The sequence below is a fragment of the Variovorax paradoxus genome (genome assembly GCF_029919115.1).
GTDB lineage: Bacteria > Pseudomonadota > Gammaproteobacteria > Burkholderiales > Burkholderiaceae_C > Variovorax > Variovorax paradoxus_O.
This window is the reverse complement of sequence record NZ_CP123990.1, coordinates 559,616-671,644: the sequence shown is the minus strand read 5'-3', so window position 1 is coordinate 671,644 and position 112,029 is coordinate 559,616. Positions and strand designations below refer to the sequence as shown.

Sequence of the window (112,029 nt, the reverse complement as noted above, 5' to 3'; positions counted from 1 at the left end):
AGCGGCGCGCCGGGCAAGGAACACGAGCTCAAGGGCTCGGGCCGGTCGATTCCGGGCTTTCACCTGCGTGATGCGCTCGACCTTGTGGCCAAGCGGCATCCGGGCGTGCTGCTGCGCTTTGGGGGGCATGCCATGGCAGCGGGCTGCACCGTGGCGCGCGAGAAGTTCGAGGTGTTCGAACGCGCGCTGGCCGAGGTTGCGCACGAATGGCTCGATGCAGCCACGCTGACCCGGCGCCTCGACACCGACGGCCCGCTGGAACGCGAGTACATGCGCATCGACCTCGTCGACACGCTGCATCGCGAGGTATGGGGCCAAGGCTTTGCGCCGCCCACCTTCAGCGAGGAGGTAGAGGTGGTGTCGCAACGCCTCGTCGGCGAAAAGCACCTGGCGCTCAAGCTGCGGCACCAGGGCCATCCGGTCGACGGCATCTGGTTCGGCCATACCGATCCGCTGCCTGCGCGCGTGAAGCTCGCCTTCAGGCTCGATGCCGATGAGTGGCAGGGTGTGCGCCGCGTGCGCTTCCTCGTCGAGGGCGCGGAAATCTAGCTCGCCGTCGCGGGGCAGGTTCGCGCGACACGGCGGGCATGCGGTCGGGACGGATTCCTACGCCGGCCAGGCGGCGGAGTTTTACGGTGGTCGTTTACATGAGGAGCCCAGGCACCATGAAATCGACCACGTCATCACCCCCAAAATCCGCCAAGTCCGCAGGGGCAGCCCATACGGCTGACAAGCAGCGCGAGGTTCAACGCGCACAGGATGCAAAAGACAGTGCCCAAGAAAGCGGGAAACCCGCTGCCAAAAAGTCCAGCCAGCCCGCACAGGCCGGCTCGCGCCCCGAGCCGACCAACCCGATGCCGGCACAGCACCTGAGCAAACCCGGGCAGGAAGCAGACATGGAGTTGCGCCCCCGGTTCGAAGCGCCGGATTACCAGGGCAGCGGCAAGCTCGAAGGCATGACGGCGCTGATCACCGGAGGCGACTCCGGCATCGGCCGCGCCGTGGCGCTGCTCTATGCGCGCGAAGGCGCCGACGTGGCCATCGTGCACCTCGATGAAGACGAGGACGCAGAGGAAACCCGCAAGCATGTCGAGGACGAAGGCGCGCGCTGCCTCGTGATCAAGGGCGATGTCTGCGATCCGGCGTTCTGCCGCGAGGCGGTCGACAAGACGATCGAAGCCTTCGGCAAGCTCGACATCCTGGTGAACAACGCAGCCTTCCAGTTGCATGCCTCATCGATCGAGGACATTACCGATGAGCGCTTTGACCTGACGCTCCGGACCAATGTGTTCGGCTATTTTCAGATGGCGCGCGCCGCGGTGCCGCACCTCGGCCAGGGCTCGTCGATCATCAACACCGGTTCGGTCACGGGCCTGGAAGGAAGCGCGCACCTGCTCGACTACTCGACCACCAAGGGCGCGATTCACGCCTTCACCAAGTCGCTGGCCAGCAACCTGTTGCCGAAGGGCATTCGCGTGAATGCGGTCGCGCCAGGGCCGGTGTGGACGCCCTTGAACCCGGCGGACAGCCCGCCGGAAAAAGTAAAGGACTTCGGCAAGAACACCGACATGCAAAGACCGGCGCAACCCGAGGAGCTTTCTCCCGCCTATGTGTTCCTGGCCGCGCCCAGTTGCGCCAGCTACATCACCGGCATCGTGCTGCCGATCACGGGAAGTGTGGGCGCTGTTTGAATGCCGCCAATAGCTTTTGCAGGGTTCTGGACCGCGGCACGTCTTGCACCAGAGGCGGCACCGAGACGGCCAGCAGCAATGCCGCGAGCGGCACGACGCATACGAAGCCGATATAGCTGAAACCGAGCGCGCCGACAATTCCGCCCGCTACGAACATGCCGATCAGCCCGCCCGCCGCCTGCATCTTGCGGCGGTTGTGGCGCACCATCGCCTGCTTGGGCGTTGCATGGCGGTTCCAGTAGAGCAGCTTGCCCAGTTCCATGCCCACGTCGGTGATGTTGCCGGTCATGTGGGTCGTGCGAATGCTGCCTCCGGAGGTCTTCGAACCGACGGCGTTCTGCAAGCCCATGATGAAAGATAGCAACAGCACCGTGAGCGGTACCGCAAACGGCGTGGGCCATGTCAGCGTGATGGCCCCCATCAGGCCGAACGGAAACATGAGCGCCGCCTCGAGAAGCAGCGGTACCGCATAGACGCTGCGCAGGCGATGCTGGCGACCCCAGTTCACGAGAATGGCGCAGACGGCGGCGCCCGAGACAAAAGCCAGAATGGCGCCCAGCGCATTCAGCAGGAGCCTGGTGTTGCCAAGCACGAGGCCGTCGGCAAACTGCGACGCGAAGCCCGTCATGTGCGAGGTATACATGTGCAGCACAAGAAAGCCGCCCGCATTGACCGCGCCGGCATTGAAGGCCAGCAGAAGGCCGAGCACCCGATTCGTCGAAGGGGCGCGATGCCGGTGGGTAAGAAAGCGGAGTCTGCGCATCAGCGTGCAACTTGCACTTCAACTCTAGCACCCGGCAGGAGCGGCGGCGCCCGGCTAGCACGCTTTCGATACGACGCGACCTGAGGAATGCGCTGATTACACTTTGCGCCGGTCTGCGTTGTGCATACGTGTTCACATATCCAAAAAAGGTTCCGATGAAAGTCTCAGCTCTTCTGGTGGCCGCCGCGTTCGTCGCGTCCGCCCTGCCCGCCGCGGCACAGGTTTCGGTCAACATCAACCTGCCTCTGGTCCAGGTTGCGCCGCCCGCGCCCCGGTATGAGCCCATGCCGGGGCCCAGGGCCGGCCAGGTGTGGGTGCCGGGGCACTGGCAGTGGAACCAGCGCGCCTACGTCTGGCGCGCCGGCTTCTGGCAGGCCGCACGGCCAGACTACGCGTACGCGCCGGGCCGCTGGGTTCAGGCGGACGGCGGATGGCGATGGATGGAAGGCGACTGGCGCCGGGCGGAGCGACCGCGCCACGCGGACCACGGCGGCGACCATGGCGGCGGCGGGCACCCGCACTGCCCGCCGGGACAAGCCAAGAAGGGCCGTTGCTGATCTCTGTCAGCCGCTGGAAGGAAACAAAAAAGGGGCGAGAAATCGCCCCTTTTTGTTTGCCGGCCAAGGCGGATGCCTTTCCGGGATCTTCGATATATGGTGCCGCTTGTCGGAATCGAACTGACGACCTTCCGCTTACAAGGCGGGTGCTCTACCAACTGAGCTAAAGCGGCACGAATCCTGGGATTTTAGCGGTGCGAAACGCGCCTACTTCACGCGCTTGAGCGAGGGGCGGCTGCCGCCACCGGCCGGAGGACGCGGCGGCTCGTCGTGGGGGCCGGCCGATGAGCCGGAATCGTCACCGACATCGACCATTTCATCCGAGTCTTCACCCGTGACCAGGTGCACGATCTTGCCGGCATCGCCTTCGGTACCACGCGAGGCATCCCGCAGCGGCATGCGCCCGGACCCCTGGGGCGAAGGCGCCCCGGCGCCCGTGGAAGCACCGCCCTCGGCGCCGCTGCCTGCGGGCACCGGAGCCGGGAAAGCCATGCCCTGCCCGTTCTCGCGTGCATAGATCGCGATCACCCGGCCCACGGGCACGATGATTTCGCGCGCGCTGCCGGCAAAACGGGCCTTGAACTCGATGAAATCATTGCCGAGCTTGAGCGAGCTGGTCGCGTCGAAGCTGATGTTCAGCACGATCTCGCCGTTCTTCACGTACTCGCGCGGCACCTGGACGGTGTCGTCGACCTGCACCGCGACATAGGGCGTGAACCCGTTGTCGGTGCACCATTCGTACAGCGCCCGGATAAGGTACGGGCGGGTGGAGGACGACTCGAGCGCGTTGATCATGAAAGACGGCGAAAAGCGATGGAAGCAGGCACGCAGCTTACTTACTTTCGCATGACCTTTTCGGACGGGGTCAGTGCTTCGATGTAGGCCGGGCGCGAGAAGATGCGCTCAGCGTACTTCAGAAGCGGCGCCGCGTTCTTGCTCAGGTCGATGCCGTAATAGTCGAGGCGCCAGAGCAGCGGCGCGATGGCCACGTCGAGCATCGAGAAGTTGTCGCCCAGCATGTACTTGTTCTTGAGGAACACGGGCGCGAGCTGCGTAAGGCGGTCGCGAATGTGCGAGCGGGCCTTTTCGAGCGCCTTTTCGTTGCCCTTGGCGGTGCGGTTCTCAAGCGTTGCCACGTGCACGAAGAGTTCCTTCTCGAAGTTGAGCAGGAACAGGCGCACGCGCGCGCGGTCGACCGGGTCGCCGGGCATCAGCTGGGGATGCGGAAAGCGCTCGTCGATGTACTCGTTGATGATGTTCGACTCGTACAGGATCAGGTCGCGCTCGACCAGGATCGGCACCTGGCCGTACGGATTCATCACGCTGATGTCTTCGGGCTTGTTGTAGAGGTCGACGTCGCGGATTTCGAAGTCCATGCCCTTTTCGAACAACACGAAGCGGCAGCGGTGGGAAAAGGGGCAGGTCGTTCCTGAATACAAGACCATCATGGCGAGAGACTCCTAAAAATCAAAAAGAGTGGGTCGCGTTGGCAACCCACTCTGTGGGACCGGACGCACGAGGCGCCCGGTCGGCGTGGACGGAACTACTTGACGTCTTTCCAGTACGAGGCGTTCAGTCGCCACACAAAAACCAACGACAGCGCCAGGAACAGCAACACCCACACGCCGATGCGGATGCGCGTGTTCTGTGCCGGCTCGGCCATCCATTGCAGGTAGTTCACCAAGTCGCCCACGGCGTTGTCGAACTGCAGCGGCGTCATGGTGCCGGGAGTGACTTGCTCCCAGCCCTTGAACACTTCGCTGGTGTGGCCGTGCTGCTCGACCTTGGCGTACACCGGGCGGCGTTCGCCTTGCAGCTCCCACAGCGGGTTGGGCATGGCAACGCTCGGGAACACGAGGTTGTTCCAGCCCGTGGCCTTGGTCTCGTCGCGGTAGTAGGTGCGCAGGTAGGTGTACAGGTAGTCGGCACCGGTGCCGCCGTGGCCGGCGCGCGAGCGTGCGACGAGCGTGAGGTCGGGCGGCGTGGTGCCGAACCAGTCCTTGGCCTGGCGGGCGTCGATGTTGGCCTTCATGGTCTCGCCGACCTTGTCGGTCGAGAACAGCAGGTTGTCCTTGATCTGCTGCTCGGTAATGCCGATGTCCTTCAGGCGGTTGTAGCGCATGAAGGCGGCCGAGTGGCAGTTGAGACAGTAGTTGACGAACAGCTTGGCGCCGTTCTGCAGGGAGGCCACGTCGGTGGTCTTGTTGGGCGCCTTGTCCCATGCAATACCGCCGGATTCGGCCGATGCACCTGCGGAAAAGGTCAGGCCCAGTGCCAGGCCCACAACCGCGAGCCAGCCAGAAATGCTTTTCTTCATCGTGTTTCTCTCGAGCTCTCTTGGGCTTCTCAATGGGCGGCGAAGGTCACGCGGTCGGGCACGGGCTTGAACTCGCCCTTGCTGCTCCACCACGGCATGAGCAGGAAGAAACCGAAGTAGAAAAGCGTGCCGATCTGCGAAATGGTCTGCGCGATGTCGAGCGCGAACGAACCGATGACCAGGTTGCCCCAGACGCCGGGTGCCTGGATACCCAGGTAGCCCAGGATCAGGAAGAAGAACACGAAGACGCCATACACGTACTTGTGCCAGCTGGGACGATAGCGGATCGACTTGACTTCGCTCTTGTCCAGCCAGGGCAGGAAGAACAGGATGATGACCGAGCCGCCCATCACGACCACGCCCCAGAACTTGGCGTCGAAGGCCTTGAGCAGGAAGATGACCACGGCCGCGGCGACGACAGCCGCGATTTTCAGCCCGGTGCCCGACTTGCCCTTGATGAAGTTCAGGACGGCGGCAAGGCCGATGATCAGCGCGAACACGTTGACCATGTCGTCGGTGGTTGCACGCAGCATCGAGTAGAACGGCGTGAAGTACCAGACCGGCGCAATGTGGTTGGGCGTCTTGAGCGAATCGGCCGGAATGAAGTTGTTGTACTCGAGGAAGTACCCACCTGCTTCGGGCGCGAAGAAGATCACCGCCGAGAAGATCGTGAGGAACACCACCACGCCGAAGATGTCGTGCACCGTGTAGTACGGGTGCGACGGGATGCCGTCGAGCGGATGGCCATCGGGGCCACGGTTGGCCTTGATCTCGATGCCGTCGGGGTTGTTGGAACCCACTTCGTGCAGAGCGATCAGGTGGGCCACCACGAGGCCGAGCAGCACCAGCGGCACGGCAATGACGTGGAAGCTGAAGAAGCGATTGAGCGTTGCATCGCTCACCACGTAGTCGCCGCGAATCAGCAACGCAAGGTCGGGGCCGATGAACGGGATGGCGGCGAACAGGTTCACGATCACCTGGGCGCCCCAGTACGACATCTGGCCCCACGGCAGAAGATAGCCCATGAAGGCTTCGGCCATCAGGCACAGGAAGATCGCGCAGCCGAAAACCCAGATCAGCTCGCGCGGCTTGCGGTAGCTGCCATACATGAGGCCGCGGAACATGTGCAGGTACACCACGATGAAGAACGCCGAGGCGCCCGTCGAGTGGATGTAGCGGATGAGCCAGCCCCAGGGCACGTCGCGCATGATGTACTCGACCGACGCGAACGCCTGGTTAGCGTCGGGCTTGTAGTGCATCACCAGGAAGATGCCGGTCACGATCTGGATCACGAGGACCAGCATCGCGAGCGAGCCGAAGATGTACCAGAAGTTGAAGTTCTTCGGCGCGTAGTACTTGCCCCACTGGTCGTTCCAGAGCTTGGTCAGGGGGAAGCGGTTGTCAACCCAGTTGAGCAGCTTCTCGCCGGCAGGCGCATTGGGGGAAATTTCGTGGAATTCAGCCATGTTCTTCTTCTGCCTCAGGCCTTCTTGTCTTCGCCGATGAGCAACTTGGTTTCCGACAGGTACATGTGCGGGGGCACAGGCAGGTTGTCAGGCGCAGGCTTGTTCTTGAAGACGCGGCCGGCCAGGTCGAAGGTGGAGCCGTGGCAAGGGCACAGGAAGCCGCCTTCCCAGTCGTTCGGGAGCGAAGGCTGCGGTCCGGCCTGGAGGCGGTCGACGGGCGAGCAGCCGAGGTGGGTGCAGATACCCACGACCACCAGCACGTCCGGCTTGATGGAGCGGTGCTGGTTTTGCGCGTATTCGGGGGTGAACTCGTCGGGATGCCGCTTGGAGAGCGGATCGGCCAGCTGCCCGTCGAGCTTGGCCAGCTCGGCGACCTGCTCGTTCGAACGCTTGAGGATCCAAACCGGCTTGCCTCGCCATTCGACGGTGATCTTCTCGCCGACCTTGAGGCCTGCGATATCCACCTCGACCGCAGCGCCTGCGGCCTTGGCCTTTTCGGAGGGCTGGAAAGTACTTACGAAGGGAATCGCGGTGGCCACGCCTCCCGCTACGCCGGCACAGCTGGATGCGATTAACCACGTCCGCTTGCTTGTGTCGATCCGGGGGGAACCGGAGGTCATGTCACTCATGGGGATCCTCTAAGTCTTCTTCGCTGGAGCAGGGTCAACCGGCGATTGTAGCGGGCTGTTGTGGGCATATTCAACGCCGCCAGCCCGGAGCACGTGCGAATGCGCTGCCGCCAGACACTCTGGAAGATCAACTAAGAACAATTAATTAGTATTTATTTGCAACTTATTTGGCCGACATTTCGTCACAACGATTTGCACCGGCAAATGGTTGCAAAAGGCTAAATTAGTTGCGGCACACTTCGCTAGCTGCTAATCTTCTCTCAACTGTTAATCGTCAATTTGAGAGGATGTTTGCCATGAGAATTAAGCCATTGGTGTTCGCAACCGCCATTGCAGCCTTGAGCATTTCTTCGGCTCTGGCACAGGCCCCGACCCCGACGCCTCCCGTTCAAACACCCGTCGCCCAGCCGGCAAGCGCTACTGGCGCAACCAATTCCGCGTTCGGCCGTATTACCGCCGGACAGGCCGGTGGCGTTGCTGCCAGCGTGGGCCTGGCAGCTGCCGTAGCCAGTGGCAACGGTGGCAACAGCGGCGGTGGCAGCGGCACGGGCGGCACCGGCGGCACCGGCACAGGTACGACCGGCACGAATTAACCGTGGGCGCCCTCCGGACGGGAGGGCATTCGCTGAATAGTCCGCGCGTTGGCCACGCCACGCGACTTGTTGAATGCTGTCTTTTGGCGGCATTTCTTTTGGGCGTTGGCGGCTGTTCTTCCGGATCTTCTGCCATGCTGGCAACGGCTCGGCATCTATATAGCGGCGCGCCTTCGGCGCCCCTGCCCGCCTTTAATCCCAATTACCGCTATTTGCGGGTAGCCACCGGCGACCAGACGGTGTTCATGGTGCTCGGCTATATAGACAAGCGCCCTGAAGGCGCGGTCGAAGTCTGGTACAGCGGCAGCGGCGAGGTCGTCAGGCTGTATAGACAAGCGCCCTGAAGGCGCGGTCGAAGTCTGGTACAGCGGCAGCGGCGAGGTCGTCAGGCTGCTCGATGGACGCCTGGTGGGAACCACCGGTCTTTCCACCGATTGGCGCGAGGTGCGGTTTTCAGTACTGCCAGCCTGGAGCGCCGATGCCGGCACCGCGCCGTCTGCAAAAACCTATCGCCGCCAACGCGACATGATGCCGGGCTACCGGTTCGGCGTTCGTGACGAGATCGTGCTGTCGCCGATTGCCGCACCGCAGCAAACCGCCTTGGCTGGCACGGCTGCTGCTTCCCTGCGCTGGTACGAGGAGCGCAGCGTTTCGCGGCCGGCAAGCGCCTCGTTGCCACCCGCGCGCTTCGGCGTCTCACAAGCGGGCGGCACCCCTCGGGTCGTTTATTCCGAGCAATGTATTTCCAATGATCTGTGTATGAGCTTCGAGCAGTGGACGCCTTCTTCTCCAGCACCCGTCGCAGCGGCGAGCGCTGGTACATGAGCGGCGCGCTTCTGCGTGGCTTCGGCAAACACCCCTGGCCCCTTCGCGCAGCGGTGGCCTGCGCGCTCGCGGCGAGTTGCGCAGCCACAGCCCAGCCCCTGGGCAATGGCCCCGTCGACAACAAGTCCCCCGCCGACGACAGCGACATTCGCCCGGGCGAGCGCCTGAGCACCTGGCTGCTGCGGCAGCCGGCGGAAACGGCCGCCCCGGGCTTGTCGTGGCGCATTCCGCAAGAGCGGCTGGCGCAGCAATTCCTGAAGAACCAGGTGCTGCTGCGGCTCGAGGCCGCAAGGCGGCGCGCACCGCGGGAAGAGCAGGCGCAACGCCAGCGGCTGATTGGATGGCTGCAGAACCTCCCCGTTACGGGCCGCGTTGCGCTCGGCATCGTGGACCCGCGCTGGCTCGAGGCGCATCCTGAAGAAGACCCGGTGCTCACGGCCGGCCAGCAACTCGTTGCGCCACCGCCGCTCTTGAACACAGTCTCGGTGGTGCAGCCCGACGGGCGGCTCTGCCAGGTGGCCCACGAGCCTGGCCGCACGGCATGGGACTACGTGGCCGCTTGCGCGCCCGAAGGCAAGCATGACTGGGCATGGGTGGCACAGCCCGACGGCCGCACTGCGCGTGTCGGCATGGCAACGTGGAATGCGCATCCCTCGGACGAACCGGCACCCGGCGCCTGGGTGTGGGCGGCGCCTCGCGGCATGGACGACCTCGAGGCAGCCTCCGAGGGGCTGATCAAGTTCCTGGCCACGCAGGGACCGTCGCCGCAAGGCGCTACTGCCGCGGCTATCGCGGTACCCGCACCTGCACCTGAACCTGAACCTGCGGCCGCCCCATCCGCCGAGCCCGTGCCGCAAGCCGCGTCCTACCAGCCCACCACTGTTTCAGTGCGCCCCGAAGCCGCACCGCAGTACCGCCCGCTGCAGCCCAGCGGCAACGACTGGGGTGAAACCGGCCTGCTGCAGACGCCTTCTGCGCGCATGGGCCAGGCCGGCGACATGCGCACATCCATCACGCACGTCTCGCCCTACACGCGGCTGAACGTGATGTTCCAGCCGCTGGACTGGCTCGAAGCCGGCTTCCGCTACACGTCCATCGGCAACCGCATCTACGGCATCGGCTTGAGCAACCAGGACTACAAGGACAAGAGCATCGACTTCAAGGCGCGGCTGTGGAAAGAGTCGGCCTACCTGCCCGAGGTGGCCCTGGGCTTTCGCGATATCGGCGGTACCGGTCTCTTTTCGTCCGAATACCTCGTGGCGAGCAAGCGGCACGGCGACCTGGATTTCAGCCTCGGCATCGGCTGGGGCTACATGGGCAGCAGCGGAACCATCAGCAACCCGTTCGGTGTGCTGAGCAGCCGCTTCAAGACCCGCGTCAGCGAGACGACATGGGGTGGCGCCAACTTCGGCCGGCTCTTTCGCGGACCCACCGCGCTCTTTGGCGGCGTGCAATGGCGCACGCCCTGGGACCCGCTCACGCTCAAGCTCGAGTTCGAGGGCAACAACTACAAGAACGAGCCGCTCAACAACGACCAGCCGCGGCGCTCGCCGATCAACTTCGGGCTGGAGTACCGCTACGCCCCCGGCGTAACCTTTTCCGCCGGGCTGGAGCGCGGCAACAAGGTGATGGTGGGTCTTACGCTGCAGACCAACCTGGCGAGCATGCAAATGCCCAAGACGGCGGATCCGCCGGCACCGCGCTTTTCGCCGACGCCGCCCGCCACTTCTCCGGGCTGGGCAGCCACTGCAGCGGACATCGAAAGCCGCACCGAGTGGACCATCCAGCGCATCGCCCCGCAGGGCCAGATGCTGCACGTGTGGATCACCGAAAGCGCCACCGTCTACCGCAACGCGCGCGTCGAGCAGATCATTGCCGTGCTGCATCGCGATGCGCCGGGTTCGATCAAGAACTTCGTGCTGCATTACTCGGAGCGCGGCTTGCCGATGCATGCGCAAGTGGTCGACCGCAACGAATGGGTGACGGCGCACTACCAAGCGCAGACGCCGAGTGAAGCCCGCGCGGCCAGCCAGCGCGACTACGCGCCCCCGCCCATCGGCGCCGACTTTCAGCCCGCCAATCTTCCGCACACCAATGCGGCCATCGCGTCCAGGGATGCGCCGGACATTGCAGGCGACAACAAGGCACTGGCGCCGTGGGAGCGCCGCACCTCCAAGTTCAGCATTGGCCTGACGCCCAGCCTGGGCCAGATCCTCGGGGGCCCCAACTCTTTCGTGCTGTACCAGATCGGCGTGCAGGCGGTTGCCGAATACCGCTTCACGCCGAGCACCTGGGTCAATGGTGCGCTGAACCTGCGCCTGCTCGACAACTTCGACAAGTTCACCTACACGGCGCCCAGCAACCTGCCGCGGGTGCGAACGCTCCAGCGCGAGTACGTCACCACAAAGCGCCTGACCATGCCGGTGCTGCAGCTGACCCACGTTGGCCGGCTGACGGACAACCAGTACTACAGCGTGTACGGCGGTGCGCTCGAAAGCATGTATGCGGGCGTCGGCGCAGAATGGCTCTACCGGCCGTGGCGCAGCCGGCTGGCCGTAGGCGTCGACTTCAACCATGTGCGGCAGCGCGACTTCGAGCAGGACTTCGGCCTGCGCGACTACAAGGTGAACACAGGCCATGCCACGCTCTACTGGGACACCGGCTGGAACGGCATCCTGGCCAAGATCAGCGCGGGGCAATACCTGGCGGGCGACCGCGGGGTCACCATCGACATCAGCCGGCGCTTCGACAACGGCGTGGTGCTCGGTGCCTACGCCACCAAGACCAACATATCGGCACGGCAGTTCGGCGAAGGCAGCTTCGACAAGGGCATCTACATCTCGGTGCCCTTCGATGCACTGCTGCCGCGCTCGAACAAGTTCACCGCCAACTTCGCATGGGCGCCGCTGGTGCGCGACGGCGGTGCGCGCCTTGGCCGCATCCACCCGCTGTACGAAATGACATCCGCCCGCGACCCGAGCGCCTTCAAGTTCGCGCCGCCCGACAGCGGCGCTCCGGGCACTGGCGACAACATCCTGAAGTTCGAACGGCGCTAGGGCTCGCGCCTTTTCGCTCGTTGCGTCGCCAGGTTCAGCGAGCCTGCGGCGCGGCGGGCCCGCGCATGATGAAGAACAGCCAGGCCATCATTGCCGCAGCCATGCAGGCAAAGCCCAGCGTCATGGCGTTGATGGTGTGGATGTAGGAGATTGGCGGCTTGGCCATGAGCATGCAGGCCCCGAACACCAGCGCGCCGAAGATCGAGCACCACAAGAGAGCCCCCGGCCGGCCCGCGGCCCTGAACCCGGTCCGCAGGCACATCGTGAGGCCGAAGATTGCAGGCGCATAGAAAAAGGGCGAGAAATCCATCCCACCGTAGTTCTTGCCGAAGGCCAGCACCACCAGGTGAGGCCCCAGCAGGCCCAGCAAGACCCCACCGATTTCCGCCACCACGAATCCGAAGACGACGAACTTGATGAACAGGCGAAACGCGTCTTTCCGGCGCTCGGATTTCCAGCTGGCCGCCAGCTTGGGCAGGATGTAGTAGCCCAGCGCGAGCAGCACGTACTGCATGGGCAGCAGGAAGGTGATGTAGATCTTCAGCAACCCGCCCTGCGCGGAATCGGCCGAAGAGCCCAGGAGCAAGATGGCGCCCCCGGTCATGATCCAGCTCATGAACTGGGACAGGCTCGCCTTCCACCCATAGGCAGACGCCTCCTTGAGGGTCAGCGTCTGCGCATCGGCCGGCGGCGGCAGTGGCGCAATCACATTCTTCAGGCCCGCAGCGATCAGGATCGAGAACGGCAGCTGGATGATGGAAACCCAGAGCAGCGCCTGCGTCCAAGAAGCGGGCTTCAGGCCGATCAGGACCGCCACATAGCCGATGCTGATCAGGACGCCCGATATGCAGAGCACCGCGAAGCGGCGCCCGACCAGCAGGATGCTGCGAGAGATCCAGAATATTTCGTAGCCGATGATCAGAGCCACGCCGGCCCAGCTCAGGGGCCCCGGAAAGCCCGCGAACTGCCACACCAGGAAGCCCGCAACCGACACTGCGGCAACCAGCGCCCAACTCCACCAGGCTGCCGGGCGGTCCGCGTAGTAGCGCTTGATCAGCAGCGGTTCATGCACCACCGCCGTATGCAGGATGTATTGGAAGCTGACGATTGCGAGAAAGGCCGACGCAATGCCAAAGTCCGAAGGCGACAACGCCCGCGCCAGCGCAAAGCTCAGCAGCAGCTGGCTCGCGCTATAGATGCACTGGTCAGCAACTGCATAGATCGGACCTCCAAGGCGTTTTCGAATCCCCGCGAACGACGCCATTCACTAGTCCGACAGCGAAAACAGGACCGGATAGGCGCTAGCCTTCGCGGCAAAGCCCCCGTCGACCGGACTGCCGCAGCTTCCGTGGCGCACCTGCGGAAAGAAGTCGACGCGCGTGCACTTCTTGCCCTTTTCGGCGGACACCAGAACGTTCTGCTCCGAGCTTTGCGTCCACACCACGTGCAGCAATGAATTTCCGCGGCTCAGCACCAGCCTGTTGAGGCCGGAGGTGCTGTCGTAGGAAACCTTCCTGGAATTTCTGGCGATCTTGAGGAACTCGGAAAGGCTGGAGAAGGCTTCTTTCTTCTCGCCCCCCTTGGACTTCAGTCCGAAGTTGTCTTCTCTTGAGACAACCGACGTACCCCGGTCCTTCCAGGCGTAGAGATTCAAAAGCTTGATGCCGGCGGCCACATTGGTCAGGTATTCGCGCAAGATCAACGACGCCTGTGCGTTGCGGTCCCGCACCGGCAGGTAAGACGCATAGCCCCATTCCGAAGCAACGATGCCGACCTTGCCGAGTTGCAGCTGGTCCAGTTTTGCGCGCAGCTTTCCGTAGTCGGCAATGGCGGTCTCGGGAACCGAGCGGTACGGATGGATCGATATGTCCGTCAGGCAGTTGGCCTTGGCCCCCGAAACGAAAGCGCTTTCGAGTTGCGGCGGAACCTGCCCCTGGTTGAAAGGGAGCTTCGCAAAACCGAATCCCATGACGATCTTCGGCGGATTCTTGAGTTGCGCGATGCTGCGGCAGAACTCGGTGGTGGCGGTTTCAAAGTTCGAAAAGAGCGCCGGATTCAAAAAGGTCTTGTAGTCGGGCTCGTTCCACAACTCCCACACCGCCACATCGGTCGAATGTGCGTCCATGAATTGGGCCGCAAAATTTGCGAACAGCTTTTCCCTTTGGCCGCCGGCCTGAAGGTCCGACGGGTCATGCCCCCAGATCTCCTTGCCGCCAAACAGCGTCACGATGGCTTCGAGCCTTGCATTGCGCACGCGCCGGATCAGTTTCGAGTAATCGATCATTGCGGGGTTGACGCTCTTCAACGGAGGCCGAACACCGAACCGGACAAACTCGAATCCCGCAGCCCTGATTTCGTTCAGGTCTTCGTCCGAGATGTCGTTCGGGTCGATCTGCACGCTCAGCGCCGTCGGATATTCGGTGCCCAATTCGCTGACGCCCCGCGCCTGGGCTGAAAGCGAAATTGCAGCAAGCACCGCCAGCGTGCAGAAGAGCTTGGCGATTTCGCGCAGCGATGAAATCGTCATCACAGCACCGACTCCTTGTAGAGATCGACGATGGCCGAGTTCATGCGGTCGGCGGTGTATTTCTTCTCGAAGATCTCGCGCCCGGCCTGCCCCATACGCACCAGGTCTTCGTTCGGGATCTGGTCGATCTCGCGCAGCGCTTCATCCAGGCGATCGAGCGGGAACAGCCGGCCGTTTTTCGTGTCTTCGATGATGTCGACCAGACCGCCCACGGCGGAAGCGAAAACCGGTTTGCTCCGCGCCATTGCCTCCACGGCCACAAAGCCGAAGCCTTCCCATCTGGACGGAACGATCACTGCGTCGCAAGACCTGTATGCAGCATCGAGATCGTCTTTCTCGAGCCACCCCTTGAACTCGATTTCGCTCGAATGAGCCAGGGAAAGATCGTTTCGTACTGCGCCGCCGACGATGGTCAGCTTGAATCTCGGCCGCACGCGGGCATAGGCATCGAGCAGCAAGTCGATGCCTTTTTGCCGGTCGAGCCGGCCTACGAACAGAATCTGCCTTTGCCGCGCCGACATTTCCTTTGCGCCGGCCGGTTGCTCCTGGCCGATCGCTGCGGGGGTGATGCCGTTCGGAATGCACCTGCATCGCTTGATGCCGAATTTTTCGGCGATGCGCAGCTCATGGTCGCTGATGCAGATGATCGCGTCGGTCCAGTACGACAGCAGCCATTCGGCCCAGCGATAGATCGACTTCTTGTACGAAGGACCGATCTGGTCGAATGCCCAGCCATGGGAGCAATAGACGATTTTTGTCTCTTGCGGCACCTGGCCGAGCAGCGCCATGGCGCGAACAACCCCGCCGGCAATCGAACTGTGGAGATGCAGAACCGACGGCCGCTCCGTCCGAATGATCTTCCTGACCTCCGCGGCATAGCTTGCGAGCGCCAAAGGGCTGCGCGCCGTGGGCACCACATGGGTGTCTTGCGAACTGAGCCACTCCACCGGTCCGGGCAAGATGAATTTCGCTTGGCTGATGACGGGCGAGTTTTGCTGAAAGCCCGAAACCATTCGAAGATAGGTTTCTAGCCCGCCCTTGAGGGTCTCGGCAATGTGCAATATTTTCATGGCCTGCGCAGTCAGATCAAGGCATGAATTCCGGTAACCACTTCGCCTCTGAGCAGGTCGAGTGCTTGCCGGTCCGGCGTTTTTTCATTCAGCAGGCCCAGCACCGAGGCTTCGAGCTTTTCCACGCGGGGCGACAGGTCGAAGAGATAGCGCTTTCGCTTCGTCAATTCGAAGAACGACTCGACCTTCTTGTCCCAATTCATGCCTATGGAAGGAATGTTCAGGCTGTAGGCCACGATGTTGGCATGCAGCCGGTGAGCCACGATGCATGAACAGGCGCTGATCAGCGAGACCAGTTCATCGGGATGACGGGGAACCAGGAAATTGGATTTCGGCGCACTGGATTCCGCAGAGATCTCGTTCAGGACCTTGTTGTCTTCAGAAGCCCCGTTGGTGAAATACAGCACCCGCTTTCCCTCGGCCCTCAACGATTCGGCGAGCGTCGAAAAGAACCTGGCCGATTCCGTCGAGTTGGCGTTCGCGTATTCGGAGTTCATGACCAGCGCATCGAGGCTGCTCACGCAGATGCCGATGTCCCAGTTCTTCTCTGGCGAGAGTTCATTCGAAAACGCATCGGCACAAACCAGCGCCGGGTCGGGAACGACCCTGATGCTGCCCCTCGGAATTCCGAAATGCGCATGCAGGTTGTTTGCCGATTCCTTGTCGCGCGTGGCGTAGAAAACCGGCCTTGCATTGCTGATGAACCGCTTGACCAGGAACCGGCCCCAAAACGACCATCGTGCGGTAACCCCCACCGACACCACCACCACGCGCTTTCCGCGCAGCAAGCGGCTCAGCAGAAAAAGCTTGGCCGGAAAATTGAGCGCCACGTCGCAAAAGAGCTGGCCGCCGCCAATGACGATGAGATCCGCATCGCCGACCGCGGCTTTCCAGTTCTTTCGCCAGACGAGAAAGTAGCCCTTGAGGCAGTAGAGAAAAACGATCAGCGACCGAAGCAGCGATGGCAGCTTTGCAAAAACACGGAAAGCGCCCCCACCCCGCAGGTTTTCTTCTTCAAAGCCCACTCGGCCGGCAATGTCCAGAAACTCGACATTGGCCCGCGGGTACTTCATGGCTGCAATATGAGCCAGCGACGCCGCGATCACCCCATCTCCGAGGTTGTCGCTGAAAGGCACCGCGCAAATCAGGATCTTTTTCATCTTCAAAACGGATTCATCTCGACCCGTGGCCTACTGCAACCACCCAGATGGTGCGGATGAAGATGGAGATATCCCTTCCCACGGAAAGCGTCTCGACATAGCTCACATCCAGCGCCACGCGTTTTTTGTAGCTCAGCTGATTGCGTCCGCTGACTTGCCATAGCCCCGTAATGCCGGGCCGCACCGCGCAATAGAACGACCAGTCGGCGCCGTACAGCCCCTTTTGATCGAGCATGCAGGGCCGGGGGCCGACCAGGCTCATGTCTCCCACGAGCACGTTCCAGAACTGCGGCAATTCGTCCAGGCTGGTCTTGCGGATGAACTTGCCGAAACGGGTGATGCGCGGATCGTTTTCGAGCTTCTGGTAGTCGTCCCATTGCTGGCGCGCCACGGGATCGTTCTTCAGGTGCTCTTCCAGGATCTGGGCGGAGTTGGGGAGCATGGAGCGGAACTTGTAGAACTTGAACACGCGCCCACCCCGGCCGTACCGCGGCTGCGAATACAGGACCGGCGCTCCGGAAGTGAGAAAAACGCCGATGGCAAGCAAGACATAAAGCCAGCCGAAGGCGGTAAAAAAGAAAAGCGAAGCCGCGATATCGACCGCCCTTTTACCTGCCCGCAACATGGCCGAATGACGAATTCCTTCCCATGCCGAATCTGAAAATTCGGTATGCATTTCCTCGCTCATGGGAGCGGTCAATTCCTCTGGCCGAAAGTTTGTCATAGGAATTCCCCGCTTTCGCAATTGACGCGGAGGCAATTTTTCAGCTTAAGAACTCTCATTGCTGGAGCACCTTTCGTCTTACAAGCAAACGCTTGCCCCTCTCGGGTCGGTGATAAGTTGCGGCGCGGGCGCCAAGCCCGATACGGCTCGGCCCGGGAGCCTTGAAGGATGCTGCGCACAAAAACCATCGCGCAGTCCAGGCGACTCAACCACGTAATACAAAAGAACGAAGTAATTGACCCTAGGCCTTTGTAATTAGCTTTTGAGCAAAGGCACCAAATTAGTGCGGCGAGTGAGAAATTCCACACTCTGGCCTAATTTTCACAGATATCTTTCCGCTGCCTAGGTGGTATCCCTGTTGTTTTTGTATTTATAGTGTATGTAACGGTAACCGCCATATTTATAGCTGCTGCTACCGGCGTGGCGCCGCGATAAGTCCATAGCATTCAAAATGACACCATTGGCGGCGCAGCCCGCATGCGCCAGTCTTCTGACGCTCTCGTTCAATTCGCCCAGCTGGGTTTTTTCCGCACGGGCAACAAGCAGCAGCGAGCCCGCAAGCGGCGCCACCGAGGAGGTATCGGCAGCCACCAGCACGGGCGCCGTATCGATGATTACCAAGTCATAGCTCGGCGAAAGCTTTTCCAAAAGTTGCGAAAAAGAGTCGCTCAGGAGCAATTCGGCCGGGTTCGGCGGGAGCACCCCGGTGGTTATGACGTCGAGATTCGGCAGGACCGACGGGCGAATGGCTTTTTCAAGGCTCAATGTGCCGGCAATCAATTCGGATAAACCGGAAGATCGCGGCATTGAGAAGAATTGATTAACCCGGCCCTTGCGCAAATCGGCATCGACCAGCAGCACCTTCTTGCCGGACGCAGCGGTAATTGCCGCGAAATTGACGGAAACAAAAGTCTTCCCCACCCCGGGCGTGGCACCCGAGATGAGCAGGCGGTTGTTGGGCGCCTCCAGCATGGCGAACTGCAGCGCGGTTCGCAGGCTGCGCAGGCTCTCCACCGCGGGATCTTCCGAATGCTGCAGGGCCAGGATATGTAGGCCGGGTGCCTTGTTCTCGATGCTCTTGTCGATCATCCGCTGGGCGCCGCTCAGCGGGATGCTGCTGTAGACATTGAGCCCGGTGTGCATTTCGATTTCGCTCGGGTTGCGAATGCCGCCGAAGAACGAGTTCCTGGCAATCGCGGCGGCCACGCCGGCCATCAGGCCCACGAGCAACGCCAGCGCGAGGATCAGCGGCCGCTTGGGCCAGACTGGCTCTTCAGGAACGATGGCGTCGTCCAGCAGGCGCACGTTGCCGACTTTGCCTTCCTTGGCCAGCCGCATCTGCAGCGAGCTGTTGAGGAGCGATACGTAGAGGTCGGTGTTGACCTTGATGTCGCGCTGCATCTGCACGGTGTTCTGCTGCAGCAGCGGCATCTTGCGGATGCGCGAATCGACCGAGGCGATTTCGCCCTTCCACGCCGAGATTTGCGTGTCCAGTGTCTGGATGCTCGGATGCTTGTCCGTGAAGCGCGCGGAGAGCTCGCGCCGCTTCTGCTGCGCTTCGAGCAGTTTCGATTGAAGGTCGACCGTCTGCGTCAGGGCGTTTTTCGCCTCGTCGTCGAGGCTGACGGTGCCGTTCTCGTTCCGGTAGCGGTTGTAGAGATCTTCCGATTGCTCGAGCTGCTTCTTGAACTGCGGCAGCGCGGTGTCGAGAAAGCCCAAGGTCTTTTCAGCCTCGGCAGCCTTGCGCTCGATATTCTGGCGAACATAGAGGCGGCCGATTTCATTGAGGAGCTGGGTCAGCTTTTCAGGACTCGGGTGCTTCCAGCTGACGTCGATCACGCCCGACTGCTTGCCCTTCTCGACAACCTTGAGCCCGTCCTGCAACGACAGCAGCGTCAGTTGCTTCGAAAACCTGACCAGCTGGAACTGCGCGCCGGGTTTGGCGTTGATGGAGCTGACCAGGAGCCGCAAGCTGCCGCCCGGAAGACTGGCGGCCAGCGGGGTTCCCACCGTGCCCTTGAGCGGGGTTTCGATGCCGGGATGAGCCAGTTCATAGCGGTTGTCGGCTTGCACAGTCAGAGAAAACTGTTGCTCTTCGAGATCGGCCGGCACATCGAACTGGGGGACGACGATCTTCTCGGTTCCGGTCACGTAGCCCGAGAGCCCCATGAAGCCCGGGTTCGAAAGCTCGGTTGCGCGCCGCGAAAGCCAACTGCCCACCACGGGGGCATAGCGGGGCTGCGCGCTGATGTAGAGCTTGGTGTTTTCAACCGCCTGCGCCAGGATGGCGCGCGACTTGATGATTTCGATCTCGCCCGCGGCGGGGGTCTTCACGCTCAGCAGCGAAGAGGCGGCATCGCCCAGGAAGCTGCCCGCCGAATTGCCGGAGTCTTCCACCTGCACCGCCACGTTGGCCTCGTACATGGGCTTGCCGAAGAAGGCATAGGCAAAGCCCAGGAACAAGGCGGCCGCGGCAACGATGGCAATGAGCCAGCGGTTGTCGGCGAGGATGTCCAGGTATTCGACCAGATTGATTCCTTCGCCCTCTTCTTCCAGCGCTGGCATCGGCAGGGCGGCTTGCTGGGGTGCGTTCATGTCGGTTGCTGCTCGGGTTTTGTAATTTTCAGAATGCGATCGATCCAGGTCCTGGCGCCCACGTCGATGAGGGCCAGTGCATGCTCGAAAGCCGCCTCGTCTTTCCGGTAGGGATCGGGCACGTCCTGCTTGGCGGCTTCGGCAATGCGAAAGACCTTGCCACGCACAAAGGGGTAGGCCGATTCGAGATAGCGGCGCTGCTCCATGTCCATTACCAGGATCAGGTCGGCCTGCCGGCACAGCAGTTGGCTCACCTGTTGCGCCACATGGGCCGAAATGTCGATGCCGCGCTGGTGCATGAGCATTTGCGCCGTGGCGTCGGCCGGCTTGCCGACGAGCGCGCCCGTACCCGCCGACACCACGCGAAGATGCGGCAAGCCGGCGGAGAGGATGCCCTCCGCCATCGGGCTGCGGCAGATGTTGCCGATGCAGACTGTCAGGATGGATTTCATCTGTGGCGGCTCCAGACCTCGTCGCCGGCATTGATGACTTGCGCCGCCGGCAGGATCAGGCTGGCCAGGCGGTTCCAGGTCACGAGCGGCACGGAATCGATGTAGACCACGTCGCGCGGCTGCAGCGGAAAGCGCTCGGCCAGCGCCAGGGCGGCCGGGTTCTTCGCGTTCAGGTGGAAGATTGCCGGCAAGCCCCTGGCGTTGTTGCGAATGACGTAGACCTGCCCGGTGTTGGCCGACGCCAGGTTGGGCCCGCCCGCCTCGCCAAGCGCTTCGTTCAGGCTGAGGCGTCCGTTGTGCATGAGCAAGGCCGAGGGGCGCGAGATTTCGCCCATGACGAACACCTTGCTCTCGTCGCGGTTCCGCACCTGGATTACGTCGCCGTTGCGCAGCGGAATCTGGCTCGCGTCAGCGCCCACATCCTGGAGGTTGGTCAGGTTGATGAGCGTCGATTTGCCGCCGCGCTGCAGCGTGACGAACGAACGGTCGCCGTTCGCAGTGATACCGCCGGCGCGGCTGATGGCTTCGGCCAGCGTCATCGGCACGTCGGTAAATATCTGCAGCCCGGGGGTTCGCACCTCGCCTTCGACAAAGGCGCGGCGGCTTCTGAAGGACTGGATGCGCACGGTCACCTGCGGATCCTTGATGTAGACCGCGATGCGCTTCGCAATGAGATCGGACGCCTCGATTTCAGTCAGCCCCTGAAGCTTGACGCGGCCGATGTAGGGAAAGGTGATCTGCCCGTCGGCACCGACGATGAAGCCGGGTGCCACGCTGATGCCCGTGGGGTCGGCCTGCTGCGTGATCACCGCGCCCGCATTGGGCAGCAGCTCCGGGTGGTCATAGACGATCACGCCCACCACGTCGCCAGGTCCAATCGTGTAGACGGGAGCTTCGCCGAAAAGCGCCTTCACCTCGGATGGCACGGTCGTGGGCTGCGCTTCGGCCATCGCTCGGATGAGAGCAGGCGAAATCGAGGTAATTACCCCGTCTGGTGCGCCGTCGGCCGGCAGGTACTGGAATTCCGGCGGCAGGCTCTGGTCGGCCTCGTAGGCAGACACGGAACTGAAGCCGGGTGCGCAGCCCTGCAGCAATAACGCGCCGATTAGGGCAAAACCCCACACTGACGGGTGCACGTAGCGTGTCAAATTGATCCCCATTGCACAAATTGGTTTTCTCGACATTCCGTGATTCATATGCAAGGCCCGAGCCCAATACGCATTTGGGCCCGGCCTTTTTGTCACGGTTCGTGAAAGCGGGCCTTCGCGTTGTCGTCAGGCGCGCCGACCGAATTGTCGCTGCCCGCGCATCACCTGTTTTCCGTTGAATAGACGAAAAAAATGTGTCCATCTGTGGAATAGCCCGAGGCTGTGCAGGGGAATGTTCAACCGCAATGCCGAAGGGCTGTTCTTCATTGGGAAATGAAAACCTTCGGGGGACACGCAAAGCCGCTGCGCGCGGTTTGCAAATGTGAACTATCAATTAACCCATTGACGGGACCAATTGTGGCATTCAAGCGACAATTGGCGCCTATTGGCCGGCCAACTAAAAGGTTTGCTCTTTTGTAAGCACCTGTGAATTCCAGCCGGGCGCACGGGCTGGCGCGCGGTTGTGCAGAAGATCGCTGCGCCTGTACGGGCGCTCGATGCCCGCCATCCAGGCGGCAAGGGATTCCAGCGCGTACTGAGTGGGTGCGGGCCGCCCCACGATGACGAAAAACAACAACGGCACCACGACACCCGCAGCGAGCCAGAGAGGCGTTCGCAGAGAGACGATAGCCAGCCTGTCGCGCTGCAGCCAGAGAAAGCTTGCGCTCACCACGGTACCGAGCGCAACGCCTGTCACCACTTCTGCCGTTGAATGCACTTCAAGCGCCAGCCGCGACACGCCGACAGCAACGCCCCATGCCCATCCCGCAATGGCCGCCGCAATGCGCAGGAATGGTGCAAATCGCAGTGCCGCAAGCCAGAAGACAACGGTCCAAACGCTCGTTGCCAATGCGGTGTGTCCGCTGAAACCGGTGAAATCGAAACGGGCGCAGCCTATTCCCCAGCCGAGAAAAGCCAGTTTGGACAGCATCACCGCAAAGCCGCATCCCCCGAAGAGGAGCGCCCAATGCACTGCTGCCGGACGCGTGCTGCGGTCGACCGCCAACCAAATTGCGATCCACAATGCAGCGGGCAATAGAAAGCCGCTGTCACCCAGCCCGGTGACCATTAACCAGAAACTATTCATCGATTTGAAATGGAATTGCGCCTTCTCGGTGCGGCGGCTCGGCGATTTGATTCGTTATCATTAAAGCCAGCCATCCGCCGGGGAGCTCTTTCGGACTACAGGCATGTGTCGATCGAGTTCCAGGCGGGCCGATTGTTCCACAGGCATACTCGCGACATCTTCAACACCGGTGCGCCCCAGCACATCGAAATCATGAGCATCCTCAGTGAATTCAAGGAATTTGCCGTCAAGGGCAATGTCGTCGATCTCGCGGTGGGCGTGATCATCGGCGCGGCGTTCGGGAAGATCGTCGACTCGCTTGTGGGCGACATCATCATGCCGGTCGTCGGGCTGGTGTTCGGCAAGCTCGATTTCTCCAATCTGTACCTGGTGCTGGGTTCAGTCCCTTCGGGCGTGGCGAACAATCTGGCCGACCTGAAGAAGGCTGGCGTGCCGGTGCTGGCCTATGGCAACTTCATCACCATTGCGGTCAACTTCATCATCCTTGCCTTCATCATCTTCATGATGGTCAAGCAGATCAACAAGCTGCGCAAGGTTCATGCCGAGGCACCCGCTGCCCCGGTGGCGCCACCCGAAGACATTGCATTGCTGCGCGAGATCCGGGACAGCCTGAAGAACCGTCCTTAAGCGCCCGTCAGCGTCCTGGCCATGCGCAGCGCCTCGATGAGGCTGGACGCATCGGCCCGGCCCGTGCCCGCTATGTCGAACGCGGTGCCGTGATCGGGGCTGGTGCGCACCAGCGGCAGGCCCAGCGTGACGTTCACGCCCTTCTCCACGCCCAGGTACTTGACCGGGATCAGCCCCTGGTCGTGGTACATGGCCACCACCACATCGAATTCGCCGCTCCCAGGCACGCCTGCCTTGGCGCGGGCACGCATGAAGACAGTGTCGGGCGCATGCGGGCCGCTGGCGTCGATGCCCTCGGCGCGTGCGGCCGCAATGGCCGGGGCGATGATGTCGCGCTCTTCGGAACCGAAGAGGCCGCCCTCGCCTGCATGCGGATTGAGGCCCGCCACGCCGATGCGCGGCGCCCGCCCGAGCATGCGGTGCAAGGCACGGTGCGTGATGCGCAGGGTTTCAAGCACGTTGCCGAAACTCACCGCAGTGATGGCGTCGCGCAGCGACATGTGAATGCTGACGAGCACGGTGCGCAGGTCGTCGTTGGCCAGCATCATGCGCACCGGCATGCCGTCCACGGCCACGCCTGCGTGCGCGGCAGCCTCGGCCTGCAGCAGCTCGGTATGTCCGGGATAAGGAAACCCCGCCGCGGCCAGTGCTTCCTTGTGCAGCGGTGCCGTCACGATGGCGGCAATGTCGCCCCGCAATGCGGCGCGCGCAGCCCACACCACGCAGTCGCCCGCGACGCGCCCAGCTTCGGCGCTGATCCGGCCGGACACAATGTTGTCGGCCGGTGCGGCCACCTGCAGCACGGGAATGCACCCCGGAGGCGCCGTAGCTGCCTCGGCCGCATGCTCGATTTCCGCCACGGGCCATGCCGGCTGCCCAGGCAGCGCAAGAGCCTGCGACGCGCGGCGCATGGTGGCCACGTCGCCGGCCACGAAGGCGCCGCGCGTGGCGCCGGGCGCCTGGCGGAAAGCCTTGACGATGATTTCCGGGCCGATGCCCGCAGGATCGCCGAGCGTGATCGCCACCGGCGCGCCGGCAGCGGTGATGGGATCCTTGCCGGTCATGCGGGATTGTCGATATCGATGAATTCGTGCTTCAGGCCGAGCTGGGCTGCCACGTGGGCCGCGACCGCCGGTGCGCCGTAGCGTTCGGTGGCATGGTGCCCGCAGGCCAGGAAGGCGACGCCCATCTCGCGTGCATAGTGGGCCTCGGGTTCGGAGATTTCACCGGTGATGAACGCATCGGCCCCGGCGGCAATGGCGGCCTCGAAGTAGCCTTGGGCACCGCCGGTGCACCACGCGATGTTCTTGATGGCTTTGTGGGCGGTATCGACCAGCGTCACGGGCCGCTTGAGGACCTTTTCCGCGTGGGCGGCAAGCTCCTTGGCATTGGCAAAGCTCTCGCCGTTTTCGCGCGCGCCGAGAAAGCCGAGTTCCTGTTCGCCAAAGCGCCCGGCGGAGCCGGCATGCGCAAGCAGGCCGAGCTGCAAGCCGAGCTGGGCGTTGTTGCCAAGCTCGGGGTGGGCATCGAGCGGCAGGTGGTACGCGAACAGATTGACGTCATCGCCAAGCAGCAGGCTCAGGCGCTGCTTCATCCAGCCGGTCACGCAGGCGTCCTGGCCGCGCCAGAACAGGCCGTGGTGAACGAAGATGGCGTCGGCCTCGGCATGAATGGCGGCTTCTATCAGTGCGCGGCTGGCCGTGACGCCCGAGACGATTTTCCGCACCACGGTGCGGCCCTCGACCTGCAGGCCGTTCGGTCCGTAGTCCTTGAAGCGGGAAGGCGCAAGAAGAAGATCGAAGGCATGCAGCAGTTCGTGGCGGGTGGTGCTCATCGCGACATTGTCGCGCTCCCGCTCCCGTTTCGCATGGCATGGCCGCGTGCCGCCAGGGGCCACAGGGCCAGCACAAAGCCCAGGGCTGCCAGCACGGCAACGTAGTGTGCAGGCGCCATGGTGTCGTGCTGGAGCCAGACGGTCAGGATCACAGGCGTGAGTCCGCCGAACACGGCATACGACATGTTGTAGGCAAACGAAAGGCCGGTAAAGCGCACCGGCGCCGGGAACGCGCGCACACCGGCAATCGGCACCGTGGCAATGGTGCCCACGAACAAGCCGACCAAGCCGTAGTGCCAGAAGAGCGTGGCCGGCGTACCCGGCAACCCCGTGTAGAACAGGTACGCGGTCGCGAACAGTCCGCCCCAGCCAATGAGCATGACCGCGCGCGTGCCGATGCGGTCACAGGCCCAGCCGACCAGCACGCAGCCGATGGTCAGGGTCAGCGTGGCCAGCGCATTGGCTTCGAGTGCCAGTGCAGCCGGAATGTGATGCACCTTCTGCAGGTAGGTGGGCGTGTACAGCACCACCACGACGATGGCGGCCGACAGCACCCAGGTGAGCAGGCCCACATAGATGCTTGCGGCACGGTGCTCGCGCAGCACCGTGCGCAGCGGCAACTCGCGCGCAACGGTCTTGCGGTCGGCCAGTTCCTTGAAGACCGGTGTCTCGTGCAGGAACCGGCGCAGGTACACCGAGACGAGGCCGAACACGCCGCCCAGCACGAAGGGAATGCGCCAGGCAAAGTCGCTCACCTCCGCCGGCAGGTAATAGCGGTTGATGCCCACGGCCACGAGCGAGCCGAGCAGGATGCCGCCGGTGATGCCCGAAGTGAGCGTGCCGATGCCGAAGCCATAGCGCTGCGCCGGCACATGCTCGCCGACGAACACCCACGCGCCGGGCATTTCGCCGCCGATGGCCGCGCCCTGCAACACCCGCATGGCCAGCAGCAGCAAAGGTGCGGCAATGCCGATGCTGGCGTAGGTAGGCAACAGGCCGATCACCAGCGTGGGCGCCGCCATCAGGAAGATCGACAGCGTGAACATGCGCTTGCGGCCAAGCAGGTCGCCGAAGTGCGCAATGACGATGCCGCCTACCGGCCGGGCCAGGTAGCCGGCGGCAAAGATGCCGAAGGTCTGCAGCTGCCGCAGCCAGTCGGGCATGTCTGCCGGAAAGAAAAGCGCGCCCAGAACGGTGGCAAAGAAAACGTAGATGACGAAGTCGTAGAACTCCAGCGTTCCGCCAAGAGCGGACAGGGCAAGGGTCTTGTAGTCGCGGGAGTCGAGCGTGCGGGCGGAAAGCGGCCGGGCGCCGTCCGGAGAAGCGTCCGGGGAAAGGGCTTGAGAAGTCATGGCTGGCAGGGAAGTCGTTGCCGCGCGCAGGACCGCCGGGGGATTGAAGCGGAAAAGCAGCGCGCCGGCGAAACACCTGGCCGCGTGCGCCGGGTGGGCGTTGCGGAAGGCCGGAATCCGGAGCCGTGTGGGCTCGCTTCGCGATGCTAAGGGTTATCCCGCATTGGCGCCCGGAACCTTGGGCAATCTCGACCGGCCGGCGCGGTTTTCCGGTGGCCGGGGGTTGAGGGACAATTGATCCGTAGCGCCGCACCGGACGGCGTGCTTACCCGTAAACAAATTCCATGAAACGCACCTGGCTGCTCTTTGCCCAAGCCGTGACCGTCCTGCTGGCGGCCTATTTTGTTGTTGCAACGCTCAAGCCCGAGTGGATCAACCGGCGCTCCACATCGCTCGGCGGCGTGGTCTCGATTGTCGAGGCACCGGCCGGTGCGCCGGCGGTGGCGCCCGCCGGCAGCCTGAGCGCAGCCGCCAAGAAAGCGTCTCCGGCGGTGGTGAGCATCAACACCAGCAAGGCGGCGCAGCGCCATCCGCGCAGCAACGACCCGTGGTTCAGGTTTTTCTTCGGCGACCAGGGCGACCAGCCCCAGGTGGGCCTGGGCAGCGGCGTGATCGTGAGCTCGGAGGGTTACATCCTCACCAACAACCACGTGGTCGAGGGCGCGGACGAGATCGAGATCACGCTCAACGACAGCCGCCACACGCGCGCGAAGGTGATCGGCACCGACCCGGACACCGACCTTGCCGTGCTCAAGATCGAAATGGACAAGCTGCCCGCCATCGTGCTGGGCAACTCGGACGACCTGCAGGTGGGCGACCAGGTGCTTGCCATCGGCAACCCGTTCGGCGTGGGCCAGACGGTGACCAGTGGCATCGTCTCGGCGCTGGGGCGCAACCAGCTCGGCATCAACAACTTCGAGAATTTCATCCAGACCGATGCGGCCATCAACCCCGGCAATTCGGGCGGCGCGCTGATCGACGTCAACGGCAACCTGCAGGGCGTCAACACGGCCATCTATTCGCGCTCGGGCGGCAGCATGGGCATCGGCTTCGCCATTCCGGTTTCCATGGCGAAGATCGTGCTCGAAGGCATCGTGAAGGAAGGCCAGGTGCGCCGTGGCTGGATCGGTGTCGAGCCGAACGAACTCTCGCCCGAACTGGCCGAGACCTTCGGCGTGAAGGCGGATACCGGCGTCATCATCACCGGCGTGCTCCAGAACGGGCCCGCGGCCAAGGCCGGCATCCGCCCGGGCGACGTGATCACTTCGGTCGGCGAAAAGAAGACCGACAACGTGCAGGCCCTGCTGACCGCCGTGGCCGGACTGAAGCCGGGCAGCACCGCGCGCTTTGCGCTGCAGCGCGGCACCGACAAGATGGAACTTGACGTGACGCCGGGCCTTCGGCCCAAGAGCCCGGTTCGGCAGGTGCCGAACCAGCCCGAGTAACTGCGGAGGGTTGAGTAGCGACCGATCAGGAAGACGCCGAGGAATCGGCGCTTTCTTCCTCTTCGGACGGCTTCCTGGTGCCGTTTGCGAAGTAGCGCGCGCCGATGATGCCGACCTCGTAGAGCAGGCACATCGGCACCGCCAGCGCGAGCTGCGACACCACGTCCGGCGGCGTGAGCACCGCGGCAATGACGAAGGCCACCACGATGAAGTAGCCGCGGAAGGAGCGCAGCTTTTCGATGGTGACCATTTCGAAGCGCACCAGCAGCATCACGACGATGGGCACCTGGAAGGCGACGCCGAACGCGATGTACAGCGAGAGAATGGCCTCCACGTATGACGAGATGTCAGGCGTGGCATTCACGCTCGGCGGCGTGAATTTCTGAATGAAGCCGAACATCTTGTCGAGCACGAAGAACTGCACAAACGCGATGCCGACATAGGCCAGCAGGCTGCCGAACAAGATCAGCGGTAGCGCGAATTTCTTTTCATGGCTATAGAGCCCCGGCGCCACGAACATCCAGGCCTGGTACATGAGCCAGGGCAGCGCCAGCAGCACGGCCGTCATCATCAGCACCTTGAGCGGCACGAAGAAGGGCGAGAACACGCCCACGGCGATGAGCTTGGCGCCCGGCGGCATGTGGGCCTGGATCGGCATGGCAATAAGGTCGATCAGCCCGGCCGGCCCTGGCCAGATGGCCAGCAGCACGCCCGCGACCACCAGGCCGTAGACGCAATAGAGCAGGCGGTCGCGGAGTTCGACCAGGTGCTGCACGAACGGCTGTTCGGTGCCCGCCAATTCGTCTTCTGCGTCTTTGTTCTTGTTGTCGGAATCGGCCATTGGAAGGAGAAAAGAGCAGGAGAAAGCGTGGCTTCGGCCGGCGTGCGGCGCACGAGGAACGCGGTTGCAAAAGCCGCTAGTTGATCTTGTGGGGACGGAAACGGGCGACGCGGGCGGCACCCGAGAGCGCCTTGGTGCGAACGCCGTTTCGGGCCTTGTACCACTGCGGCGTGGCGCCCTGCTTCAGGCGCCAGTTCTTGCGCGGGTGCCTGTATTCAGGAACCGCGGGCTCGGGTTCGGCCAGCGCCGAGAGGGTTTCGCCAGAGCCGGAGAACTGCTTTTCAAGATCGGTCGCGCCCGTCTGGATGCTGTGCTCGACGTCGCGCGCCGCATCCTCCACGGTGGTTTTCATCTTGCGCAGCTCTTCGAGTTCCATCGAGCGATTGACCTCGGCCTTGACGTCGTTCACGTAACGCTGCGCCTTGCCCAGCAAGGTGCCGACCGTGCGCGCCACCCGGGGCAGCTTTTCCGGCCCGATGACGATCAGCGCCACGACGCCGATCAGCGCCAGCTTCTCAATACCGAGGTCGAGCACTTAAAACCCGCGCTCAGGACTTCTGACGCGCTTCGACGTCGATGGCCGACTTGTCGCTGTTGGCCGGCTGGCCTGTCACCTGGGCAGCGGGGGCCGACGAAGCAGCGGGCGCATCGGAAGAGCCGCCTTCCTTCATGCCGTCCTTGAAGCCCTTGACGGCGCCGCCAAGATCGGAACCCATGTTCCGCAGCTTCTTGGTGCCGAAGATCATGACCACGACGAGCAGCACGATCAGCCAGTGCCAGATTGAAAATGAACCCATGGAAGACTCCTAAGAATGTGTCCGATTTTAGTCGGGCTAAATGTGACAGTTTGGCCTAATGTTCAGCCGCGAAGCCATGGCCGGGGACCGCCCATGACATGGACATGGAGATGGTGAACCTCCTGTCCGCCCTCGGTGCCGGTATTGATGACAACGCGCCAGCCGCCCTCCGGATAAGGCCTGCAGCCCTGCTCCAGGGCCAGCTTGGGGGCCAGCGTCATGATCTTGCCCATCAGCGCGGCGTCGTCGGGCGTGAGTTGCGCCATGGAGGCGATGTGCTTCTTGGGCACCAGCATGAAATGCACCGGCGCCCAGGGCGCGATGTCGTGAAAACCGAACAGTTCGTCGTCTTCGTAGACCTTGCGCGAGGGGATCTTGCCTTCGATGATTTTGCAGAAGACGCAGTTCGGATCAGATGACATCTTTGGGTTCCATGGGACGGCCGTCGTTCATGCGGATCATGCCTTTCACGATCCGGTACAGAAACCACAGCGAAATCAGGCTCCAGGCGATCCAGCCGGGCACCAGAAACAGCAGCCAGAGCCACGACGTGACGATGTACAGCAAGCCGGCCCACAGCACCGACCGGATGCGCCAGCTGAAATGCGAAGCCTGCCAGGTGCCCGCCGCGTCGTCGCGCTTGACGAAGTCGATTACCAGCGCAACCAGCAGGAGCGCCACCGACGCCTGCGCCCCGGGCAGGACGGCGCAAACAGCCACGATCAGGTGCAGGATATAGCTGACCCAGCCCCAGGTCTTGAGGGAGTCGTCGGGTTCCACGTTCACGATGTCGTTGGCCATTGGAGATGTCCTTTCAATCGTCGGATGCTTCGCGGGCCTGCGCCTTGCGCAGGGCTTTTTCCTCGATGCCGCTGGTGCCCTCGCGGCGCTCGAGCTCCGCAACGACCTCGGCGGGCGAGAAACCGTAGTGCGCCAGCGCCACCATGGTGTGGAACCACAAATCGGCCACTTCGTTCACTATTTTTGTGCGATCGCCGCCGTGGTCGGCGTCCTTGGCCGCCATGACCACCTCGGTGGCTTCCTCGCCGATTTTCTTGAGGAAAGCGTCCGGGCCTTTGTGCAGCAGGCGCGCCACGTAGCTTTTTTCGGGGTCGCCGCCGCGGGCCGGGAGCCGGCTTTCGATGACCGAAGCAAGGCGCGCGAGGGCGTCGGAGGTGTTCACTGTGGCCGTCATTTGTAGATCGACTCCGGGTCTTTCAAGACCGGCTCGACGGCGGTCCATTGGCCGTTCTCGTATTTGCTGAAAAAGCAGCTGTGGCGGCCGGTGTGGCAGGCAATGCCCGGCTCATGGCCGAGCTGCGTGACCTTGAGCAGGACCACGTCGTTGTCGCAGTCCAGACGGATTTCATGCACCGTTTGCACGTGGCCCGACTCCTCGCCCTTGAACCACAGCTTGTTGCGCGAGCGGCTGAAATACACGGCGCGGCCAAGCTCGGCGGTCTTTTCGAGCGCCTCGCGGTTCATCCAGGCGAACATCAGCACGTCGTTGCTGCCCTGTTCCTGCGCGATCACGGGCACCAGGCCGTTCGCGTCCCACTTCACTTCGTCAAGCCAATTCATGGAAGGTATTGTCCCACCCCGAGCGGCCTGAAGCGGATCACGTCCGCACGGGAATGCCCCGCGCGGCCATGCGGGCTTTAGCTTCGCCCACGGTGTGCTCGCCGTAGTGAAAGATGCTGGCAGCCAGCACCGCGTCGGCGCCGCCGGTCTGGATGCCATCGGCCAGGTCGTCGAGGTTGCCGACCCCGCCCGACGCAATGACCGGCACATTCACGGCGTCGCTCACCGCGCGGGTGAGTTCGAGGTCGAACCCGCTCTTGGTTCCGTCGCGGTCCATGCTCGTGAGCAGGATTTCGCCGGCGCCCCGGCGCACCATCTCGGTGGCCCACTCGACGGCGTCCAGGCCGGTGTTCTTGCGGCCGCCATGGCTGTACACGTCCCAGCCTGCGCCGCGGGTAACGGCTTCTTCCGCACTGCGGCGCTTGGCATCGATGGCCACCACGATGCACTGCGAGCCGTATTTCTGAGACGCGTCGTTGATGACCTGCGGATCGGCAATGGCGGCCGAATTGAAGCTGGTCTTGTCGGCGCCCGCGTTGAGCAGCCGGCGCACATCGGCCACGGTGCGCACGCCGCCTCCTACGGTCAACGGAATGAAGACCTGCGAGGCGACCGCCTCGATGATCGGCAGGATGAGGTCGCGGCCATCGCTGGTGGCGGTGATGTCGAGAAAGGTGAGCTCGTCGGCGCCCTGCGCGTTGTAGCGCGCTGCAATCTCGACCGGATCGCCGGCATCGCGCAGTTCGAGAAAGTTGACACCCTTGACCACGCGGCCGCCGGTAACGTCGAGACAGGGAATGATGCGTTTTGCGAGCATGGTCGGTCGTAAAGGAAAAATCAGAGTACGCGAAGCTGCTGCCAGCCCTGCCATTGGGCGCCCGGCAAGAGCAGCACCTGCTCGTCGATGCGTGCGGCTTCCACGCACAGCATGTGCCGGTAGCCGTCTTCGGGCATGTCGGCGAGTTTCGCACCAAGCACCGCGCCCGGGTTCCAGACCACGGTTTCGCTGCAGCTCGCGCTTTGCGTAATCTCGAGAGTGCCGTCCGGCTGCACCAGGTGCAGCGGTTTGGCGGGAGCGGCGTAGACGCTGTCGAACTCGGCCTCGAAGCGCAGTGCGGGCGCCGTTTCCACGTGGCGGTCGTCGCGCAGCGAATCCCAGCGGTTGGCGCCCTGCAGCCCCTCCAGCCGCACGTCTGCAATATTGCCGACACGCAAATAGGTATGTAACGCCGCTGCAAAGCTGAATGGCGCATGATCGACATTGAGCAGCGTGAGAGCGGTGCGCAGCTTGCCCGGGGCCATGCTGATCTGCAGGCGTGCCTCGAAAGCGTGCGGCCAGAGCTTGCGGGTGGCCTCGCTGTCGCGCAGCCGCAAGGTCAGTTCGCCCGATGCAGCGTCGACGCCACGGTTTTCCCAAGGCAGATTTCGCATGAAGCCATGCTTGGGCAACATGCCGCGCTGGTTGAATTGAGGGCAGCAAATGGGTACCCCGCCGCGGATTGCGGCCGCTCCGTCGAACACGGCGCGCGGGCTCAGGTAGAGCCGTTCGGCGCTATCCGCCGTGGTCCAGGAAAGCAGCTGCGCCCCGTGCAGGGACACGGTGAAAGCACTGCCGTCGGCGCCGGCGGCGCGAAGCGCCGGCTGGCCGCGAAACTCGATCGGATTGATGTCCATGCCGGAATTGTAGGCAGCGAAATTCCCGCCCACGAAACCGGCACTGGACACTTAAGACCTCATCAGGGCAGTGGTGGTGCTGGTTGCACGCAAGGGGTCTTCTTGGATACCCTTTTGCCGGCCGCACACAGCACAGACGCCGGCAGGTCCGCGCGCACCTCCAAAACCATACATAACCATAGAGAAACGCATGAAGAAAAAACTGCCGTCCGCCATCTGGATCCTGGTTGCCATGGTGCTCGGCATTTTTGTCGGCTACATGATCTTCACGAGCTTCCCGGACAAGAAAGCCGCAGCGCAGATTGCAGGCTACGTGTCGATCGTGTCGGACGTATTTCTGCGCCTCATCAAGATGCTGATCGGCCCGCTCGTGTTCTCCACGCTGGTGGTGGGCATTGCGCACATGGGCGACGCCAAGTCGGTGGGCCGCGTGTTCGGCAAGTCGCTCGGCTGGTTCTTCACCGCCTCGCTGATCTCGCTGGTGATCGGGCTCGTGATGGCCAACGTTCTGAAGCCGGGCGAGAACCTCGGCCTGCCGTTGCCGGACATCGGCGCTTCGGCCAACCTGGCCACCGCCAAGTTCACGCTCAAGGATTTCGTGAGCCACATGGTGCCCAAGTCTTTTGCCGAGGCCATGGCCAACAACGAGATCCTGCAGATCGTGGTGTTCTCGATGTTCTTCGGCGTTGCGCTGGCGTCGCTCGGAGACAAGGCCAAGACGCTGGTGGCCGCCATCGACGAGCTTTCGCATGCCATGCTCAAGATCACGGGTTATGTGATGAAGCTGGCACCCCTTGCGGTCATGGCTGCCATGGCCGCCACCGTTGCAACGAACGGCCTGGGCATCCTGCTCAAGTTTGCGGTCTTCATGGGCGACTTCTACCTGGGCCTTTTCGTGCTGTGGGGCGTGCTGATCCTCGCGGGCCTCACGTTCCTCGGCCCGCGCGTGTTCAAGCTGATGGTCCTCATCAAGGAAGCCTTTCTGCTCTCGTTTGCCACTGCCAGTTCGGAGGCGGCCTACCCCAAGATCCTGCAGGCGCTCGACCGTTTCGGCGTGAAACGCAAGATCTCGAGCTTCGTGATGCCCATGGGCTATTCGTTCAACCTCGACGGTTCGATGATGTATTGCACCTTTGCGGTGCTCTTCATTGCACAGGCCTACAACATTCACATGCCGCTCAGCACGCAGATCACCATGCTGCTGATCCTGATGCTCACTTCCAAGGGCATGGCCGGCGTACCGCGCGCCTCGCTGGTGGTCATTGCGGCCACGCTCAACCACTTCGACATTCCGGAAGCCGGCCTGCTGCTGATCTTGGGCGTGGACACTTTCCTGGACATGGGGCGCTCGGCTACCAACGCGGTGGGCAACTCCATCGCCACCGCCGTGGTTGCCAAGTGGGAGGGCGAGCTGCTCTCGGAAAGCGACGCAGCAGCCAATGCCAAGACCCTGGACGAGGAAGCCGCCGCTACCCTTGCCCACCCCGCTCACGCGTGAGGCCCGCCATGAAGCCCAAGGCCATGCTGCCGGTTTTCATTGCCGGCCTGCTGGCGGTTGTTGCCCTTGCCACGGCGGCCGCCGCGCGGGCGCAAGAAGCTCCTGCGATGCTGACCGGCACCCTCGCCAAAGCACGCGGGAGCGGCGCCATCACCATTGGCTACCGCGAGTCTTCGGTGCCGTTTTCGTTTCTCAATGCACGCCAGGAACCGGTCGGCTATTCAATCGAGCTCTGCCGAGAGTTGGTTACGGCCATTGAGGAGGCGGTGAACAGGAGCCTCGTGGTCAAGTGGGTGCCGGTGACTTCCGATTCCCGCATCGAAGCGGTCGAACGCGGCACGGTCGACCTCGAATGCGGCTCGACCACCAACAACCTCGAGCGCCAGAAGCGCGTGAGCTTTTCGCCCACGATTTTCGTCTCGGGCACCAAGGTGCTGGTGAAGAAGGGCTCGCCGATCAAGTCGTTTCGCGACCTGGCCGGCAAACGGGTGGCTGTGACCGCCGGCACCACCAATGAAAAGACGCTGCGCGAGCTTTCGCAGAAGTTCAAGCTCGGCATCGACCTGCAGGTGGCGCGCGACCATGCCGATTCGTTCGGGCTTGTGAAGAGCGGCCAGGCCGACGCCTTCGCCACCGACGACGTTCTGCTCTACGGACTGATTGCCCGGGACGCCGCCAAGGCCGACTACGAGGTGGTGGGCGACTACCTCTCCTACGACCCCTACGGCATCATGTACCGCAAGGGCGATGCACAGCTGGGCAAGGTGATCAACGACGCCTTCCAGGTGCTGGCGCAGGACGGCGAGATCGAGCGCCAGTACAAGCGCTGGTTCCTGCGCAAGCTGCCCACGGGAGAAAGCATCAACCTGCCGATGAGCGCGCAGCTGGAGGCGATCATCCAGACGATGGCGGTGAAGGCGGAATAGCCAGGCCCGCGCTCACCGCGCAGGCCACGCCCAATGCGGGATCCCGCTCATGTCGAGATTGGCGATGCGGGTTTCGCCGAAGCGCTTTTCGAGCACCACCGATTGCAGGTCTTCGCTGTCTTCGAGCGCGGCGATCAGCCGCGGGGCATGCGACACGACGATGATCTGCGACTCGCGCGCGGCCTGCGCGATCAGCCGCCCGAGCGCGGGCAACAGGTCGGGATGCAGGCTGGTCTCGGGCTCATTGAGCACCAACAGCGCCGGTGGCCGGGGCGTCAGCAGCGCGGCAATCCAGAGCAGGTAGCGCAGGGTGCCGTCCGAGAGCTCCGCCGCCGTCAACGGCCGCAGCAGGCCGTGCTGGTGCATCAGCGTTTCGAAGCGCTCTTCGTTCACCCGCACCTGGATGCGGGCGCCGGGGAACGCGTCGTCCACGGCACGGTCGAGTGCATCGCTGTCGCCAATCTCGCGGATGGTCTGCAGCGCGGCGGCCAGGTCGGCGCCGTCGTTGGCGAGCACCGGTGTGTAGGTGCCGATCTGCAGCTGGCGCGAGGGCGCATCGGCGTCGGAGCGGAAGTGGTCGTAGAAGCGCCAGGACCGCATCTGCTCGCGCAGCGTGAGCATCTCGGGTGCGGCATGCGGATCGGCGTACTCGGTCATCATGCTGGCGAACTGGGCGATGGGCCGGCCCACCGCGTCCCAGCTTCCGCTGCGCTCGCCGCGCAGCCGCAGCGATGCGCCCTTGCGGTCGACCAGTTGCGTGGCGGGCCGCAGCACCGGGCCGCTCCAGATGGCCTCGCGCTTGATTTCGGGATCGCGTGAAAAAGCCGTGGGCGGAACGGGCGGTGGCAGGCCGATGTCGATGGCGTAGCCAAAGTCGCTCGCTTCAACGCCCGAGAACCCGAGCCGCAGGTTCACCGGCTCGCTGCGCACGGTGCCCTGCACCGGGACATCGCCGCGCAGCATGGCGGCTGAAAAGCGCTCAGGCCCTGCCCAAAGTGTGGAAGAAAGCCCGCCTTCGCGCACCAGCGAGCGGATGACGCCGCCGTTGGCAATGTCGGCCAAAAGCCGCATCGCACGGTACACGCTGGATTTGCCGCTGCCGTTGGGCCCCGTGACCACGGTGAGCCGGCCGAGCGGCACCGTCAGCTGGCGCAGCGACCGGTAGTTGGCAATGGCGAGCGCGGAGAGCACGCCGCGCTACGCAGGAGGCCTCAGACGCCCGCGAGTTCGTCCGCGCGGGCTTGCGCGGCGGCGAAATCGAGGTCGCCCGAATAAATGGCGCGGCCGCAGATCACGCCTTCGACGCCTTCGGACTCGACCGCGCAAAGCTGGTCGATGTCGGCCATGTTCGACAAGCCGCCCGAGGCAATCACCGGAATGGTCAGCGCCTGAGCCAGCTTGACGGTGGCATCGATGTTGATGCCCGAAAGCATGCCGTCGCGGCCGATGTCGGTGTAGATGATCGATTCGACGCCGTAGTCCTCGAACTTCTTGCCCAGGTCGGCCACCTCGTGGCCCGTGAGCTTGCTCCAGCCGTCGGTGGCAACCTTGCCGTCCTTGGCGTCGAGCCCCACGATGATGTGGCCGCCGAAGGCGACGCAGGCGTCCTTGAGAAAGCCGGGGTTCTTGACCGCGGCGGTGCCGATGATCACGTAGCGCAGGCCGTCGTCGATGTAGCGCTCGATGGTGTCCAGGTCGCGGATGCCGCCGCCCAACTGCACCGGGATGTCGTCGCCCACCTCGCGCAAGATTGCCTTGATCGCCGCATGGTTCTGCGGCTTTCCAGCGAAGGCACCATTCAAATCGACCAAATGCAGCCGCCGCGCGCCCGCCTCGACCCACTTGCGCGCCATGGCGGCGGGGTCTTCGCTGAAGATGGTGGACTGGTCCATGTCGCCCTGTTTGAGGCGAACGCAGTGGCCGTCTTTGAGATCAATGGCGGGAATGAGGAGCATGGAAGTGACGCGAGTGTGCGGAATCCGGGCTGAGGAAGGTTCGGCCCGGTCGGAAATATAAGGTCAGGGATTCCAGTGGAGGAAATTTCGGTACAGCTGCAACCCGTGGTCCGCACTCTTCTCCGGGTGGAACTGGGTGGCAAAAATGTTATCGCGTGCGATGGCTGCGGTAAAGCATGCCCCGTAATCTGCCTCGCCCACGCTGTGCCGGGCGTCCGCTGGCCGCGCGTAGAAGCTGTGCACGAAATAGAAGTAGCTCTGGTCGGGAATGCCCGCCCACACGGCGTGCGGCTGGGCCTGGCGCACCTGGTTCCAGCCCATCTGAGGCACTTTGAAGCGGCTGCCGTCGGGCTGCAGGCGGCCGGCAAGGTCGAACTTGACGACCTCGCCGGGAATCAGGCCCAGGCCATCTGTCGGCCCTTCGTCGCTGCGCGACAGCATCATTTGCATGCCCACGCATACGCCGAAGAGCGGCTTGTTCGCCGCGGCCTCGAGCACCGATTCCTGCAGCCCGGAATCGCGCAGTTCGCGCATGCAGTCGGGCATGGCGCCCTGCCCCGGCAGCACCACGCGGGTGGCCCTGCGCACCACCTCGGGATCGGAAGTGACGAAAACCTCGACGCCCACCTGGTCGGCCGCATGCCGCACGGCCTGCGACACCGAATGCAGGTTGCCCATGCCGTAGTCGACGACCGCGACGGTATTTGCTACAGATTTCATAGCTGTTCGCTGGAAGATTTCAGAGCGAACCCTTGGTCGAGGGAATGACGCCCACGGAACGCGGATCGAGCTCGAGCGCGCCGCGCATTGCGCGCGCAAAGGCCTTGAACACCGTCTCGCACTGGTGATGCGCGTTCACGCCCTTCAGGTTGTCGATGTGCAGCGTAACGAAGGCGTGGTTGACGAAGCCCTGAAAGAACTCGTAGGTGAGCTGGCTGTCGAAGGTGCCGATCATGCCGCTGGTGAACGGCACGTGCATCACCAGCCCAGGGCGGCCCGAAAAGTCGATGACCACGCGGCTCAGCGCTTCGTCCAGCGGCACATAGGCATGCCCGTAGCGGCGAATGCCCTTCTTGTCGCCCACGGCCTTGGCAACCGCCTGGCCGAGGGTAATGCCCACGTCTTCCACCGTGTGGTGGCCGTCGATGTGCAGGTCGCCCTGGCAGTCGATGTCGAGGTCGATCAAGCCGTGGCGGGCGATCTGGTCGAGCATGTGGTCGAAAAAGCCGATGCCGGTGGAGAGCTTGGCCTTGCCGGTGCCGTCGAGGTTGACGCTGACGGTGATCTTGGTTTCGGCGGTGTTGCGGGTGACCGATGCGGTGCGCGCGGCGGTGCCCGTGTCGGCTGTTTGGGGGGTGGTCATAGTGAGGCTTCGAGTGCCGCGAGCATCCGCGCATTCTCGTCGGACGTTCCGACGGTGAGGCGCAGGCAATTTGCGAGCAGTTCGTGCATTTTAGAAACGTTCTTCACCAGAATCCCGCGGGCCTTCATGCCCTCGAAGGTCTTGGCGGCATCGGGCACCCGCACGAGGATCATGTTGGCGTCGCTCGGCCACGTCTTCACGCCCGCGAGCCGGCCGAGCCCCATCATGAGGCGGTGGCGTTCCTCGCGAATTTGCCGGGCCTGGGCCTCGAACACTTCGGCATGCTCGAGCGCGAACAGCGCGCATTCGCAGTTGAGCACGCTGATGTTGTAGGGCGGGCGCACCTTGTCGATCTGCGCGATCAGCTCGGCCGGCCCCATGAGGTAGCCGAGGCGGATGCCCGCCAAGCCGAACTTGCTGAGCGTGCGCATCAGCAGCACATGGCCATGCCGCGCAATGCGGTCGATATAGCTCTTGGCGGCAAACGGCTGGTAGGCCTCGTCGATCACCACCAGGCCGCCCTGCGCGCCCTGGGCCTCGACGACCTTTTCGATGACCGCATCGTCCCAGAGGTTGGCGGTGGGGTTGTTCGGATACGCCAGGTACACGATGGCCGGCTTCTCGCGCGCGATGGCAGCGAGCATCGCCGCCTCGTCGAGCTCGAAATCGGCCGTGAGCGGCACGCCGGCGAAGCGCAGGCCCTGCAACTGGGCACTCATGGCGTACATCACGAAGCCGGGCACGGGCGCAAGCAACGTGGCGCCCGGCACATCGCAGGCAATGGCCAGAAGCGAAATCAACTCGTCGGAGCCGTTACCCAGCATCAGCGCAAAGCCTTCAGGCATGTGCGCATGCGCGGCCAGCGCGCGCTGCAGGTCGCCGCCCCGCTCGCCGGGGTAGCGATTGAGCGCCAAGGCGCCGAGCCGTGCGCCAAGCTCGGCCTGCAATGCAGGCGTCAGGCCGAACGGGTTCTCCATGGCGTCGAGCTTGACGAAGCCGCGCGCGTCCTGCACCGCATAGGCATGCATGGACTGCACGTCGGAGCGGATGCGGTCGATCGGGCGGGCGGTAGGCGAAGTGGTCATCGGGTGCAGCGGTAGCTGTTCTTGAGGGCGCCGGACATCACCAGTTGCACGGGCATGTCGGCTTCATAGCTGTCGGCGTTGCGGGTCAGCTCGGTTTGATAGAGGGAGCGCGCCATCGACGGCTCGAGGCGGCGGCCTTCAACGCAGAAGATGGGCTTTTGCCCGTTGCGCTGCGACGCCTCCACGCCTTCGCGCAGGCCTTCGAGCACGCCGACGAGGTAATAGCTCGCGTAGGCCTTGCCGTCTTTCTCGTTGGCTTCGAGCGTGCGCAATTCGCGGATGCTCATGGCCTGCGCGCCAGCAGCGGCCGCCAGTGCGAGCAACAGCACCGAAAGGCGCGGCAGCAGCAGGACGGCGGCACGGCTCATGTCGTTACTTGCGGTAGCGCGGCGGCGGCGCGTACGCCTCGTCTGCCGGGAAAGCGCTAGGCTGCACTGGCGCGGCATTGCGGCGCGGACGGCGTTGTGCCTCCGGCTGCTCGAGCTCGAACAGCGCAGCGCCGATCACGCCGATGTTGCGTACGTCGCCCGCTTCGGTGTTTGCCGCATAGGCGCGGCCCGGGGCGGCGAAACGGAAGGCCGCCACCTCGCTCTGGCTCTTGCGGAAGCCCTCGATGTCGAGCACCTGCTGCGGGCCCAGCACATAGCCGCCGTTGCGCAGGCTGCCGGGCTTGCCGTTCAGCACGTCGAGGCCGTCGACGGTAGCGATCACTTCGTAGCTTCGGTCGCTCAGGTTGCGAAAGCGCAGCGTATAGCGCGCACCTTCGATGCCCGCGAGCCGGAACATGTCGCTGCTGCGGCGTGCGCGCTGCATCGGCAGGGGACGGCCGTTTTCGTCGAGCACCGACCATTCGACATCGCCCTGGGCCAATTGCAGGTTGAGCCGGCGCTCGGGGTTGTTGCCGGCCTCGCGCCGCACGGTGGAGGCCTCGTTGTAGCCCAGCAAGGCCACTTCGTCAGGCTGCGCCGACAGCCGCTTCGCATTGACCGTGCGTGTCTTCGATTCGATGCCCTCGCCCCACTGGGTGCCAAGCTGTGCGGGTGCGGCAGCGGCGGCGGCGCTGGGAGTTGCGGACAAGGCGGCCGACTCGTTGCGCGGTGCCTGCGGGATTTGGCTGCAGGCGACGAGCAAGCCCGCGCCTGCAACGAGGCCGGCTGCAAATCTGAAAAAACGCGACCTATGAAGACGATGAATCATCTGGCTTGCTCCTCCCGAGCGGTTTTCTATTTATGGAACTTCAGATCTTGCGCAGGCGCATCCGCGCCGCTTCGGCGTGCGCCTGCAGGCCCTCGCCTTCAGCCAGCGTCACGGCGATGGGGCCGAGCACCTGGGCACCGGCTTCGCTCACTTCGATGAGGCTCGAACGCTTCTGGAAGTCGTAGACGCCGAGCGGGCTCGAGAAACGCGCCGTGCCGCTGGTCGGCAGCACGTGGTTGGGTCCGGCGCAGTAATCGCCCAGGCTTTCGCTGGTGAAGGCGCCAAGGAAGATCGCGCCGGCGTGGCGCAGCAGCGGCTCCCAGCGGTTCGGCTCGCTGCTGCTGACTTCCAGGTGTTCGGGGGCGATGCGGTTGCTGATTTCGCAGGCCTCTTCCATGCTCTTCGTGTGGATGAGGGCGCCGCGGCCGTTGAGCGAGGCCGCGATGATTTCGGCGCGCGGCATGGCTGGCAGCAGGCGGTCGATCTCGGCCTGCACGCGGTCGATGTATGCCGCATCGGGGCACAGCAAGATGCTTTGCGCGAGTTCGTCGTGCTCGGCCTGGCTGAACAGGTCCATGGCCACCCAATCGGGCGGCGTGGTGCCGTCGGCCAGGACGAGAATTTCGCTCGGGCCGGCGATCATGTCGATGCCCACGGTACCGAACACACGGCGCTTGGCGGCCGCGACGTAGGCGTTGCCCGGGCCGGTGATCTTGTCGACTGCGGGAATGGTGGCAGTGCCGTAGGCCAAGGCAGCCACGGCTTGCGCGCCGCCGATGGTGAAGCCGCGCGTCACGCCGGCCACGTAGGCTGCGGCCAGAACGAGCGGGTTCTTCTCGCCGCCCGGCGTTGGAACCACCATGATGATTTCGGCCACGCCGGCCACGTGCGCCGGAATCGCGTTCATCAGCACGCTCGACGGATAGGCCGCCTTGCCGCCCGGCACGTAGATGCCGACGCGGTCGAGCGGCGTCACCTTTTGCCCGAGCAGCGTACCGTCGGCATCGCGGTAGCTCCAGCTCTCGCCGCTCGCCTTCTTCTGGGCCTCGTGGTAGCTGCGCACACGGCGCGCGGCGGCTTCGAGTGCGTCGCGCTGGGCGGCGGGCAACGATTCGAACGCGGCCTTCAGTTCGGCCTGCGTCAGCTCCAGTTCGGGCAGCGTCCTGGCACCGAGCTTGTCGAAGCGGTTGGTGTATTCCAGCACCGCATCGTCGCCGCGTTTCTGCACGTCGGCCAGGATGTCGGCCACCACCTTCTCGATGGCCGCGTCCGCGTCGGCGGACCAATGCAGCCGCGCCTTGAATTCAGCATCGAAGCTGGCTGAAGTCGTGGAGAGACGGGCGGGGGCTGCTTTCAGTGTCATGAGGCTGGGTATGAAACTTGTCAGGGCGTGGCTGCCGCCGGAATGGCGGAAGCGAAGGCGTCGATGATGCGGCGGATCGGTTCGCGCTTGAGCTTGAGCGCGGCCTGGTTGACGACGAGGCGTGCGCTGATGTCCATGATGCGCTCGACCTCGACCAGGTGATTGGCCCGCAGCGTGTTGCCAGTCGAGACCAGGTCGACGATGGCGTCGGCCAGGCCCGTGAGCGGCGCGAGTTCCATGCTGCCGTAGAGCTTGATCAGATCGACGTGCACGCCCTTGCTGGCGAAGAAGTCGCGCGCCAGGCCCACGTATTTGGTGGCCACGCGCAGGCGGGAGCCCTGCTTCACGGCCGAGGCGTAGTCGTAGTCGGCCCGCACGGCCACGCTGAGGCGGCAGGCCGCAATGCGCAGGTCGAGCGGTTGGTAGAGGCCCTGGTTGCCGTGCTCCAGCAGCACGTCGGAGCCGGTCACGCCTAGGTCGGCGCCGCCGTACTGCACGTAGGTGGGCACGTCGGAGGCGCGCACCAGCACCACGCGCACGTCGGGCCGCGTGGTCGCAAGAATCAGCTTGCGCGATTTTTCCGGGTCTTCCGTGACCTCGATGCCGGCGGCGGCCAGCAGGGGCATCGTCTCTTCGAAGATGCGGCCTTTGGACAGAGCAAGGGTAATCATGCGGCCGCTCCCGCTACGCGCTCGATGTCGGCCCCGATGCCGCGCAGCTTGGCTTCCATGCGGTCGTAGCCGCGGTCCAGGTGGTAGATGCGGTCGATCAGCGTCTCGCCGTCGGCCACGAGCCCGGCGATCACAAGGCTGGCCGAGGCGCGCAGGTCGGTGGCCATCACGGTGGCACCCGAAAGCTGGGGCACGCCCTCGACCATCGCCACCTTGCCTTCGACATGGATGGTGGCACCCAGGCGCACCATCTCGTTCACGTGCATGAAGCGGTTCTCGAAGATGGTTTCGGTCACCATCGAGGCGCCGCGCGCAATCACGTTCAGGGCCATGAACTGGGCCTGCATGTCCGTCGGGAAGCCTGGGTATTCGGTAGTGCTGAAGCTCTGCGCCTTGAGGTGCTCGCTGGCCGGGGCCTTGGAGCTGATGCGCACGCCGCCCTCTTCCGCGGCCACCGTGCAGCCGGCATCGCGCAGCTTGTCGATCACGGCGTCCATGTGGTCGGCGCGGGCGTGGCGCAAGAACACGTCGCCGCCCGTGGCCGCAACGGCGCACAGGAAGGTGCCGGCCTCGATGCGGTCGGCCACCACCGCGTGTTCGCAGCCGTGCAGCTTTTCAACGCCCTGGATGCGAATGTGGCTGGTGCCGTGGCCCTGGATCCTGGCGCCCATGCGGATCAGCATTTCGGCCAGGTCGACGATCTCGGGCTCTTGGGCGGCGTTTTCGAGCAGCGTTTCGCCCTCGGCCAGCGCAGCGGCCATGAGGAAGTTCTCGGTGCCGGTGACCGTGACCATGTCCGTGAGGATGCGCGCGCCCTTCAGGCGGGTGCGCCCGGCCGGCAGGCTGGCGATCATGTAGCCGTGCTCGACCACGATGTCGGCGCCCATGGCCTGCAGGCCCTTGATGTGCTGGTCGACGGGCCGCGAACCGATGGCGCAGCCGCCCGGCAGCGACACCTTGGCACGGCCGAAGCGCGCGAGCAGCGGGCCCAGCGCCAGCACCGAGGCTCGCATGGTCTTCACCAGTTCGTAGGGAGCCTCGGGGTTGGCGAGGTCACCCGCGTTGAGCTGCACCGTGCCGTTGTCGTCGCGATCGGCCACCACGCCCATGTTGCGCACCAGCTTGAGCATGGTCGACACGTCCTGCAGGCGCGGCACGTTGTGCAGCGTCACGGGCTGGTCGGTCAGCAGCGCGGCGCAAAGCTCCGGCAAGGCTGCGTTCTTGGCGCCGGAAATGAGTACCTCGCCGCGAAGCTGGCGCCCGCCGCGAATCAGAAGTTTGTCCATCGAATTTCCAGCGAAATCAGGGCCCCGCGGGCCGGAGAGTTATTTTTCCAACGCCGCCCATTCGGCGGGCGTATAGGTTTTCATGGAGAGCGCATGCACCTCGTCGGTATGCATTTTCGCACCGAGGGTCGCGTAGACCCGCTGATGCCGCTGAATGGCGCGCTTGCCCTCGAATTCGGCCGACACGATGGTGGCGTACCAGTGGCGGCCGTCGCCTTCGAGCGTGATGTGCTCGCAAGGAAGATGGGACTGGATCAGGGCCTGGAGTTGTTCGGCGGTCATGGGGGTCTGAAAGAAAGGCGGGTCAGCCTCGGATTTTGTAGCCGATTCGCAGCAAGTGGACGGCAATGGCGCTCACCACCAGCCAGGCGGCTCCGACGATACCCAGGCTGAGCCAGGGCGATGCGTCGCTCACGCCGAAGAAGCCGTAGCGGAAGCCGTCGATCATGTAGAAGAACGGGTTGAGGTGGCTCACTGATTGCCAGAAAGGCGGCAGCGAGCCGATCGAATAGAACACGCCCGAGAGAAAGGTCATGGGCATGATCAGGAAGTTCTGGAACACGGCCATCTGGTCGAACTTCTCGGCCCAGAGCCCGGCAATGAGCCCCAGCGTGCCGAGCATCGCAGAGCCCAGCAGCGCGAACACCAGAATCCAGACCGGCGCGACGAAGCTCGGCATGGCGAAGAACACGGTCACCGCGAAGACGCCGAGCCCCACGGCCAGCCCGCGGATCACCGACGATCCCACATAGGCAAAGAACCAGCCCCAGTGCGAGAGCGGCGTGAGCAGCACGAAGACCAGGTTGCCCATGATCTTGCTCTGGATGATGGACGACGAGCTGTTGGCGAACGCGTTCTGCAGCACGCTCATCATCACGAGGCCTGGCACCAGAAACGCCGTGTAGCCGACCGACCCATAGACCTTCACATGGTCTTCGAGCACGTGCCCGAACACCATGAGATAGAGCAGCGCGGTGAGCACCGGCGCGCCCACGGTCTGGAAGCCGACCTTCCAGAAGCGCAGCGTTTCCTTGTAAAGCAGCGCGCGCCAACCTGTCACAGCCATCATCGCGAGACCTCCAGCGGCGTTTGCTCACCCGCCATCAGGTCGATGAACACGTCTTCAAGATCGGCCTTGCGCATTTCCACATCTTCCACGGCGACGCCGGCTTCGCGGATCGCGGCCAGCAGTTGTTCGACTTCATGGGCGTTCTGCGCCGGCAGTTGCACGATGCGCCCCGTGATGCGCGCATGCTGGGCAATGGCCCAGGGCAGCATGGAATCGGTCTTGAACCGCAGCACGTTGCTCGCGGCCGACTTCAGGAGTTCGCTGGTGCGGTCGAGCGCGATCACGCGGCCCAGCTTGAGCATGGCGATACGGCTGCACAGCGCCTCGGCTTCCTCGAGGTAGTGCGTGGTCAGTAGCACGGTGCTGCCCTGCTTGTTGAGCTTGGCAACAAACTGCCAGAGCGTCTGGCGCAACTCCACGTCGACGCCGGCGGTGGGCTCGTCGAGCACGATGACCGGCGGCTTGTGCACCAGCGCTTGCGCCACGAGCACCCGGCGTTTCATGCCGCCCGAAAGCTGGCGCATGTTGGCCGTGGCCTTGTCGGCGAGGCCAAGGCTTTGCAGCAATTCGTCGATCCAGGCTTCGTTGTTCTTGATACCGAAGTAGCCCGACTGGATGCGCAGCGATTCCCGTACGTTGAAAAACGGGTCGAACACCAGCTCCTGCGGCACGATGCCAAGCTGGCGCCGGGCTTCGGCATAGTCGCGCTGCACGTCGAAGCCATGCACGCTGATGGCCCCGGCCGTAGGACGAGACAGGCCGGCCAGCATGCTGATGAGCGTGGTCTTGCCCGCGCCGTTGGGGCCGAGCAAGCCGAAGAACTCGCCCGGCTCGATCTGGAAGCTGACCTCCTCGACGGCGCGCAGCCCTTGCTTGCCTTGGGCCCGTTGCTGTCTGGAGGGAGGGTAGGTCTTGGAGACCGATTGGAATGAGATCGCGGGCATGGGAGCCGGCGATTTTACGGGCGCGCCCGGCAAGCTGCTGCGCCGGGTCCGGATGCCCTGACGTGCGAGGGCCCTGACTACCGGCTACCTGCTACCGGCTAGGGTGCCGCCGGCAAGAGACCCGCGATGCCGTACAGGGCGGCCAGCTCGCGCAAGCGCGGCGAGAGCCCCTTCACGGCAAAACCGCGGCCCAGCGCGCTCGACTCGCGCCGGCACTCCAGCAGCACGGCCAGGGCCGACGAATCGAACTGCGTCAAGGCGCTGGCGTCGACCACTGTCGAGGTGTCGGTCTGCCCCGCCAACCCCTGCTGCAGCATGCGCATGCAGGCAGGGGCCTCGTCGTGGGTGAGTTTCGTCGGCAGCACCAGCATGGCGTCAATTCTTGCCGCTGTTGCCCTTGTTGCGCGCTGCCAGCGCTGCAATCAGGCCATCGATACCGCGGGCATTGATTTCCTGCGAGAACTGGGTGCGGTAGGTATCGACGAGCCAGACGCCCAGCACATTGAGGTTGTACACCTTCCAGCCGCCGCCCTGGCCGGGTGTTTTCTCAAGGCGGTAGTCCAGCTGCACCGGGTCGCCGCGGCCCTTGACCTCGGTGCGCACCAGCACCTCGGTGTCTTCGGGCGAACCGCGGAACGGGCGAACCGTGACGGTCTGGTCGCTTACCTGGTCGAGCGCGCCGGCATAGGTGCGCACGAGCAGGGTCTTGAATTCATCCTGCAGACGCTTCTGCTGTTCGGGCGTGGCCTGGCGCCATGCCGGGCCCACGGCGGAAGCCGTCATGCGCTGGAAATTGACGTTGGGCATGATCTTGCTGTCGACCAGCAGCATGATCTTGTTGATGTCGCCTGCCTTGATGGAGGTGTCGGCCTTGATGGTTTCGAGCACATCGGTAGACAGCCGCTTGACCAGCGCATCGGGCGCTTCGTCTGCAGCGTGCGCCGGGCGCACGAACGCCGCGGCGGCGCCAAAAAGAAGTGCGCTGGCCAGTACCAGGCGGCCAAAGCCGCGTCGTTGCAAGATATTGTTGTTCATGGCAATTCCCTCAAGTTTTGAAAATCCACAAGGCGCAAACGAAAGGCGCGCCTTGTGGAAAGAACGTATTCGACGGGCTCGAAGCCGACCGGGTTCCTGAAGCGCAGGTGAAGCCTTGAAACCGGATGCAAGCAGAAAACATCTCGTCCGGTAGTGAACAGCCTCTTTTCGGCTCGATTCCTGTTCTTACTTTCCGCCTTGGTCGTCGTCGGGCGGATTGCCGTCGTAGACGTCGTTGCGGCGGTGCTGCAGGAAGGCGTCGCGGGTGAAGGTGTACTTGTCGAGCGCCGCATCATCGAGCAGGCGGCCGGCACGCAGGTACTTTGCGCGCGTATCGACCACTTCGAGCACGGAAAGCGAATTGCGCCATGCAACGTCGTTCATGTTCCCGATCACGCTTCCGGCCCGGTCGACCGGCAGGGCCGCCGTGTCGCGCAGGGTCGAAGGGCCGAGCAGCGGCAGCACGACGTACGGGCCCGCGCCCACGCCCCAGCGTCCCAGCGTCTGGCCGAAGTCTTCTTCGTGGCGGTCGATGCCGGCTTCGGTGGCGATGTCCAGGAGACCGCCGAGCCCGAAGAAGGTGTTGACGTTGACCCGCATGAAGGTTTCGGCGCTGTTCTGCAGCTTGAGCTGGGCCACGCTGTTGGCAAAGCTCCAGACATCGCCCAGGTTGCCGAAGAAATTGCTCACGCCGGTGCGCACCATGGAGGGCAGCACGCGCTGGTAGGCCGTGGCCACCGGCACCAGCACAGCTTCGTCGACCTTGTCGTTAAAACTGGTGACGCCTCGGTTGAATGGCTCGAACGGGTCGGCCGGATTGGCCCGGGGGCCGCTAGCGCAGCCTGCAAGCACCGCAAAAACGGCTGCCACGCTCATCCAGCGTGCATGGCTCGCTACGTTATTCATAGCGATCGAGGAAAAAAGGCTTGTTTTCATTTTTTGTTGGCTGTTCCCGGCGTCGAAGTATTTCCTTCTGCCGCCTTGCTGTAGAGGAACTGGCTGATCAGGTTTTCCAGCACCACGGCCGATTGGGTCGAGGTAATGGTGTCGCCGGCTTGCAGGTTCTTCTCCTCGGCGCCCGCCTCGATTCCGATGTACTGCTCGCCGAGCAGGCCACTGGTCAGGATCTTGAGCGAGCTGTCCTTGGGAAAACTGTAACGGTTTTGCAATGCCAGCGTGACGCTGGCCTGAAAGGACTTGTCGTCGAACGAGATCGATTCCACACGGCCGACCACCACGCCCGCGCTCTTGACCGCGGTTTGCGGCTTGAGACCGCCGATGTTGTCGAAGCGCGCGGTGACGTTGTACGTCTTCTGGAAATTCAGGCTCAGCAGGTTGGCCGATTGCAGCGCGAGGAACAGAAGCGCCGCGCCGCCGATCAGGACGAACAGGCCGACCCAGATGTCGTTAGTGGAACGTTGCATGGTTTGCACTCTCTAGAACGATTGGAGCCCAGGCTCCTTCAAATACTGAACATCATGGCGGTCAACAGGAAGTCGAGGCCGAGCACCGACAGCGATGCCATGACCACCGTGCGCGTGGTCGCGCGCGACACGCCTTCAGGCGTGGGCTGGGCCTCGTAGCCCTGCAGCAGCGCAATGAAGGTCACGGTAAAGCCGAAGACGATGCTCTTGATCACGCCGTTGCCGACGTCGCGCCAGACATCGACGCCGCCTTGCATCTGACCCCAGAACGCGCCCGGGTCGACGCCCAGCATCAGCACGCCCACTACGTAGCCCCCCATGATGCCGACCGCGCTGAACACGGCCGCCAGCAGCGGCATGGTGATGACGCCGGCCCAAAAGCGTGGAGCAAGAATTCGCCGCACGGGGTCGACGGCCATCATTTCCATGGCACTGAGCTGCTCGCCGGCCTTCATGAGGCCGATTTCTGCAGTCAGCGAGGTACCGGCACGCCCGGTAAAAAGCAAGGCTGCCACCACGGGGCCGAGCTCGCGCACCAAGCTGAGGGCGACCAGCAGGCCAAGCGCCTCGGAAGAACCGTAGCGCTGCAGTGCGTAATACATCTGCAGGCCGAGCACAAAGCCGACGAAAAGGCCGGACACCGCAATGATGGCGAGCGAGTAATTGCCCAGAAAGTGAATCTGGTCGCGCACCAGGCTGAAGCGCCGGAGGCTCTGCGCGCCTTGGAACGCCAGGCGAATGAACAGCTTGGCGCCATAGCCCATATCGGCAAGCTTGCTGCGCACAGCAAAGCCGACATCGGCGGGCTTCCACCAGGTCATGCGCGCCCTCCCTCATTGCCGAAATCTGCTTCGATTCCAACGCCAGGGTAATGAAAATGCACCGGCCCGTCGGGCAGCGCATTGACGAACTGGTGAACCAGCGGATCGGCGCTCTGCCGCACTTCGTCAGGCGTGCCCTGCGCTGCGATGGCGCCGTTGGCCAGGATGATCACGTGATCGGCGATGCGGAATGTTTCTTCGAGATCATGCGACACGACGATGCTGGTCAGCCCCAGCGTGTCGTTGAGCTGGCGGATCAGCCGCGCCGCAGTGCCGAGCGAAATCGGGTCGAGGCCGGCAAAAGGCTCGTCGTACATCACAAGGTCGGGGTCGAGCGCAATGGCGCGCGCCAGGGCTACGCGCCGCGCCATGCCGCCGGACACTTCGCTGGGCAAGAGGTCTCGCGCGCCGCGCAAGCCCACTGCGTCAAGCTTCATGAGCACGATGTCGCGCACCAGTGCTTCCGACAGCTGCGTGTGCTCACGCAAAGGAAAGGCGACGTTGTCGAACACGCTCATGTCAGTGAACAAGGCACCGAACTGGAAGAGCATGCCCATGCGCCGCCGCGCTTTATACAGAGCCGCCGCATCGAATTTGCCGACGTCCTGGCCGTCGAAAAGCACCTGCCCGCGCTGCGCCCGCTGCTGTCCGCCGACGAGCCGCAGCACGGTGGTCTTTCCGCCGCCGGAGGCTCCCATGAGCGCAGTGACCTTGCCGCGCGGAACGGCAAAAGACACCCCGTCGAGAATCGCACGTGCGCCATAGCCGAACGTAACGTCGCGGAACTCTACAAAAGGGTGTGGCTGTGCGGCTGGGTCCATCTCAATAAAAAAGCCGGGCGCCTTGACAGGCATCCCGGCATGCGGTTTCTGCAAATGATAGCGGGGCCGTGAGTGGCCCCGCGAAATTGAAACAAAAATCAGCGCGGTAAGTCGCTAAATCCCATCAAAAATTCATCCACCGAGCGCGCAGCCTGTCGGCCTTCGCGAATTGCCCACACCACCAGCGACTGGCCGCGGCGGATATCGCCCGCTGCGAACACCTTGGGTACATTGGTGGCATAGCCGCCGATGAAATCGACGGTTGCCTTGGCATTGCCGCGCGCGTCCTTCTCGACGCCGAAGGCATCCAGCACGGTGGCCACAGGGCTGATGAAGCCCATGGCCAGCAGCACGAGATCGGCCTTGAGGATCTGCTCGCTGCCCGCCACTTCCTGCATTTTTCCGTCTTTCCACTCCACGCGGACGGTCTTCAGGCCGGTAACCTTGCCCTTTTCGCCGATGAACTCCTTGGTGGAGATGGCGAATTCGCGCTCGCAGCCTTCTTCGTGGCTGGAACTGGTGCGCAGCTTGATCGGCCAGTAAGGCCAGGTCAGCGGGCGGTTTTCTTCTTCGGGCGGCTGCGGCATCAGCTCGAACTGGGTGACGCTGGCTGCACCGTGGCGGTTGCTGGTACCCACGCAGTCGGAGCCGGTGTCGCCGCCGCCGATGACGATGACGTGCTTGCCTTCGGCGCGCAACTGGCCCTTGACCTTGTCGCCCGCATTGACGCGGTTCTGCTGCGGCAGGAACTCCATCGCAAAGTGGATGCCGTCCAGGTCGCGGCCCGGTACCGGCAGGTCGCGCGATTGCTCGGCGCCGCCGGTGAGCAGCACGGCATCGAACTCCTTGTCCAGTTGCTCGGGCGTGACGGTTTCCTTGGCGAGATTGGTCACCTTGGAGCCCTTGCCGAGCGTGTCTTTCGAGGCGCCGACGATCACGCCGGTGCGGAAGGTGACGCCCTCGGCCTTCATCTGCTCGACGCGGCGGTCGATGTGCGTCTTCTCCATCTTGAAGTCGGGAATGCCGTAGCGCAGCAGGCCGCCGATGCGGTCGTTCTTTTCGAACAGCGTCACGTCGTGGCCGGCGCGCGCGAGTTGCTGCGCCGCGGCCATGCCGGCCGGGCCCGAACCCACCACCGCCACTTTCTTGCCCGTCTTGTGCTTGGCAACGCGTGGCGCGACCCAGCCTTCGTCCCAGGCGCGGTCGATGATGGCGTGTTCCAGCGACTTGATGCCCACGGGGTCGTCGTTCACGTTGAGCACGCAGGCCGCCTCGCAGGGTGCGGGGCAGATGCGGCCGGTGAACTCCGGAAAGTTGTTGGTCGAGTCGAGCACCGCGAAGGCGTTCTGCCAGTCGTTGCGGTACACGAGGTCGTTGAAGTCCGGAATGATGTTGTTGACCGGGCAGCCGCTGTTGCAGAACGGCGTGCCGCAGTCCATGCAGCGTGCGCCCTGCACCTTGGCCTGCTCGTTCGTCAGGCCGACGACGAATTCCTTGTAATGCTTGACGCGCTCTTCAACGGGCTTGTAGCCCTCTTCGATGCGCTCATGCTCCATGAAGCCGGTGATCTTTCCCATCGCGTGCTTTCCTTTGTTCTCTGTGTCGCCGGTTATCAGACCGCGGCCGGCGTGGCCTGCGGTGCGGCGGCGATCGCGTGCGGCTCGAGGCCGATGTGCGCGTTGTTGCCGCTGCTCGTGAGCTCGACCTTGCGGTCGTGCAGCTCGGCGAGCGCACGCTTGTATTCGTTCGGGAACACCTTGACGAACTTGGTGCGCGCCACGGCCCAGTTGTCGAGCAGTTCGCGTGCACGCTTGCTGCCGGTCCAGCGGTGGTGCTCTTCGAGCAGCTTCTTGAGCTGGGCCTCGTCGGTCTCGCCGCCGTGCCAGATCTTGCGATGCACGCTCGCGGTCTGCTCGGCCGAGGTCAGCACCTTGTCGAGCGACACCATCGAGAGATTGCAGCGCGTCGCGAACTGGCCGTCTTCGTCGTAGACGAAAGCCACGCCGCCGCTCATGCCCGCCGCAAAGTTGCGGCCCGTCTTGCCGAGCACCGCAACCGTGCCGCCGGTCATGTATTCGCAGCCATGGTCGCCAGTGCCTTCGACGACTGCCGTGGCACCCGAGAGGCGCACCGCGAAACGTTCGCCGGCCACGCCGCACAGATAGGCTTCGCCGGTGGTCGCGCCATAGAGCGCGGTGTTGCCGACGATGGTGTTGCGGATGGCTTCACCGCGGAAGTCGAGGCTCGGGCGAACCACCACGCGGCCGCCCGAAAGGCCCTTGCCGGTGTAGTCGTTGGCATCGCCGATCAAGTACAGCGTGATGCCGCGCGCCAGGAAAGCACCGAACGACTGGCCGCCCGTGCCTTCGAGCTGGATGCGGATCGAATCGTCGGGCAGGCCCTGCGGATGCACCTTGGTCAGCGCGCCCGACAGCATGGCGCCCACCGAGCGGTTGACGTTGCGCGCCACCTCGATGAACTGCACCTTCTCGCCGCGCTCGATGGCGGGGCGGGACTTTTCGATCAGCTTGACGTCCAGCGCCTTGTCCAGGCCGTGGTCCTGGTTTTCGACGTGGTAGCGCGGCACTTCGGCAGGCACCGTCGGCAGCGCGAACAGGCGGCTGAAGTCCAGGCCCGAGGCTTTCCAGTGCTCGATGCCCTTGCGCATGTCGAGCAGGTCGGCGCGGCCGATCAGGTCGTCGAACTTGCGGATGCCGAGCTGGGCCATGATCTGGCGCACTTCTTCCGCAACGAAGAAGAAGTAGTTGACCACGTGCTCGGGCTTGCCCGAGAACTTCTTGCGCAGGATCGGGTCTTGCGTGGCCACGCCCACCGGGCAGGTGTTCAGGTGGCACTTGCGCATCATGATGCAGCCTTCGACCACCAGCGGCGCGGTGGCAAAGCCGAACTCGTCAGCCCCCAGCAGCGCGCCGATGGCGACGTCGCGGCCGGTCTTCATCTGGCCGTCGGCCTGCACGCGGATGCGGCTGCGCAGGCGGTTGAGCACCAGCGTCTGCTGCGTTTCGGCGAGGCCGATTTCCCACGGGCTGCCCGCGTGCTTGATGGACGACCAGGGCGACGCGCCCGTGCCGCCGTCATGGCCCGCGATCACCACGTGGTCGCTCTTGCACTTGGCAACGCCGGCTGCAATGGTGCCCACGCCGATTTCGCTCACCAGCTTGACGCTGATGCTCGCGTGCGGTGCGGCGTTCTTCAGGTCGTGAATCAGCTGCGCCAGGTCTTCAATGGAGTAGATGTCGTGGTGCGGCGGGGGCGAGATCAGGCCGACGCCCGGAACCGCATAGCGCTGCTTGCCGATGTACTCGGTGACCTTGCCGCCCGGGAGCTGGCCGCCCTCGCCCGGCTTGGCGCCCTGCGCCATCTTGATCTGGATCTGGTCGGCCGAATGCAGGTACTCGGCCGTGACGCCGAAGCGGCCCGAAGCCACCTGCTTGATGCGCGAACGCAGCGAGTCGCCGTCTTTCAGCGGCAGGTCGACTTCGACATTGGCCGCGCCGATCACGCTCTTGAGCGTGTCGCCCTGCTTGATCGGAATGCCCTTGAGCTCGTTGCGGTAGCGCGCCGGATCTTCGCCGCCCTCGCCCGTGTTGCTCTTGCCGCCGATGCGGTTCATGGCAATGGCAAGCGTGGAGTGCGCTTCGGTGCTGATCGAGCCGAGCGACATCGCGCCGGTGGCAAAGCGCTTGACGATTTCGGCCGCGGGTTCGACCTCGTCGACCGGAATGGCCTTGGCCGGGTCCAGCTTGAACTCGAACAGGCCGCGCAGCGTGAGATGGCGGCGGTTCTGGTCGTTGATGAGCTGCGCGTATTCCTTGTACGTGTTCCAGTTGTTCGAGCGCGTGCTGTGCTGCAGCTTGGCGATGGCGTCGGGCGTCCACATGTGCTCTTCGCCGCGCGTGCGCCAGGCATATTCACCGCCGGCGTCGAGCATGTTGGAAAGAATCGGATCGTCGCCGAAGGCCGCCTTGTGCATGCGGATGGCTTCTTCGGCAATCTCGAACACGCCGATGCCCTCGACGCGGCTGGCCGTGCCGGTGAAGTACTTGTTGACGGTGGCGGTATTCAGGCCGATGGCCTCGAAGAGCTGCGCGCCGCAATAGCTCATGTAGGTGCTGACACCCATCTTCGACATGATCTTCGACAGACCCTTGCCGATGGCCTTGACGTAGTTGTAGACCGCCTTCTCGGCGCTCATGTCGCCCGGCAGGTCGGCGTGCATGGCCGCGAGCGTTTCCATGGCCAGGTAGGGGTGCACGGCTTCCGCGCCGTAGCCCGCCAGCACGCCAAAATGATGCACTTCACGCGCCGAACCGGTTTCGACGACGAGGCCTGCCGTGGTGCGCAGGCCCTCGCGCACCAGGTACTGGTGCACGGCCGACAGCGCGAGCACGGCGGGAATCGCAACTTGCGTCGGGCTCACGCCGCGGTCGCTCACGATCAGGATGTTGTGGCCGCCCTTGATGGCATCGACCGCTTCGGCGCAGAGCGAAGCCAGCTTGGCCTCGACGCCTTCGTCGCCCCAGGCGAGCGGGTAGGTGATGTCGAGAACATAGCTCTTGAACTTGCCTTGCGTGTACTTGCCGATGTCGCGCAGCTTGGCCATGTCGGCAAAGTCGAGAATCGGCTGGCTCACTTCGAGCCGCATCGGCGGGTTGACCTGGTTGATGTCCAGCAGGTTGGGCTTGGGGCCGATGAACGACACCAGCGACATCACGATGGCTTCGCGGATCGGGTCGATAGGCGGGTTGGTCACTTGCGCGAACAACTGCTTGAAGTAGTTGTAGAGCGGCTTGTTCTTGCTGGAGAGCACGGCCAGCGGGCTGTCGTTGCCCATGGAGCCGATGCCTTCTTCGCCGGCCTGCGCCATCGGGCTCATCAGGAACTTGATGTCTTCCTGGGTGTAGCCAAAGGCCTGCTGGCGGTCGAGCAGCGCGACCTGGCTGACGGGCGCCTTGATCGTTGCCGCGGCGGGTTCGGCCTGCACGCTGTCGAGCTTGATGCGCAGGTTTTCGATCCACTGCTTGTAGGGCTTGCTGTTGGCGAGGGTGGCCTTGACCTCCTCGTCATCGATCATGCGGCCCTGCTCCAGGTCGATCAGGAACATCTTGCCGGGCTGCAGGCGCCACTTGCGCACGATCTTCTGCTCGGGCACGGGCAGCACGCCCGATTCCGAAGCCATGATGACCAGGTCGTCGTCCGTCACGCAGTAGCGCGATGGGCGCAGGCCGTTGCGGTCGAGCGTGGCGCCGATCTGGCGGCCGTCGGTGAACACGATGGAAGCCGGGCCGTCCCACGGCTCGAGCATGGCGGCGTGGTACTCATAGAAAGCGCGGCGGCGCGGGTCCATGGTGGCGTGCTGCTCCCACGGTTCGGGAATCATCATCATCACCGCCTGGCTGATGGGGTAGCCCGCCATCGTCAGCAGCTCGAGGCAGTTGTCGAACGTGGCGGTGTCGGACTGGCCGGCAAAGCTGATGGGGTACAGCTTCTGCAGGTCGGCGCCGAGCACGGGCGAAGACATCACGCCTTCGCGCGCCTTCATCCAGTTGTAGTTGCCCTTGACCGTGTTGATTTCGCCGTTGTGGGCGACATAGCGGTACGGGTGGGCCAGCGGCCATTCAGGGAAAGTGTTGGTCGAGAAGCGCTGGTGCACGAGGCCGAGGGCCGAGATGCAGCGCTTGTCCTGCAGGTCGAGGTAATAGGTACCCACCTGGTCGGCCAGCAGCAGGCCCTTGTAGACCACGGTGCGGCTCGACATGCTCGGAACGTAGTATTCCTTGCTGTGCTTGAGCTTCAGGCGCTGGATGTTGGCGCTGGCGGTCTTGCGGATGACGTACAGCTTGCGCTCCAGCGCGTCCTGCACGATCACGTCGTTGCCGCGGCCGATGAACACCTGGCGCAGCAGCGGTTCCTTGGCGCGCACGGTGGGCGACATCGGCATGTCGCGGTTGACCGGCACGTCGCGCCAGCCCAGCAGCACCTGGCCTTCGGCCTTGATGGCGCGTTCCATTTCCTGCTCGCAGGCTTCGCGCGAGGCGTGTTCCTTCGGCAGGAAGATCATGCCCACGCCGTATTCGCCCGGCGGCGGCAGCGTGACACCCTGCTTGGCCATTTCTTCGCGGTACAGATGGTCGGGCAACTGGATCAGGATGCCCGCGCCGTCGCCCATGAGCTTGTCAGCGCCCACTGCGCCGCGATGGTCGAGGTTTTCGAGGATCTTCAGGCCCTGCAGCACGATCGCATGGCTTTTCTCGCCCTTGATGTGCGCCACGAAGCCGACGCCGCATGCATCGTGCTCGTCGGCACCGGAATACAGACCGTGTTGTTGGAGATGTTCGATCTCGGCAGCCGTCGTCATGGCGCACTCCTTCAGTTTTTCGCAGGGAAGAGAAGGATATTGCGATGCACAAAGAATGCCAAACACTTTAATAGGGGTCAGATTCCTATTAAATTCCGAGTATTCTTGTCTGAATTAAATAAGGGACAGATTAAAAGAGCAGCAGCAGGCCCAAACGGCGCGGCCGATCACGCGCCAGAGCTCAGGAAGTGGACGCAGTTGGCGGACGGCCAGCCTTGGCCTTGGTCACGCGCCGCTCGGTCGATTTTTGAAGGGAAGCAAGAAAATCGGCATCGCCGGCTGCCCACCCGCGCAACGTGGCTTCCGTAAGAGCGCCCTGGTCGGCGGATCGCACGCCCGCATGCACCAGTTCGACGTATGCGGCCTCGCGGGCAAAGGGCGTGTTGCCCAATTCCCAGTACAGCGGATGCGGCGTGAGCAGCTTGTCATGCCGCAAACCCGCGTAGTGCCCATAGCTGGACCAGGGAAAGTCGCGCGCGTCCACGACCATGCCAGCCCGCACGGGGTTGAGGTCGATGTACGCCATGCAGGTCAGCAGGTAACGATCGGTCTGGATCAGCGTGGACCTGTAGCGCCCCTCCCACAAGGTTCCGCTGCGGCCATGGCGGTCGTTGAAGTAGCGCACATAGCTGCGCCCCACCGCCTGCATGAACTGCGGCAGTCCAGTGGTGGTACCGGGCGTTGCCAGCAGATGGAAATGGTTGTCCATCAGCACATAGGCGTGCAGCGCGATGCCGAATCGCACGGCGTTGTCGGCCAACAGGGCAAGCAGGCGCTCATGGTCCGCACGGTCGACAAAGATCGCCTGGCGGTTGTTTCCGCGCTGGATCACGTGGTGCGGCATGTCGGCCAGCGTGAGACGGGGGAGACGGGCCATGGGGTTGAGGCGGCGCGCTCTCGCGGATTCAGCTCAGGCGAAAGCGCGTGTCGCCCAGGGCATCAAGACCGAACTGCGCCAGCAACTCCCCCAGCCGGGCGGCTGCGGCGGCCTTGCGCTGCCCGGTGTGGCGCGCAAGGATCAGTTCGTTCTTCATGCTGTGCTCCCAGCCCACCAGCTCGGTGACAGTAACGCTGTAGCCGTTCGCCTCGAGATACAGGCAGCGCAGCACGTTGGTCAGCTGGCTGCCGATTTCGCGGGTGTGCAGCGGATGGCGCCATAACTCCGCGAGCGGCGTGCGGGACAAGGCAAGCGCCTTGGTCTCTCGCAGGCAGGCGGCCACTTCGGCCTGGCAGCACGGCACCAGCACCATGCAGCGCGCCTTCTTCGCGAGGCCGAAGGCAATCGCATCGTCGGTGGCGGTGTCGCAGGCGTGCAGTGCGGTGACCACGTCGATCCGCTCCGGCAGTTCGCTCGCGTTCGCCGATTCGGCGACGGTGAGATTCAGGAACGACATCCGGTCGAAGCCGAGTTGCCTTGCCAGCGCGCGCGATTTTTCCACCAGTTCGCTGCGCGTCTCGATGCCGTAGACGTGCCCGCCCTGGCGGGCGCGGAAGAACAGGTCGTAGATGATGAAGCCGAGGTACGACTTGCCAGCGCCATGGTCGGCCAGCGTGGCCTGGGCGCCGCCATCCGGCAGTTCGCGCAGCAGTTGCTCGATGAACTGGAACAGGTGGTACACCTGCTTGAGCTTGCGCCGCGAATCCTGATTGAGCCGGCCCTCGCGCGTGAGGATGTGCAGCTCTTTCAGGAGCTCGACGGATTGGCCCGGGCGCAGAACCTCGGACAACTCGGTTTCGGCCTTTGCAGCCTTTGCGGTCTTCACGCTCTTGGTAGCTTGTGCATTCATCATCGGGCACTCCCCGGGCCCACGTCGAGCGCAGCCCACCCGGCGGGGCCAAGCGCTTCGAGCGTCTCGATGTTGCGCTCGAAAATGGCTTCGGCTTCGGGAAACGCCTCGACCGCTCGGCTCACGCTGTCTTCGCGCAGCAGGTGCAGCGTGGGGTACGGCGCGCGATTGGTCGCATTCGTGATGTCGTCCGGTTCGGTGCCGCCGAACTGGAACTGCGGATGAAAGCTCGCGAGCTGGAATACGCCGTCGAACCCCGCTCGGACGAGCTTGCGTTCAGCGCGAGCCGTGAAATCGTTGAAGTCCAGAAAATCGGCCAAGGTATTGGGTGCTATCAGCAAGGTGGTGTCGCGCACGGAAGCATCGAGCGCGGCGAGTTCATTGGCCTCGGCCAGAAGCATTTCGATCAGCGCGGCCTCATCCGCCGGCAGGTACACGGCGTAGTGAATCTGCGCCTTCACATGAACCGCCTTGGCGAACGGGCACAGGTTGAGCCCGATCACCGCGCGCTCGAGCCAGCGCCGGGTGTCGGCTTCGGCCTGCACGGCCTCGATTGTCGCCGCGCCGGTCATGCCACTGCCGCCGCAAGGCGTATTCGTCCCAGGTGCCGCGCCATGGCCATGCCGGCCAGCGAGCATGCCAGCGTGGCAGTCCACGTCCAATGCCACCCGCCGACCCGGTGAGCCACCCAGGCCACAGCCGGGGGAGCCAGAAACTGCCCCAGGGAGGAGGCTTGCTGCATGAGCCCGATCGTGGTCGAGACGGTGGAGGGCCCAGGCGCCATGCGAACTCCGAGCAGGAACAGCGTTGCCGGCACCATGCCTCCGCCCAATGAAAAGACGCAGACTGCGGCATAGCGCAGCGCCGGCGGCAAGCCGAGCGCGTCGGCGCCCTGCCCCACCTGCGCGAAGGCCGCGACGCCGCCCAACGCCATCGCGCCAAAGCCCAGCTGCAGCAAACGCTCGGGAGAAACCCCGCGCTGCAGCCAGCGCCCGCCCGCGACATTGCCGACGATGTTCATGGCCGCCGCAACTGCGGTGAGCACCGCGTTCCAGCCGGCAGGCACGCCCGCACCGGCATAAATGGCTGGAAGAAAGCCGATCACCGCCATCCACTGGGCGGAATACACCGCGAAGGTCAGCGCGACGATCCAGGGCGGGCGTGCTCCGACGGTTGCGCGCAACCGCGACGACCATCCTCCGGCCATGCCGACCGCCGCAGCAGGACGAGCGCCGTCCGCGGGTACGGCCAGCCACAGCCAGGACGCCGCAGCCGCCGAAACAAGTGACAGCGACCACCACCAGTCAGGCCACCCGCCCCATGCGATCAACGCCGGCCCCAGCAGAAGCGCGAGCGCCACGCCGAGCGGCATGTACGCGCCCCACAAGCCCAGAGCCGCCTTGTCCGCACCGGACGGCGTCAATGCACGAATCAGCCCAGGCCCGGGCATGACGGCCAGGAGAAAGCCGATGCCTTCGGCGGCCCGGAGAACAAGCAGCCACCGCACCGCATGCGCGTTGCCGAAATGCCCGGTTCCGACCGCACCGCCGAGCAGGCTGGCGGCCGTCAAGACAACGAGTCCGGTGAGCATGCTGCGCCGCAAGCCGATGGTGTCGGCCGCAAGCCCGACCAGCAAACCGAGCGTCATGCTGGCGACCTGCACCAGCGACAGCAGGAAACCCGCCTCGACCAAGCCGATGCCCAGTGATGCTTGCAGGGCAGGCACGGCCGGCGGCAGCTTGCCCAGGTGCAGCGCGGCGCTGACCCCGCCCAGGAGAACGGCAAAGGCAGCAGCAGGAACGCGTGCGGACACGGCAGCCACCGAACTCATCCGATGCCCCGCCGGCCCGTGAGCCGTTCATGCTCGCGCATCGCGAACCGGTCGGTCATGCCGGCAATGTAGTCGGCCACCGCCCGATGCCGGTCGCGGCGATCGGCATAAGAAGCGGGCATTTCCGCGCCGCATTCGAGATAGGCATCGAACAGTTCCCGCACGACCTGCTGCGCCTGATCGGTTGTTTGTGTCACCTGCGGATGCCGGTACAGATTGCGGAATAAAAAGCTCTTTAATGCTCCCGACTGTGCCTGCATGGTTTCGCTGAACGCAACGAGCGGTGGCGAGTTCCGCACGCCATCTGCATCGGCCGGTGCCGCCCGCTCGATGGCCGCACGCGTGGCATCGATCACGTCATAGACCTGGGCGCTCAGCATGCGCCGGATGGTCTCGTAGAGCACGCGCCGCCCTTGAAGCTGGGGGTGTTCAGCCAGCGCCTCTCGGCGGTAGCGCTCGAAGAGTTCCACCTCCGCGAGCTGCTCGACGCTGATGAGCCCCGAGCGCACGCCGTCGTCGATGTCGTGCGCGTTGTAGGCGATGGCGTCCGCCAGGTTGCACAGCTGCGCCTCGAGACCCGGCTGGGTGCGGTCCAGAAAGCGCCGGGCCACGCCGTTGGGTTCCGCGGCCTCCAGTCGTTCGGCATTCGCGCGCGAGCAGTGCTTGAGAATGCCCTCGCGGGTCTCGAAGCTGAGATTCAGGCCGTCGTACTGCGGATAGCGGTGCTCCAGCGCATCGACCACGCGCAGGCTCTGCAAGTTGTGCTCGAAGCCGCCGTGGCTTTCCATGCAGGCGTTGAGCGCGTCCTGCCCGGCGTGGCCGAACGGCGTGTGTCCGAGGTCGTGCGCCAGGGCAATGGCCTCCACCAGGTCTTCATTGAGGCACAAGGCGCGCGCGATGGAGCGACCAAGCTGCGCCACCTCGAGCGAATGCGTGAGCCGGGTGCGGAACAGGTCGCCTTCATGGTTCAGGAACACCTGCGTCTTGTAGACCAGGCGCCGGAACGCGGTGGAATGCACGATGCGGTCGCGGTCGCGCTGGAAGGCATCGCGCGTGGGCGCGGGCGGCTCGGCATGGCGGCGCCCGCGCGACCGCGAGGGGTGGCAGGCATAGGCCGCAAGGTTCATCGGCGCACCCTTGGCGCTGCGCTCATCCGGCGCTGCAGCACTGTGCGAGCACGTCGCGCACCAGCGCATCGGGCGCACTGCTGACCACGGCGGAGCCCGGCTTGTCGATGACCACGAAGCGGATCTCGCCGGCTTCGGATTTCTTGTCGACCCGCATGAGTTCGAGGTACCGGTCGGCCCCCAGTGCCGGGCCGACGGTCGGCAGGCCGGCGCGTTCGATCAGCCGCGTGAGCCGCTCCACAAAGGCCGCGTCGACGCCGCCGAGGCGCTGCGACAGCTGCGCCGCCATGACCATGCCGCAGCCGACCGCTTCGCCGTGCAGCCATTCGCCGTAGCCCAGGCCCGACTCGATCGCATGGCCGAAGGTATGGCCGAAGTTGAGAATGGCGCGCAGCCCGGTTTCGCGCTCGTCCTGCCCCACGACCAGCGCCTTGATCTCGCAGCTGCGCTTGACGGCATAGGCCAGCGCGGCCGGCTCGCGCGCCACCAGCGCATCGATGTTCGCCTCGATCCAGTCGAAGAACGCCATGTCGTGGATCGGGCCGTACTTGATGACTTCGGCCAGGCCCGCGCTCAGCTCGCGCGGCGGCAGCGTCTGCAGCGTGCCCAGGTCGCACACCACGAGCTGCGGCTGATAGAACGCGCCGATCATGTTCTTGCCGAGCGGGTGGTTGATGGCCGTCTTGCCTCCCACCGACGAATCGACCTGCGCCAGCAGCGTGGTTGGCACCTGCACGAACGGCACGCCGCGCATGTAGCTGGCGGCGGCGAAGCCCGTCATGTCGCCCACCACGCCGCCGCCCAGGGCGAACAGCACGGTCTTCCGGTCGCTGCCGTGGCCGAGCAGCGCATCGAAGATCAGGTTCAGGGTCTGCAGGTTCTTGTGCGCCTCGCCGTCAGGCAACTCGAGCAGGTGCACGGTGCGAAAACGGCCGGCCAGCACGGCGCGCAGCGCCTTGGCATAGAGCGGCGCCACGGTGGTGTTGCTGACGATCAGCGCGCTCGCAGCGTCGGGCGTTGCGGCAAAGCTCGACGGGTCGCCAAGCAGGCCGGCGCCAATCAGGATGGGGTAGCTGCGCTCGCCGAGTTGGATATCGACGCGTTCTGGCGGGGCGGAAGGTGCGGGCAAAGGCATGCAGCGAGTTTAGGCGCTGCGGGCCGGCGGCTCAGCCAGTGGGTTCTTCAGGGTGCGCCCCCGGCTCCACAATGCCGGCAAGCTCCAGCTGCATGACGATGATGTTCACCAGCATGGCGATCGACGGGCGGCCCGTGTCGACCACGTCGTGGGCCGTTTCCCTGTAGAACGGGTCGCGCGCATCGTGCAGTTCGCGCAGCCGCCCGAGCGGATCGGCCACCTGCAGGAGGGGCCGCTTGACGTCATGGCGCAAGCGGCGAAAGAGGTCTTCGGGGGAAGAGCGCAGGTAGATCACGTAGAAGCGGTCCCGCAACTGCTTGCGATTGGCCTCCCGGAGGACCGCACCCCCGCCCGTGGCAAGTACGCCGTGGGGCTGCACGCAGAGGTCCGCGATGACGTTCTGTTCGAGATCCCGGAAGGCCGTTTCGCCTTCGCGCTCGAAGAAATCGCGAATCGAGCAGCCGATGCGCTGCTCGATCACGTGGTCGGTATCGACGAACGGAAGATTGAGGCGGGCGCCAAGGCGCCGCCCCACTGCGGATTTACCGGCGCCGGGCAACCCGACGAGTGCGACCGCCACGCGGTGGCTGCTACGCCCGCGCGTCAGCGCGCGGCGTTGCGGTCGGTAATCATCTTCGGAGTGATAAAGACGAGCATTTCGGTCTTGTTGGCAACGCGTTCGCGCTTGCGGAACAGTGCACCCAGGTAGGGCACTTCACCCAGCACCGGCACGCGCGATTCGTCATTGGTTTCGGTGAGTTCGAAGATACCACCGATGACGACCGTGCCGCCGTTCTCGACCAGCACTTCGGTCTGCACGTGCTTGGTGTTGATGGCCGGGCCTGCCGAGGTGTTGACGCCGCGGGCATCCTTGCTCACGTCCAGCGTCAGGATGATGTTGCCTTCGGGCGTGATCTGGGGCGTCACTTCGAGCTTCAGCACCGCCTTGCGGAACGAGATCGAGGTTGCGCCGCTGGAGGTGGCCTGCTGGTAGGGAATTTCTTCGCCCTGCTCGATCAGCGCCTTCGTCTGGTCGGCCGTGATGACGCGGGGGCTGGACACCAGCTTGCCCTTGCCGTCGGCTTCGAGCGCCGAGATCTCGAGGTTCAGCATGCGCGACAAGCTCGAGTTGAACAGCGAGATCGCGAAGGTACCGGGCGAATTGCCGGTGCCGCCGGCATCGCCTGCAGGCAGGTTGATGAAGTTGGAGTTGGTCCAGGTGGCTGCTGCGGCGCCGACACCGCCGGTGGTGGTGGTGGGCATCACGCCGAAGGTGCCGTAGGCCGGACTGCCGTTGGCCGACGCGACGCGTTCGCGGGAGATACCGCCGCCCAGACGCACGCCGAGCGACTTGCCGAAGGTGTCCGAAGCTTCCACGATACGCGCTTCGATCAGCACCTGGCGAACCGGAATGTCGAGCTTCTGGATCAATTCGCTCACCTGTGCAAGCCGCGACGGCACATCGGAAACGAACAGCTGGTTGGTGCGCGACTCGGCGATCACGCTGCCGCGCGGGCTCAGGATGCGGGTGGTCGTGCCGGAGCCTCCACCACCACCCGACGAAGCGCCGGTGCCGGTCAGGCCCTGGGCAATCGCAATTGCCTTGGTGTAGTTGAGCTGGAACGACTGGGTGCGCAGCGGCTCCAGGTTCTCGATTGCGGCCTTGGCTTCGAACTCGAGCTTTTCCTTGGCGTTGATTTCATCCTTGGGCGCAATCCAGAGCACGCTGCCGTTCTTGCGCATGCCCAGGTTCTTCGCCTGCATGATGATGTCCAGGGCCTGGTCCCACGGCACGTCCTTCAGCCGCAGCGTCAGCGCGCCGGTGACCGAATCGGAAGTCACGATGTTGAAGTTCGTGAAGTCGGCAATCACCTGCAGCAGCGAGCGGATCTCGATGTTCTGGAAGTTCAGCGAGAGCTTCTCGCCGTTGTAGCCCACGCCTTGCGTCAGCTTGGTCGGATCGACCTTGCGGGCACGCACTTCGACGACGAACTGGTTCTCGCTCTGGTAGGCGCTGTGCTCCCAGTCGCCCTTGGCCTCGATCGTCATGCGAACGCGGTCGCCCGACTGTTGCGACGTGATCAGCTGGACCGGCGTGTTGAAGTCGGCCACGTCCAGCCGGCGGCGCAGGCCCTCGGGTAGCGTCGACTTGGTGAATTCGACGACGAGGTTCTTGCCCTGCTGGCGCACATCGACGCCCACCTGGTTGTTCGGCAGGTCGACGATCACGCGGCCGGTGTTGTCCGAGCCGAGGCGGAAGTCGACGTCGCGCAGCGGGAGCGTGTCGCGGTTGCGGTTTTCGGCAAACACGGTGGGCGTGGACGAAGCCAGCGCCGTACCGGCCACCGGCTCGAGAATCACCAGCAGCGACTTGCCCTGGATCTCGGCCTTGTAGGCAGTTGCCTGCTTGAGGTTCAGCACCACGCGGCTGCGCTCGCCGGCCTGGACCACATTGACGGAACGCAGGTTGCCCTGGTTCACCTCGATGGCGGAGCGGCCGATGGCATTGGTAACGCCCGGGAAATCAAGCGCAATGCGCGCCGGCGTCTGAACGGCAAAGCCGGTCGGCACCGCCGTGAGCGGCTGGGCCAGGTCGATGCGGATCACCTCGGCGCCGGATTGCGTCGAACTGGTCACCGCTTCGATGGCGTTTTGCGCATGCGCCATGGCAAATGCACCGAATGCCAGCAGACCCAGCCCGGCAGCTCGCAGCCGCTGTGCCATTGTTGATTTTTTCTGATTCATTTCGCACTCTCTTGCAGCTGCAATGTCGCCACGCGTTCGATCCATTCACCGGCGGCGTCTTGCACGATTTCACGCAAGGCGACTTCGGTTTCGTTGATACGGGTAATGCGCCCGTAGTTGAGCCCCAGGTACTCGCCGACGCGCACCTTGTAGAGGAGCTTGTCGACACGAACCAGCGCCACTGGCTGGCCGTTGCGGTTCATGCTGCCGACCATGGCCATCGAGTCGAGCGGGAAGGCTTCGAGCGCTTCCTTGCGACGCGCCAGTTCAGGCGCGATCAGCTCCGACGTGCTCGGCTGGTTCGATTCGCGGCGCAGGGCCTGCGTGAGCTTCAGCAAGTTGAACGGCTCGAACGCCGATCCCTCGGTGTAGGCCTGGGGCGTGAATTTCTTGGGCTCGGTGATCGGCGGCACATTGGGCTTCACCTGTGCGCGCTGCTCGACCATCCATTGGCGCAGGTCCTGCTGCTCCGAATCGGCGCAGGCGCTCAAGCCCGATGCGGCCGCTACCAGCCACAGGAGTTTGGCGATCGTCCTCATTTCTTCGCCTTTGGCGCCGCAGCGCGTTTCTGGGCTGCGCGCTCTTCGTCATCGAGATAACGGTAGGTGCGAGCCGTGGCATCCATCGTGAGGGTGCCGTCCTTGTCTTTTTGCGGAGCGATCGTCAGGTTGTTCAGCGTCACGATGCGCGAGAGGCCCGCAACGTCGGCGGCAAACGAGCCGATGTCGTGGTAGCGGCCGGTCACGCGCACGGCGATCGGCAGCTCCGCGTAGTAGTCCTTGACCGAAACCTGCCCCGGGCGGAACAGTTCGAACTGCAGGCTGCGGCCGAGGCCGGCCTGGTTGATGTCGGACAGCAGTGCGTCCATTTCCGCCTTGCTCGGCAGCTGCTTCTCGAGCAGGGTCACGTACTGCTGCACCTGCTCGCGCTGCTTCTTCAGCAGGTCGAGGTTGGCGGCCAGAGCGACCTTTTTCTGATAGTCCGCGCGCAGCGTCACTTCCTTGGCGCGCTCGCTTTCGAGTTCGTCATTCGAATTGGTGAGCCACACGAACCACAGGCCGACCAGCACCAGCGCCGTCACCGCCAGGCACAGCGCATAGCGCGGCACCGGCGGCCAGCTGGCCGGATCGTTCGGATTGAGGTTGCGGAACTGGTCACCGAAACCGCGCAGCGCGGCGGCCACGTCTATCTTCTGAGAGGGGCGATTGCTTGCCATGATCCGTCTACCCCTTGACTTGCGCCGCTGCGGCCAAGGCCTTGTCGGCCGCGGCCTTCTGCGCGTCGGTCGGCCGCTTGAGGCCGATGCGCATCGTGAAGTTCGCCACGCGGCGCTGGTCGCGCTGGCTGAGGCTCACTGTTGCGGAAGTAATTTCGACCAGCTCGGGCTTGACCAGCCACGGGCTGTTGTTGCCCAGGTTGCGCAGCAGCTCGGAAACGCGCTCGTTCGACTGCGCCATGCCTTGCAGCGTGACAGTCTGGTTGTCCTGCTTCATGCTGGTGATATAGACACCGTCAGGAAGCTGGCGAACCAGTTCATTGAGCAGGTGCACCGGCAGGTTGCGATCACCCTGAAGGTCTTCAACCGCCTGCTGGCGCGCACGCAAGGCTGCAATTTCATCCTGCAGCGTCGAGATTTCCTTGATCTCGGCGTCGAGCTTGGTGATTTCTGTCTTCAAGAAATTATTCTTGGCCTGCTGGGCCGAGATTTGCGCCTCGAACCAGAGGAAGCCGAGGCCCGCGATCACGCCGCCAAGGATTGCCGCGGCACCCAGGGTGCCATAGAACGCCTCACGCCGGCGCTTGCGCGCAGCTTCGCGATGCGGAAGCAAATTGATGAGGATCACTGCACGAACCTCCGCATGGCAAGACCGCAGGAGGTCAGATAGGAGGGCGCCTCGCGCCGGACCTTCTTCTCACGGATATTGGGACCCATCTCCATGCCGTCGAACGGATTCACGAGCGAACAGGCGAAAGAGGTCTGGCGCGTGACGGCGCTGGTCAGGCTCGGCAGAGAGGCCGAACCGCCGGCGAGCAGCACGTAGTCGACACGGTTGTGCGGCGTGCTGGTAAAGAAGAACTGCAATGCGCGCGCGATTTCCTGTGCAATGCTTTCCACGAACGGCTTCAGCACGCTGGAGCCGTAGTCGTCGGGCAAATCCCCGCTGCGTTTCTTGGCTTCGGCCTCTTCGGCCGAAAAGCCGTACTGACGAACGATCAGTTGGGTGAGTTGGGCGCCGCCGAAAGCCTGGTCGCGGTCGTACAGCACTTCCTGGTTGCGCAGCACTTGCATGCTGGTCGTGAAAGCGCCTACTTCGAAAAGCGCCACGACCGCATCGAGACCCTTGCCTGGCAGTTGCTCGATCAGGCGGGCGGTTGCGAGGCGCGATGCATAAGACTCCACATCCAGGATCATCGCCTTCAGGCCGGCAGCTTCGGCCAACCCTTCGCGGTCCTGGACCTTTTCCTTGCGGGACGCCGCAATGAGCACTTCGACATCGCCCGCAGAGGCTGCGCTCTGCCCGGTGACGCAGAAGTCGAGGCTGACTTCGTCAAGCGAAAAGGGAATGTACTGGTTGGCTTCGGACTCGACCTGGAGCTCGAGTTCCTGCTCGCTCATGCCGCCTGGAAGAATGATCTTCTTGGTGATGACGGCCGAGGGGGGCAGAGCCAGCGCCACGTTGCGCGTGCGGGTGCCGCTCTTGCGCACGACGCGGCGGACGGCTTCAGCCACTTCATCGAACTTTTCGACGTTGCCGTCAGTGATCCAGCCCCGCTCGAGGGGTTCGATCGCGCACCGCTCCAGAACCAGCTTGCCGCTGGCCTCACGGCCGAGCTCGACCAGCTTGACGCTGGACGAACTGACGTCCAAGCCGAGCATGGGGGCGTTCTGACGACGAAACAATGATCCGAAAGCAGCCAAGTTAGGTCCCTTTACCCCTGCATTTGTAACCAATGGAAAAAATTGCGTTCGGTTGCATGCTAGCAGGAGGCGTACCGGCAACCAAGCAACGGCGGGCTTCAAGCCCCGGGACCGTTGTCAAAAGCTGACGTTGGCGCCACATTCAGTAACTTTTGGTTTAGCCCGCAACGATGCGCCAAAGTTCACCCCTCGGCAAGAGGGCGGCTTTTTATAATGTCAGGTGATTCTCCGGGCCCACATGCAAGAAACCTCACGCCCCAAAGGGCCAGCCAAGACCCCCTCTTCCACACGACCAGCCTGGCTGAAATGGCTGCTGCGCTTCATGGCCTGGGGATTCGGCATTGCCGCGGCCTGTGTGCTTGCGGTGCTCTGCGTTGTCGCGGTTGCGCTCGCCGTCGCCTACCCCAACCTGCCAGACATCTCCGAATTGTCCGACTACCGGCCCAAGCTGCCGCTGCGGGTCTTCTCGGCCGAAGGCATCCAAATTGGCGAATTCGGCGAGGAGCGCCGCAACCTCACGCCGATTGCGGCCATTCCCAAGCTGGTGAAAGACGCGGTGCTGGCCGCCGAAGACACGCGCTTCTACGACCATGGCGGCGTCGACTACAAGGGCATGGTGCGCGCGGGCCTGGCGAACATGAACCGCGTGAAGAGCCAGGGCGCATCGACCATCACGATGCAGGTGGCGCGCAACGTCTACCTGAGCTCCGAAAAAACGCTGACCCGCAAGATCTACGAAGTGCTGCTGACCTTCAAGCTGGAGCACCTGCTTACCAAGGACCAGATCTTCGAGATCTACCTGAACCAGATCTACCTGGGCAACCGGGCGTACGGCTTTGCCGCGGCTTCGGAAGCCTATTTCGGCAAACCCCTTCAAGACCTCACCATTGCCGAGGCGGCAATGCTGGCCGGCCTGCCGAAGGCACCGGGCGCCAACAACCCGGTCAACAATCCGCAGCGGGCGCGCGGGCGCCAGTTCTATGTGATCGACCGCATGCAGGACGCGGGCTTCATCACGGCCGAACAGGCAGCCCAGGCCAAGAAGGAAGAGCTGCACCTGCGCGACGCGGCAGACCCAAACCGCCTGCACGCCGAGTACGTGGCCGAAACCGTGCGCCAGCTGATGTATGCCCAGTATGGCGACAGCACCTACACGCGCGGGCTCAAGGTGTACACGTCGCTCGTGGCCGCCGACCAGGCCGCAGCCTACAAGGCCCTGCGCAAGGGCATCATGGACTACGAGCGGCGCCAGATCTACCGCGGCCCCGAGAAATTCGTCGACCTGCCCAACGATCCCAAGGAGCTCGACGAAGCGGTGGACGACGCGCTGACCGACCATCCTGACAACGGCGACGTGATGTCTGCCGTGGTGCTCAAGGCCAACGCGAAGGAAATTTCTGCCGTTCGCGGCAATGGCGACCCGGTGCAGATCACCGGAGAAGGCCTCAAGCCGGCGCAATCCGGCCTTTCCGACAAGGCGCCGCCCAACATCAAGATTCGCCGTGGCGCAGTGATCCGCGTGGTGAAGACGCCGAAGAACACCTGGGAAATCACGCAGCTGCCCGAAGTGGAAGGCGCTTTCGTCGCCATGGATCCGCGCGACGGCGCCATCAAGGCACTGGTGGGCGGCTTCGACTTCGGCAAGAACAAGTTCAACCACGTCACCCAGGCCTGGCGCCAGCCGGGCTCGAGCTTCAAGCCCTTCATCTATTCAGCGGCGCTCGAAAAGGGCTTCACGCCTTCCACGGTGATCAACGACGGCCCGCTCTTCTTCGACGCCGGCACCACGGGTGGCCAGCCGTGGGAACCCAAGAACTACGGCGGCGGCTACGACGGCCCCATGTCGATGCGCACCGCGCTGATGAAGTCCAAAAACCTGGTGTCGATTCGCATCCTGCAATCCATCGGCACCCGCTACGCCCAGGAATGGATCACCAATTTCGGCTTCGACAAGGACAAGCATCCCGCCTATCTCCCGATGGCGCTGGGGGCGGGTGCGGTCACGCCGATGCAGATGGCCGTGGGCTACTCGGTGTTTGCCAACGGCGGCTACCGCGTCAATCCGTACCTTGTGACCCGCATCACCGACCACAAGGACAAGGTGCTGGTCGACAAGCAGCCGCCGCTGCTCAACGAGACGATCCGCGCCATTCCCCAGCGCAACGCCTTCATCATGGATTCGCTGCTGCAATCCATCACGCGCGCCGGCACGGCAGCCAAGGCGCAGGCCATGCTGAAGCGGCCCGACCTTTACGGCAAGACCGGCACCACCAATGACTCGCTCGACGCCTGGTTTGCCGGCTTCCAGCCGACGATGACCGCCATCTCCTGGATCGGCTACGACACGCCGCGCAACCTGGGCGACCGCGAAACCGGTGGCGGCTTGAGCCTGCCGATCTGGATCAACTACATGGAAACCGCCATCAAGGGCGTGCCCGTGACCGATCTCTCCACCACGCCTCCGTCTGGCGTGGTGAGCGTTGGCGGCGAGTGGTACTACGACGACTACGCGCCGGGCCGCGGGGTTTCCAGCCTCGGTGTGGACACCCCTGCCACACCGCCTGCGGAGTCACTGAGCGGCGTGCCGGTGAGCCCGCCTCCGCCGCCTGAAGAACGCAATCGCATTCTCGATCTCTTCAGGAACTGACGGCATTGAGAGTCAGGTGGCCGCAAACTCCAGCGGCTGCCCGGCTTGCAGGCTTGCCTCGCGCGACAGGTTGCCGAAGAATTCCTCGCCCGTCTTGGTGTCGACCCAGGTCTTGCCGTCGAAGCGGTAGTGATAGCCGCCGGAGCGCGCGGCCAGCCAGATTTCCTGCAGCGGCTTTTGCAGGTTCACGATCAACTGGCTTCCGTTCCTGAAAGAAATCGTGATCATCCCGCCCACCCGCTGGTTGTCGATGTCGGCATCGGTTGCATCGTTGATGCGGTCGCAGCCTTGCTCGATGGCGGCAAGCGCGGCTTCGGCTCGGTCCATGTATTCGGAGTCGGTCATTACAATTTCGTTATGTTGAATGTTCGTCAAATTCTAGTGAGCGCCTCCAGCCGCGCTGCGCTCATGGTCTGCCTTGCCGCGACGGCGGGCGGTTTGGCCGCTTGCGGTCAGCGTGGGCCGCTCTATCTACCGACCGATCCGGCGGCTGCCCAGCGCGCAACACTGCCTCAGTTGCTTACGCCTGGCGGTTCGCGTGCTGCCGATGCCGAAGCGGCCCCAGCGCCCGCTGCAGCCGCCAGTGCGCCTGCTCCAGCAACCGGCAATGCCACCAGTCCCGGAGTGCCGAAGTGACGAACGCCCCCCTCCTTCCCGGCCACCCGCACATTGCCCATCGCGGCGACGCGCTCCACGTCGAGGGCTTGAGCCTGGATGCGCTCGCCCGCGAACACGGCACCCCCCTGTTCGTCTATTCGAAGCAATGGATGCTGGACGCGCTGGCGGCCTACCAGCGCGGCTTCGAGGGCCGCGAAGCCCTGATCTGCTATGCGATGAAGGCGAATTCGTCGCTTGGCGTGCTGCGCGTGTTCGCCGATGCGGGCTGCGGCTTCGACATTGTTTCGGGCGGCGAACTGGCGCGCGTGCTGGCCGTTGGCGCCGATCCGGCAAAAATCATCTTCTCGGGCGTTGGAAAGACCCGCGCCGAAATGCGGCAGGCGCTCGCCGCCCGCATTGCCTGCTTCAATGTCGAGAGCGAGGCCGAGCTCGACGTGCTCAACGAAGTGGCACTGGCCGAAGGCCGCCGCGCGCCCATCAGCATCCGCATCAATCCGAACGTCGACCCGAAGACGCATCCCTACATTTCCACCGGCCTGAAGGGCAACAAGTTCGGCATCGCCCACGACCGCGCAGTCGAGGCCTATCGCCACGCAGCCAGGTTGCCGGGGCTCGAGGTGGTGGGCATCGACTGTCACATCGGCTCGCAGATCACCGAAGCTTCGCCGTACCTGGACGCATGCGACCGCGTGCTCGACCTGGTCGAGGCCATCGAGGCGGCCGGGGTGCCGATCCATCACCTGGATTTTGGCGGCGGCCTGGGCATCGACTATAACGGCGAGGTGCCACCCAAGGCGGATGCCCTCTGGCAGCAACTGCTCGCGCGGCTTGACGCCCGCGGCTTCGGGCGCCGCAAGCTGGTCATCGAACCCGGCCGTTCGCTGGTCGGCAACGCGGGCGTGTGCGTGACCGAGGTGCTCTACACCAAGCCCGGCGAAGACAAGAACTTCTGCATCGTCGATGCGGCAATGAACGACCTGCCGCGGCCCGCGATGTATCAGGCGTTCCAGAAGATCGTGCCGCTACGAATCCGAGCCGGAAGCGCGCCGGTCTACGACGTTGTCGGCCCGGTGTGCGAAAGCGGCGACTGGATCGGGCGCGACCGGGCGCTCAATGTGGTGGCCGGCGATCTGCTGGCCGTGCTGTCGGCCGGCGCTTATTGCATGAGCATGGCCAGCAACTACAACACGCGCGGCCGGGCCGCCGAAGTGCTGGTGAGCGGCCAGAGCGCCACGCTGATCCGCCGCCGCGAGACGATGGAAGACCAACTGCGCAGCGAGCAGATCGAGGGCTGATCCGCGTCGGCAGGCAGCGCGGCCTCAGCCGGCGCTGCTGCTGCGCAGCGACTTCTCGCCGCTGCCGCGGGTGCCTGCCGAGGGCTTCGGCTTGCGCTTGCTCGCGTAGTTCCACACGCGCCACCCAAGCAGCACCGCAACAATCGCTGCGTAGACGAACACTTCGGCAAAGTTGTTCTTGCCCGCGCGCATCCAGAAGAAGTGCAGCAGGCCGAGGCCGGCGATCAGGTAGACCAGCTTGTGCAGCATTTGCCAGCGCTTTGCGCCCAGCGCCTTGATGGCGCGGTTGAACGAGGTAGCGGCCAGCGGCGTCAGCAGCACAAAGGCCGAAAACCCCACCAGGATGAACGGCCGCTTGGCGATGTCCTTGGCAATGTCCGCCCACTCGAAGCCCATGTCGAACCAGCTGTAGCACAGCAGGTGCACCACCACGTAGAAGTACGCAAAGAGCCCCAGCATGCGGCGAAAACGTGCAAGCGCATTCGTTTTGGTGATCACGCGCAGCGGCGTCACGGCCAGCACGATGCAGATGAAGCGCAAGGTCCAGTCGCCCGTTGCACGAATCAGGAACTCGGCCGGGTTGGCGCCAAGTCCGTCGGTGAATGCGCCGTAGGTCAGCCACGCGAACGGCAGCAGGCACAGCAGAAAGACCACCGGTTTGGCCGCCGGATGCATGAGCAGCTTGTTCATGGTGCAAAGGCTGGATGGCGAGGCAGGCTCGGGCTCAATAGTTCTTCTTCAGGTCCATGCCGGCATAGAGCTGGCCGACCTGGGCTTCGTAGCCGTTGAACATCAGCGTCTTGTTGCGCTTGGCAAAGAGCCCGCCGCCGTCTCCGATGCGCCGCTCGGTGGCCTGGCTCCAGCGCGGATGGTCGACGTTCGGGTTCACGTTCGAGTAGAAGCCGTATTCCTGGGCTGCGGCCTTGTTCCAGGCCGTGCTCGGCTCTTTCTCGACGAAGCGGATCTTCACGATCGACTTGGCCGATTTGAACCCGTACTTCCACGGCACCACGATGCGCACCGGCGCGCCGTTCTGGTTGGGCAGCACTTCGCCGTACATGCCGAAAGCCAGCAGCGTGAGCGGATGCATGGCCTCGTCCATCCGCAGGCCCTCGGTGTACGGCCATTCGAGCACGCGCGAGCCGACGAAAGGCATGGTCTTGGGGTCGGCCAGGGTCACGAACTCGACGTACTTGGCGTTGCCCTGCGGCTCGACCTTCTTGATGAGTTCGGCCAGCGAGTAGCCCACCCACGGAATGACCATCGACCAGCCCTCGACGCAGCGCAGACGGTAGATGCGCTCTTCCTGCGCGCTGAGCTTCAGCAGGTCTTCGATGCCGTACTTCCCGGGCTTCTTGACCAGCCCCTCGACTTCCACCGTCCACGGACGGGTCTTCAGCGTGCCCGCGTTCTTGACCGGATCGCCCTTGTCGGTGCCGAACTCATAGAAGTTGTTGTAGCTCGTCGCGTCCTTGTAGTCGGTGAGCTTTTCCATCGTTTGCGCGCCCGGCACGGCGGACTTGGCGCCAGGAAGCAGCGCCAGCTTGTGCGGACCGGTGGCTTGGGCGAAGGCCTCGCGTCCGGCAAAGCTCGCCAGCGCGGCACCGGCGGCCCCGCCCGCCATCAGCTTCAGCAGGTCGCGCCGGCTTTCGTAGATGGCGCGCGGCGTGATCTCGCTCGAGAGCGGATGGATGAAACCGCTGTTGCGACCCTGCGGGCGGGAGTGGAACGACATGGTGATGGCCTTTCGCGTGAATCGTTGTGCTCAGGGTAGTTCGAGCAATTCCCTGATCCGGTTACGCACAATCGCTGCGCGTGGATTCGATTCTTCGCGAAAAACCAGCGGCCCGGGGCTACAAGGTGCCGTAACTGTGCAGTCCGCTCAGGAACATGTTCACGCCAAGGAAGGCAAAGGTGGTGACCGCCAGCCCCGCCAGCGCCCACCAGGCCGCCACGGTGCCGCGCAAACCCTTGACCAGCCGCATGTGCAGCCAGGCCGCATAGTTGAGCCAGACGATCAGGGCCCAGGTTTCCTTCGGGTCCCAGCTCCAGTAGCCGCCCCAGGCGTCGGCCGCCCACAAGGCGCCGAGCACGGTTGCAATGGTGAAGAATGCAAAACCGACGGTGATCGACTTGTACATCACGTCGTCGAGCACCTCGTTGGCCGGCAACCGTGCGGCTATGCGCTTGCGGCCGACCAGAATGCCCGCGGCAATCAGCGCCGAGATGCCTGCATAAATCACCCAGTAGCTGCCCCCGGCCTCCTGCACGCGCTGGCGAAACGCCACCGGCACGAAGCACAGCGCCACGCCCAAGAGCCAGATCGGCGTGAGCTTGTACCAGCGCGTCTCGCCCGCCTGCTCCTTGATGAGGTAGGCAAAGGCCACCATGGCCGCGAGCGCAAAAGTGCCATAGCCGATGAAGTTGGCCGGCACGTGCAGCTTCATCCACCAACTCTGCAGCGCAGGCACCAGCGGCTGGATCTCGTGTGCGTTGCGCACCAGCGTGTACCAGAGAAGGAAGCCGACTGCCGCGCTCACCACCAGCATGACGAATGCACCGAGTGCTCGTGTGCCGTAGCGCGATTCGAAGTACAGGTAGAAGGCCGCGGTGAGCCAGCAGAACAGCACGAACACTTCGTACAGGTTGCTGACCGGGATGTGCCCGATGTCCGGCCCGAGCAGGTGGCTCTCGTACCAGCGCACCATGGTGCCGATGAGCGCCATGGCAATGGCGGCCCAGGTAAGGCGGGAGCCGATCAGGTCGAAGGTATCGCCCTGCTTGCCGCCGAAGAAACCGAGCCAGTAGAACAGCGTGCTCATGAAGAACAGCACGCTCATCCAGAGAATGGCCGATTGGCTCGACAGGAAATACTTGAGCCAGAACACCGTGTCTGCGCGCGCCAGGTCGCCCTGGTAGGAACTGATCGCCAGCAGGGATGCCGCGGCCACGACAATGGCGAGTACACGCAGCGGACGCCAGAACCAGCCGACGGCAATCACGGAGACCATTGCGGCAACGAGGATGGGCTTCTCGTACGAATCCATTGAGCCCGCATATCGCGCAAAGGCAAAGAGGCCGCCGGCAAGCACCAGTGCGGCGAACACCCAATCGAACAGGTTGCGGCGCGAAAACCAGCTTTCGTGGAGCGTGAGGGTGGTGGTGTTCATGGCGACGCCGATCCTTCTTTTTTCAAGGCAAGCAGCCTGTGCTTGAGGTGCTCGAACTCGCGATCGCTGTCGATCGTCTTGCGATTGACGGAGAAAGCCATCGTGGCATCCGTTGTGGTGTTGTCTCCGTGGCTTGCGCTGCCGGGCGTCAGCCATACCCAGAGCCGGCGCTCGCGCACGTACAGCATGGCAAAAATCCCGACGATCAGCAACAGGCAGCCCAGATAGACCACGTTCTTGCCGGGCGCACGCGCCACCTGGAAAACGCTGGCCTGCACCTGGGTGAAGTCGGTCATCATCATGGCGACCGGTGCCGGATAGAAATGCGCATCGCTGATGGCCAGCACCGCCTGCGTAAGAAACGCCTGCGACTTCTCGTCGCTCGGCAAGGCTGCGAGCCCCGCACCCTCGCGGCTCAGGTTGAGCATCTCGAACAGCACGTCGTTCAGGATGCGCACCAGCACCGCACCGGCGCGCTCGCGCTCGGGCTCGGGCACGTTGGCTTCCATGAATTCCGCAATGGCCTGCCAACCGCCCATCGTGGTGGCATCGGCCTTGGCACGCTCGCTGCCCGCAAACAATGCCAGGGCGCGCGCCGCCGAAACGCGCAACTGCTCGGCCATTTCGGGCCGCTTCGGATCCACGGCCTTGGCAATGTAGCGCTCGACCGCACGCGTGCGGGTATCGGCATCGGCGAGCGAGGCGCGCATGCGCACGAAGCCGTCCATGCTGCCCTGTTCGTCGGCGGGCACGCGAAGGTAGCGGAACGGCTCTTCAGGCTTTTCGCGCATGCCGAGCAGGAACACCGGCTGGCCGTCGCCGGTGTCGACCGGCACCATGTAGTTCTGGTATTCGCGCGCCTGGCCCGCGGCGTCGCGCAGCTTGTAGCCGATGCTCGGGCCGATATTGCGCAGCACCTTCGGCTTGGTGGTCTTGTTGGCCGCGCCCAGGCGCGACTCGATGTCGTGGCGCAGGTCGACCTTGCGCACATCGGCACCGCTGCCCATGGCGCCGCCGTCGGCAAAATTCTCGACGTTGATCACGCGCAGCGCAGCATATTCGAGCGTGAGCTTTTCCTTGCCGTTGGTAATTTCGGTGCTCGGCCCGCCAATGACGCCATCGACCTCGAATGGCTTGGCGGCGGCCGCCATGGGCACCGCCTTGAGCTTCACCTTGGAGCCGCCGTCGTCGAAGCTCGACTGGTAGATTTCCACACCCTTGTAGCTGGCCGGATGATTGACTTCGATGCGCGCGGGCACCTGCGCACCGGTCTCGCGATCGTGCAGCACCACCTCGCTTGCAAACAGCTTGGGCATGCCGGTCGAGTAATAGTCGACGATGAACTTCTTGAGCTCGATCGAGAACGGCAGCTCCTGCAGCAGCACGCCGTCCGATTGCTGCAGGATGGCCACGCTGCCCTGCCCGCCTTCAGGCACCAGGATGTTGCCGCGGAAGGTCGGGTTGCGCGGCGACAGCCGGTGCTGGGGCGGCACGTCGGCAATCATGCCGCCGCCGGTGAACACGCTCTTGCCGTTGAACCACGTCTGGGCGCGCACCACCAGGTCGCCGTCGAGCAGGCCGCCAATGCACACCAGCACGATGGCGCTGTGGGCGGCAATGTAGCCAAGCTTGTGGGCGCCGCCGGCACGGGCGGCAACCATCCAGCCGGCACCGGTCTGGCCGTCTGTGGCTTCGCGCTGCTGCAGCTTGACCTTCCAGCCGCCGCTCACCAGCAACTGGCCGATGCGATTGGCCGCCACTGCCGGCTCCTCGGCAAGCTGGTTTTCAGCGCGCTGGCCAAAGGCCTTGAGGCTCTGCGCGCGGATGTTTTCCTTGAAGGTCTTCAGGTCCACAAAAATGCGCGGCGTGTTGCGCGCGATGCACAGCGACGTGCTGATCACCAGGAACAGCAGGATCAGCAGGAACCACCAGGCGCTGTAGACCGAATCGAGCTTGGCCGTGCGAAACAGTTCGGCCCAGAACGGCCCGAACTGGTTGATGTAGTTGTTGATCGATTCGTGCTGCTTGAGCACGGTGCCGATGATCGACGCAATGCAGATGACGGTAAGCAGCGCAATTGCGAACCGCATCGACGAAAACAGCTCCACCGCAGCGCGAAGCACTTGCGGGCCGCGATGGACGCGAAGGCCATGGGTGGAGACAGACATCGGTGGGGGCAGAAAGGAATAAAGAAAAAGCAAAGGGCGGGCCATCCAACTGGATCGGCCCGCCCTTTGTTTGGGTTTTTTATCGGCGGTTAGTTCACGCTGAAGCGCGTGGCGTCAGCGCAGGCCGGCAATGTAGTCGGCAACGGCCTTGATTTCCCGGTCATTGAGCTTTGCAGCCACGCCCGTCATGGGCGCGCTGTTCTGGCGCACGTTGTCCCGGAAGGCAACAAGCTGTGCCACCGTGTAGTCGGCGTGCTGGCCGCCCAGGCGCGGGTACTGCGCGGGCATGCCGGCGCCGTTGGGGCTGTGGCAGCCGGCGCAGGCCGGAATCTGGCGGTCGGAAATGCCGCCGCGGTAGATTTTTTCGCCGAGCGCCACGGTGTCCTTCTCCTTGGAGAAGCCGGTCTTGATTTTCTTGGAGCCCACGAACCAGGCGATGTTGCGCATGTCCTCGTCGGACAGCTTGGCGGCCATGGGTTGCATGATGGGGCTCTTGCGCTTGCCGGACTTGAAGTCCTGCAACTGCTTGAGGATGTACTCGGGGTGCTGCTGCGCCAGCTTGGGGTTTGCCGCAACGGCCGAGTTGCCGTCTGCGTTGTGGCACGAGGCACAGGCCTGGGCGGCGGAATTGAACACCGCGTCGCCCTTGGCGGGATCGGGCTTGGCCGGCTTGGCCGCGGCGGGTGCAGCCGGTGCGGCTGCATGTTCGTCAGCCGCAAGGCTCGCGCTGGCTGCGACGCCCATGAGGGCTGCAAGCAGAAAATTGGCAAACAACTTCATATCGGGGGCTCGATTTATTGGCGCAAAACCCCGCGATTCTACAATGGCGGCCCGTTCCGAAAGCTCATTGATGACTACCCCGTCGCGCAAGCACGCTGCTCCCCCTTCCCGCGCGACCCCTGCCGTGGACCCCATCGTCGCCGAGCGCGAGCGCACTGCGCTCGGCTGGCTGCACACCGCCCACTTCCTGACCAGCGCCCCGCAGCTCGAGCATTTGCCTCCGCTGGACCTGCCCGAAATCGCCTTCGTCGGCCGTTCGAATGCGGGCAAGTCGACCGCGATCAACACGCTCACCCAGCAAACGCGGCTGGCCTTCGCATCCAAGACGCCGGGCCGCACGCAGCACATCAACCTGTTCGGCGTCGGCAAGCAGAAAGCCGACGACGCCGTGCTGGCCGACCTGCCGGGCTACGGCTACGCAGCGGTTCCCAAGGAAGCCAAGCTGCGCTGGCAGCGCGTCATGGGCAACTACCTGATGACGCGCGAAAACCTGCGCGGCGTGGTGCTGATGTGCGACCCGCGCCAGGGCCTCACCGAGCTCGACGAAATCCTGCTCGACGTGATCCGCCCGCGCGTCGAGCAAGGTCTCAAGTTCCTCGTTCTCTTGACCAAGTCCGACAAGCTCACCCGCAGCGAAGGCGCCAAGGTGCTGTCCATTACGCGACTGCAGGCCGGCGGCGGCGAGGTCAAACTGTTTTCCGCCCTCAAGAAACAGGGCGTGGGAGAAGCCGCCGAACTGCTGTGGCGCTGGGCTCATCCCCCCGGGGAAGCACCAGCGGAAGCCGAGCAGCCCGGGGCCCCGGAAGACACCTAGGGAAACCCGGCTCGCTGCTGTCCCATCTGCGTGATCCACTATGAAAACAATAGCAACGGAAGTTGAAGGAGACAAAGCATGATCGAGACCTTCCAGCGCAGCCTGCCCAACGGAACCACGCTGAGCTGCCGGGCAACCGGAACGCCCGGACGCCCGCTGATGGTGTTCCTCCATGGCTTTCCGGAGGCCGCTTTCATCTGGGACGAGCTGCTCGCGTATTTCGCCCAGCCTGAACATGGCGGCTACCGCTGTCTTGCACCCAATTTGCGCGGCTTCGAAAAGTCGAGCGCCCCGGCCGAGGTTCCCGCCTACAAGGCCCACCTGCTGATCCAGGACATCCAGCAACTGGTAGCCACCGAGAGCGCCGACGGCACCATGGCCGCGCTGGTGGCGCACGATTGGGGCGGCGCTTTCGGCTGGGGCTATGCCAACGCTTTTCCGGAGCAGGTCGGCCGGCTGGTCATCATCAACTCACCGCACCCCGGCACCTTCACGCGCGAACTACGCAACAACCCGGCGCAGCAGCAAGCCAGCGCCTACATGAACTTTCTGGCCAGGCCAGACGCGGAGGCCCTGCTCTCGGCCGACGACTTCAAGCGCATGTGGCCCTTCTTCACGCTGATGAAGGCCGGCCCCGACGGCTTCGGCTGGCTGACTGAAGAGGTAAAGCAGCAGTACCGCGAGGTGTGGAACGCCGGCCTCACCGGCGCCTGCAATCTCTACCGCGTCACGCCGATGAAGCCGCCGCTGCCGGGCCAGAGCATCGACGGCATCCCGGTGCTGCCGCGCGAACGGCTCACGGTGAACGTGCCCACCTTCGTCTTCTGGGCGCTCGACGACGCCGCGCTGTTGCCGGGCCTGCTCGAAGGCCTGGAGGAATACGTGCCCAAGCTGGAGATCAAGAAGGTACCGAACGCCACCCACTGGATCATTCACGAGCAGCCGCAGCTGGTGGCGAGCGAAATCGAGGCCTTCCTGAAGCGGAACTGAAGGAGCCGCTTTGCTTCTTCAATAGATCGACGGCGCGCCCTCGGGCCGCGTCTTGAAGCGGCGATGCACCCAGTAGTACTGGGACGGCATCTTGTCGATGTAGCCCTGCAGCCGCTCGTTCATGAGCGCCGTGTCGGCCTCGACATCGTCCGTCGGAAAGTTCTGCCACGCCGGCAGCACCTGAATCTCATAGCCTTCCGGCGTGAGCCTGGAGACGATCGGCACCACCTTGGCCTTGCCCAGCCGGGCGAAGCGCGAGAGCGAGGGCACGGTGGCGGCCTGTACGCCGTAGAACGGCACGAAGATCGTCTGGTCCCGGCCAAAGTCCATGTCGGGCAGCAGGTACAGGAGCCCGCCCTTGCGCAAGCCGCCGAGCACCGGCTTGATGCCGTCCACCCGATTGAGCGCCGCCACGTTGCCGAAGCGCGTGCGGCCTTCGCGGATCCATTCGTCGACCATCGGATCGCGCTGGGTCGTGTAGATGGTGGCAGAGGGCCGCGGCGTGTGCATGGTCAATGCCGTGGCCGCGGCATCGAGGCCGTAGAAATGCGGCGCAAACAGGATCATCGGCTCGTCGCCGTTGGCGATTTCGTCGATCTCCCGCGCGGCGCCCACCACCTTGAGCCGGCTCGCCACCACTTTTTCAGGCGCATGCCACAACCAGCTGCGGTCGAGCCACGACTGCGCCACATAGACGAAGGTCTCGCGCGCAATGCGGCGGCGTTCGGCTTCGGATTTACCCGGAAAGCACACCGCCAGGTTGGTATCGACCACGCGCCGGCGCGGTACGGCAACGGTGTGGAGGACGCGGCCCAGCAACGCGCCAAAGCCGCGAACCAGCGGCAAGGGCAGCGGCGCAATCGCGCGCATGAAGCCGATGCCGAGACGGGAGCCGAGACTCATTGCGCCTGCTCCCCGTTGGCGGCGGCCGCCACGACGGTCTCGCCGCGCGGCTCCTTGTAGCGTGCGTAATCCCAGACGTACTGGCCGGGCAGGCTGTGGATCAGGCGGCCGATGGCGTCGTTCATTGCAGCTGCGGCATCTTCGATGGACGCCTTGGGATCGGTGAGCGCAGTGCCCACGATGGGTTCGAAGCGGATCACGTAGCCCGCACCGCGCGGCAGCCTTTCGCACACGCTCAGGAAACAGGCGGCGCCGGTCTGCTGCGCGAGGCGCGGCAGCAGTGTCATGGTGTAGGCCGGGCGGCCAAGAAAAGGCGCCCACACGCCCTGCCCCAGCGGCGGCACCTGGTCCGGCAGGATGCCGGTGTAGCCGCCGCTGCGCAGCGTGCGGATGAGGCCGCGCACGCCGGTGTTGTTGGTCGGCAGGGTCTGCAGGCCAGGGCGGTCGCGCGAGCCCGCGGCAATCAGCTCGGCCATCCATTTCTTGCGGGCGGGGCGGAACAGCGCCGTGATAGGCCCGAAGGCCTGGAGAAAACGCTCGCCGATGGCCTGGCCGCACATCTCCCAGCTGCCCAGGTGCGGCGCCACGAGGATCACGCCCTTTTTTGCCTGCATGGCGGCTTCGAAAGCCTCGACGCCTTCCCAACGCACCACGCGCCGGAGCACGCTTTCGCCCTGCGGGCGCAGCCAGAGCCAGGGCAGCTCGGCGGCCATCTGGCCGGCGGCCGCGATGGCGGGGCGGTACTGGTCGGGCGTGAAACCCGCGTTTTCGGCATTGGCCTTGAAACGGCGGCGGTAATCGGGGGCACACCACCAGACCATCCAGCCAAGCAACGCCCCCAGCCGATGCATCAGCGGCATCGGTATGCGGGCAAGCAGGCGGAACAGGGTGACCATGGGCTGACAACAGGGAGTGAATACCAGGACGCGCGCGCACGATTTGGCGCGGCTCGAATAGAATGCAAATTGTCGCCGAGTTACGGAACAACTTGCAGGGCGACAAACACAAGCGCAAGAGCGATTGTGCCCCGCCGATTCGTCGGCATCTGCTAAAGCGTTCGCCAGGGCTCCGCAGAGTTGGCAACGCGCCAAATCACTTCAAGGAGCTTTGAACAAAATGGCGAACGACTTCCTCTTCACTTCCGAATCCGTTTCCGAAGGCCACCCCGACAAGGTCGCCGACCAGATCTCGGACGCCATCCTGGACGCGATCTTCGAGCAGGACCCGCGCAGCCGCGTGGCCGCCGAAACGCTGACCAACACCGGCCTGGTGGTGCTCGCGGGCGAAATCACCACCAACGCGCACGTCGACTACATCCAGGTGGCGCGCGACACCATCAAGCGCATCGGCTACGACAACACCGACTACGGCATCGACTACAAGGGCTGCGCGGTGATGGTCTGCTACGACAAGCAGTCCAACGACATCGCCCAGGGCGTCGACCACGCATCGGACGACCACCTGAACACCGGCGCCGGCGACCAGGGCCTGATGTTCGGCTACGCCTGCGACGAAACGCCCGAGCTGATGCCCGCGCCCATCTACTATGCGCACCGCCTGGTGGAGCGCCAAGCCCAGCTGCGCAAGGACGGCCGCCTGCCCTTCCTGCGCCCCGATGCCAAGAGCCAGGTCACGATGCGCTACGTGGACGGCAAGCCGCACAGCATCGACACCGTGGTGCTCTCCACCCAGCACAGCCCCGACCAGAGCGAAACGCCCACCAAGATGAAGGCCTCGTTCAACGAAGCCATCATCGAAGAGATCATCAAGCCCGTGCTGCCAAAGGAATGGCTGCAGAACACGCGCTACCTGATCAACCCGACCGGCCGCTTCGTCATCGGGGGCCCGCAGGGCGACTGCGGCCTGACCGGCCGCAAGATCATCGTCGACACCTACGGCGGCGCCTGCCCGCACGGCGGCGGCGCGTTCTCGGGCAAGGACCCGTCGAAGGTCGACCGCTCGGCCGCCTACGCCGCGCGCTACGTGGCCAAGAACATCGTGGCCGCGGGCCTGGCGCGCCAGTGCCAGATCCAGGTGGCCTACGCCATTGGCGTGGCGCAGCCGATGAACATCACCGTCTACACCGAAGGCACCGGCGTGATCCCCGACGACAAGATCGCCGAACTCGTGCGCGAGTTCTTCGACTTGCGTCCGAAGGGCATCATCCAGATGCTCGACCTGCTGCGCCCGATCTACCAGAAGACCGCGGCCTACGGCCACTTCGGCCGCGAAGAGCCCGAGTTCACCTGGGAAGCGACGACGCAGGCGGCTGCGCTGCGCGCTGCGGCCGGCCTCAAGTAAAAAGCCACCGGCGGTGGGTCAGAAGCGGTAAGCGCCGCTCAGGCCCACCGCCCAGTTGCGGCCCGGCGCGGGCTCGTAATAGCGCGCATTGCCTTCGTTGACGATGACCGATCCCACATAGCGGCGGTCGAACAGGTTGTCGATGCGGGCAAAGGCGTTGAACTCCCAGCGCTCCCACTTCTTCAGATAGCCGGCATACAGCGCCGCGACGGCATAGCCCGGCGCACCGGCGGTGTTGAGGTCGTTGGCCTGCATGCGCCCGAGCGCGCGCATCTCGGCGCCAGCCCGCCAGCCTTCGGGCGGCACCCACCCGAGCGACGCGAAGAGCGATTGCCGCGCGATGCCCGGAATACGGTTGCCCGCCGCCACGGTGTTGGATGCCGCGCAGGGCGACGGCGAGCAGAAGGCATCGCGGTAGCGTGCGTCCAGCCACGTATAGGCAAGCTGCGTGCGCCAGTGGTTGGCCGTTTCATGCTGCCAGGCCAGTTCGAAGCCGTTGCGCCGGGTGCGGCCCGCATTCTGGAAGGTGGCGCGGCCGCCGCTGTTGGTGTCGGTCACGATCTCGTCGCGGGTGCGGGTCTGGAACAGCGCGGCCGTCAGCAGGCCTCCGCCCAGCCTTGCCTTGGCGCCGACTTCGACGCTGTCGTTGACCGAGGGCCGCAAGGCAAAGTTGAGCCCGCTCGCGCCGCCTGCGCGGTAGGAGAGCTCGTTCAGCGTCGGCGTCTCGAAGCCACGGCCGACCGAGCCATAAAGCGCCAGGTCCGGCGTTGCCTGGTAGCGCAGCGAAGCCACCGGCAAGGTCTTGCTGTAGCGCGCGCTGCCGCTGTCGTCGCGGTTGGCACCCACGATGTAGCGGTCTTGCGAATCGAAGTGAACGCTGCTTCGGCGCACACCGGCCTCGAGCGTCCAGCGCTCCGACAAGCGCCAGGTGGCCTGCGCGTAGGGATCGAGATTCCAGACCTCGTTGCGCTCGCTGCGCCGCAACCGCCCTTGCACGCCGAGCACTGGCGCAGCCACGCGGCCGAGGTAGTTCTCGTAGCCGAGGCGCTGTTCGCGCAAGTTGTCGTAGCCCAGCCCCACGACAAGGTCGAGCGGCCGGTCGGCCATTTGCAAGCCGGCGGTCCAGCGCAGATCGACACCGCCATACTGGCGTGAGAGATCGATCACGCCGCCTGCATGCAGCGGATTCTGCTGCGCCGACGGCGGAATCGACTGGTATTGCACCGTCTTGCGCTCGCCGCCGTACACCATGAGCCGCAGCGACTGCGAGGCACCTACGCGCCGTTCGTAGAGCAGGCCAGCCTGCGTCTGCTCGACCGTCTTGCGCGTGTCGAACTGCGTGGCCAACGCCGCGCTGCGCGGCGCCAGCGCGTACTGGTCGGCCGTGAGCCCCAGCGGATCTTGCGCGCTGATACGAACGCTGTTGAGCACCAGAGTGAGCTTGTCGCCGTTGTCGAGCGCTATGCCGAGCTTGCCATTGGCAATGTCGCGCCGGGCCGCGCTGTGCTCGCGCCAGCCGTCCGTCTGGAAGCGGCTGGCGTTCAGCAGGTAGTCGACTGCGCCCCGCGATCCGCTGGCCTGAATCGATTGCCGCCAACTGCCAAAGCTTCCGCCGGCCGCCGAGTACGAAAGCCGCGGCGCGCCCTCGCCCGATGCGGTGAAGGCCTGCAGCACCCCGCCCGAAGAGTTGCCGTACAGCGCCGAGAACGGCCCGCGCAGGATTTCGACGCGATCCAGCGAACCGATGTCGATATTGGAAGTCTGCCCCTGGCCGTCGGGCAGCGTGGCGGGAATGCCGTCGACGTACAGCCGCACACCGCGCACCCCGAAGGTAGACCGCGCGCCGAAGCCGCGGATCGACAGCTGCAGGTCTTGCGCATAGTTCATGCGGTTCTGCACCTGCAGGCCCGGAACGCTGCCCAGGCTTTCCGACAAGTTGACCTGCAGCCGGTTGTCGCGCATCTCCGCGCCGTCGACGCGGTCGACCGATCCCGGCACGGCGAACGGTGCAACTTCACCGCGGGGGGTGGACACCGTCACTTCGGGCAAGCGGCCACGGCCGGTTTCGGCCGGCGGCTCCTGTTGTGCCTCTTGTGCCTGCACAGCGAACGGAATACCCAGCAGTAACAACTGGGCAGCAGCGGTGACGAGTGCAGGCTTCATCGCACCGATTCTGCTTCGGCGTGCGGCGCTGCCCGTACTAGCAACAACCCGGGCGGGCTGAAAAAATCAGGTTCTGCGCCAGCCGTACCAGGCGCACACGGCAACGGGAATGCCAAGTGCGAACCAGGCCAGCATGTCTCCCACACCACCGTCGCTGAAGAGCGCCGAAATCAGGCCGAACGTGGTCAGCACGCCGAGCGCGATCGGCCAGCCCCACATGCGCCTGAAGGCGTGCCGGGGCTTCATGCCTGCACCTTCATGGCAGGAGCCGGGTCAGGCTGTTTTCCGCCAGGCTGCGGTCCGCGTCCCGCACCGCCGGCGGGCAGCGGCGCCGCGGGCGCCGGTACGGTGTTGCCGCGCTTCAGCCACAGGTAGAGTCCGCTGCCCAGCACGATGATGGTCGCAATGTCGAGCAGCGCCCAGATGATCTGCATCGGCATGCCGGCGTAGTCGCCGAAGTGCAGCGGCTGCGACACGAGCAGCGCCGTCAGGTACCAGGGCATCTCGGGCGAGGCTGTCACCTGCGTCGTCTTGGCATCGACCAGCACCGGTTTCAGCAGCTTGGACGTGAAGGGCTCGTTGCCGCGCAGGAAGAAGGTGGTGTGATGCGGGCTCGAGAATGAAGTGCCCGGAAACGCGATGAACGACAGCTTCATGTCGGGCGCCTGCTTGAGCGCGACTTCCATGGACCGCTGCACCGACCCGCGCTCGGCGGCGGGCACGGTCGGCTCGTTCTTGTAAGGCGCAAGGAGCGTGCTGAGCTGGTCGTACTGCCAGTACTTGATGATCAGGTCGGCCCACGTGTTGATCATGCCGGTGGAGCCCACCACGAACAGCCACACGAGCGTGACGATGCCCAGCAGGTTGTGCAGGTCGAGCCACTTGAGGCGTGGCCGTTTCTCGCGCCGCACCGTACCGAAGTCGAGCTTGCGCATGAACGGCGAATAGAGCACCACGCCGGAGACGATGGCCACGAGCAGCAGCAAGCCCATGAAACCCAGGAACAGCTTGCCCGCAAGCCCCGCGAACAGGTCGACGTGCAGCTTGAACATCACGTACATGAAGCCTTCGTCGAACTTCGGCTGGGCAAGCACGGCGCCAGTGCGCGCATCGATGGCGACCGACTTGAAGTCTTCCGTAGGCTCAGGCGTGGGCGTGAGCGTGACCAGCCAGAGGCCGTCGTCGTCCTCGGGCTGCGAGACGAACTGCACCACGCGGTCGGGGTGCTTGGAGCGCGCCGTTTCGAGCACGCGGTCCAGGCTCACGCGGGGCGTGTCCGCCGGCATCTTCGGCGCTTCGACCTCGGTGCCCAGCAAGTGCCCGATCTCGTGATGGAAGATCAGCGGCAGGCCCGTGATGCACAGCAGCAGCATGAACACGGTGCAGACAAGGCTGCTCCACTTGTGCACCCAGGCCCAGGTCTTGATCTTTCGGCTGTTCATCATCTCGTCACTGCTCCCGTCGAAAGAGGAATATCAAAAACGGTAGGTTGCGCTTGCCACGACGCTTCGGCGCGAGCCGTACCAGCAGTCGCCACGTGAAAGACAGGTACTGAAGTAAGTCTTGTCAGTCAGGTTGTTGATGTTGAGCGCATAGCGCCAGCTGGCATTTTCGTAGGCAAAGACCGCATCGAGCAATGTCACGCCCGGCACGCGCGGGCCCACGCCCGATTGCAGGTCGCGGAACGAGCTCATCATGCGCACGCCTGCGCCGGCCGAGAACCCGCTCAAGCCGCCGATCGAGAAGCGGTACTTGGCCCACACGCTCGCCTGGTGCTTCGGCAGGCCTTCGATCAGCTCGTCCGCGTCGGTGTAGTTGTAGTGCGCAATCAGATCGAGGTTCGAGCCGATCGAGCCCTTGGCCTCGAGCTCGAGGCCCTGGGTCTTGGTCTTGCCGACCTGCGTGTACACATTCATCGACGGCGAAGTGATCTGGTTCTTCTCGCGCAGGTCGTAGACTGCCGCGCTGAACGCCAGTGCGCGGTCCTTCGGTTCGTACTTGATGCCGGCTTCCCACTGCTCGCCCCGCAACGGCGTGAAGATCTGCCCATTGCGCGGCGACTGCGGCGTGAACGATTCGCTGTAGCTCAGGTACGGCGACCAGCCCGACGGCATGGCGTACATCACACCGAAACGCTTGGTGGTTGCGCTGCTCTTCTCGGCGTCACTCCCCTCTGCGCTCGAAACGGCCTTGTCGTGCCGAAGGCCGGCCACGAAGATCCAGTTGTCGAGCTTGATCTGGTCCTGCAGGTAAAAGCCGTTCTGGCGCTGGCGGGTGCGCGGCATCGCATCGCGTATGGGCATGTCGACGTGGCCATAGATGGGCGCGTAGGCATCGATGGTGTCGAACGTGGTGCCGCCCCAGACGTTTTCGCGTTGGCGCGCAAAGTCGGCACCCACGAGCAGCGTGTGCTTGAGCGCACCGGTCTGGAAGTGCCCTTCGACGTGGTTGTCGAGCGTCTGCGTGCGGTTGCGCGTCAGGTAGCTGTCGTAGTAGCGGCCCAACGTGCGCTTGAAGATCGGGTCCGTTGCGTCCCAGCTTTCGGCGCCGCTGAATGCCGCGCCATAGTGGTAGCGGTTGTCGTTTTCGTTTTGCGCATAGCGGAAGTTCTGCCGCAGGGTCCAGTTCTCGTTGAACTTGTGTTCGAACTGCCAGCCGAAGGTCTTGCGCTCGCTGTCGTAGTAGTCGAAGCCCGGCTCGCCGATGAAGCGGCTAGTGGGAATGCGTCCGTTCGGGTTCGGCAGCAACGTGCCCGCCCACGGGAAGAATTGCGAGCTGCTGCCGCTCTTGTCCTTTTGGTACAGGCCTTGCAGCGTGAGCGAGGTTGCCGCGCTCGGCCGCCAGGTCAACGATGGCGCAATGACGCTGCGGTCGTCGGGCACGTAGTCGACCTGCGTGTCCGACTTGCGCTGCAAGGCAATCAAGCGGTAAGACAGCGAGCCGTCGGCATTCAGCGGGCCGGTCAGGTCGGCCTGGATCTGCTTGCGGCCGAAGCTGCCGAACTGCACGCCCACTTCGCGCTGCGCCTCTTGCAGGGGCCGCTTGCTCACCATGTTGACCACGCCGGCGGCCGTACCCGCGCCGAACAGCATGCCCGACGGGCCGCGCAGCACTTCGAGCCGCTCCAGCGTGTAGGGCTCGGTGCGCGTGGTGCTGGTGTAGTAGCCGTAGGCTTGGCGCAGGCCGTCCAGGTAAATGTCGGGAGTGGCGCCCCGGATGCGCACCGAGTCGGTCCGCGAGTCGAGTCCATAGGCATCCGAGCGCACGCCGGCTGCGTAGTTGAGCGCGTCCTGGAGATTGCCCGCGCCCTGGTCGACCATCTGGTCGCGCGTGACCACGGTCACCGACTGCGGGGTTTCTGAAAGCGGCGTGTCGGTCTTGGTCGCGGTTGCAGCGTTCCTGGCGCGATAGCCGATGACGGGCGAGGTGGCGGTTTCGGCCTCTGCACTTGCATCGACCCTGATTTCCGGCAAGGCGCCTGGCGTTGCGGTTTGGGCCAAAACCTGTTGATGCACGTAAATTGCCATGCATCCTGCCAGCACCGATACGACCTTGCGCCCCGCCATCTTCCTCGACATTCCTGCTCCACTCCGAAACATTATTAAGAACGATTCGCATTCTAATAGTTATAAATTCTCATCTGTTTCAATTTCCCGAGATCGGCAGGGGCGTTCTCCCGCGCACCGCGCGCGTGGCGCAAGCCAAAGCGGCTACGATCCGGCCCGCACGTCCCGTGCGATGGCCGGTCTCATGCTCAAGCTCATTGCACCCTCGTTTTCTGCGCTGCGCCGGCCGGCCCTTCGGCTGGCTGCCGCCGGATTCGCGCTCATCCTGGCGGGCTGCGCCGGCCTTCCCCCTCGTGCACCCGAGCCGCCGACGCTGTCGATTGCGGCTTCGCCCGCCACCACGCTCGGCCGCGCGGCGGCAAGCCTGAACAACGCGGCGCAGGACGGGCTTTCAAGCGTCCGCCCGCTGGTCGAGGCGTCTTTTGCGCTCGACGCCCGGTTCGAGCTGATGCGACGCGCCCAGGCCTCGCTGGACGTGCAGACCTATCAGCTTGGCAAAGACAAGACCGGCCTGTTGCTGTTGCGCGAACTGCGCGATGCCGCACGGCGCGGTGTGCGGGTGCGGCTGCTGCTCGACGACTTCTATACCGCCGGCATGGACAGCCTGCTGCTCGGCCTGGCCGCGGAACCCAACGCCGAGGTTCGCCTGTTCAACCCCTTTGTGAATGCCCGCGACCACTCGGCCACGCGGTGGCTGGAGTTCTTCGGCGATTTCAGGCGCCTGAACCACCGCATGCACAACAAGCTTTTCGTGGCCGACGGCGCCCTGGCCATTGCAGGCGGGCGCAACCTGGCCGACGAATACTTCCTGCGAAGCGAAGGCGCCAACTTCATCGATTTCGAGCTGGTCATGGCCGGACCGGTCGTTCCGGAAGCCGCGCGCATCTTCGACACCTACTGGAACAGCGACGTGGTGTACCCGATTCAGCGGATTGCCGGCACCAGCGATGCCCCGGAGGCGCTGAAGGCCGGGTTCGAAGCCGCAACCGCGCCGATTCACGCGCCCCCGCCCGCTCCTCTTTCAGGCACCGACCTCATGGGCGATGCGCCGCTGGGTGCGCAGCTTGCCGATGTCGGCCGCGTCAAGTGGATGCGCGCCGACGCCCACGCCGCGGCCGACAGCCCCCACAAGGCACTGGGCGCCCTCACCCCCGCAAGCGAGTCGCTCGCAGCGCGGTTCCATGAAATGACGGCAAGCGCGCGCTCCGACGTGATCGTGATCTCGCCCTACTTCATTCCGGGCGACGAGGGCATGGCGCGCATCCGCGAAGGCCGGGCGCGCGGCGTGCGCATCAGCGTCGTTACCAATTCGCTGGCCGACAGCGACGAGCCGTTGGTCAACATCAACTACAACCGCTACCGCGTCGACATGCTGAAGCTGGGCGTGAACCTGTACGAGGTCAGCACCGAGCAACTCAAGCGCAACCGCCAGTTCCGCACCCTGCTCAAGAAGGCGCGCGGGCGCCTGCACGCCAAGCTCGCCATTGTCGACCGGGAGTGGGTGCTGCTGGGGTCGATGAATCTCGATCCCCGCTCGGCGCGGCTGAACACCGAGTTCGGCGTTCGGGTGCGCAGTTTCGAATTGAGCCAGGCACTGCTGTATGCATATCAGCTCGACGACATCGAGGGTGTTTACCGCGTGGTGCTCATGCCCGACGGCAAGAACGTGCAATGGATTGGCACCGGAGACGTGGACAACGAGGTGCTCGACAGTGAACCCGACTCCAGCCTGCTCACGCGCCTGCAGCTGCTGCTGTTCTCCTGGTTCGTGCCGACCGACCAGCTATAGCCGCCGGTCCAGACGGCACGCCCCGCGAGCCCTCGGCTCAATCCGCCTTGAAACCCGTGGCGGCGACCACCTTGCCCCAGCTTGCCGTGTCGGCAGCGATCACGCGGCCGAATTCCTGCGACGTCGTGCCCGTGACACCGAAGCCCGCATCCTCCAGCTTCGCCTTGCCTTCGGCCGACTGCACGGCCTTGCGGACATCGCTTTCGAGCCGCGCGATGATCTCGGGCGGCGTCCTGGCCGGGGCAACCACGCCGAACCATGAGTTGAAGACCAGCTGGGGGAAGCCCTGCTCGCGGAAGGTCGGAACGTCGGGCAGGCTGGCGCTGCGCGTATCGCCGCTGGAGGCCAGAGCCAGCAACTTGCCCGCCTTCACGTTGGCCGCCGAGAGACCGACGCTTGCGAATGCACCCGCTACGTCGCCACTGAACAAACCGCCCAGCGCATCGCCCGTGGTCTTGTAGTGCACCGGCTCCGGCTTGATGCCGATCGCATCGCCGAAGAGAAAAGCGCCGAAGTGGCCCGGTGTGCCGGCACCGAAAGTGCCCATGAACAGCCCCTTCTGCGCGCGGCTCCATTCCACGAACTGCTTCACGTCGCGCGCCGGTATCTTGGCCGGGTTGACCACCAGCATGAAGTTCGAGGTGACCACCTGGCTCACGGGCACGAAGTCCTTCTTCGGGTCGTAGGAGAGCTTGCTGTAGCTGCTCGGCGCAATGGCCAACTGGCCGGTTTCGCCGAGCATTAGCGTGTAGCCGTCAGGCTGCGCTCGGGCCACTTCGGAGGCGGCGATCAACCCGCCGGCGCCCGGCTTGTTGTCGACGATGACGCCAAGGTTTCCCCACCCTTCGGACAGCTTCTGGGCCAGCAGGCGAGCCACGATGTCCGGCCCGCTGCCGGCCGGAAAGCCAACCACCAGGCGCACCGGCCGGTTGGGATAGGCGGTGCCCGCCTGGGCGAGCGCCTGGGGCGCCCAGGCCATGCTCCCGAGTCCGGCCAGCGCGGTGATGGCGGCGATGAGCGCGCGGCGGCGCGCGCCCGTAAGAGGGGCGGTTGTCATTCGAGTCTCCTGTCGGTGTTGAAATTGAAGCGCGGAGCCGGCGGCGCGGATCACTGCAGCGCGAAGAAGCGCATCACCACCTGGGCGGGGTGGCGCACGCCGACTCCGACGAACAGCCGCTCGGTGATCCAGCGCAACGACTGGCTGCGCGTCTCGAACGAGGGCGCACAGCGAAAATAGACCTGCGCCGGGTCCACCGGCTCACCGCGCAGCAGTTGCGCCATCACCTCGGCGGGCGCGGTGCGTATGGCACGGTTGCGCACGTAAATGCGGTCGCCGGCATCCGTCTCCAGGCCGTAGCGGGCGTCGAGCTCCGATGCCGTGTCGCTTGCGATGCGCTGGAAGTCGGCACCGCCCGGCAGCACCCGCCCCGACCAGCCATCGCCCCTGGCGTGGCCGCCCACAATGGGCACCACGCGGCGCAGCCCCTGGGCGCCCTCGCCCAGCACCATCGGCTCACCCACCTCCACGGTGACATCGGCAAACCAGGCCAGGCACGGTGCGGCAAGCGGATCGTTCTCTTGAGGAGGCGAAGAAGTCATGCCCTAGCGTAAGTCCGGTGGCCGGACAACGCTGTCATCCCGGAAGATGACGGGATTCCCCGTATTGCCCCATGCGCACCTGGATTCCTGACCTGCCCGCCGAGTCCGCCGGATCGTCATTGGCGCAGCACCTGCCGATGGTGGTGCCAGCGCTGGGAGAGCCGGGATTTGGCGACCGCCTTCTCGACGCCATGGCGCGCGCCCTGCCGGTGGGCTCGTTTTCGGTGTACCGCACAGGGGCGCGGCCGGCGATCTTTCTGAGTGGCAGCCGGGGCATGCCCGACACCACGCGCGACTGCTGGCGCGCCTACCTGTCAGGTCCGATCCGAAGCGACCGCACATTGCGTGAAGCGAGCGCTCCACAACTGCGCGTGTGCCACATCACCGCGCCGGAGGTGCCCACGGAGCACCGGGCCAAGGTATACGACGCCCACGGGGTAATGGAGCGCGTGTCGGTGGTCGAGGAAGAACCTGCGGCATGCGAGGGCGACGCGCTGTTCGCGGTCAATTTCTATCGGCATACGCATCAGCGGCCGCTCAGCGATGCGCAATTGGCAGACTTCGGCGTTGCAGGGCGACTGCTGATGGCGCTCGCGCGCAAGCACATTGCCCTGACGCGCGCGGACGCGGCCAACGAACTCGGCGCGAGGCTGCTCACCCGTTGCCCGGCGCTGACGGCGCAGGAACTCAACGTATGCCTTCGGTTGCTCCGTGGCATGACCCAGGAGGGCATTGCGTCGGACATGGGCCTGGCGCTGCCGACTGTCAAGACATACCGGAACCGGGCGTTCAACCGGCTCGGCATTCACTTTCGCAGTGAATTGTTCGCGCTGATGCTGCCGGAGCGCAAGTCAAGCTTTTAAGGCTCTGAAACAGGGCCGTCTGGCCAGCCGGGCGCTTGGCACTCTGGCCGCAGCGGGGCAAAACCGCCTCCCGCCCTTGAAACTCCCCCGATTGCCCTTATGATTAGCACTCGCTGCTGACGAGTGCTAACAAGCCTCGATTCCAGTCGATGGGCCGCCGGTCTCCCCCGCCCGGCGCCCGACCACAACCCCGTTTCTTATCCAGGAGATGCAATGAAACTTCGTCCTTTGGCCGATCGCGTGATCGTCAAGCGTGTTGACAGCGAAACCAAGACCGCCTCCGGCATCGTCATTCCCGACGCAGCCGCCGAAAAGCCCGATCAGGGTGAAGTCCTGGCCGTGGGCCCGGGCAAGCGCAACGACAAGGGCGAACTGACCGCACTGACCGTCAAGGTCGGCGACCGCGTCCTGTTCGGCAAGTACAGCGGCCAGACCGTCAAGGTCGGCGGTGACGAATTGCTCGTCATGAAGGAAGACGACCTGTTCGCAGTCGTCGATAAGTAATCCATCCATCCCCTTTCGGAGAAATAAAACATGGCAGCAAAAGACGTAGTCTTCGGCGGTGAAGCCCGCGCACGCATGGTCGAGGGTGTCAACATCCTCGCCAACGCAGTCAAGGTGACCCTGGGCCCCAAGGGCCGCAACGTGGTGCTCGAGCGCTCGTTCGGCGCCCCCACCGTCACCAAGGACGGTGTATCGGTCGCCAAGGAAATCGAACTCAAGGACAAGCTCCAGAACATGGGCGCCCAGCTCGTGAAGGAAGTGGCTTCGAAGACCAGCGACAACGCTGGTGACGGCACCACCACCGCCACGGTTCTGGCACAAGCCATCGTTCGCGAAGGTTTCAAGTACGTGGCCGCCGGCATCAACCCGATGGACCTGAAGCGCGGCATCGACAAGGCTGTCACGGCCCTGGTCGAAGAGCTGAAGAAGGCTTCGAAGCCCACCACCACGTCGAAGGAAATCGCACAAGTCGGCTCGATCTCGGCCAACAGCGACGAAACCATCGGCAAGCTCATCGCTGACGCGATGGACAAGGTCGGCAAGGAAGGCGTGATCACTGTCGAAGACGGCAAGTCGCTCGAAAGCGAACTCGACGTCGTCGAAGGCATGCAGTTCGACCGCGGCTACCTGTCGCCCTACTTCATCAACAACCCCGAAAAGCAATCGGCGCTGCTCGACAACCCGTTCGTGCTGCTGTTCGACAAGAAGATCAGCAACATCCGCGACCTGCTCCCCACGCTGGAACAAGTTGCCAAGGCTGGCCGTCCCCTGCTGATCATTGCCGAAGAAGTCGAAGGCGAAGCCCTGGCTACCTTGGTCGTGAACACGATCCGCGGTATCCTGAAGGTCGTGGCTGTCAAGGCTCCTGGCTTCGGCGACCGCCGCAAGGCCATGCTGGAAGACATCGCCATCCTGACGGGCGGCAAGGTCATCGCTGAAGAAGTGGGCCTCACGCTCGAAAAGGTGACGCTGGCCGACCTGGGCCAAGCCAAGCGCATCGAAGTGGGCAAGGAAAACACCATCATCATCGACGGCGCCGGCGCTGCTGCCGACATCGAAGCCCGCGTGAAGCAAGTGCGCGTGCAAATCGAAGAAGCCACGAGCGACTACGACCGTGAAAAGCTGCAAGAGCGCGTGGCCAAGCTGGCCGGCGGTGTTGCAGTGATCAAGGTTGGCGCCGCCACCGAAGTCGAAATGAAGGAAAAGAAGGCTCGCGTCGAAGACGCCCTGCACGCCACCCGCGCTGCAGTGGAAGAAGGCGTTGTGGCTGGCGGCGGCGTGGCTCTGCTGCGTGCCAAGCAAGCCGTGGGCGACCGCGTGAAGGGCGACAACGCCGACCAGGACGCCGGCATCAAGCTGGTGCTCAAGGCGATCGAAGCGCCCCTGCGCGAAATCGTGAACAACGCCGGCGGCGAAGCCTCGGTGGTGGTGAACGCTGTGTTGGCCGGCAAGGGCAACTACGGCTTCAACGCTGCGAACGACAGCTACGGCGACATGCTCGAGCTGGGCATTCTGGACCCGACCAAGGTGACCCGCACCGCGCTGCAGAACGCAGCATCGGTTGCTTCGCTGCTGCTGACGACCGAAGCCATGGTCGCCGACGCACCGAAGGAAGAAGCCGGTGCCGGCGGCGGCATGCCCGACATGGGCGGCATGGGTGGCATGGGCGGCATGGGCATGTAATGCCCGGCTGAGCTCTACTGCTCACCAAAACAAAAAGGGCCGCGCAAGCGGCCCTTTTTTATTGCGCGGTACGTTTATCGAAACTGGTCGCGCAGTGCCATGTAGAGCACCTGGAAGCGCGCATGCCGCGTCTTGTGCGAGCCGTTCCCTTCGACCGAAGGCACCAGTTGCTGCTTCACAGGCGGCAGCGTGCACACCTCGGCCACAGCGCCACCGTCAGCCAACCACGCAAGCCGCGCCGCACCCAGCGCGCCGCCCGTCTCGCTGCCCGCATAGAGCGTGAGCGGCACCTGGAAGATGTCGGCCAGCAGTTGGCCCCACCACACGCTGCGCGCACCTCCGCCGACCAGCGCCACTTCGCGCAGCGGCATGTCGGGCGGCAGGCGCAAGGTGTCGAAGCCGTCGCGCAGCCCGAAGCTCACGCCCTCGACCACGGCATAGGCGATTTCCGCCGGACCGTGCGCATGCGTCAGGCCGAACAGCGCGCCCTGCGCATTGGGGTTGTTGTGCGGGGAGCGCTCGCCCGAAAGGTACGGCAGGAACAGCGGGCAACGCTCGCGCTGTGCCGGTGCGACCGAAGCTGCCGCTTCGAGCAATGCCGCCTCGTCGGCAAACTTGAATGCCTTGGCAGCCCAGCTCACCGCGCTCGCGGCCGAAAGCATCACCGACATTTGGTGCCAGCGCTTGGGCAGCGCATGGCAGAACGCATGCATCGCCTGTGCGGGGTTGGGCAGAAAGCGGTCGGTCGAGACGAACACCACGCCCGATGTGCCGAGCGAAACAAAGCCCTGTCCCGGCTCCACCAGCCCCATGCCGACCGCGCTCGCGGCGTTGTCGCCGGCACCGCCGGCAATGAGTACTGGGCCGCTGCCCACGTTCCAGCGTGCCGCCAGCTCGGGTTTGAGCTGCGCCGACACTTCGCTGCCTTCGACCAACCGGGGCATGTGCTCTCGCGTGAGCCCCGTAGCCCCGAGCAGTTCGTCGGACCAGTCGCGCGCACCCACGTCCAACCACAGCGTGCCGGCCGCATCGGACATTTCGCTGACTGTCTCACCGCTGAGCATGAAGCGCAGCCAGTCTTTCGGCAGCAGCACCCGCGCCACGCGAGCGAAGATTTCAGGCTCGTGCTCTCGAACCCACAGCAGCTTGGGCGCGGTAAAGCCGGGCATCGCCAGGTTGCCCGCGATCTCGCCCAGCCGCGGCACGGCGCGCGTGAGCGCTTCGCACTGCGCGCCGCTGCGGCCGTCGTTCCAGAGAATGGCGGGACGCAGCACCTCGCCCGCCGCGTCGAGCAGCGTGGCGCCGTGCATCTGGCCCGACAGGCCGATGCCGCGCACGGCGCTCAGCGCCTCGGGGTGCGCTTCTCGCAGCTCGGCCATCACTTGCTCCAGCGCCTGCCACCATTGGCTTGGCGCCTGCTCCGACCAGAGCGGCTGCGGCCGTTCGACCGTGAGTGCTGCGCGTGCCACGCCGACGATGCGGTGATCGTCGGCAAGCAGCAGCGCCTTGAGCTCGGACGTGCCGAGGTCGAGTCCCAGATACAAGATAGTGCTCCCTGATTGCGCCTTGAATGCCGGCTGTTGCCTTGAACTCAGCCGAACCGCGTGTCGGCCTGCCGCCTGAATTCGCTCGGCGTCATGCCTTTGATTTCGAGAAAGCGCCGGTTGAAATTGGCCACGTTGTTGAAGCCCACCTGGTAGCAGATGTCGGTCACGTAGTGGTCGGTCTGCATCAGCAGATGGCAGGCGCTGTTGATGCGCACGCGGTTGACGAAGTCGGTAAAGCTGTTGCCTGTGGAACGCCGGAAGAAGCGGCTGAAGCGGCTCTCGCTCATGCCGAGCTCGGCCGCCACGTCCGACATGGAAATGGGCTCCGCCAGGTTGGCGGTGATGCGGTTGACGATGTCGTTGATCTGGTCGACCTGCGCATCGCCCTCGATGCCTTGGGCACCCTGCATCTGAACGCTCGAGAGCAGCCGATAGTCGGTGCACTGCGCAAGATCGGCCATGAACTCGAAGAACAGCCCGAGCCGGCGCACGCCGCGCGCCGCCTTGATGTTGTCCCAATGCGTTTGCGCCTGCTGCGACATGCCGAAGAACTCGATGCCGTGGCGGGCCCGCTCGAGCAGTTGCATCACCTCGCGCAGTTCCGGAATTCCGGCCGCGGCGCTCTCGATGGGTTCGTGGCGGAACTGGATCACCCGGTCGCGCCCCTCGGCACCGCCTTCGGGCACATCGAGCGAGATCCAGTTGTGCGGCAGCCTCGGCCCGCAGAGCACCAGGTGCCCCGGTTGGAACGGCCCGATCCAGTCGCCGACGAAAGCCTTGCCGGATGTCTCCGTGATCAGGTGCAGCTCGTAGTCTTCATGAAAATGCCAGCGCACCAGCGGGCTCGGAAAGCCGTGCGCAAGACAGCGCACCAGGCCGGTTTCGGGGGCCTCGTAGCCCAGCGACGGGGAGCGCGCAATGTCGCGCTCAAGTTCGGGGTGGCGCTGACGGGGAATCGCGCGTTTGCGGGTGGACGTTGTCATGGCAGCACGAAGGTCAAGACCGGGACGCGGCAGGCACATTGTCCTGCTGCGCGAGCGCGGCCTCAACCGCTTGGAGCGTGGGTGGATCGGCGCCTTCGCGGGTGCAGTTCAGCGCAGCGGCCGTGGCGGCAAAGCGCATTACCTCGCGCCAGGCCTCGTCGCTCAGTTCGCCAAGCTGGGCCGGGTGCCCCACGCCGTGCGCAAGCAGCGACACGGAGAGGCCGGCCGTGAAAGTGTCACCCGCGCCGATGGTGTCGACCACCTCCACCCGAGGCGCCGCGACGGCCAGCGGTTCGCGCCCGGTGCGCCAGAGCGTGGCGCCGGCGCTGCCGCGCGTGACGATGATCGCATGCACACCGGCCTGCAGGCACTCCGCGGCCAGCGCATCCACCGGCCGGCCAGGGGCGAGCAGTTCGGCGTCCTCGTCGCTGAGCTTGACCATGTCAGCCATTGCAAGCCACTCCATGACGCGCGCGCGATACGCCGGCATGTCGGGAATCAGGCTCGGCCGCACATTGGGGTCGAACACGATCACGCGGCGTCCTGCGTTGGCCGTGACCAGTTCGGCGATGCGCGTGGCCGCCGGCTCCTGCAGCAGCGAGATCGAACCAAAGTGCAGAAAGCGGCAGTCCGCCGGCAGCTGCGGCAGCGGCTCAGGCGCCCAGGTCGCGTCGGCGCTGCCGCGGGTATAGAACGCATAGCGGTTGGTCTGCGGCGTACGCTCGACAAAAGCCACGGTCGACGGCGCACTGCTGCGCAGAATGAAGCTGGTGTCCACGCCGTTGTGCTCGAGAAAGCCCATCAGCCGCTCGCCGAAGAGGTCGGTCGACAACTGGGTGAGAAAGCCCGTCGGCTCGCCGAGGCGCGCGCAGGCGACCGCGGTGTTGAGCGGCGAGCCGCCCTCGTGCCCCAAGAACCCGAGGGTGCCTGCTTCGCTGGCGGTGAAATCGATCAGGGCTTCGCCCGTGAGTGCAATGCGCATGGTGGTTGGATTCTCTTCGTCTTCTCTCAGCCCAAGGCGCGCGCGTCGGCCAGGAAGCCGGTCTCGGCAGCCAGCGTGGCGGGATGATCGAGCAGTTCGGCAAAAAGGCGCGGCGGAATGGTGATGGCACCCACGCCGAGCCCCAGCAGCGAAAGATACGCCTCGCGCGAGCGGATGCTCGCCACCAGGAGCCGCGTGCCGGACGAGGGCCGCTGTGCCACCAAGGCCTGCATTTGCGCAATCAGCGCCAGCCCGTCGATACCGGCGTCTTCGAGCCGCCCCAGGTAAGGCGCCGCGTACGCCGCGCCCAGTTGCGCGGCAAAGTGCGCCTGTTCGGGCGCGTACACAGCCGTCCACGTCACCGGCACGTCTTGCGCGATGAGCCGTGCGCCGGCATCGAGGCCTTGGCGCGTGGCGGGAATCTTCACCACGAGTTGTCCTCGGTCGAAGTGCGCGAGCAGGTTTTCAGCGTCTTCGAGCATGCCGTCGACGTCGCTCGAATACACCTGTGCCTGTACTTGCCGCGCGCCCAGATCGATGCAGCGCTTCAGCAGACCCGGTACCTCGTCGCGGCCTACGCCTGCGCGTTGAAGCAGCGTCGGGTTGGTTGTTACACCGTGAACGACTGGGTGCGGCAGGCATGCCTTCAGCTCGGTCAAGTCGGCGCTGTCTAGGTACAGGTGGAAGTCTTGGTTCATGGGCTTGCTTGGTGCACAGAATACGGAGAGTTCGTGGCGTGTGCAAAGGCCACCGGGTACTCCCCTCCGCGAATGTCCCCCGGGCTTCGCGGAGAAAGGTACCCGTCGGCGGGTGCGCGCCCCGAACCCGGCACCTCACGCACAGCGAACTTCATCTCAGCTCATCACATTCCCGCCATCGACATTCAAGGTCTGCGCCGTGATGTAGCGCGCCTCGTCGCTGGCAAGAAATACCGCCGCGCCGGCAATGTCGCTCGGCATGCCCATGCGGCCGAGCGGCACCTCCAGGCCCACCCGCCGCTTCTTCTCGCCGAGTGGCAGCCCTTCGGCCTTGGCAAACAGGCTGTCTACATGGTCCCACATGGGCGTATCGACCACACCCGGCGCAATGCCGTTGACGCGAATGCCGTGCGGCGCCATGGCCAGCGCGGCGCTCTGGGTGTAGCTGATGACGGCGGCCTTCGTTGCGCAGTAGTGCGACACCAGCGCTTCGCCGCGACGCCCCGCTTGCGAGGCCATGTTGATGACCGATGCGCCCTGCGTGCCGGCTTCGACCATGTGGCGCAGCACCGCTTGCATGACGAAGAACATGCCTTTCACGTTGACCGCGAACAGCTTGTCGAAGGACGCCTCGTCGCTGTCGAGCAGCGGCGCAAGGTCGAACACCGCGGCATTGTTGAACAGGGTGTGAATGGGGCCGAAGGCGACCTGCGCCTCTGCAAGGAGGTGCGCGATTCCTTTCGTGTCGGTCACGTCGGCCGCGATGTAGGCGAGGCGGTCGGGATGCTTCTGCAACAGCGCCCGCACTGCTTCCGGCGCAGCAGCCATGCGGTCGACGACGCTGCAGCGCGCGCCCTCGGCAATGCATGCCTCGGCGACTGCAAGCCCGATGCCTCCGCCAGCACCGGTCAGCAGCACGTGGCGGTTCTTCAGCCGTTCGCTCATCTCGTTGCTCCTGCATTCATGAAACTTGCCACGCGTTCGCTCGCGCCACGCACGGCCTCTACCAGCCGCTCATCGCCTGCGGTGGCGCCCCAGAGTCCCGCGTCCGAGCAGAGTGCCAGCACCGGATCGACGGCATCGCAGATGGCGTGCGCCGCGGCTTCGTCCATGCCCTGATCTTGATAGGCGTATGGCAATGCCCCGCGATGCCAGCGTTGCAAGAAGGCAAGGAAGAGCGCGGGCAGCATCGCCACGCTGTCGATCGGCTGCCCGGCGGCACGCCGCTCGCGCACGGTGGGTGCAATGAAGCCCGGGATCTTCGAGAAGCCATCCGCCGCCACGCGCTGGTTGGTGTCGCGGATCGCGGGGTTGCCGAAGCGGTCGAGCACCACGTCGCGATACGCCGCAAGGTCGATCGGGCTCGGGCTCAGGCACGGAATCACGTCGTCGGTCACGTAGTCGAACGCCATCTTGCGCACGGCCGGGTGGTGCGTACCTTCATGGATGAAGCCCAACCCGATCAGCGTGCCGGCCCACGCAATGCAGCTGTGCGTGGCGTTGAGGATGCGGATCTTGGCCTCTTCGTACGGCTGCACCGAATCGACCAGCTCCACGCCCACGCGGCCCCAGTCGGGTCGCCCGGCCACGAAGTTGTCTTCGATCACCCACTGGATAAAGCTCTCGCCGGTGATCGCGGCGGCATCGTCGCGGCCCGTGGCGGCCTTCACGCGTGCACGCAGTTCGGGCGGCGGGCGCGGCGTGATGCGGTCGACCATCGCGTTCGGGCAGGCGGTGTTCGACTGCACCCAGGCGAGCAACTCGGAATCGCCCGCGCGCTCGATGAACTCGAGCAGCCCGGCACGGAAACGGTCGCCGTTGTGGCGCAGGTTGTCGCAGTTGAGCAGCGTGACCGGACCGGCCTGCGCAGCCTTGCGCGCGCGCAAGATCGCGCAGACGGCGCCGTAGATGGTCACGCCTTCGCCGCCTCCACTCCACGCCTGGCCGCGGCGGGCTCGCTCGATGTCTGCCGCAAGGTCGCCGAACGAGAGGTCCAGCTTGCCCTTCGTATCGAGGTAGTAGCCCGCCTCGGTCACCGTGAATGACACGATGCGCGTGGACGGTGCCGCGCCGCGCGCGACGACCCTAGCCAGCGAGGGCTCGTAAGGCAGAACCTCTCGAATGGCTTCGATTTGCTCGTAGCGGTACTCGCCGGCCGGTGAAACCGTCTCCAGCGTGTAGCGCCCGCCCTGCGCCTGCAGTGCGGCTACCACATCGGCCATGTCGGGCCGGATGTTGGCGCCCGAGAGCGACCAGCGGGTGTCGCCCGCATCGATCAACCGCTGGAGATAGACCGCCTGGTGGGCCCGGTGGAACGAGCCGAGCCCAAGGTGAAGCACCGTGAACTCCGAAAGAGCCGGTGGTGTTTGTGCAAGAGGCGCTGCTGCAAGGGTCACGGGAAATATCCGGATGAAAAATGAAGAATCAGGCGGAGACCGCGCGGCCTTCGCGATTGAAGAGATGCAGCACGCTGGGATCGAGCTCTACCGCCACATCGTCGCCCGCATGCAGCGGCGTGCGCTCGTTCTGGCGCGAGATGAGTGGCACGCCGCCCACGTCGACGTGGATCAGCGTGTCGGCGCCCAGTGCTTCGATCAGCTCCACACGCCCCGGCACGCCCGCAGCAGCGGCCTGCTTCGGATGCACGCGCAGGCCTTCAGGCCGCACGCCCAGGAAGCCGTCGCTCGGAAGGCGCCCGCCGGTGGCTGCCGAGAAACTCGGAATCGCACTCGCCGCCACCATGTTCATCGACGGCATGCCGATGAACTGGGCAACGAACTGATTGGCCGGCCGGTCATAGAGCTCGAGCGGCGTGCCCACCTGCTCGATGAGCCCGTCCTTGAGCACCACCACGCGGTCGGCCAGCGTCATGGCCTCGACCTGGTCGTGCGTCACGTAGATGGTGGTGGCACCGAGCGAACGGTGCAGCTTGTGGATTTCGACGCGGGTGTTGCCGCGCAGGGCCGCATCGAGGTTGGACAGCGGCTCGTCGAACAGGAACACCTTTGGCGCGCGCACGATGGCGCGGCCAATGGCCACCCGTTGGCGTTGCCCGCCGGACAAGTCCTTGGGCGTGCGGTCGAGGTACTGCGTGAGGTTGAGCGTCTTGGCCGCGTACTCGACCTTGGTCTTGATCTCGCTCTTTGAAACACCCGCCAGCTTGAGCGCGAACGACATGTTGTCGTACACGCTCATGTGCGGGTAGAGCGCGTAGCTCTGGAACACCATGGCCAGGTCGCGCTTGCCCGAAGGCGCCCAGGTGATGTCCTTGCCGTCGAGCAGCAGGTTGCCGCTGGTGATGGGCTCGAGCCCCGCAATGAGGCGCAGCAGCGTCGACTTGCCGCAGCCCGAAGGCCCGACGAAGACGATGAACTCGCCCTTCTGGATTTCAAGATCGACGCCCTTGATGATGTCGGCGTCGCCAAAGCTCTTCTTGATGTCTTTGAGTTGCAGGTAGGCCATGAGGTGTCTCCCTTTCTTTACTTGACGGCGCCGAAGGTCAGGCCTTGCACCAGTTGCTTCTGGCTGAACCAGCCGAACACGACTATGGGCGCAATGGCCATCAGCGAAGCGGCGGACAGCTTGGCCCAGAACAGACCCTCGGGGCTGGAGTAAGAGGCGATGAGCGTGGCCAGCGTGCCGGCCTTGGCCGAGCTGAGGTTGAGCGCCCAGAAGGCCTCGTTCCAGCTCAGCACCAGGCACAGGAGGCCGGTCGAGGCAAGGCCGCCCACCGACAGCGGCAGCACCACGTGGCGGAACTCGGTCCACAGGCTGGCGCCGTCCATGCGCGCGGCTTCGAGAATTTCGTTCGGAATGTCCTTGTAGGCGCTGTAGAGCATCCACACCATGATCGGCAGGTTCGACAGCGTGAACACGACTGTGAGCGCGGTGAGCGAGTCGAGCAGGCCCGCGGTTTGCGCAAGCACGTAGATCGGCACCAGCGCCCCCACGGCCGGCATCATCTTGGTGGAGAGCATCCACATCAGGATGTCGCGCGTCTTCTTCGTGCGGAAGAAGGCCATCGAGTACGCCGCAGGCGCCGCGATCAACAGGCCGATGATGGTCGAGCCCAGGCTGGTGATGAGCGAGTTGCGCGCGTACAGCAGGTAATCGCTGCGGCGCTGCACTTCGCCGAAGTTGTCGAGCGTGGGCTCGAAGATGAAAAGCGGCGGCACGTGAATGGCCTGCAGCTCCGTCTTGAAGGCCGTGAGAAACAGCCAGCCGAGCGGAAAGAACAGGAGCAGCGCCACGGCCCACGCACCCACGGTGCGCAGCAGTTGCGGAAGGAAGTTGCTGGGTTGCATGGTCGTTCCTTCAGTCGAGGTTCTTGCCGATGATCCGAATGAGGAACACGGCCACGATGTTGGCCAGCACCACGGCGAACAGCGCACCGGCCGATGCCACGCCCACGTCGAAGTTCATCAGCGACTGCTTGAAGATCAGGTAGGTCATGTTGGTGCTCTCGTTGCCCGGGCCGCCATTGGTGGTGATGGCGATCTCGGCGAACACGCTGAGCAGAAAGATCATCTCGATCATGATCACCACCGCCATCGGCCGGCCGAGGTGCGGAATGGTCAGGTAGAAGAAGCGCTGGAACGCGCTTGCGCCGTCCATGCGCGCGGCCTCCATCTGCTCGCGGTCGAGCGACTGCAGCGAGGTGATGAAGATCAGGCAGGCGAACGGCAGCCACTGCCAGGCCACCATGACGATCACCGAGAACAGCGGCACGTCGGTGAGCCAGTCGACCGGCTGCGCGCCGAAGAAGCGCCACACGTCGGCCAGGATGCCGTAGATGGGGTTCATCATCATGTGCTTCCACAGCAGCGCGTTGACCGCGGGCATGACGAAAAACGGAGAGATGAGCAGCACCCGCACGATGCCGCGGCCCGGGAAGGGCTCGTTCACCAAAAGTGCGAGCAGCACGCCGAGCACCACCGTGATGACGATCACGCTGCCGATCAGCATCAGCGTGTTCCACGTTGCGGGCCAGAAGTCGGGGTCGGTAACGAAGTAGTGAAAGTTCTCGATGCCCGCGAAGGTGCGTTCGCCGGGCTGCATGAGGTTGTAGTTCACGAACGAGAAGTACAACGTCATCACCAGCGGCACGATCATCCACAGGAGGAGCGTGAGCACGGCGGGCGCCATGAGGGCCCGGGGCAGGAGTCGTTTCATGAGGAGGTTCCTTCTCGTTGTCTCTGGCTCCTTCCCCGCTGGGGGAAGGCTGGGATGGGGGCTCCCGGATCGAGCGCCGCGGCGATTGGTACGCCGCGTGCCCCCACCCCTGCCCTCCCCCGGAAGGGGAGGGAGCAAGAATGAAAGCTGGCTTACTTGTAGTAGCCGGCTTTCTTCATCTCGCGCTCGGCCGCCGTCTGCGAAGTCTTCAGCGCCTGGTCCACCGTGACCTTGCCCGACAGCGCCGCGCTCATCTGCTGGCCTACCGCCACGCCAATGGCCTGGAACTCGGGAATGGCCGCGTACTGCACGCCCACGTATGGGGATTTGGGCAGGGTGCTGTCGCTGAGGTTTGCCGTATCGATGGCCTTCTTCTCGGCCGCTGCAAACTTGGCAACCTTCTGGAACTCGGGGTTCGCGTAAGTCGACTTGCGCGTGCCGGTGGGCACCGTGCCCCAGCCGTGCTCCTTGGCCACCAGGTTCACGTACTCCTTGGAGGTCGCCCATTTCACGAAGGTCTGCGCGGCGGCGCCCTTGGTCGAGCTTGCGGGAATGGCCAGGTTCCAGGTCCACAGCCAGTTGGCGCCCTTGGGCGTCACGGCCACCGGTGCCTGTGCGAAGGCCACCTTGTCGGCCACCTTCGACTGCTTGGGGTCGCTGATGAACGAGGCTGCAATGGTTGCGTCCACCCACATGCCGCACTTGCCTTCGTTGAAGAGCGCAAGGTTCTCGTTGAAGCTGTTGGCCGATGCGCCGGGCGGGCCATACGACTTCATCATGTCGACGTAGAAGTTGATCGCGTCCTTCCAGGGCTTGGTGTCGATCTGCGGCTTCCACTGCATGTCGAACCACTGGCCGCCGTTGGTGTTGACCAGCGTCGTCAAAAAGGCCATGTTGTCGCCCCAGCCCGGCTTGCCGCGCAGGCACATGCCGTACACGCCGGCCTTGGGGTCGTGGATCTTGCCGGCCAGCTCTTTCACCTGCGCCCAGGTAGGCTGCTCGGGCATCTGGAAGCCGACCTTGTCGGCCAGGTCCTTGCGGTACATGAGCATCGAGCTCTCGCCGTAGAACGGCGCAGCGTAGAGCTTGCCTTCGTACGACAGGCCGGCGCGAATGGCGGGCAGCAGGTCGTCGGCGTCATAGGCGGCGTCGGTGGCAATGGGCTGGAGCCAGCCCTTCTTCGACCAGATCGGTGCTTCGTACAGGCCGATGGTCATCACGTCGAACTGGCCGCCCTTGGTAGCGATGTCGGTCGTCACGCGCTGGCGCAGCGTGCCTTCCTCGAGCGTCACCCACTTGAGCTTGATGTCAGGATTGGCTTTTTCGAAGAAGGGCGTCAGCTTCTGCATCTCGATCATGTGGCCGTTGTTGACGGTGGCAATCACGAGTTCGGTGGCGGCTTGGGAGGCGAGCCCCGTGCCGGCGAGTGCGAGGACGAGGCCCGCTTTCAGAAAACGCTTCATGTTGTCTCCTAGAGGTGAGCGACGCCCTGTGTTCGGGTCGCCGTGGCGGGATTCTGGAGAAACGCGCTTGCGGGTTTGGTACTTCATCCGCCTGTCATGGTACTTTCATGCACCAATTGGCTAGGAGATTCCCTAGTTAACGCAATACAGCATGGAAAATCTCAATCCAAAGACTTCAGGCACCGCCCAAGAGCTGGCGCCGGAACTGCGCCGCGGCCGGTGACAGCGCGCGGTCCTGCCGGGTGATGAGGCAGATTGGCGGCACGCGCACCGGCAGCTCCACCGGCACGGTGCGCAGCACGCCCAGCCGCGCGTAGTGGCCGGCCTGCGAAGCCGGCATCACGGCCGCCATGTCGGAGTTCTCGAGCAAGGCGGTAATGGCAATGGGCGATGCCGTTTCGATGATGTCGAGGCGCGCCTGGATGCCCGCCTCCCGCATGGCCGCCTCGAAGCGCCCGCGCTGCGGCGAGCCGGGCGGCTGCAGCACCCATGACCAGTTCGCCATTTCGGCCAGCGTGACGGTGGGCCGCTCGAACACCGGGTGAGCGGCGCGCACCACGACCACCTGCGACTCGCCCAGCAGCGGCACGCTCGCGTACCTGGCCTCGTCGTGGCTGTCCGTGAGCCGGCCCAGCACCAGGTCAACGTCGCCCTGCTCCAGCTGCGCCTGCATCACATCGCTGGTCTCGACCACCACCGACACGGCCACCTGCGGATGACGGCGGTGGTACTCGACCAGCGCCGGCGCCAGTAGCTCGGGCACCGCGCCCGGCACGCTGCCCACGCGCAGCGAACCGCTGAGGCCCGAGCGCAGCGCGAGCATTTCCTCGCGGGCGCTGCCGAAGTCGCTGAGCACGCGGCGGGCGTAACGGATCAGGATTTCGCCGTAAGGCGTGGGCTCCATGCCGCGCGCGAGGCGCTCGAAGAGCTTTTCGCCCAGCGAATCTTCCAGTTGCTGCAGCAGCTTGGTGGCCGCCGGCTGGCTGATGTTCATGGCCTCGGCCGCACGGCCCAGATGGCGGTGGGCATCGAGCCGTGCCAACAGGAGCAGCTGGCGCGGCCGCACATGGAGCATCAGCGATGCGTCGGTCAGGCCTGAACCGGAAGTCATGCACAAAAGTATATGGAGCTTCGGGCTTTTTCGATTGGATTGGCGGCGCGAAGCTCCCTAAGCTGGCACCAAACAAGCAGGAGACACACCCGATGAAGTTTTCTTTTCTTGCCCGCACGGCCAGCGCGGCAACGCTGGCACTGGCAACCGCCATGGCCGGTGCGCAGCCCGCCTACCCCGACAAGCCGGTGCGCATCATGGTCGGCGCCTCGCCCGGCGGTGGCACCGACATCCTCGCGCGCGTGCTGGCCGACAAGTTCGCGCCGGTGCTCAAGCAGCCCGTGACGGTGGAGAACCGCCCCGGCGCCTCCAACACCATTGCCGGCGAACTCACGGCGCGCGCCGCGGCCGACGGCACCACCCTGCTGCTGGCCACCAACACCGCGCAGGCGGTGGCGCCGCACATCCTCAGGCTCAAGTACGACCCGCTGAAAGACCTGCAGCCGATCGGCCTGGTGGCCGTCATGCCCAACGTGCTGGTGGTTTCGGCCAGCTCGCCCTACAAGTCGGTGAAAGACCTGGTGGCGGCCATGACGGCCAAGCCGGGCGGCTTGAAGTACGCATCGTCCGGCATCGGCAGCACGCAGCACGTGGGCGGCGAGGCCTTCAACCTCGCAACGGGCATGAAGTCGATCCATGTGCCCTACAAGGGCAGCTCGCAGGCGCACATCGACATCATCGGCGGCGAGGTCGACATGATGTTCGACAGCACCTCTTCCGCCATGGGCCAGATCAAGGCCGGCAAGTTCCGCGCGCTGGCCGTGAGCGCTCCGCAACGTTCGCCCGAACTGCCCGACGTGCCCACGCTCGCCGAGCAGGGCATCAAGGGCGCCGACGTGTCCACCTGGTACGGGCTCTACGTGACGGCTGGCACGCCGCGGCCCGTGGTGGAGCGGCTCGGTACGGAGCTCACCCGCACGCTCAAGCTGCCCGATGTGCAGGGGCGCATCAAAGGTCTTGGCGGGGAGCCCGGCGTGATCACCGGCGAAGCTTTTGCGGCCATGAACAAGCAGGAGTTCGACCACTACGGGCAGCTCGTGCGCGACGCCAACATCAAGGCCGAATGAGGCTTTGGGCTTTTTCTTTCCGTCCTTCCCTTCCCTCCACTTCAATCCTGACGACATGTCCACCCCATCGAAGACCCCGAGCGTGATCTCCGCCAAGCCCCGCATCGTCGTGCTGCTCGGCGACCCGAGCGGCATCGGCCCCGAGATGGCTGTGAAGCTGCTCGCGCGCCAGCGCAACCTGGACGCCGCGCGTGTGCTGCTGATTGCCGACCCGATGGTGCTGGCTGCAGGCGAGCGCGTGGCGGGCGTGAAGCTCGACCCGCTTCAGATCGACCGGTTCGACGACCTGCGCTTCGAGGACGGCCGCCCCACGCTGCTGCTGCGCGACTGGATGGAGGGCCGGGAGCCGGTGCTCGGCGAATCGAACGAGGCCTCGGGCCGCGCATCCTTCGAGGCACTGGAACTCGCCACCGCGGCGGTGCGGCGCGGGCAGGCCGACGGCATTCTCTTTGCGCCGCTCAACAAGCACTCGCTTCGCCTGGGCGGCCTGGTGCATGAAGACGAGCTGCGCTACATGCAGGAGCGCTTTGCCGTGAAGGGCTTCGTCTGCGAGTTCAACCTGACGGGCTCGCTATGGACCTCGCGCGTAACGTCGCACATTCCGCTGAAGGATGTGGCAAGCCACATCACGATGGAGGGCGTGAGCGACGCGGTGAAGATCATTGCATCGGCCCTGCGCCGCGCGGGCGTGGCGCAACCTCGTATTGCAGTGACGGGGCTCAACCCCCACGCGGGGGACGGCGGCTCCATCGGCATGGAAGAAATCGAGATCATCGCGCCGGCCATCGAACAACTGCGCGCCGAGGGCTTCGACGCCCGCGGTCCGTTCTCTCCCGACACGGTGTTCATCGGTGCACGCCGGGGCGATGTGGATGCGGTGGTGTCGATGTATCACGACCAGGGGCAGATCGCGATGAAGCTTATGGGCTTCGAGCAAGGTGTGACGCTGCACGGTGGCTTGCCCGTGCCGGTGGCCACCTCTGCGAGCGGCAGCGCTTTCGACATTGCGGGCAAGGGCGTTGCGCAGATCGAAGGGCTGCAGCAGGCCTTCGACTTGTGCGTGCGGATGGCCAGTGGTGGGCCGGTGCGTGCGCCTTTGGAGGCGGCTACGGTTTGAGGGGGTGCTTGGCGGCGTTGTTGTCCGAGGCACCGCTGTTCAGGGCGCGTGCAAAGGCCACCGGGTACTCCCCTCCGCGAATGTCCCCCGGGGCTGCGCCCCTCCTCCTTTATTTAGGCCGCAGGCCGGGGGACATTCGCGGAGAAAGGTACCCCGTCGGCGGGTGCGCCGCCCTGAACAGCAGCACCATCAGACAGCGCCTCAGCGCTTGACCCGCAGCATCCCCTCTTGCGCCGTAGAAGCCACAAGCCGCCCATCGCGCGAGTACAGGCTGCCACGACACAAGCCGCGCGCCCCGCTCGCGCTCGGCGAGTCGAGCACGTAGAGTAGCCAGTCGTCCATGCGGAAATCGCGGTGGAACCACATCGCGTGGTCGAGACTCGCGGGGCGCACCTGGCCGCTCATGAAACTCAGGCCGTGCGGCAGCATGGCGGCGCGCAGCAGGCCATGGTCGGAGGCGTAGGCGAGCAACGCGCGGTGCACGACCGGATCGTTGGGCAACGGTGCAATCGCACGCATCCAGATGGCGCTTTCGGAGGGGCGCACTTCCGGCGTCAACAGGTCGTCGGCCTCCACGCGGCGGTATTCGATGCCGTGCGGCTCCAGGCCCTTGATGCGCCAGCGCTCGGGCAGCCGGTCGCCGAGCGCGATGCGCTGGTCGAGCTCGCTCACCAGGCCTTCGGGGCCTTGCACCGTTGGCATGGTGAACTGGTGTTCGACGCCGTCGTCCACCGTCTGGAAGGACGCCGACATCTCGAAGATGATGCGTTCCTGCTGGCGCGCCACCACATGCCGCGTGGTGAAGCTGCGGCCGTCGCGCACGCGGTCGACGCTGTATTCGATGGGCGCATGCTCGCCCGGCAGCAGGAAGTAGGCGTGCATGGAATGTACGGGCCGGTCGGCACCGACCGTGAGACTTGCGGCCGCGAGCGACTGGCCGAGCACCTGGCCGCCGAACACGGCGGGTGTGCCGATGTCTTCGCTCTGGGCCAGGAATTTGTCGCCCCCCAGCGGCTCGAGCTGCATGAGTGCGACGAGTTCGTCGACAAGGCGGGCGGCGGTGGCGGGGTCGGTGGTCATCGGAAGAAAAGGCTGCAGGCGTCAGCAAAAAGAATCAACCCGCAACCATAGCAAAGCCCGGGCCCGCGGGCTGTCGCGGGCCGGTCAGCACCACACCAGCCTTGCGGGGCTCAGCGGTCGAGATCGACGCCGTCTGCCGCCAGCTTCTCTTGCAGCGCCGGCACGTCGACGTCCGCAAACCGGGCGCCGCTGCCCAGCGAAGCCGCCGCCGTACCCGCGGCCTGCCCCATCACAAAGCAACCGCCGCTTGCACGCGCGGCCGACTGGCCCTCGTGCGTCATGGCGGCGCAGCGGCCGGCCACCAGCAGGTTATCGACAGTGCGCGGCACGAGCATGCGCCAGGGCAGCTGGTTGTAGGTGCGGTTTTCGTCGCGCGGAAAGGCCCATTCAATGCGGCCGTCGGCATGCATTTCCATCGGCCAGGCATTGATGCCGATGGCGTCGTCGAATGCGGCCGAAGAGAGAATGTCCTCGCCGGTGAGCGCATAGAGGCCTTCGATGCGGCGCGTTTCGCGGATGCCGACCTGCGGCGCAATTTCGACGATGGCCGACTTTGCGAAGCCCGGCACCTCGGCCTTCATGAACTTGAAGTATTCGGCAATCTGGCGTCGCCCTTCGAGCTCGCCCTCGGTGAGCTCGCGCGCATCCACTCCGTTCATCGCGCGGCCTGCGGCATTGCGGATCTGCGTGACGTTGGCGCGCCATTCGCGCGGATCGATGTTGGGCCGCAGGATCGCGCCTTCGCGCGGAAACTTGTACTTGC

Annotated in this window: 110 protein-coding genes and 1 tRNA gene (2 of these 111 only partly in view); 23 read left to right on the top strand and 88 right to left on the bottom strand. The window is 64.6% G+C overall.

Features of this window, described 5'->3' with window-relative positions:
- On the top strand, positions 1-549 hold the final stretch of the coding sequence (gene recJ / locus QHG62_RS03160; RefSeq protein WP_281149373.1) for a single-stranded-DNA-specific exonuclease RecJ. 1,173 nt of this gene lie to the left of the window's left edge; only the last 549 of its 1,722 coding nucleotides appear in the window; the start codon falls outside the window, past its left edge; it ends in the stop codon at positions 547-549.
- Between the two features lie 116 nt (positions 550-665).
- The gene (locus QHG62_RS03155; protein WP_281149372.1) at positions 666-1,691 is read left to right on the top strand and encodes an SDR family oxidoreductase; all 1,026 of its coding nucleotides are present in this window, start codon (positions 666-668) and stop codon (positions 1,689-1,691) included.
- On the opposite strand, the gene QHG62_RS03150 is transcribed toward QHG62_RS03155, so the two are convergent.
- Positions 1,666-2,454, bottom strand: coding sequence for a YoaK family protein (locus tag QHG62_RS03150; protein WP_281149371.1), 789 nt, complete (start codon positions 2,452-2,454; stop codon positions 1,666-1,668). The two genes, QHG62_RS03155 and QHG62_RS03150, sit on opposite strands and share 26 nt — an antisense overlap.
- A gap of 155 nt (positions 2,455-2,609) precedes the next feature.
- Between QHG62_RS03150 and QHG62_RS03145 the strand changes: the two genes are divergently transcribed.
- The gene (locus QHG62_RS03145; RefSeq protein ID WP_281149370.1) at positions 2,610-3,011 is read left to right on the top strand and encodes a hypothetical protein; all 402 of its coding nucleotides are present in this window, start codon (positions 2,610-2,612) and stop codon (positions 3,009-3,011) included.
- 97 nt (positions 3,012-3,108) lie between these two features.
- Here the strand turns inward: QHG62_RS03145 and QHG62_RS03140 are convergent.
- The 6 genes from QHG62_RS03140 to petA form a co-directional block, all read right to left on the bottom strand.
- Positions 3,109-3,184, bottom strand: a tRNA-Thr gene (locus tag QHG62_RS03140).
- A 34-nt stretch (positions 3,185-3,218) separates the two neighbouring features.
- The gene (locus QHG62_RS03135) at positions 3,219-3,806 is read right to left on the bottom strand and encodes a ClpXP protease specificity-enhancing factor (protein WP_281149369.1); all 588 of its coding nucleotides are present in this window, start codon (positions 3,804-3,806) and stop codon (positions 3,219-3,221) included.
- Between the two features lie 41 nt (positions 3,807-3,847).
- Positions 3,848-4,459 carry a glutathione S-transferase N-terminal domain-containing protein gene (locus tag QHG62_RS03130; RefSeq protein WP_062473683.1) on the bottom strand — a complete coding sequence of 204 codons (612 nt, stop codon included), beginning with the start codon at positions 4,457-4,459 and terminating at the stop codon, positions 3,848-3,850.
- 95 nt (positions 4,460-4,554) lie between these two features.
- Positions 4,555-5,328, bottom strand: coding sequence for a cytochrome c1 (locus QHG62_RS03125; RefSeq protein ID WP_281149368.1), 774 nt, complete (start codon positions 5,326-5,328; stop codon positions 4,555-4,557).
- Between the two features lie 29 nt (positions 5,329-5,357).
- The gene (locus QHG62_RS03120) at positions 5,358-6,794 is read right to left on the bottom strand and encodes a cytochrome b (protein ID WP_281149367.1); all 1,437 of its coding nucleotides are present in this window, start codon (positions 6,792-6,794) and stop codon (positions 5,358-5,360) included.
- A gap of 14 nt (positions 6,795-6,808) precedes the next feature.
- A complete protein-coding gene (petA, locus tag QHG62_RS03115) occupies positions 6,809-7,423 on the bottom strand; it encodes a ubiquinol-cytochrome c reductase iron-sulfur subunit (RefSeq protein WP_281149366.1) in 615 nt (204 codons plus the stop codon).
- A 296-nt stretch (positions 7,424-7,719) separates the two neighbouring features.
- Here petA and QHG62_RS03110 point away from each other — a divergent pair, with 296 nt between their 5' ends.
- The 4 genes from QHG62_RS03110 to QHG62_RS03095 all read left to right on the top strand — a co-directional run bounded on the left by QHG62_RS03110 (position 7,720) and on the right by QHG62_RS03095 (position 11,897).
- The gene (locus tag QHG62_RS03110) at positions 7,720-8,016 is read left to right on the top strand and encodes a hypothetical protein (protein ID WP_157612572.1); all 297 of its coding nucleotides are present in this window, start codon (positions 7,720-7,722) and stop codon (positions 8,014-8,016) included.
- A gap of 212 nt (positions 8,017-8,228) precedes the next feature.
- Positions 8,229-8,360 carry a hypothetical protein gene (locus tag QHG62_RS03105; protein ID WP_281149365.1) on the top strand — a complete coding sequence of 44 codons (132 nt, stop codon included), beginning with the start codon at positions 8,229-8,231 and terminating at the stop codon, positions 8,358-8,360.
- Between the two features lie 64 nt (positions 8,361-8,424).
- Positions 8,425-8,841 (top strand): hypothetical protein, encoded by a 417-nt coding sequence (locus tag QHG62_RS03100; protein WP_348638679.1) that lies wholly within the window; start codon positions 8,425-8,427, stop codon positions 8,839-8,841.
- On the top strand, positions 8,838-11,897 hold the full coding sequence (locus QHG62_RS03095) for a YjbH domain-containing protein (RefSeq protein WP_432445603.1): 3,060 nt from the start codon (positions 8,838-8,840) through the stop codon (positions 11,895-11,897). Before QHG62_RS03100 ends, QHG62_RS03095 begins: the two co-directional genes overlap by 4 nt.
- Before the next feature lie 34 nt (positions 11,898-11,931).
- On the opposite strand, the gene QHG62_RS03090 is transcribed toward QHG62_RS03095, so the two are convergent.
- From QHG62_RS03090 to QHG62_RS03050, 9 genes are all read right to left on the bottom strand, one after another.
- A complete protein-coding gene (locus tag QHG62_RS03090; protein WP_281149363.1) occupies positions 11,932-13,161 on the bottom strand; it encodes a lipopolysaccharide biosynthesis protein in 1,230 nt (409 codons plus the stop codon).
- Between the two features lie 3 nt (positions 13,162-13,164).
- Complete coding sequence (locus QHG62_RS03085) at positions 13,165-14,424, bottom strand: hypothetical protein (RefSeq protein WP_281149362.1); 1,260 nt, start codon at positions 14,422-14,424, stop codon at positions 13,165-13,167.
- Positions 14,424-15,494, bottom strand: coding sequence for a glycosyltransferase (locus QHG62_RS03080; protein ID WP_281149361.1), 1,071 nt, complete (start codon positions 15,492-15,494; stop codon positions 14,424-14,426). Before QHG62_RS03080 ends, QHG62_RS03085 begins: the two co-directional genes overlap by 1 nt.
- An 11-nt stretch (positions 15,495-15,505) precedes the next feature.
- On the bottom strand, positions 15,506-16,654 hold the full coding sequence (locus QHG62_RS03075) for a polysaccharide pyruvyl transferase family protein (protein WP_281149360.1): 1,149 nt from the start codon (positions 16,652-16,654) through the stop codon (positions 15,506-15,508).
- Positions 16,655-16,667: 13 nt separating this feature from the next.
- Positions 16,668-17,378, bottom strand: a complete 711-nt coding sequence (locus tag QHG62_RS03070) for a sugar transferase (RefSeq protein WP_281149359.1) — start codon at positions 17,376-17,378, stop codon at positions 16,668-16,670.
- A gap of 342 nt (positions 17,379-17,720) precedes the next feature.
- A complete protein-coding gene (locus tag QHG62_RS03065; RefSeq protein WP_281151486.1) occupies positions 17,721-19,973 on the bottom strand; it encodes a polysaccharide biosynthesis tyrosine autokinase in 2,253 nt (750 codons plus the stop codon).
- The gene (locus tag QHG62_RS03060) at positions 19,970-20,425 is read right to left on the bottom strand and encodes a low molecular weight protein-tyrosine-phosphatase (RefSeq protein WP_281149358.1); all 456 of its coding nucleotides are present in this window, start codon (positions 20,423-20,425) and stop codon (positions 19,970-19,972) included. Before QHG62_RS03060 ends, QHG62_RS03065 begins: the two co-directional genes overlap by 4 nt.
- On the bottom strand, positions 20,422-21,585 hold the full coding sequence (locus QHG62_RS03055; RefSeq protein ID WP_281149357.1) for a polysaccharide biosynthesis/export family protein: 1,164 nt from the start codon (positions 21,583-21,585) through the stop codon (positions 20,422-20,424). The genes QHG62_RS03060 and QHG62_RS03055 overlap by 4 nt, the downstream gene beginning before the upstream one ends.
- Before the next feature lie 385 nt (positions 21,586-21,970).
- Complete coding sequence (locus QHG62_RS03050) at positions 21,971-22,660, bottom strand: phosphatase PAP2 family protein (protein WP_281149356.1); 690 nt, start codon at positions 22,658-22,660, stop codon at positions 21,971-21,973.
- Between the two features lie 192 nt (positions 22,661-22,852).
- On the opposite strand from QHG62_RS03050, the gene mscL reads away from it, so the two are divergent.
- Positions 22,853-23,287 carry a large conductance mechanosensitive channel protein MscL gene (gene mscL / locus QHG62_RS03045; protein ID WP_281149355.1) on the top strand — a complete coding sequence of 145 codons (435 nt, stop codon included), beginning with the start codon at positions 22,853-22,855 and terminating at the stop codon, positions 23,285-23,287.
- Here mscL and pdxA read toward each other — a convergent pair.
- Genes pdxA through QHG62_RS03030 form a run of 3 tightly spaced genes read right to left on the bottom strand, consistent with a single transcriptional unit; the run spans position 23,284 to position 26,473 of the window.
- Positions 23,284-24,351 carry a 4-hydroxythreonine-4-phosphate dehydrogenase PdxA gene (gene pdxA / locus QHG62_RS03040; RefSeq protein ID WP_281149354.1) on the bottom strand — a complete coding sequence of 356 codons (1,068 nt, stop codon included), beginning with the start codon at positions 24,349-24,351 and terminating at the stop codon, positions 23,284-23,286. The two genes, mscL and pdxA, sit on opposite strands and share 4 nt — an antisense overlap.
- The gene (locus QHG62_RS03035; RefSeq protein ID WP_281149353.1) at positions 24,348-25,121 is read right to left on the bottom strand and encodes a Nif3-like dinuclear metal center hexameric protein; all 774 of its coding nucleotides are present in this window, start codon (positions 25,119-25,121) and stop codon (positions 24,348-24,350) included. Before QHG62_RS03035 ends, pdxA begins: the two co-directional genes overlap by 4 nt.
- The gene (locus tag QHG62_RS03030; RefSeq protein WP_281149352.1) at positions 25,118-26,473 is read right to left on the bottom strand and encodes an MFS transporter; all 1,356 of its coding nucleotides are present in this window, start codon (positions 26,471-26,473) and stop codon (positions 25,118-25,120) included. Before QHG62_RS03030 ends, QHG62_RS03035 begins: the two co-directional genes overlap by 4 nt.
- Before the next feature lie 284 nt (positions 26,474-26,757).
- Between QHG62_RS03030 and QHG62_RS03025 the strand changes: the two genes are divergently transcribed.
- Positions 26,758-27,918 carry a S1C family serine protease gene (locus QHG62_RS03025; protein ID WP_281149351.1) on the top strand — a complete coding sequence of 387 codons (1,161 nt, stop codon included), beginning with the start codon at positions 26,758-26,760 and terminating at the stop codon, positions 27,916-27,918.
- A gap of 25 nt (positions 27,919-27,943) precedes the next feature.
- Here the strand turns inward: QHG62_RS03025 and tatC are convergent, their stop codons facing one another.
- The 9 genes from tatC to QHG62_RS02980 all read right to left on the bottom strand — a co-directional run bounded on the left by tatC (position 27,944) and on the right by QHG62_RS02980 (position 32,811).
- A complete protein-coding gene (tatC, locus tag QHG62_RS03020) occupies positions 27,944-28,759 on the bottom strand; it encodes a twin-arginine translocase subunit TatC (protein ID WP_281149350.1) in 816 nt (271 codons plus the stop codon).
- 76 nt (positions 28,760-28,835) lie between these two features.
- Positions 28,836-29,294: a Sec-independent protein translocase protein TatB gene (gene tatB, locus QHG62_RS03015; RefSeq protein WP_281149349.1), complete on the bottom strand. Its 459-nt coding sequence runs from the start codon at positions 29,292-29,294 to the stop codon at positions 28,836-28,838.
- Between the two features lie 13 nt (positions 29,295-29,307).
- Positions 29,308-29,556 carry a Sec-independent protein translocase subunit TatA gene (gene tatA / locus QHG62_RS03010; RefSeq protein ID WP_157612539.1) on the bottom strand — a complete coding sequence of 83 codons (249 nt, stop codon included), beginning with the start codon at positions 29,554-29,556 and terminating at the stop codon, positions 29,308-29,310.
- Positions 29,557-29,618: 62 nt separating this feature from the next.
- Positions 29,619-29,978 (bottom strand): histidine triad nucleotide-binding protein, encoded by a 360-nt coding sequence (locus tag QHG62_RS03005; protein WP_281149347.1) that lies wholly within the window; start codon positions 29,976-29,978, stop codon positions 29,619-29,621.
- The gene (locus QHG62_RS03000; RefSeq protein ID WP_281149346.1) at positions 29,968-30,357 is read right to left on the bottom strand and encodes a DUF4870 family protein; all 390 of its coding nucleotides are present in this window, start codon (positions 30,355-30,357) and stop codon (positions 29,968-29,970) included. The genes QHG62_RS03005 and QHG62_RS03000 overlap by 11 nt, the downstream gene beginning before the upstream one ends.
- 13 nt (positions 30,358-30,370) lie before the next feature.
- The gene (locus QHG62_RS02995; protein WP_281149345.1) at positions 30,371-30,751 is read right to left on the bottom strand and encodes a phosphoribosyl-ATP diphosphatase; all 381 of its coding nucleotides are present in this window, start codon (positions 30,749-30,751) and stop codon (positions 30,371-30,373) included.
- Positions 30,748-31,146, bottom strand: coding sequence for a phosphoribosyl-AMP cyclohydrolase (gene hisI, locus QHG62_RS02990; protein ID WP_281151484.1), 399 nt, complete (start codon positions 31,144-31,146; stop codon positions 30,748-30,750). Before hisI ends, QHG62_RS02995 begins: the two co-directional genes overlap by 4 nt.
- A 28-nt stretch (positions 31,147-31,174) precedes the next feature.
- The gene (gene hisF, locus QHG62_RS02985) at positions 31,175-31,954 is read right to left on the bottom strand and encodes an imidazole glycerol phosphate synthase subunit HisF (RefSeq protein ID WP_281149344.1); all 780 of its coding nucleotides are present in this window, start codon (positions 31,952-31,954) and stop codon (positions 31,175-31,177) included.
- Between the two features lie 20 nt (positions 31,955-31,974).
- Positions 31,975-32,811, bottom strand: coding sequence for a D-hexose-6-phosphate mutarotase (locus QHG62_RS02980; RefSeq protein ID WP_281149343.1), 837 nt, complete (start codon positions 32,809-32,811; stop codon positions 31,975-31,977).
- Positions 32,812-33,001: 190 nt separating this feature from the next.
- Between QHG62_RS02980 and QHG62_RS02975 the strand changes: the two genes are divergently transcribed.
- On the top strand, positions 33,002-34,309 hold the full coding sequence (locus QHG62_RS02975; RefSeq protein ID WP_281149342.1) for a dicarboxylate/amino acid:cation symporter: 1,308 nt from the start codon (positions 33,002-33,004) through the stop codon (positions 34,307-34,309).
- 8 nt (positions 34,310-34,317) lie between these two features.
- Positions 34,318-35,235 (top strand): amino acid ABC transporter substrate-binding protein, encoded by a 918-nt coding sequence (locus tag QHG62_RS02970; RefSeq protein ID WP_281149341.1) that lies wholly within the window; start codon positions 34,318-34,320, stop codon positions 35,233-35,235.
- A 12-nt stretch (positions 35,236-35,247) separates the two neighbouring features.
- On the opposite strand, the gene QHG62_RS02965 is transcribed toward QHG62_RS02970, so the two are convergent.
- The 33 genes from QHG62_RS02965 to QHG62_RS02805 all read right to left on the bottom strand — a co-directional run bounded on the left by QHG62_RS02965 (position 35,248) and on the right by QHG62_RS02805 (position 68,193).
- Entirely contained in the window at positions 35,248-36,426 is a 1,179-nt protein-coding gene (locus tag QHG62_RS02965; RefSeq protein WP_281149340.1) for an AAA family ATPase, read from the bottom strand.
- Positions 36,427-36,446: 20 nt separating this feature from the next.
- Complete coding sequence (gene hisA / locus QHG62_RS02960) at positions 36,447-37,190, bottom strand: 1-(5-phosphoribosyl)-5-[(5-phosphoribosylamino)methylideneamino]imidazole-4-carboxamide isomerase (RefSeq protein WP_126745541.1); 744 nt, start codon at positions 37,188-37,190, stop codon at positions 36,447-36,449.
- A gap of 63 nt (positions 37,191-37,253) precedes the next feature.
- A complete protein-coding gene (gene hisH, locus QHG62_RS02955) occupies positions 37,254-37,910 on the bottom strand; it encodes an imidazole glycerol phosphate synthase subunit HisH (RefSeq protein ID WP_281149339.1) in 657 nt (218 codons plus the stop codon).
- Positions 37,911-37,929: 19 nt separating this feature from the next.
- Positions 37,930-38,553: an imidazoleglycerol-phosphate dehydratase HisB gene (gene hisB / locus QHG62_RS02950; RefSeq protein WP_281149338.1), complete on the bottom strand. Its 624-nt coding sequence runs from the start codon at positions 38,551-38,553 to the stop codon at positions 37,930-37,932.
- Positions 38,550-39,638 carry a histidinol-phosphate transaminase gene (gene hisC, locus QHG62_RS02945; protein ID WP_281149337.1) on the bottom strand — a complete coding sequence of 363 codons (1,089 nt, stop codon included), beginning with the start codon at positions 39,636-39,638 and terminating at the stop codon, positions 38,550-38,552. Before hisC ends, hisB begins: the two co-directional genes overlap by 4 nt.
- The gene (locus QHG62_RS02940) at positions 39,635-40,006 is read right to left on the bottom strand and encodes a hypothetical protein (protein ID WP_281149336.1); all 372 of its coding nucleotides are present in this window, start codon (positions 40,004-40,006) and stop codon (positions 39,635-39,637) included. The genes hisC and QHG62_RS02940 overlap by 4 nt, the downstream gene beginning before the upstream one ends.
- Before the next feature lie 4 nt (positions 40,007-40,010).
- On the bottom strand, positions 40,011-40,715 hold the full coding sequence (locus tag QHG62_RS02935) for a hypothetical protein (protein ID WP_281149335.1): 705 nt from the start codon (positions 40,713-40,715) through the stop codon (positions 40,011-40,013).
- A gap of 160 nt (positions 40,716-40,875) precedes the next feature.
- The gene (gene hisD, locus QHG62_RS02930; protein WP_281149333.1) at positions 40,876-42,198 is read right to left on the bottom strand and encodes a histidinol dehydrogenase; all 1,323 of its coding nucleotides are present in this window, start codon (positions 42,196-42,198) and stop codon (positions 40,876-40,878) included.
- Between the two features lie 20 nt (positions 42,199-42,218).
- On the bottom strand, positions 42,219-42,869 hold the full coding sequence (gene hisG, locus QHG62_RS02925) for an ATP phosphoribosyltransferase (protein WP_281149332.1): 651 nt from the start codon (positions 42,867-42,869) through the stop codon (positions 42,219-42,221).
- Entirely contained in the window at positions 42,866-44,155 is a 1,290-nt protein-coding gene (murA, locus tag QHG62_RS02920) for a UDP-N-acetylglucosamine 1-carboxyvinyltransferase (RefSeq protein WP_281149331.1), read from the bottom strand. Before murA ends, hisG begins: the two co-directional genes overlap by 4 nt.
- A 39-nt stretch (positions 44,156-44,194) precedes the next feature.
- Positions 44,195-44,437 carry a BolA family protein gene (locus tag QHG62_RS02915; RefSeq protein ID WP_012746311.1) on the bottom strand — a complete coding sequence of 81 codons (243 nt, stop codon included), beginning with the start codon at positions 44,435-44,437 and terminating at the stop codon, positions 44,195-44,197.
- Positions 44,438-44,459: 22 nt separating this feature from the next.
- Positions 44,460-45,215: an ABC transporter permease gene (locus tag QHG62_RS02910; RefSeq protein ID WP_281151482.1), complete on the bottom strand. Its 756-nt coding sequence runs from the start codon at positions 45,213-45,215 to the stop codon at positions 44,460-44,462.
- Between the two features lie 5 nt (positions 45,216-45,220).
- Entirely contained in the window at positions 45,221-46,168 is a 948-nt protein-coding gene (locus QHG62_RS02905; protein ID WP_281149329.1) for an ABC transporter ATP-binding protein, read from the bottom strand.
- Between the two features lie 98 nt (positions 46,169-46,266).
- Positions 46,267-46,539 (bottom strand): STAS domain-containing protein, encoded by a 273-nt coding sequence (locus QHG62_RS02900; RefSeq protein ID WP_126745531.1) that lies wholly within the window; start codon positions 46,537-46,539, stop codon positions 46,267-46,269.
- A gap of 4 nt (positions 46,540-46,543) precedes the next feature.
- Positions 46,544-47,203, bottom strand: a complete 660-nt coding sequence (locus QHG62_RS02895; protein ID WP_281149328.1) for an MlaC/ttg2D family ABC transporter substrate-binding protein — start codon at positions 47,201-47,203, stop codon at positions 46,544-46,546.
- Between the two features lie 186 nt (positions 47,204-47,389).
- A complete protein-coding gene (locus tag QHG62_RS02890; protein ID WP_281149327.1) occupies positions 47,390-48,109 on the bottom strand; it encodes an MlaA family lipoprotein in 720 nt (239 codons plus the stop codon).
- A 26-nt stretch (positions 48,110-48,135) separates the two neighbouring features.
- Complete coding sequence (gene mlaD, locus QHG62_RS02885; protein ID WP_281149326.1) at positions 48,136-48,627, bottom strand: outer membrane lipid asymmetry maintenance protein MlaD; 492 nt, start codon at positions 48,625-48,627, stop codon at positions 48,136-48,138.
- Positions 48,628-48,665: 38 nt separating this feature from the next.
- On the bottom strand, positions 48,666-49,448 hold the full coding sequence (gene mlaE, locus QHG62_RS02880; protein WP_281149324.1) for a lipid asymmetry maintenance ABC transporter permease subunit MlaE: 783 nt from the start codon (positions 49,446-49,448) through the stop codon (positions 48,666-48,668).
- Complete coding sequence (locus tag QHG62_RS02875; RefSeq protein WP_281149323.1) at positions 49,445-50,302, bottom strand: ABC transporter ATP-binding protein; 858 nt, start codon at positions 50,300-50,302, stop codon at positions 49,445-49,447. The genes mlaE and QHG62_RS02875 overlap by 4 nt, the downstream gene beginning before the upstream one ends.
- A gap of 65 nt (positions 50,303-50,367) precedes the next feature.
- Complete coding sequence (locus tag QHG62_RS02870) at positions 50,368-51,846, bottom strand: glutamate synthase subunit beta (RefSeq protein WP_281149322.1); 1,479 nt, start codon at positions 51,844-51,846, stop codon at positions 50,368-50,370.
- Between the two features lie 35 nt (positions 51,847-51,881).
- A complete protein-coding gene (locus QHG62_RS02865) occupies positions 51,882-56,648 on the bottom strand; it encodes a glutamate synthase-related protein (RefSeq protein ID WP_281149321.1) in 4,767 nt (1,588 codons plus the stop codon).
- 181 nt (positions 56,649-56,829) lie between these two features.
- Positions 56,830-57,525: a transposase gene (locus QHG62_RS02860; RefSeq protein WP_281149320.1), complete on the bottom strand. Its 696-nt coding sequence runs from the start codon at positions 57,523-57,525 to the stop codon at positions 56,830-56,832.
- A 28-nt stretch (positions 57,526-57,553) separates the two neighbouring features.
- A complete protein-coding gene (locus tag QHG62_RS02855) occupies positions 57,554-58,438 on the bottom strand; it encodes a class I SAM-dependent methyltransferase (protein WP_432445575.1) in 885 nt (294 codons plus the stop codon).
- Positions 58,435-59,007, bottom strand: a complete 573-nt coding sequence (locus QHG62_RS02850) for a DUF1415 domain-containing protein (protein WP_281149319.1) — start codon at positions 59,005-59,007, stop codon at positions 58,435-58,437. Before QHG62_RS02850 ends, QHG62_RS02855 begins: the two co-directional genes overlap by 4 nt.
- Positions 59,004-60,266: an MFS transporter gene (locus QHG62_RS02845; protein ID WP_281149318.1), complete on the bottom strand. Its 1,263-nt coding sequence runs from the start codon at positions 60,264-60,266 to the stop codon at positions 59,004-59,006. Before QHG62_RS02845 ends, QHG62_RS02850 begins: the two co-directional genes overlap by 4 nt.
- Positions 60,263-61,393, bottom strand: a complete 1,131-nt coding sequence (locus tag QHG62_RS02840; RefSeq protein ID WP_281149317.1) for a deoxyguanosinetriphosphate triphosphohydrolase — start codon at positions 61,391-61,393, stop codon at positions 60,263-60,265. Before QHG62_RS02840 ends, QHG62_RS02845 begins: the two co-directional genes overlap by 4 nt.
- A gap of 22 nt (positions 61,394-61,415) precedes the next feature.
- A complete protein-coding gene (gene aroB / locus QHG62_RS02835; RefSeq protein WP_281149316.1) occupies positions 61,416-62,528 on the bottom strand; it encodes a 3-dehydroquinate synthase in 1,113 nt (370 codons plus the stop codon).
- Positions 62,529-62,559: 31 nt separating this feature from the next.
- Complete coding sequence (locus QHG62_RS02830; protein ID WP_281149315.1) at positions 62,560-63,108, bottom strand: shikimate kinase; 549 nt, start codon at positions 63,106-63,108, stop codon at positions 62,560-62,562.
- A gap of 23 nt (positions 63,109-63,131) precedes the next feature.
- A complete protein-coding gene (gene pilQ, locus QHG62_RS02825) occupies positions 63,132-65,273 on the bottom strand; it encodes a type IV pilus secretin PilQ (protein ID WP_281149314.1) in 2,142 nt (713 codons plus the stop codon).
- Entirely contained in the window at positions 65,270-65,812 is a 543-nt protein-coding gene (locus QHG62_RS02820; protein WP_281149313.1) for a pilus assembly protein PilP, read from the bottom strand. Before QHG62_RS02820 ends, pilQ begins: the two co-directional genes overlap by 4 nt.
- Positions 65,809-66,489, bottom strand: coding sequence for a type 4a pilus biogenesis protein PilO (locus tag QHG62_RS02815; protein WP_281149312.1), 681 nt, complete (start codon positions 66,487-66,489; stop codon positions 65,809-65,811). Before QHG62_RS02815 ends, QHG62_RS02820 begins: the two co-directional genes overlap by 4 nt.
- Positions 66,490-66,496: 7 nt before the next feature.
- Entirely contained in the window at positions 66,497-67,117 is a 621-nt protein-coding gene (locus QHG62_RS02810) for a PilN domain-containing protein (protein ID WP_281149311.1), read from the bottom strand.
- Positions 67,114-68,193, bottom strand: coding sequence for a pilus assembly protein PilM (locus QHG62_RS02805; RefSeq protein ID WP_126745805.1), 1,080 nt, complete (start codon positions 68,191-68,193; stop codon positions 67,114-67,116). Before QHG62_RS02805 ends, QHG62_RS02810 begins: the two co-directional genes overlap by 4 nt.
- 238 nt (positions 68,194-68,431) lie before the next feature.
- On the opposite strand from QHG62_RS02805, the gene QHG62_RS02800 reads away from it, so the two are divergent.
- Positions 68,432-70,840 (top strand): penicillin-binding protein 1A, encoded by a 2,409-nt coding sequence (locus QHG62_RS02800; protein ID WP_281149310.1) that lies wholly within the window; start codon positions 68,432-68,434, stop codon positions 70,838-70,840.
- A gap of 12 nt (positions 70,841-70,852) precedes the next feature.
- On the opposite strand, the gene cyaY is transcribed toward QHG62_RS02800, so the two are convergent.
- A complete protein-coding gene (gene cyaY / locus QHG62_RS02795) occupies positions 70,853-71,185 on the bottom strand; it encodes an iron donor protein CyaY (protein WP_281149309.1) in 333 nt (110 codons plus the stop codon).
- Between the two features lie 12 nt (positions 71,186-71,197).
- Between cyaY and lptM the strand changes: the two genes are divergently transcribed.
- A complete protein-coding gene (gene lptM / locus QHG62_RS02790; protein ID WP_281149308.1) occupies positions 71,198-71,476 on the top strand; it encodes an LPS translocon maturation chaperone LptM in 279 nt (92 codons plus the stop codon).
- Positions 71,473-72,753 (top strand): diaminopimelate decarboxylase, encoded by a 1,281-nt coding sequence (gene lysA / locus QHG62_RS02785; protein WP_281149306.1) that lies wholly within the window; start codon positions 71,473-71,475, stop codon positions 72,751-72,753. Before lptM ends, lysA begins: the two co-directional genes overlap by 4 nt.
- Before the next feature lie 24 nt (positions 72,754-72,777).
- On the opposite strand, the gene QHG62_RS02780 is transcribed toward lysA, so the two are convergent.
- From QHG62_RS02780 to QHG62_RS02760, 5 genes are all read right to left on the bottom strand, one after another.
- Positions 72,778-73,443, bottom strand: a complete 666-nt coding sequence (locus QHG62_RS02780; RefSeq protein WP_281149305.1) for a sulfite oxidase heme-binding subunit YedZ — start codon at positions 73,441-73,443, stop codon at positions 72,778-72,780.
- 34 nt (positions 73,444-73,477) lie between these two features.
- On the bottom strand, positions 73,478-74,488 hold the full coding sequence (msrP, locus tag QHG62_RS02775) for a protein-methionine-sulfoxide reductase catalytic subunit MsrP (protein WP_281149304.1): 1,011 nt from the start codon (positions 74,486-74,488) through the stop codon (positions 73,478-73,480).
- Between the two features lie 118 nt (positions 74,489-74,606).
- The gene (ccsB, locus tag QHG62_RS02770) at positions 74,607-75,923 is read right to left on the bottom strand and encodes a c-type cytochrome biogenesis protein CcsB (RefSeq protein WP_281149303.1); all 1,317 of its coding nucleotides are present in this window, start codon (positions 75,921-75,923) and stop codon (positions 74,607-74,609) included.
- Positions 75,920-78,091 carry a cytochrome c biogenesis protein ResB gene (locus QHG62_RS02765; protein WP_281149302.1) on the bottom strand — a complete coding sequence of 724 codons (2,172 nt, stop codon included), beginning with the start codon at positions 78,089-78,091 and terminating at the stop codon, positions 75,920-75,922. Before QHG62_RS02765 ends, ccsB begins: the two co-directional genes overlap by 4 nt.
- 114 nt (positions 78,092-78,205) lie before the next feature.
- On the bottom strand, positions 78,206-78,871 hold the full coding sequence (locus QHG62_RS02760; RefSeq protein WP_281149301.1) for a c-type cytochrome: 666 nt from the start codon (positions 78,869-78,871) through the stop codon (positions 78,206-78,208).
- Between the two features lie 70 nt (positions 78,872-78,941).
- Between QHG62_RS02760 and yihA the strand changes: the two genes are divergently transcribed.
- Positions 78,942-79,685, top strand: a complete 744-nt coding sequence (yihA, locus tag QHG62_RS02755) for a ribosome biogenesis GTP-binding protein YihA/YsxC (protein WP_281149300.1) — start codon at positions 78,942-78,944, stop codon at positions 79,683-79,685.
- A gap of 78 nt (positions 79,686-79,763) precedes the next feature.
- Positions 79,764-80,675 carry an alpha/beta fold hydrolase gene (locus QHG62_RS02750; RefSeq protein WP_281149299.1) on the top strand — a complete coding sequence of 304 codons (912 nt, stop codon included), beginning with the start codon at positions 79,764-79,766 and terminating at the stop codon, positions 80,673-80,675.
- An 18-nt stretch (positions 80,676-80,693) separates the two neighbouring features.
- Here the strand turns inward: QHG62_RS02750 and QHG62_RS02745 are convergent, their stop codons facing one another.
- Both QHG62_RS02745 and QHG62_RS02740 read right to left on the bottom strand, forming a co-directional pair.
- Entirely contained in the window at positions 80,694-81,578 is an 885-nt protein-coding gene (locus QHG62_RS02745) for a lipid A biosynthesis acyltransferase (protein WP_281149298.1), read from the bottom strand.
- The gene (locus QHG62_RS02740) at positions 81,575-82,474 is read right to left on the bottom strand and encodes a lysophospholipid acyltransferase family protein (protein ID WP_281149297.1); all 900 of its coding nucleotides are present in this window, start codon (positions 82,472-82,474) and stop codon (positions 81,575-81,577) included. Before QHG62_RS02740 ends, QHG62_RS02745 begins: the two co-directional genes overlap by 4 nt.
- Positions 82,475-82,694: 220 nt before the next feature.
- Between QHG62_RS02740 and metK the strand changes: the two genes are divergently transcribed.
- Positions 82,695-83,879 (top strand): methionine adenosyltransferase, encoded by a 1,185-nt coding sequence (gene metK, locus QHG62_RS02735; protein ID WP_126745502.1) that lies wholly within the window; start codon positions 82,695-82,697, stop codon positions 83,877-83,879.
- A gap of 18 nt (positions 83,880-83,897) precedes the next feature.
- Here the strand turns inward: metK and QHG62_RS02730 are convergent, their stop codons facing one another.
- The 4 genes from QHG62_RS02730 to QHG62_RS02715 all read right to left on the bottom strand — a co-directional run bounded on the left by QHG62_RS02730 (position 83,898) and on the right by QHG62_RS02715 (position 89,620).
- Positions 83,898-86,042, bottom strand: coding sequence for a TonB-dependent receptor (locus QHG62_RS02730; protein ID WP_281149296.1), 2,145 nt, complete (start codon positions 86,040-86,042; stop codon positions 83,898-83,900).
- A 66-nt stretch (positions 86,043-86,108) separates the two neighbouring features.
- Positions 86,109-86,288, bottom strand: coding sequence for a hypothetical protein (locus QHG62_RS02725; protein ID WP_281149294.1), 180 nt, complete (start codon positions 86,286-86,288; stop codon positions 86,109-86,111).
- Complete coding sequence (locus QHG62_RS02720) at positions 86,285-87,484, bottom strand: PepSY-associated TM helix domain-containing protein (protein WP_281151478.1); 1,200 nt, start codon at positions 87,482-87,484, stop codon at positions 86,285-86,287. Before QHG62_RS02720 ends, QHG62_RS02725 begins: the two co-directional genes overlap by 4 nt.
- A 33-nt stretch (positions 87,485-87,517) precedes the next feature.
- Positions 87,518-89,620 (bottom strand): TonB-dependent siderophore receptor, encoded by a 2,103-nt coding sequence (locus QHG62_RS02715; protein ID WP_281149293.1) that lies wholly within the window; start codon positions 89,618-89,620, stop codon positions 87,518-87,520.
- Positions 89,621-89,780: 160 nt separating this feature from the next.
- Between QHG62_RS02715 and QHG62_RS02710 the strand changes: the two genes are divergently transcribed.
- Positions 89,781-91,397 carry a phospholipase D family protein gene (locus QHG62_RS02710; RefSeq protein WP_281149292.1) on the top strand — a complete coding sequence of 539 codons (1,617 nt, stop codon included), beginning with the start codon at positions 89,781-89,783 and terminating at the stop codon, positions 91,395-91,397.
- 37 nt (positions 91,398-91,434) lie between these two features.
- Here the strand turns inward: QHG62_RS02710 and QHG62_RS02705 are convergent, their stop codons facing one another.
- Positions 91,435-92,454, bottom strand: coding sequence for a Bug family tripartite tricarboxylate transporter substrate binding protein (locus tag QHG62_RS02705; RefSeq protein WP_281149291.1), 1,020 nt, complete (start codon positions 92,452-92,454; stop codon positions 91,435-91,437).
- Between the two features lie 50 nt (positions 92,455-92,504).
- Complete coding sequence (locus QHG62_RS02700) at positions 92,505-92,996, bottom strand: DUF3237 domain-containing protein (RefSeq protein ID WP_281149290.1); 492 nt, start codon at positions 92,994-92,996, stop codon at positions 92,505-92,507.
- Positions 92,997-93,067: 71 nt separating this feature from the next.
- Here QHG62_RS02700 and QHG62_RS02695 point away from each other — a divergent pair, with 71 nt between their 5' ends.
- The 3 genes from QHG62_RS02695 to groL all read left to right on the top strand — a co-directional run bounded on the left by QHG62_RS02695 (position 93,068) and on the right by groL (position 96,046).
- Positions 93,068-93,859, top strand: coding sequence for a helix-turn-helix transcriptional regulator (locus QHG62_RS02695; RefSeq protein WP_432445574.1), 792 nt, complete (start codon positions 93,068-93,070; stop codon positions 93,857-93,859).
- A gap of 213 nt (positions 93,860-94,072) precedes the next feature.
- Entirely contained in the window at positions 94,073-94,363 is a 291-nt protein-coding gene (locus QHG62_RS02690) for a co-chaperone GroES (RefSeq protein ID WP_258504344.1), read from the top strand.
- Between the two features lie 30 nt (positions 94,364-94,393).
- Positions 94,394-96,046 carry a chaperonin GroEL gene (gene groL, locus QHG62_RS02685; RefSeq protein WP_281149289.1) on the top strand — a complete coding sequence of 551 codons (1,653 nt, stop codon included), beginning with the start codon at positions 94,394-94,396 and terminating at the stop codon, positions 96,044-96,046.
- Positions 96,047-96,120: 74 nt separating this feature from the next.
- On the opposite strand, the gene xylB is transcribed toward groL, so the two are convergent.
- The 11 genes from xylB to QHG62_RS02630 all read right to left on the bottom strand — a co-directional run bounded on the left by xylB (position 96,121) and on the right by QHG62_RS02630 (position 108,002).
- A complete protein-coding gene (gene xylB / locus QHG62_RS02680) occupies positions 96,121-97,590 on the bottom strand; it encodes a xylulokinase (protein WP_281149287.1) in 1,470 nt (489 codons plus the stop codon).
- Between the two features lie 47 nt (positions 97,591-97,637).
- Entirely contained in the window at positions 97,638-98,576 is a 939-nt protein-coding gene (locus QHG62_RS02675) for an AraC family transcriptional regulator (RefSeq protein WP_185868029.1), read from the bottom strand.
- A gap of 13 nt (positions 98,577-98,589) precedes the next feature.
- Positions 98,590-99,558 carry a carbohydrate kinase family protein gene (locus QHG62_RS02670; RefSeq protein WP_281149286.1) on the bottom strand — a complete coding sequence of 323 codons (969 nt, stop codon included), beginning with the start codon at positions 99,556-99,558 and terminating at the stop codon, positions 98,590-98,592.
- Between the two features lie 26 nt (positions 99,559-99,584).
- Positions 99,585-100,256, bottom strand: coding sequence for a transaldolase family protein (locus tag QHG62_RS02665; RefSeq protein ID WP_281149285.1), 672 nt, complete (start codon positions 100,254-100,256; stop codon positions 99,585-99,587).
- A 156-nt stretch (positions 100,257-100,412) separates the two neighbouring features.
- A complete protein-coding gene (locus QHG62_RS02660; protein WP_281149284.1) occupies positions 100,413-101,201 on the bottom strand; it encodes an L-iditol 2-dehydrogenase in 789 nt (262 codons plus the stop codon).
- A complete protein-coding gene (gene dalD / locus QHG62_RS02655; RefSeq protein ID WP_281151475.1) occupies positions 101,198-102,595 on the bottom strand; it encodes a D-arabinitol 4-dehydrogenase in 1,398 nt (465 codons plus the stop codon). Before dalD ends, QHG62_RS02660 begins: the two co-directional genes overlap by 4 nt.
- Positions 102,596-102,680: 85 nt before the next feature.
- The gene (locus tag QHG62_RS02650; RefSeq protein WP_281149283.1) at positions 102,681-103,718 is read right to left on the bottom strand and encodes an ABC transporter ATP-binding protein; all 1,038 of its coding nucleotides are present in this window, start codon (positions 103,716-103,718) and stop codon (positions 102,681-102,683) included.
- Between the two features lie 17 nt (positions 103,719-103,735).
- Positions 103,736-104,560: a carbohydrate ABC transporter permease gene (locus QHG62_RS02645; RefSeq protein WP_258504338.1), complete on the bottom strand. Its 825-nt coding sequence runs from the start codon at positions 104,558-104,560 to the stop codon at positions 103,736-103,738.
- A gap of 10 nt (positions 104,561-104,570) precedes the next feature.
- Positions 104,571-105,428, bottom strand: a complete 858-nt coding sequence (locus tag QHG62_RS02640) for a carbohydrate ABC transporter permease (protein ID WP_157612414.1) — start codon at positions 105,426-105,428, stop codon at positions 104,571-104,573.
- Positions 105,429-105,580: 152 nt separating this feature from the next.
- Positions 105,581-106,891, bottom strand: a complete 1,311-nt coding sequence (locus QHG62_RS02635; RefSeq protein WP_281149282.1) for an ABC transporter substrate-binding protein — start codon at positions 106,889-106,891, stop codon at positions 105,581-105,583.
- A 175-nt stretch (positions 106,892-107,066) separates the two neighbouring features.
- Positions 107,067-108,002 carry a LysR family transcriptional regulator gene (locus QHG62_RS02630; RefSeq protein ID WP_281149281.1) on the bottom strand — a complete coding sequence of 312 codons (936 nt, stop codon included), beginning with the start codon at positions 108,000-108,002 and terminating at the stop codon, positions 107,067-107,069.
- Positions 108,003-108,094: 92 nt separating this feature from the next.
- Between QHG62_RS02630 and QHG62_RS02625 the strand changes: the two genes are divergently transcribed.
- Complete coding sequence (locus tag QHG62_RS02625; protein ID WP_281149280.1) at positions 108,095-109,069, top strand: Bug family tripartite tricarboxylate transporter substrate binding protein; 975 nt, start codon at positions 108,095-108,097, stop codon at positions 109,067-109,069.
- A 55-nt stretch (positions 109,070-109,124) separates the two neighbouring features.
- Positions 109,125-110,186 (top strand): 4-hydroxythreonine-4-phosphate dehydrogenase PdxA, encoded by a 1,062-nt coding sequence (locus QHG62_RS02620; RefSeq protein WP_281149279.1) that lies wholly within the window; start codon positions 109,125-109,127, stop codon positions 110,184-110,186.
- 201 nt (positions 110,187-110,387) lie between these two features.
- On the opposite strand, the gene QHG62_RS02615 is transcribed toward QHG62_RS02620, so the two are convergent.
- Positions 110,388-111,266, bottom strand: coding sequence for an acyl-CoA thioesterase (locus QHG62_RS02615; RefSeq protein WP_281149277.1), 879 nt, complete (start codon positions 111,264-111,266; stop codon positions 110,388-110,390).
- A gap of 110 nt (positions 111,267-111,376) precedes the next feature.
- Positions 111,377-112,029, bottom strand: partial view of an FAD-dependent oxidoreductase gene (locus tag QHG62_RS02610; RefSeq protein ID WP_281149276.1) — the end only. Its footprint extends 709 nt past the window's final position; only the last 653 of its 1,362 coding nucleotides appear in the window; the start codon falls outside the window, past its right edge; the stop codon is at positions 111,377-111,379.

Bases quoted from the DNA above. Each gene is read 5' to 3' on its own strand.
- metK (WP_126745502.1), top strand. From the start codon at position 82,695: ATGGCGAACGACTTCCTCTTCACTTCCGAATCCGTTTCCGAAGGCCAC.
- QHG62_RS02710 (WP_281149292.1), top strand. From the start codon at position 89,781: ATGGCCGGTCTCATGCTCAAGCTCATTGCACCCTCGTTTTCTGCGCTG.
- QHG62_RS02860 (WP_281149320.1), bottom strand. From the start codon at position 57,525: ATGGCCCGTCTCCCCCGTCTCACGCTGGCCGACATGCCGCACCACGTG.
- QHG62_RS02750 (WP_281149299.1), top strand. From the start codon at position 79,764: ATGATCGAGACCTTCCAGCGCAGCCTGCCCAACGGAACCACGCTGAGC.
- QHG62_RS03050 (WP_281149356.1), bottom strand. From the start codon at position 22,660: ATGAATAGTTTCTGGTTAATGGTCACCGGGCTGGGTGACAGCGGCTTT.
- QHG62_RS02760 (WP_281149301.1), bottom strand. From the start codon at position 78,871: ATGAAGTTGTTTGCCAATTTTCTGCTTGCAGCCCTCATGGGCGTCGCA.
- QHG62_RS03155 (WP_281149372.1), top strand. From the start codon at position 666: ATGAAATCGACCACGTCATCACCCCCAAAATCCGCCAAGTCCGCAGGG.
- QHG62_RS02695 (WP_432445574.1), top strand. From the start codon at position 93,068: ATGCGCACCTGGATTCCTGACCTGCCCGCCGAGTCCGCCGGATCGTCA.
- mlaE (WP_281149324.1), bottom strand. From the start codon at position 49,448: ATGACCTGGTGGAAGCCCGCCGATGTCGGCTTTGCTGTGCGCAGCAAG.
- ccsB (WP_281149303.1), bottom strand. From the start codon at position 75,923: ATGAACACCACCACCCTCACGCTCCACGAAAGCTGGTTTTCGCGCCGC.
- QHG62_RS02975 (WP_281149342.1), top strand. From the start codon at position 33,002: ATGAAGAAAAAACTGCCGTCCGCCATCTGGATCCTGGTTGCCATGGTG.
- QHG62_RS03095 (WP_432445603.1), top strand. From the start codon at position 8,838: ATGAGCGGCGCGCTTCTGCGTGGCTTCGGCAAACACCCCTGGCCCCTT.
- QHG62_RS03145 (WP_281149370.1), top strand. From the start codon at position 2,610: ATGAAAGTCTCAGCTCTTCTGGTGGCCGCCGCGTTCGTCGCGTCCGCC.
- QHG62_RS02765 (WP_281149302.1), bottom strand. From the start codon at position 78,091: ATGTCTGTCTCCACCCATGGCCTTCGCGTCCATCGCGGCCCGCAAGTG.
- QHG62_RS02875 (WP_281149323.1), bottom strand. From the start codon at position 50,302: ATGCCTGTCAAGGCGCCCGGCTTTTTTATTGAGATGGACCCAGCCGCA.
- QHG62_RS02820 (WP_281149313.1), bottom strand. From the start codon at position 65,812: ATGAGGACGATCGCCAAACTCCTGTGGCTGGTAGCGGCCGCATCGGGC.
- QHG62_RS02740 (WP_281149297.1), bottom strand. From the start codon at position 82,474: ATGGTCACCCTGTTCCGCCTGCTTGCCCGCATACCGATGCCGCTGATG.
- QHG62_RS02715 (WP_281149293.1), bottom strand. From the start codon at position 89,620: ATGTCGAGGAAGATGGCGGGGCGCAAGGTCGTATCGGTGCTGGCAGGA.
- QHG62_RS03110 (WP_157612572.1), top strand. From the start codon at position 7,720: ATGAGAATTAAGCCATTGGTGTTCGCAACCGCCATTGCAGCCTTGAGC.
- QHG62_RS03090 (WP_281149363.1), bottom strand. From the start codon at position 13,161: ATGGCGTCGTTCGCGGGGATTCGAAAACGCCTTGGAGGTCCGATCTAT.
- QHG62_RS02840 (WP_281149317.1), bottom strand. From the start codon at position 61,393: ATGAACCTTGCGGCCTATGCCTGCCACCCCTCGCGGTCGCGCGGGCGC.
- QHG62_RS02940 (WP_281149336.1), bottom strand. From the start codon at position 40,006: ATGAGCCGTGCCGCCGTCCTGCTGCTGCCGCGCCTTTCGGTGCTGTTG.
- QHG62_RS02865 (WP_281149321.1), bottom strand. From the start codon at position 56,648: ATGACGACGGCTGCCGAGATCGAACATCTCCAACAACACGGTCTGTAT.
- QHG62_RS02970 (WP_281149341.1), top strand. From the start codon at position 34,318: ATGAAGCCCAAGGCCATGCTGCCGGTTTTCATTGCCGGCCTGCTGGCG.
- QHG62_RS02705 (WP_281149291.1), bottom strand. From the start codon at position 92,454: ATGACAACCGCCCCTCTTACGGGCGCGCGCCGCCGCGCGCTCATCGCC.
- QHG62_RS03070 (WP_281149359.1), bottom strand. From the start codon at position 17,378: ATGACAAACTTTCGGCCAGAGGAATTGACCGCTCCCATGAGCGAGGAA.
- QHG62_RS02850 (WP_281149319.1), bottom strand. From the start codon at position 59,007: ATGACCGGCGCGGCGACAATCGAGGCCGTGCAGGCCGAAGCCGACACC.
- hisB (WP_281149338.1), bottom strand. From the start codon at position 38,553: ATGACCACCCCCCAAACAGCCGACACGGGCACCGCCGCGCGCACCGCA.
- mscL (WP_281149355.1), top strand. From the start codon at position 22,853: ATGAGCATCCTCAGTGAATTCAAGGAATTTGCCGTCAAGGGCAATGTC.
- QHG62_RS02915 (WP_012746311.1), bottom strand. From the start codon at position 44,437: ATGACCGCCGAACAACTCCAGGCCCTGATCCAGTCCCATCTTCCTTGC.
- QHG62_RS03060 (WP_281149358.1), bottom strand. From the start codon at position 20,425: ATGAAATCCATCCTGACAGTCTGCATCGGCAACATCTGCCGCAGCCCG.
- aroB (WP_281149316.1), bottom strand. From the start codon at position 62,528: ATGCCTTTGCCCGCACCTTCCGCCCCGCCAGAACGCGTCGATATCCAA.
- QHG62_RS03005 (WP_281149347.1), bottom strand. From the start codon at position 29,978: ATGTCATCTGATCCGAACTGCGTCTTCTGCAAAATCATCGAAGGCAAG.
- groL (WP_281149289.1), top strand. From the start codon at position 94,394: ATGGCAGCAAAAGACGTAGTCTTCGGCGGTGAAGCCCGCGCACGCATG.
- QHG62_RS02730 (WP_281149296.1), bottom strand. From the start codon at position 86,042: ATGAAGCCTGCACTCGTCACCGCTGCTGCCCAGTTGTTACTGCTGGGT.
- QHG62_RS02895 (WP_281149328.1), bottom strand. From the start codon at position 47,203: ATGAACAACAATATCTTGCAACGACGCGGCTTTGGCCGCCTGGTACTG.
- QHG62_RS02645 (WP_258504338.1), bottom strand. From the start codon at position 104,560: ATGCAACCCAGCAACTTCCTTCCGCAACTGCTGCGCACCGTGGGTGCG.
- hisF (WP_281149344.1), bottom strand. From the start codon at position 31,954: ATGCTCGCAAAACGCATCATTCCCTGTCTCGACGTTACCGGCGGCCGC.
- tatA (WP_157612539.1), bottom strand. From the start codon at position 29,556: ATGGGTTCATTTTCAATCTGGCACTGGCTGATCGTGCTGCTCGTCGTG.
- tatC (WP_281149350.1), bottom strand. From the start codon at position 28,759: ATGGCCGATTCCGACAACAAGAACAAAGACGCAGAAGACGAATTGGCG.
- QHG62_RS02745 (WP_281149298.1), bottom strand. From the start codon at position 81,578: ATGAGTCTCGGCTCCCGTCTCGGCATCGGCTTCATGCGCGCGATTGCG.
- QHG62_RS03000 (WP_281149346.1), bottom strand. From the start codon at position 30,357: ATGGCCAACGACATCGTGAACGTGGAACCCGACGACTCCCTCAAGACC.
- mlaD (WP_281149326.1), bottom strand. From the start codon at position 48,627: ATGCAACGTTCCACTAACGACATCTGGGTCGGCCTGTTCGTCCTGATC.
- QHG62_RS02620 (WP_281149279.1), top strand. From the start codon at position 109,125: ATGTCCACCCCATCGAAGACCCCGAGCGTGATCTCCGCCAAGCCCCGC.
- QHG62_RS02650 (WP_281149283.1), bottom strand. From the start codon at position 103,718: ATGGCCTACCTGCAACTCAAAGACATCAAGAAGAGCTTTGGCGACGCC.
- QHG62_RS03085 (WP_281149362.1), bottom strand. From the start codon at position 14,424: ATGACGATTTCATCGCTGCGCGAAATCGCCAAGCTCTTCTGCACGCTG.
- murA (WP_281149331.1), bottom strand. From the start codon at position 44,155: ATGGACAAACTTCTGATTCGCGGCGGGCGCCAGCTTCGCGGCGAGGTA.
- QHG62_RS02630 (WP_281149281.1), bottom strand. From the start codon at position 108,002: ATGACTTCCGGTTCAGGCCTGACCGACGCATCGCTGATGCTCCATGTG.
- QHG62_RS03030 (WP_281149352.1), bottom strand. From the start codon at position 26,473: ATGACTTCTCAAGCCCTTTCCCCGGACGCTTCTCCGGACGGCGCCCGG.
- QHG62_RS03080 (WP_281149361.1), bottom strand. From the start codon at position 15,494: ATGAAAATATTGCACATTGCCGAGACCCTCAAGGGCGGGCTAGAAACC.
- hisC (WP_281149337.1), bottom strand. From the start codon at position 39,638: ATGACCACTTCGCCTACCGCCCGCCCGATCGACCGCATCCGCTCCGAC.
- QHG62_RS02615 (WP_281149277.1), bottom strand. From the start codon at position 111,266: ATGACCACCGACCCCGCCACCGCCGCCCGCCTTGTCGACGAACTCGTC.
- hisD (WP_281149333.1), bottom strand. From the start codon at position 42,198: ATGACACTGAAAGCAGCCCCCGCCCGTCTCTCCACGACTTCAGCCAGC.
- QHG62_RS02900 (WP_126745531.1), bottom strand. From the start codon at position 46,539: ATGCTGGTGCTGCCGACGAAACTCACCCACGACGAGGCCCCTGCCTGC.
- hisG (WP_281149332.1), bottom strand. From the start codon at position 42,869: ATGATTACCCTTGCTCTGTCCAAAGGCCGCATCTTCGAAGAGACGATG.
- QHG62_RS03055 (WP_281149357.1), bottom strand. From the start codon at position 21,585: ATGGGGATCAATTTGACACGCTACGTGCACCCGTCAGTGTGGGGTTTT.
- QHG62_RS02815 (WP_281149312.1), bottom strand. From the start codon at position 66,489: ATGGCAAGCAATCGCCCCTCTCAGAAGATAGACGTGGCCGCCGCGCTG.
- QHG62_RS03120 (WP_281149367.1), bottom strand. From the start codon at position 6,794: ATGGCTGAATTCCACGAAATTTCCCCCAATGCGCCTGCCGGCGAGAAG.
- hisH (WP_281149339.1), bottom strand. From the start codon at position 37,910: ATGAAATCTGTAGCAAATACCGTCGCGGTCGTCGACTACGGCATGGGC.
- msrP (WP_281149304.1), bottom strand. From the start codon at position 74,488: ATGTCGTTCCACTCCCGCCCGCAGGGTCGCAACAGCGGTTTCATCCAT.
- QHG62_RS03065 (WP_281151486.1), bottom strand. From the start codon at position 19,973: ATGAACGCACCCCAGCAAGCCGCCCTGCCGATGCCAGCGCTGGAAGAA.
- QHG62_RS03075 (WP_281149360.1), bottom strand. From the start codon at position 16,654: ATGAAAAAGATCCTGATTTGCGCGGTGCCTTTCAGCGACAACCTCGGA.
- QHG62_RS02845 (WP_281149318.1), bottom strand. From the start codon at position 60,266: ATGAGTTCGGTGGCTGCCGTGTCCGCACGCGTTCCTGCTGCTGCCTTT.
- hisA (WP_126745541.1), bottom strand. From the start codon at position 37,190: ATGCTCCTCATTCCCGCCATTGATCTCAAAGACGGCCACTGCGTTCGC.
- QHG62_RS03125 (WP_281149368.1), bottom strand. From the start codon at position 5,328: ATGAAGAAAAGCATTTCTGGCTGGCTCGCGGTTGTGGGCCTGGCACTG.
- QHG62_RS02905 (WP_281149329.1), bottom strand. From the start codon at position 46,168: ATGCCCGCGATCTCATTCCAATCGGTCTCCAAGACCTACCCTCCCTCC.
- QHG62_RS02870 (WP_281149322.1), bottom strand. From the start codon at position 51,846: ATGGGAAAGATCACCGGCTTCATGGAGCATGAGCGCATCGAAGAGGGC.
- QHG62_RS02690 (WP_258504344.1), top strand. From the start codon at position 94,073: ATGAAACTTCGTCCTTTGGCCGATCGCGTGATCGTCAAGCGTGTTGAC.
- QHG62_RS02625 (WP_281149280.1), top strand. From the start codon at position 108,095: ATGAAGTTTTCTTTTCTTGCCCGCACGGCCAGCGCGGCAACGCTGGCA.
- pilQ (WP_281149314.1), bottom strand. From the start codon at position 65,273: ATGAATCAGAAAAAATCAACAATGGCACAGCGGCTGCGAGCTGCCGGG.
- QHG62_RS02995 (WP_281149345.1), bottom strand. From the start codon at position 30,751: ATGACGGCCACAGTGAACACCTCCGACGCCCTCGCGCGCCTTGCTTCG.
- QHG62_RS02780 (WP_281149305.1), bottom strand. From the start codon at position 73,443: ATGAACAAGCTGCTCATGCATCCGGCGGCCAAACCGGTGGTCTTTCTG.
- petA (WP_281149366.1), bottom strand. From the start codon at position 7,423: ATGAGTGACATGACCTCCGGTTCCCCCCGGATCGACACAAGCAAGCGG.
- QHG62_RS03150 (WP_281149371.1), bottom strand. From the start codon at position 2,454: ATGCGCAGACTCCGCTTTCTTACCCACCGGCATCGCGCCCCTTCGACG.
- QHG62_RS03035 (WP_281149353.1), bottom strand. From the start codon at position 25,121: ATGAGCACCACCCGCCACGAACTGCTGCATGCCTTCGATCTTCTTCTT.
- QHG62_RS02665 (WP_281149285.1), bottom strand. From the start codon at position 100,256: ATGAACCAAGACTTCCACCTGTACCTAGACAGCGCCGACTTGACCGAG.
- QHG62_RS02725 (WP_281149294.1), bottom strand. From the start codon at position 86,288: ATGAAGCCCCGGCACGCCTTCAGGCGCATGTGGGGCTGGCCGATCGCG.
- QHG62_RS03025 (WP_281149351.1), top strand. From the start codon at position 26,758: ATGAAACGCACCTGGCTGCTCTTTGCCCAAGCCGTGACCGTCCTGCTG.
- QHG62_RS02890 (WP_281149327.1), bottom strand. From the start codon at position 48,109: ATGAATAACGTAGCGAGCCATGCACGCTGGATGAGCGTGGCAGCCGTT.
- QHG62_RS02800 (WP_281149310.1), top strand. From the start codon at position 68,432: ATGCAAGAAACCTCACGCCCCAAAGGGCCAGCCAAGACCCCCTCTTCC.
- QHG62_RS02635 (WP_281149282.1), bottom strand. From the start codon at position 106,891: ATGAAGCGTTTTCTGAAAGCGGGCCTCGTCCTCGCACTCGCCGGCACG.
- QHG62_RS02675 (WP_185868029.1), bottom strand. From the start codon at position 98,576: ATGACAACGTCCACCCGCAAACGCGCGATTCCCCGTCAGCGCCACCCC.
- lptM (WP_281149308.1), top strand. From the start codon at position 71,198: ATGTTGAATGTTCGTCAAATTCTAGTGAGCGCCTCCAGCCGCGCTGCG.
- pdxA (WP_281149354.1), bottom strand. From the start codon at position 24,351: ATGACCGGCAAGGATCCCATCACCGCTGCCGGCGCGCCGGTGGCGATC.
- QHG62_RS02640 (WP_157612414.1), bottom strand. From the start codon at position 105,428: ATGAAACGACTCCTGCCCCGGGCCCTCATGGCGCCCGCCGTGCTCACG.
- QHG62_RS02670 (WP_281149286.1), bottom strand. From the start codon at position 99,558: ATGCGCATTGCACTCACGGGCGAAGCCCTGATCGATTTCACCGCCAGC.
- QHG62_RS02855 (WP_432445575.1), bottom strand. From the start codon at position 58,438: ATGATGAATGCACAAGCTACCAAGAGCGTGAAGACCGCAAAGGCTGCA.
- cyaY (WP_281149309.1), bottom strand. From the start codon at position 71,185: ATGACCGACTCCGAATACATGGACCGAGCCGAAGCCGCGCTTGCCGCC.
- QHG62_RS02980 (WP_281149343.1), bottom strand. From the start codon at position 32,811: ATGGACATCAATCCGATCGAGTTTCGCGGCCAGCCGGCGCTTCGCGCC.
- QHG62_RS02700 (WP_281149290.1), bottom strand. From the start codon at position 92,996: ATGACTTCTTCGCCTCCTCAAGAGAACGATCCGCTTGCCGCACCGTGC.
- QHG62_RS03130 (WP_062473683.1), bottom strand. From the start codon at position 4,459: ATGATGGTCTTGTATTCAGGAACGACCTGCCCCTTTTCCCACCGCTGC.
- QHG62_RS03135 (WP_281149369.1), bottom strand. From the start codon at position 3,806: ATGATCAACGCGCTCGAGTCGTCCTCCACCCGCCCGTACCTTATCCGG.
- yihA (WP_281149300.1), top strand. From the start codon at position 78,942: ATGACTACCCCGTCGCGCAAGCACGCTGCTCCCCCTTCCCGCGCGACC.
- QHG62_RS02660 (WP_281149284.1), bottom strand. From the start codon at position 101,201: ATGAGCGAACGGCTGAAGAACCGCCACGTGCTGCTGACCGGTGCTGGC.
- QHG62_RS02720 (WP_281151478.1), bottom strand. From the start codon at position 87,484: ATGAACAGCCGAAAGATCAAGACCTGGGCCTGGGTGCACAAGTGGAGC.